The following is a 107,323-nucleotide window of genomic DNA, read 5'->3' as shown; positions in this document are numbered from 1 at the left end:
TGAGTGCGGATCGGTTTGTGGCGTCGCCGTTCGGTTCGGGTGAGCGGATGTATCGGACGGGTGACCTTGTGCGGTGGTCGTCTGAGGGGGATCTGAAGTACATCGGTCGTACTGATTTTCAGGTGAAGTTTCGTGGTCAGCGGATTGAGTTGGGGGAGATCGAGGCGGCGTTGGTGTCGCATGGGTCGGTGTTGTCGGCTGCGGTGGTGGTGCGTGGGTCGGTGATGGGTGATCAGTTGGTGGGGTATGTGGTGCCGGCGGTGGGGTCGGTTGTGGATGTGTCGGTGTTGCGGGGGTTTGTGGGGGAGCGGGTTCCGGGTTATATGGTTCCGGCTGCTGTGGTGGTGTTGGATGCTTTTCCGTTGAATTCGTCGGGGAAGTTGGATCGGGCGTTGTTGCCGGAGCCGGTGTTTGAGGCTCGGGTGTTTCGGGCTCCGGTGTCGTCGGTGGAGTTGGTGGTGGCGTCGGCGTTTGTGGGTGTGTTGGGTGTTGATCGGGTGGGGTTGGATGATGATTTCTTCGAGTTGGGTGGCAACTCCCTCATCGCGATGAAATTGACCGCCAACTTGAGCAGCACACTCGATTTCGATGTTCCTGTCCGCATGCTCTTCGGTGCATCGACACCCGAATTACTCGCTGCCAGGATCGAAGAGGCTCGGGAATCAGGTTCGGCGACACCGGACGATCATGCGATCGGCGTGCTCTTTCCCGTTCGCATCGAAGGACAGCGGCCACCGCTCTTCTATATCCATGCAATGAGTGGTCTGGCGTGGAAGGCCTCGGGCTTCGCTCCGTACCTAGAGGCAGATACACCGATCTACGGCCTGCAAACTCCCGTAATGACGGAGGCGTGGGCATTACCGACCTCTGTCGACGAGCTAGCGCACCGTTACGTGCGTGAGATGATCGATGTGAATCCGACTGGGCCGTTTAACATAATCGGCCACTCAGTTGGAGGGTTCATCGGCCATGCATGTGCTGTTCTTCTACGCGAGCAAGGTTTCGAGGTCTCTCTGTTCATGGTGGATCCACGTCATCCGAGGGAGGTCGACGATGATGTAGCGCTGGAGAACACCCGTGACATGGCAGCTAGTTGGGGAGTGGAACTCGGTGAAGGTGCCGACGTCAATTCTCTCGATCGCAGCCAGATCATCGCCATCGGTAAAACGCTGGACTCGGTGTCGTTCATGACTGAGACACAGATTGGCGCACTTTACGACTTCGCTTCGGCGAGTGGTGAATTGATCTCCGGGTATGAGCCGCTCAAATATGATGGCGACGTGGTGATGTTCCGGGCAGCTGCGGGCATGGACATGGACTTCACAGTGACAGACGAATGGAGATCGGTGATCGGTGGACAGATCACCGACATCGATATCGACAGCAATCACACGTCGATGATGCATCCGGACAAGCTCGAGTTGATCGGGCCGATCGTCGCCGAGTACCTACGTACGCAGGAGAAGCGCTCGTCATGACTGATGAAACCCCGGCTCGGTCGGCCGAACCTCGCACTGTCGTGCATTTCGTACGTCACGGAGAGGTGTTCAATCCGTCGAAAGTGATTTACGGCCGGCTACCCGGATACTCGCTTTCCGAATTGGGCAATCGTCAGGCGAAGGCAGTCGCCGAGATTCTCGGTGATCGTCCAATCTCTTCGATCTTCTCCAGCCCGCTCGAACGCGCGATTGAAACTGCCACTCCGCTAGCCGATTTGTTGAATCTACCCATCGAGAAGAACGAAGATCTTGTGGAGTGGGAGGGAAGGTTCGACGGGATCGCAGCGGGAGACCCGAGACTGAAGCCGTCGGTCGGATTGCTGCTCAAAACGTGGAATCCAGTGACGCCTTCGTGGGGGGAGAGCTACAAATCGATGGTCAGACGTATGTCTGCTGCCCTGGATTCGGCTCGGCGTCGGAGCGCGGGCAAGGAGGGCGTGTGCTTCAGTCACGAGCTGCCCATCTGTACCTTGCGGCGTTCGTTGAGGAGCGAATCATTGTGGCGTCGACAGCATGAACGCGATGTGGCTCACACTTCGATCACTTCAGTCACTTTTTCTGGCGAAGCCCTCGTTGATGTCAGCTATTCCGCAAGCCATGTACCTACGGACTGAGGTATAGAGGAAAGCCAGCCTGTTCTTCTCGCATTGGATCGAGAAGAACAGGCTGGCTGGTGGAGAATGTTCCTGCGGTTGTCTCAGATTCCGAGTGAACCGGCGATGAACGGCCATGATTTGTGCAGCTGATCCTGCCAGTAGCCCCACGAGTGAGTCCCGACCGGCTGGAAGTCGACAACGGCCGGAATATTCAATTCATACAGGCGCTTGGCCATGTTCGAAGTGCAAAGGTTGGTCGCTGCTTCGATCGGACCGCCGATGATGATCTGGTTCTCCGTATATGCGCGACCATCACTCAGACGTGGGTTGAGGAATGTATCGTTCGGAATTCCAGGAAGCCCGTTTCCGGTGCTCATGTAGATGGGCGTCCCACGCAGCTTCTCTGCGTTGACGAGCGGATCGTGTTCGACCCATCCCGGTCCGTCCAATGGTCCCCACATATTCGTGATGTCGTCGACGCCGCCGATCCATTCCGTGGTCGTCCGGACGAATGCTTGTCCGAGGGGATCGCTGGTCTGTGCGCAGCCACTGTACGCGGCAACAGAACTGTAGAAACCGGGGTATTCGATCGCCAAGTTCAGTACCGACGTACCGGACATCGAGATGGCCGAGATGGCTTGCTTACCGTTGCTCCCCAGCTCTTCGTTCAACAACGGAGGCAATTCTTTGCCCAAGAAGGTCGACCACTTGTTGCGTCCGGCCTTGGGGTCGTCCTTCTCCCAGTCGGTGTAGTAGGAGAGACGCCCACCGACAGGCGTGGCGACGTTCACGTTCTTGTCAGCGAAAAAATCGACCACATCAGTTTGTAGTTCCCATGTGGCGGCATCTTCTCCGCCGCCGGCACCGTTCAGCAGATAGACGATCGGGCGAGGTTCGGAGTTGTCGGCCGGGGTGATCACCTGAATCGGAACGTCCTTGTCCATCGACGCCGCGTAGACGTTGACGACGAGCTGACGGTCATTGACCTTCTCGACGGATTTGATGTAGGAGCCCGTCGACACTGTTTCGGATGAGTCGCCACCGACGCGCGCGGGGGTGGCCTGCGCGAGACCGGCTGTGAGCAGTGAGCCGGCAACGGCCAATGCACCGATCTGTACGGTGCGTCGCCAGGTCGTGGAATTTCGCGTCAAGACCTCATACCTTTCGGTTGATTCATTGTCGATTGCGACCTTGTCGCATTCAGAGAATTGAGTCGGCTATTGTTTGTGGATTGTTACCGTATTTAGATATTCAAATTCTGGTATGAGGCCACACTCGCTGGATGCGTCTGTCATGAAGTCTCCGCAGCCCGGCGGTAACCCCGAATCGCAGGATATAGAAATACAGCGATCATTCCCGCTGACCAGGCAAGCATTTTCAGAACTGGCACCAGGACCGGCCCTCCGAGCGAAAGTCCGCGCATAGCGTCGACTGCGACGGACATCGGTTGTGCGGCAATTACGGGTTGAAGCCAGACCGGATATGCCATTGTCGGGACAAAACCACTGTTGAAGAACATCAACAAGGTGCACCCAATGGAAACCAATTCGACGAGCGGGACATTTTCCGACATCGTGGCGAGAGCCGTGACCATTACCGCGAACCCAATGCCGAATGCGATGGGTAGAAGTATCATTGCCACTGCCGCAAGCGGGCCCTGAGTGAACCGGAAGCCGACGGCGTAACCAACGCCGATGATGACGATCGTTGTCAGGAGAACTCGAACGGCTTCAGCGATCATCCGGCCCACCAGGCCCGATGCTCGGTGTGCGGGCAGCGTCCAGAATCGACCGAGCAGCCCGCTCTTCCTCTCGCCCCGCAAGCCAACTGCGCTGGCGATCGAACCGAACATCGCTCCCACGAGAATGATGAGCGGGACAGTCCCATAGATACTCGGCTGCCCGGTGGCAGCTGTGATGGAATTTCCCAGAACAACGCGAAACATGATCAAAGTCAACGCGGGATAAACGAGCGCCTGAACAGTCGTTGAAGGATCGCGCGCCCAGTTGATCAGAAGCCGCTTCGCCTGAATAAGGCTGTGGGTCCAGAGCGCGCTGGCCGAGTTCTCGGGTAGTGCCGCGTTGGGAAGAGGGAACGCGAGCGCCCTCCCACTGCGTATCTCCTCACGCTTCTCGAGAGAACTCATCACGCTCGCCTCGTACTTGCCCAGTATGCGAGTGGCCCGCATACCGCTATCAAACCGATCGACCAAGCCGCAACTGGCACCAACGTATTCGGGGTGAGGGTGCCGGCAGCCAGGTCTCGCATGGCGTAGGAGAACTGAGATACGGGCTGATTGCGTACGAACGGCCGGATCCATTCCGGGAATCCGCTCTCCGGAACAAATCCACACGAGAGCATTCCGAGGATTAATTGGGGAAGTGTCAATGCCTGACTGGTTGCTTGTGGGCTCTTCGACAGCGAGCCGATTGCATCACCACCGAGCGACAAACACGTACTGAAAGTCAACGCGATCACGCAGAAGAGCATGGCCTGTGACAGACCACCGACGAAGCGAAATCCGATCGCGTATCCGTAGATCACTGCTGCCGTCAGTGAGACGACGGATCGGAGGAATCCACTACTCATCCGCGAAAACAGTGGAACCGGGCCGAAAACCGGCATGGTTTGCATCCGACTGCTGAAGCCAGTGATGCGTTCGGTCGCCGACATCTGCGCCGCTGAGATCGAAGTGAAGGCCATCGCCTGCAAGACGATGATCGGCATCAAGAACTGTGCGTAATTGATTCCCTGCAGCTGCATTACGAACTTGAGGGGCAGGTAAAAGCCGACCGTGAAGATCAATGGCGCGACGATTGCGACGAGCAATTCGTGCCGGCGAATCATTGCGCGAACGGTACGGCCGGTAAGAGTCCACCACTGTGTGACTGCGGATGGCTGCGGACGACGATGGCGTCCGATGCGAGCTGCATTTGGCACCGTGATGGACCGTTGACCTACCTGTTTCAAGGCAAGATCTTGAGTTGCGTATTTCGTCGTCGTGGTCACGTCGCATCGCTTGTTTCACTCGGGCGCGACTGCCCCGTCAACGACAGGAACACGTCGTCAAGTGAAGGCCTGCGCAGGGCGATGTCCGCGAGTGGTATCCGTGCGTGATCGAGACGCCGCAGGGCTTCTGCAAGGGTCGCAGAACCACGGGGTGCGGGAATTGCAATTCGGCCGTTCTCGACTGCCAGATCGAAGCGGAAGTCCGGCGGAACCAAATTACCCAACGCGTTGGCTGCTGGCCCCAGCAAGCTTGCCTCGGCGGGAACGATTTCGCAGAAGCTGGCGCCGGTTCGTGCCTTCAATTCGTTGGCCGTCCCTTCCGCGATGACAGATCCTTTGTCGATGACAATGATGTTGTCGCTGAGGAGGTCAGCTTCCTCGAGGTACTGAGTGGTCAGCAGAACCGTGATGCCCTGCTCCTTCAAAGTCTGCACGAGGTTCCACACGCTCTGGCGGCTGCGGGGGTCCAGTCCGGTCGTCGGCTCGTCGAGAAATACGACTTCTGGCCGCACCACCAATCCGCACGCAATGTCGATGCGTCGTCGCATGCCGCCGGAGTAGCCCGCAACAGCTCGCCCCCCAGCTTCCACGAGATCGAATTCTTCGAGAAGGTCCACGGCTCGTTGCCTGGCGGATGCGCGATCGAGGCCCATCAGGCGAGCGAACAGTTCGATGTTCTCGCGTCCGGTGAGTGCGTCGTCGAGTGCGGCGAACTGGCCAGTCATCATGATCGAACGGCGAACGTCGGCTGGGTTGCGAGCGACGTCGTATCCGGCAACCATTGCGACGCCGCGGTCAGGCCGAATCAACGTGGACAGAACCTTGACGGTGGTGGTCTTACCTGCGCCGTTGGGTCCAAGGATGCCGAGCACTGTGCCCTTGGGAGCTTGGAAGTTGATGCCACGCAATGCGTGCACATCCTTGAAGGACTTGTGAACGTCCTCCACGACTACCGCCGCGTCCGTCGATAAGGGCATCAATTCTCCGCTGTCTACATGGGTGTTCGGGCCGAGCTGTGCTTGGACACGGCTTCTCGGCCGTGTCCTTTCTCGAGCAAGTCGTAGCCCGAGCCGGAGTCACTGGTAAGGACCCCAGTGGTTGCGGGAACCTTGTACGTCTATCTCCGGATGCACAGTGGATGTTACCGGAGGGACAACCTCATTCCGGCCTTCGCGCGGTGGGGATCGATGCAAATGTGCAGCTTGGCGATAAGCCGCGGTCAGGCCGACCGACTGGACTGTGCGATATCGCACAGTGTCCGGTACCGGGCCTGATTTCGGGTCGCCGACAGGTGTGAACCGTGTTCGCGCGTGCTGAATGCTCGTCGAATACTACGAGTTCGTACTCGATCGACGGGCACCCCTGACTCGATCATCAAGTCGACTCCCTCTGGCGAGGTAACCTACTGCTCATGGATATCGGCACGTTGTCAGTGGTGGTTCCCGTGTACAACGAGGAGGACTACATCGCCGGGTGTTTGGAGTCCCTCGCTCGTCAAGGGGACGAAATCCTCGAGATAATTGTTGTCGACAACAATTCCACCGACCGCACCCCTGAAATCGCGCGTTCTTTCGAGCGGCGGGATTCTCGAATTCGATATCTTGTCGAACCGCGTCAAGGCGTTGTTCATGCTCGTAATGCCGGGTTCGACATCGCAGTGGGTGAATTCATCGGAAGGGTCGATGCGGATTCGCGTGTCGCACCAGGGTGGGCGCGAGCGGTTCGAAGTTCCTTCGCTTCTCATGATCTTGATGCCGTTACCGGTTTCTCGTTGTTTTACGAGTCACCGTTTTCGGGTCTTCAACGAGCAGCGGTGAACAAAGCCGAGGCCCGTGGCGATTTCCACGGAATCAAACCGGCGCACGCACTGACTGGTTCTAATATGGCGATTCGGGCGACGTCGTGGCGCTCGATCCGCGACAAGGTCAGTGATCGCACCGACATTCACGAAGACGTGGATCTGTCGCTGTGCCTGGTGAAGGCAGGGATGCAGTTCGGCACTGACCTGGACATGCGGAGCGAAATCTCCGGGCGAAGGGGAGAGACTGGACCCATCGAGTTTCTGTCATACAACAAGGCTTCGGTGACAACGCTCGAGTATCACCAGGCTATGACTACACGACTTCGTTTGATGATTCTCAAGACGTCAATTCTGCATGCTCTGTTGTGGCCGGCGTACCGAATGTACGACCGGCAAACCGATCGGCTGTCATGGCGGAAACTGCTGTCAGGTTCCGGAGCCCGCACTATGCCCGTGGATTCGTGAGAGTCGGCTACATCCTGTCCAGATTCAAGGTCTTGTACAACCTCTCGATACCGCTGTAATCCTGGACGAACAGGTTGTTGCGCCGTCCCGATTCGACGTCGTCGAGCATCTTCTGTCCGCCGGGTATGGCTTCGATCTTCATGATTGCTCGCCACGCGCCGAAGTCGGTCCCGCTGAATGCGCGCATGGCGCCCTCGAAGCCTTCCAGTAGATAGCTGCGATCTCCACGATCCAAGGAATCCCAGACCAGCACCGCCAGTTCCCCGGCAATCGAGGCATGGCAGTACTCGTCGCGAGCGTGTAACCGGATTGTCGCGCGGTTGATCGACTGCACGCCCGGGTCATCCGAGATCAGGTCGAGGTACGCGGTGATCGACACCTCCGCGACGGTCATGAACGCCAACTCGGTGAGCGCGATCTTGCGAGGCCCCTCGGCTGTGTCGAGGGCTTGCGCCCGCGTGCGGACCGTCAGGACGTCGGGCAATGCCTTCGACGGAAGCTCCCAGCCCCTGCCTCGACGGGTCGCTGAACTGGCGTTGAAGTGCATGAGCGTGTGATATTGCTCGTCGACCATCGCCTGATTGACGGCAACTGCAGCCCAATCTCCGAGTCCGACGCCCAGTCGGTCTTCGGCGAGAACGTCGAACCCGGGGTTGACGACGTACTTCTCGATGTCCATGACGTTCTTGTTGAACGCAATCCATGCCCAGGCCTGCAGGCGTTGCTTCTGCTCGGGACTCATTGCCAGGTAGGTCGGATGCTCCGCGAACGGGAGAAGTGCTTCGGGGTAGTCGGACAGCGAAGGGTCGAAGAGATCGTCCAGTTCCGGCTCCGCCTTCTTCACGGTTGCCCGGCGTGCCCAATTGCTCGCAAGGCGGTTGACGATCGCACTCTCGACGGGATCGGAAGCGTCGTGATCCGGCAGGCTGGGCGGACTCACTCCAGGTCTCATCGTGCCCTACTCTCTGTGCCCTTCGGCAGTCTCCCCGTGCCCTTCGGCAGTCTCCTGTGCCCTTCGGCAATGCGATCGAAGAGGCTCTGGCACTCCGCGTTCAATTCGTCTGAGCGATCACCGAGTGCTGCCTCTGCCACTTTCATCAGCGTCGTGAAGTCGCCGAGTGCCCTCGTTGCGGTGTCCACCTGCGCGGTTGCTTCCGCCAGCGCTTTCCGTGTTGCACCTGCATACGGATTGCCCGCTTGCACGTCCCAGTACACCTCCGGTTCGCCGCCGGCTATCCGCGCCAGGAGCGCCAGCAGGGTCCGATGCGGGGGAGGCGCGACCGCGAGGAGTTCGTCCGCGGAAAGTCCGAGTTCGGCCAGGGCAACGCCGAAGGCCAGCACCGACGCGTGGGTCAGTACCTGGGTCGCTGCGGCCAATCGGTCGTGCCGATCGGGGTCCATCACCGCGACCGACGCTCCCCACGAGCGAACGACGTCGAGAAACTTTCTTGTTTGCGGACCGTCGACGTACGGCACCGCGATGACGGATCGACCACTCGGGCCGAGCGACGGACGGAACATGGGGTTGAGCCCGAGAAACTCCTGTACTCGGCCGGCGTCGGCGATTGCCGCGTCCATCCGCGATTTGACCGACAGCGTGTCCACAACGAGAGCGTCGGACGTCTGAAGAGTCGGCAGTGCAGCCAGGGCGACCTGTTCGGGAACCGCGAGCACGATGATGCTCGCGGACTCCACGATGTCGACAACCCAGTCACTCGGCGCCGTGATGTCGCCGACGACTACATCTCCGTCAGGATCGCTGCCTGCTGGATCGACGACGGTGACCGTCAGGCCATCGGCGCGAAGCAGTTCGACGAACATGGATCCGACGGCACCCAGTCCGCCGACAACCGTCGCAGTACCTGATGCCGCCGTCATGGCTGGTTCTACCCGCCGTACTCGAGAACCCGAGAGGACACCGCATCGAGGGCACGGAGCAGCGTGGACGCCTTGACCGTGGTCTCGTCGAACTCTTCTTCAGGGTCGGACAATGCGGTGATGGCACCACCGATTCCGAAGGTCACGCCGCTCTCGGTGCAGACCAGCGACCGGATCACGATGGAAAGGTCCGCGGCGCCACCGAGGGCGAAGTACCCGATCGATCCGGAGTACACCCCGCGCGGGCCGGATTCGAGGCGGTCGATGATTTCCATCGTTCGTACCTTCGGGGCGCCGGTCATCGATCCACCGGGGAAAGCGGCCCGGACACAGTCCACGGCCGACGATCCCGGACTCAGATGTCCACGCACGGTCGACACCATTTGATGAACGGACGAGTACGACTCGATCGCGAACAGCCTCGGAACGTGCACGCTTCCCGGAACGCAGACTTTAGTGAGGTCGTTGCGAGTGAGGTCGACGATCATCAGGTTCTCGGCGCGGTCCTTCTCGCTGTCGAGCAGGTCTTGCCGAAGGGCCGCATCGCGCGCCCGGGTGACGCCTCGCGGGCGAGTGCCCTTGATGGGCTTTGACTCGACGTTGCCGTCAGCGTCGACACGTAGAAACCGCTCTGGTGAGGCCGAAACGACCGAGATGCCGGTGAAGTCGAGCAGTGCGCTGTACGGCGTCGGATTGATCGAGCGCAGATACTCGAACGCCCGCAGCGCGTCGATCGTCTCGTCGACGCTCGCCATGTTGGTCAGACACACCTCGTACGACTCACCTGCCCGGATCTCCGAGAGCGCGGTCCCGATCAACGACAGGTACTGATCGCGATCATGCCGAAGTCGAGCCTGTGTCCAGACCGTCTCGCTGATCAGTGGAACCGGGGTGCGTTCCGGAAGGTCCGCGCCGATCCGCGCCAGGGTGTCGATGGTCGATTCGAGCCAGTCGTCGTGGCCGGCGTCGCGGACTTTCTCGCGCAACCTCAAAACGTGAGTGCGGCCGGCAGTGTGATCGATGACGACGGCGCGATCGGCAAACACCAGGGCGGCATCAGGAGTGGGTGCCGGATGTACAGCCCTTCCTCCGGTCTGCGCTTTCAGTTCGTAGCCGAGATAGCCCACGTAACCGAGGTTGAAGTCGAGTTCCGGATGCGAGGGCACGAAGCGCGTCGCGAGTTGCGCGTCCAAGTAGTCGAAGAACGGAACTCGAATGTGCTCGTCGGACAAGCCTTTTCGGCTGACCGTCAGCACCCCGGCTTGCACGTCGTACGTGATGAATTCAGCCAGCGGCCCCGCGGAATCGCCCAGAATCGAAAAGCGTGCACTCGGCTCCGCAGTGGCCGCGCGGTCCAGCCAGAACGCGTTGGGGCCGTCGGCGAACAGTGCTGCAAACGCCGCCGACGGGTCCACGGCAAAATCGAGGGTCACGTCGTCGACGTCGTAGTTGATCGCCGGCCGTAAGTCGGGCGTTTGTGGCGCCGGTTCGTGTCGGATCACCGAATCCAGAGTTCGTCCGACAGACAGATCGCGGAAGTTCGCGAGCAGATCGATGCCGAACTCGGTACTGATGGACTCCGGATGAAACTGCACGCCCCACATCGGCTTGGTCCGGTGTCTGACACCCATGAGCAGTCCGTCGGAGGTCCACGCGGTGCGAACGAAGGCATTCGGCAGATTCTCGACGGTCAACGAGTGGTAGCGAACAGCTCGGAACGGTGACGGAAGTCCGGCAAAGATGCCTGAACCGTCGTGATCGATCAGTGAGATGCGGCCGTGCATCGGGACGGGCGCAACCACCACGTCGGCACCGAACAACTCGCACAGGCCCTGGTGACCTAGACAGACACCGAGAAGTGGGAGGGGTGCCTCCTCGATGAAACGGCGGCTGATTCCGAAGTCACGCTCGCGATCGGGCCGGCCGGGACCGGGGGAGATGACCACGTTGTCGTACGACGCGAGATCGAGGGAATCCCAGTCCGCGTCGTTGCGGACCACGGTTGGCACAACCCCGTTGACCTCGGTCAACAGGGTGAACAGGTTGTAGGTGAACGAGTCGTAATTGTCCACCAGAAGGGTGCGGGAACTCATGTCGATGATCCTGATCTCGGTCCGACGGATTCCCGAACAGTGTCCTCCTCCTCAACGGGTGCGTTGATCACCAGGTCTTCGAGTCGGCAGGTCTCGGCAATCATCAGCTCGTACAGCGAGTTGAAGAAGTCAGGCGAGAGGTCGTGACTCCGGGCGAATTCGCGTGCCCGTTCCTGCACGAGGCGGACTCGGCCGGGTTGCATCATCGGAACCTCGCGGGAGCGCTTCCACTCGCCGATACGCAGGCAGAGTTCCAGCCGCTGCCGCACCGTTTCGAGAATTAGAGCGTCGATGGCGTCGAGGTCGCGCCGAAAGCTGTCCAACCCCTCGGCATTGTCCGGATACGCCCGGGTCTCCGGGCCTGATTCGGAACTCGTTGTGGTCAAGAACTCTTCCACGAGGCCTCCCGGTGCTCGGCGTGACGCGAGGTCGACAATGCGGTGTCCGGAACGTAAATCACCTCCGGACACCGGCACCCCGACCGACCATCGCCGTTCGGGGAGGTGTTCCACGATCGTCTTTCGCCGAAACCTGCGGCGGCCCGAATTTCTGCGAAACCTGTTGGCGGGCGAATTAGCTTGCGATGCAGGCGGGTTCGTGACCGCCTACGCGGGTGCCTATTTGGGGGTGACCCAAGTGGTGATCTCGGCGTGGACTACTTCCTTGCCGTCGCGGTCGAAGATCGAGATGGGAACGACCAGTTCAGTTCCGCTGTCGATCGCAGCGAAGTCCGGCAAGGTCTCGAGGTGGGCGACAGCTCGCAGACCCGTTTCGGCCTTGGCGAGGTAGTCGACCTTCATCGACTTGGGGATCCAGCGGTGCGAGTTCGGAACCGTCGCTTCGCTCAGCATGCCCATTGCGACCTCCGCGAGATTGCAAGCTGCGATCGCGTGAAACGTGCCGAGATGGTTGTGGACACCCCACCATTTGGGGGAGCGGACCTCGCAGAGCCCTGGTTCCAGCTTGGTCACCCGGGGGAGAACGGAGGCGAAATAGGGGACGCGAATGGACATCGCCGCCGAGAAAACTGCATGTCCGAGGGCGTTGTCCGGCAATTTCTGCCATCCGCGATAAGTAGGGCTGGAGGTAGTCATGGACCTATCTTACTTCTGAGTAAGATTGTTGTCGCGCAGCTCACTCGGAAAAGGCAGTTCGGGGGAGTTGAGGAATTGGGCCAGGTACGGCATACTGGTCGGGTTGCCTTGTCCGGGACGCGGTCGTTTGCGGCCGTGATCGGGTAAGGGTAAGACGTCACAGACGATCGATCGCAGATCCCGTCAAGGGTAATCGGGTCTACGACTGTGACCATGCAAGACGAGAAGTAATGCAGGACGGAAGCAGTACCTACTTTGTGTTCGACATCGAACACGTCCGGTACGCATCACGCGCCAGATGATCGAAAGATTGTCCGGCGCAGGATGAGTGAGAAGGCGACACGCCCGACCGCGTGTACCGGAGAACAATGACAAACGAACAGCGGCAGCAGATCCTGATCTCGATCCGAATCTCGGTACTCCCGAGAACTTGGACTTGGTCCCGATCGCTTCAGTGTTCGTCGTGTCATCGTCCAGGCAAGGACTGTGCAGACGAGGTAGCTCGAGCCTGACCAGGCGGGCTACGAAACGCGGCAAGAAAAGGACACTAAGCGTGGCGGGACAAAAGATCCGCATCAGGCTCAAGGCCTACGACCACGAGGCGATCGACGCGTCAGCGCGCAAGATCGTCGAGACGGTAACCCGTACGGGTGCCCGCGTCGTTGGACCTGTGCCGTTGCCGACCGAGAAGAACGTATATTGCGTCATCCGCTCGCCGCACAAGTACAAGGACTCGCGCGAGCACTTCGAGATGCGTACTCACAAGCGGCTGATCGACATTCTCGACCCGACGCCGAAGACGGTTGACGCGCTCATGCGCATCGACCTTCCGGCCAGTGTCGACGTGAACATTCAGTGACGGCGGAGACAAAAACAATGACTGATACCAAGATCAAGGGAATCCTGGGCACCAAGCTCGGCATGACCCAGGTCTTCGACGAGAACAACCGGGTTGTCCCGGTCACCGTCGTGAAGGCTGGGCCGAACGTCGTAACCCAGATCCGTACCGAAGAGCGTGACGGCTACAGCGCCGTTCAGCTCGCGTTCGGCGCCATCGACCCGCGCAAGGTGAACAAGCCGACTTCCGGCCAGTTCACCAAGGCTGGTGTGACCCCGCGTCGCCACGTAGTGGAGCTCCGCGTTGCGGACACCTCCGACTACGAGGTCGGCCAGGAGCTCACCGCCGAGGTCTTCGAGGACGGCGCATACGTCGACGTCACCGGAACCAGCAAGGGCAAGGGCTTCGCCGGAACCATGAAGCGTCACGGCTTCAAGGGACAGGGCGCGTCGCACGGTACCCAGGCTGTTCACCGCCGCCCGGGCTCCATCGGTGGCTGTGCAACTCCCGGCCGCGTGTTCAAGGGCATGCGCATGTCCGGACGCATGGGTAGCGACCGCATCACGACGCAGAACCTCTCGGTCCACAAGGTGGATGCCGAGAACGGCCTGCTGCTGATCAAGGGTGCGATCCCCGGCCGCAAGGGCGGCCTCGTGATCGTCAAGAGTGCAGTGAAGGGTGGTGCACGGGCATGACCAGCACCGAGACCAAGTTGACCCTGGACGTCAAGGTCGCCGGCGGCAAGACCAACGGCACCGTCGATCTCCCCGCTGAGATCTTCGACGCTCCGGCCAACATCGCGCTTCTCCATCAGGTTGTCGTCGCGCAGCTCGCAGCTGCTCGTCAGGGAACCCACTCCACCAAGACCCGCGGCGACGTCCGCGGCGGTGGAAAGAAGCCGTACCGCCAGAAGGGCACCGGCCGCGCACGCCAGGGCTCGACTCGCGCACCGCAGTTCGTCGGCGGCGGAACCGTTCACGGCCCGCAGCCGCGTGACTACAGCCAGCGCACCCCCAAGAAGATGAAGGCAGCCGCTCTACGCGGAGCCCTCTCTGACCGCGCACGCAACGAGCGCATCCACGTCATCACCGAACTGGTTGCAGGGCAGACGCCTTCGACCAAGGGCGCAATCGCGTTCCTCGGCGAGATCTCGGATCGCAAGAAGCTGCTGCTCGTCGTGGGTCGCCAGGATGTAGCCGCTTGGAAGAGCGTGCAGAACCTGGAAGGCGTGCATCCCATTGCACCCGACCAGCTCAACACCTACGACGTGCTCAATGCAGACGATGTCGTGTTCAGCGTCGAGGCACTCAACGCGTTCATCCACGGGCCCGCAGAGAGCGCTCAGAACAAGGAGGACGCCAAGTGAGCACCATCGCTGACCCCCGCGACATCCTGCTCGCTCCGGTCATCTCCGAGAAGTCCTACGGACTGATCGAGGAAGGCACCTACACCTTCCTGGTGCACCCGGACTCGAACAAGACGCAGATCAAGATTGCCGTCGAGAAGGTCTTCGGCGTCAAGGTGACCAGCGTCAACACCGCCAACCGTCAGGGCAAGCGTAAGCGGACCCGATTCGGTTACGGCAAGCGCAAGGACACCAAGCGCGCGCTCGTGACCCTGTCCGCTGACAGCAAGCCCATCGAGATCTTCGGAGGACCGGTCGCGTAAGCGCCGGGACTTGACGAGACATAGAGGACGAGAAGACTCATGGCAATCCGTAAGTACAAGCCGACAACACCGGGCCGTCGTGGCTCGAGCGTCTCGGACTTCGCCGAGATCACTCGGTCGACCCCCGAGAAGTCGCTGGTTCGCCCGCTGCACGGTCGCGGTGGACGTAACGCACACGGTCGTATCACCACCCGTCACAAGGGCGGCGGACACAAGCGTGCATACCGACTGATCGATTTCCGTCGCAACGACAAGGACGGCATCCCGGCAAAGGTCGCTCACATCGAGTACGACCCCAACCGCACAGCAAACATCGCACTCCTGCATTACGCAGACGGTGAGAAGCGCTACATCATCGCCCCCAAGGGCCTGGTGCAGGGTTCACCGATCGAGTCCGGTGCAGGCGCCGACATCAAGCCGGGCAACAACCTGCCGCTGCGCAACATCCCGACTGGTACCACCATCCACGGTGTGGAACTGCGTCCCGGCGGCGGAGCCAAGATGGCTCGTTCCGCAGGCGCCAGCATCCAGCTCCTCGGTAAGGAAGGCAGCTACGCCACGCTGCGTATGCCTTCCGGTGAAATCCGTCGCGTCGACGTGCGCTGCCGCGCATCCGTCGGCGAGGTCGGCAACGCCGAGCAGTCGAACATCAACTGGGGCAAGGCCGGCCGTATGCGTTGGAAGGGCAAGCGCCCGACCGTTCGTGGTGTCGTGATGAACCCGGTCGACCACCCGCACGGTGGCGGCGAGGGCAAGACCTCAGGTGGACGCCACCCGGTCAGCCCGTGGGGTAAGCCGGAAGGCCGTACCCGCAAGAACAAGGCAAGCGACAAGATGATCGTCCGTCGCCGCCGCACCGGCAAGAACAAGCGCTAGGAGGGAGTGAAGGATGCCACGCAGCCTTAAGAAGGGCCCGTTCGTCGATGACCACCTCCTCGCGAAGGTGGATGTACAGAACGAAAAGGGAACCAAGCAGGTCATCAAGACCTGGTCCCGTCGTTCGACAATCATCCCGGACTTCATCGGCCACACGTTTGCAGTTCACGACGGCCGCAAGCACGTCCCCGTGTTCGTTTCCGACTCCATGGTCGGACACAAGCTCGGAGAGTTTGCACCGACCCGCACGTTCAAGGGTCACATCAAGGATGATCGGAAGGCGAAGAGGCGATGAGCAACACCGAAACCGCCAACCCGACTGCCAAGGCCGTAGCGAAGCACGTTCGCGTTACGCCGATGAAGGCACGTCGAGTTGTGGACCTGGTCCGCGGGCGCTCGGTTGAAGACGCCCTGAACATCCTGAAGTTCGCGCCGCAGGCAGCGAGCGAGCCGGTCGCCAAGGTGATCGCCTCCGCAGCTGCCAACGCCGAGAACAACCTCGACCTCGACCCCAGCACGCTTGTCGTTGCTACGGCGTTCGTGGACGAGGGCGCGACCCTCAAGCGGTTCCAGCCGCGTGCACAGGGACGTGCGTTCCGTATTCGCAAGCGCACCAGTCACATCACCGTGATCGTGGAGAGCCTGCCGAAGACCGGAACATCGACCCGTAATCGCCGGAAGGGAAGTGCTCAGTAGTGGGCCAGAAAATCAACCCGCACGGCTTCCGTCTCGGCATCACCACCGACTGGAAGTCTCGCTGGTACGCAGACAAGCAGTACGCGGAGTACGTCAAGGAAGACGTCGCGATCCGTAAGCTCCTCGCCACCGGCATGGAGCGCGCAGGAATCGCGAAGGTCGAAATCGAGCGCACCCGTGACCGTGTTCGCGTGGACATCCACACTGCACGTCCGGGCATCGTCATCGGCCGCCGCGGCGCCGAAGCCGATCGCATCCGCTCCGAGCTCGAGAAGCTGACCGGCAAGCAGGTTCAGCTGAACATCCTCGAGGTCAAGAACGCAGAAGCTGAGGCACAGCTCGTCGCACAGGGTGTGGCCGAGCAGCTCTCGAACCGCGTTGCCTTCCGTCGTGCAATGCGCAAGGCCATCCAGTCGGCCATGCGTCAGCCCAACGTCAAGGGAATCCGCGTTCAGTGCTCCGGTCGTCTCGGCGGCGCCGAGATGTCCCGGTCGGAGTTCTACCGCGAAGGCCGTGTGCCGCTGCACACGCTTCGTGCGGACATCGACTACGGCCTCTACGAGGCCAAGACCACCTTCGGTCGCATCGGCGTCAAGGTCTGGATCTACAAGGGCGACATCGTCGGTGGCAAGCGCGAGCTCGCCGCCAACACGGCCGCACCGGCCGGGGATCGCCCGCGTCGTGAGCGTCCGAGCCGTCCGCGTCGTTCCGGTGCCACCGGTACCACTGCGACCAGCACCGAGGCCGGCCGCGCAGCGACCGCAACCGCCGATGCTCCCGCAACTGAACAGAATCAGGAGGGCTGACGCATGTTGATCCCACGGCGGGTCAAGCACCGCAAGCAGCACCACCCGAGCCGTTCGGGTGCCGCCAAGGGCGGTACCCAGGTGACCTTCGGTGACTACGGCATCCAGGCTCTCGAGCCTGCCTACATCACCAACCGGCAGATCGAGTCCGCTCGTATCGCCATGACTCGGCACATCAAGCGTGGCGGCAAGATCTGGATCAACATCTTCCCGGATCGCCCCCTCACGAAGAAGCCGGCCGAAACCCGAATGGGTTCCGGTAAGGGTTCGCCCGAGTGGTGGATTGCCAACGTCAAGCCCGGACGCGTTCTGTTCGAGATGACATACCCCAACGAGGAGATTGCTCGTGAGGCCCTGCGCCGCGCGATGCACAAGCTCCCGTGCAAGTGCCGGATCGTGACCAGAGAGGAGCAGTTCTGATGGCTACTGGAACCCCAGCAGCAGAGCTCCGCGAGCTCAGTGAAGACGAGCTGGTCACCCGGCTCCGTGAGTCGAAGGAAGAGCTTTTCAACCTTCGTTTCCAGATGGCTACCGGCCAGATGGACAACAACCGACGACTGCGCACCGTTCGTCACGAGATCGCGCGCATCTACACCGTCCTGCGTGAGCGTGAGCTCGGACTCGCTGTGGGTCCGGATGCAGGTGACGCGGCATGAGTGAGGAAAAAGCAGTGAGCACAGAAGAGCGCGCGAGCCGTAAGGTCCGTGTCGGATACGTCGTGTCCGACAAGATGGAAAAGACGATCGTGGTCGAGCTCGAAGACCGCGTCAAGCACAAGCTCTACGGCAAGATCATCCGCCGTACGACCAAGGTGAAGGCGCACGACGAGAACGGCGTTGCCGGCGTCGGCGACCGCGTTCAGCTGATGGAAACCCGTCCGCTGTCCGCGACGAAGCACTGGCGTCTGGTCGAGGTCCTCGAAAAGGCCAAGTAAGCCTGATCGAATCCTCGAGCTGATCGAGTATCACCGAATGGCCCGCTTCCCCTTGGGGGAGTGGGCCATTCGGCGTTTCAGGCTTTCCGAGATTCTTCCCGGTGCGGGGTTCGAGTTGCGTCGAGCAGTGCTGATTTGGTAATCGGCGAACCCTTCCCTACAATAGAACGGTTGCCTGTGGCAGAGGTGTGTCTTCACGTGCGCAGCTCGAACGGTGCTTGCAGTGATCGTCTCCCGGCGTCAGTCGGTGGGACTGCAGCTCAGACACGACGCAGGTGGCAACAATGACCGCGCGCACCGGGTCGGTAATCCGTTGCGCACGAAATTCCAGGTCTAGGGAGATCAAGTGATTCAGCAGGAGTCGCGAGTTCGCGTCGCTGATAACACGGGTGCCAAGGAAATCCTTTGCATCCGCGTTCTCGGCGGTTCGTCACGTCGCTACGCCGGGATCGGTGACGTCATCGTCGCCACCGTCAAGGACGCAATCCCCGGTGGAAACATCAAGAAGGGTGAGGTCGTCAAGGCCGTCATCGTTCGTACGACCAAGGAGCGCCGTCGTCCGGACGGTTCCTACATCAAGTTCGACGAGAACGCTGCAGTGCTCATCAAGGCTGACAGTGATCCCCGTGGAACCCGCATCTTCGGACCCGTCGGCCGTGAGCTGCGCGAGAAGAAGTTCATGAAGATCGTTTCGCTTGCCCCGGAGGTGCTGTGATGAAGGTGCACAAGGGTGACACCGTTCTGGTCATCGCCGGCAAGGACAAGGGCGCGAAGGGCAAGGTCATTCAGGCCTACCCCGCGACCGACAAGGTCCTCGTCGAAGGCGTGAACCGAATCAAGAAGCACACCGCGGTTTCCGCGAACGAGCGCGGAGCATCCTCCGGCGGCATCGTCACGCAGGAAGCCCCGATCCACGTTTCCAACGTTGCAGTCGTCGACTCGGACGGAAACCCCACTCGCGTGGGCTACCGCACCGACGAAGAGTCCGGCAAGCGCGTTCGGATTTCCCGGAAGAACGGGAAGGACATCTGACATGACCTCCACCGAAAACAAGGTCCAGCCGCGCCTCAAGGCACGCTACCGCGCTGAGATCAAGGACGCGCTCAACAGCGAGTTCGACTACTCGAACGTCATGCAGATCCCCGGCGTCGTCAAGGTTGTCGTCAACATGGGCGTCGGCGACGCTGCCCGTGACGCCAAGCTGATCAACGGCGCTGTCCATGACCTGTCGCTGATCACGGGCCAGAAGCCCGAGATCCGCAAGGCACGTAAGTCCATCGCGCAGTTCAAGCTCCGCGAAGGTATGCCCATCGGCGCACGCGTCACCCTCCGTGGCGACCGCATGTGGGAGTTCCTGGACCGCCTCGTGTCTGTCGCTCTGCCCCGTATCCGCGACTTCCGCGGTCTCTCGGGCAACCAGTTCGACGGCAACGGCAACTACACGTTCGGCCTCAACGAGCAGTCGATGTTCCACGAGATCGACGTGGACAAGATCGATCGCCCCCGCGGTATGGACATCACCGTCGTGACCACCGCAACCAACAACGAAGAAGGCCGTGCACTGCTCAAGCACCTCGGCTTCCCGTTCAAGGAGAACTGAGCGCATGGCTAAGAAGGCATTGGTCAACAAGGCCAACAAGAAGCCCAAGTTCGCGGTTCGCGCCTACACCCGCTGCCAGCGGTGCGGTCGCCCGCACTCGGTGTTCCGCAAGTTCGGCTTGTGCCGTATCTGCGTTCGCGAGATGGCTCACGCCGGCGAGCTTCCCGGAGTTCGCAAGAGCTCTTGGTGATCTGAGGCCCTCGGGCTTCGTCACACCACGCATCTGAATGGGCGTGGGTTCCTTTGGAACCCACGCCCATTCGGCGTTTGAACCGAGATGTGCGCTGAATGTGCATCGTGCTGATCCTGAAAAGAACTGTCCCGCTGCAACTCTGGGTCGAAACGATCCGTCGGCCGTAGACGTCGATCTTCGGACGCGAACGAGCAGTTCAGATTTCGGGACGCCTCGGCACCTAGCCCTGCAGGTCTTCTGGGCGATGGTGAGGTAGGCGACGTGGCATCTCGGTGGACACCTGCGCCAAAGTTCCCTACACTAGAGCGGTTGCCGTGGCTGACGCATGCGTTCAGCTCGGTGCGGTAACTTACGCCGTCTGACACAAGTCGGACGGCCCAGCCGAATTGCTGGAGGCCCACGATCGGATTCGTCCGGTGTTGCATGGGAACCACAGCGAGAAAGGTGTCGAGGTCGACCTATGACCATGACTGACCCCATCGCAGACTTCTTGACGCGTCTGCGCAACGCCAACACGGCGTACCACGATGAGGTGAAGCTTCCCCACTCGAAGATCAAGGCGAACATCGCCGAGATCCTCAAGCGTGAGGGCTACATCTCCGATTTCCGTACCGAAGACGCTGAGGTCGGCAAGACCCTCATCGTCGACCTGAAGTACGGACCCAGCCGCGAGCGTAGCCTCGCCGGCGTGCGTCGCGTTTCCAAGCCCGGTCTCCGGGTTTACGCGAAGTCCACCAACCTGCCCAAGGTCCTCGGAGGCCTCGGCGTGGCCATCATCTCCACGTCGTCCGGTCTGCTCACCGATCGCCAGGCGGCCAATCAAGGAGTAGGCGGGGAAGTCCTCGCCTACGTCTGGTAAGGGAGGCCACCACAATGTCGCGTATTGGAAAGATTCCGGTCACCGTCCCCGCGGGCGTTGACGTCACGATCAGCGGCCAGGATGTCACCGTCAAGGGTCCCAAGGGCACCCTCGCGTTGACCATCTCCGAGCCCATCGCAATCGAAAAGGCAGAGGACGGCTCGCTGAGCGTCACCCGCCCCGACGACGAGCGTCGTAGCCGCGCGCTGCACGGTCTGTCGCGGACCCTCGTTGCGAACATCATCACCGGTGTTACCGAGGGTTACACGAAGAAGATGGAGATCCACGGTGTTGGTTACCGTGTGGCACTGAAGGGCAAGGACCTCGAGTTCGCGCTCGGCTTCAGCCACCCGGTGCCGATCGAGGCTCCCGAAGGCATCACCTTCGTCGTCGAGTCGCCCACCCGGTTCTCGGTGTCCGGCATCGACAAGCAGAAGGTCGGGCAGATCTCGGCCAACATCCGTCGTCTCCGTCGTCCGGACCCGTACAAGGGTAAGGGCGTGCGTTACGAGGGTGAGCAGATCCGCCGCAAGGTCGGAAAGACGGGTAAGTGATATGAGCCAGACTGCAAACCAGAAAGCCAAGCGGATTCCGCTGGGCAAGGATGCGTCCACCAAGCGTCGTCTCTCGAAGACGCGTCGTCACTTCCGTCTCCGCAAGAAGGTCTCCGGCACGCCCGAGCGTCCCCGCTTGGTCGTCAACCGGTCCTCGCGCCACATCCACGTCCAGCTCGTGGACGACCTGGCAGGCCACACCCTGGCCTCCGCGTCGACCATCGAAGCCGACGTGCGCGTGGCAGAGGGCGACAAGAAGGCTGCGAGCGCGAAGGTCGGTCAGCTGATCGCCGAGCGCGCCAAGGCTGCCGGCGTGGAAGCAGTTGTCTTCGACCACGGCGGACACGGCTACCACGGTCGCATCGCGGCCCTGGCAGACGCGGCTCGCGAAGGCGGGTTGAAGTTCTGATGACCAACATTTTCAACGGAAGGACAGCCTGATGCCGGGACGTCAAAGGCGTGACGGCGGAAGCGGACCCGCCGGACAGAATGGCCCCAACAGCGGTGACAACAGCAACGCTCGTGGGGACAACCGTGGTGGCGGCCGTGACCGTCGCGACGGTGGCCGTGGCGGAAACGCTGCGGAGAAGTCACAGTTCATCGAGCGCGTTGTCACGATCAACCGCGTTTCCAAGGTCGTCAAGGGTGGTCGTCGGTTCAGCTTCACCGCTCTGGTGATCGTCGGAGACGGCAACGGACTGGTCGGCGTCGGCTACGGAAAGGCCAAGGAAGTTCCCGCGGCCATCCAGAAGGGTGTCGAGGAGGCTCGCAAGAGCTTCTTCCGCGTCCCGATGATCGCCAACACCATCACTCACCCCGTTCAGGGTGAGGCTGCTGCCGGCATCGTCATGCTTCGCCCGGCAAGCCCCGGTACCGGTGTTATCGCCGGTGGCGCTGTGCGCGCCGTGCTGGAGTGCGCTGGAATCGCGGACATCCTGTCGAAGTCGCTCGGTAGCGACAACGCCATCAACGTCGTGCATGCGACCGTTGCTGCGCTCAAGGGTCTGCAGCGTCCCGAGGAAGTTGCGGCTCGCCGCGGCCTCACCCTCGAAGAGGTTGCACCCGCCGGCATGCTTCGCGCTCGCGCACAGGCTGCTGGGAGTGTGAAGTAATGGCAGATCTCAAGGTCACTCAGATCAAGAGCATCATCGGGACCAAGCAGAACCAGAAGGATTCTCTGCGCACGCTCGGTCTCAAGGGCATCCGTCAGACCGTTGTTCGTGAGGACAACGCACAGAACCGCGGTCTGATCAACGTGGTGCGCCACCTCGTAACAGTTGAGGAGGTCTAACCATGACCATCAAACTGCACCACCTGCGCCCCGCTCCCGGATCCAAGTCCAACAAGATTCGTGTTGGACGCGGTGAGGGCGGCAAGCGTGGTAAGACCGCAGGTCGCGGTACCAAGGGCACCAAGGCACGTAACACCGTGCGCGTGGGCTTCGAGGGTGGACAGATGCCGCTTCACATGCGTCTGCCCAAGCTCAAGGGCTTCAAGAACCCCTTCCGCACCGAGTACCAGGTCGTCAATGTCGGCGACATCGCCCGTCTGTTCCCCGAAGGTGGAGCAATCACGGTCGAGGATCTCGTTGCCAAGGGCGCAGTCCGCAAGAACCAGCTCGTCAAGGTTCTGGGCGACGGCGAACTGACTGTTGCCGTTCAGGTGACCGTCGACAAGTTCACCGGTTCCGCCAAGGAAAAGATTGCTGCTGCCGGTGGTTCCGCTACCGAGCTGTGAGTGATCACGCTTAGCTAGTCCGATGGCCGCAGCGCAGCGTTTGCTGCGTTGCGGCCATCGGCGTCTACGAGGTCGTGTCACGGATTGGTCGTGCTTGCTCGGACGGGTCAGTATTCTGGTCACCGAGTGGCAAATGTATCTTCGGCTTACCCGGTTTTCGTGGTCTGCCCGCTTAGTTCCCAAATGCTCACTGTTAGAGTTCAAAAGTTCGACAGGTCAAAACGATCTGTCTCCCTACCGTCGTGCCAGGAGGATCTTTGCTTTCCGCCTTCGTCTCGGCCCTCAGGACCCCAGACCTGAGGCGGAAGATCCTCTTCACCCTCGGCTTGGTGGCTCTGTATCGGGTCGGCGCTCTCATTCCGTCCCCAGGTGTCGACTACGGCCGCGTGCGTCAGTGCATCGATATCGCCAACTCGGGTGACTCAGCAGGTATCTACTCGCTGATCAACCTGTTCTCCGGCGGCGCTCTGCTTCAGATGTCGATCTTTGCGATCGGAATCATGCCGTACATCACGGCAAGCATCATCGTGCAGCTGCTGACCGTGGTGATCCCGAAGTTCGAGGAACTTCGAAAAGAAGGCCAGTCCGGTCAGGCCAAGATGACGCAGTACACGCGTTACCTGTCCATCGCTCTGGCCATCCTGCAGTCGACTGGCATCGTCGCCCTCGCGGCACGTGGACAGTTGCTCCAGGGCTGTGACGACATCATCGCCGACAAGTCGATCTTCGGTCTTGTCATCATCGTGCTGGTCATGACTGCCGGTGCTGCCATGGTCATGTGGTTCGGTGAGGTCATCACCGAACGCGGCGTCGGCAACGGTATGTCGCTCCTCATCTTCGCCGGTATCGCATCGCGTATCCCGAGCGAGGGCAAGTCGATTCTCGACAGCCGCGGTCCACTGGTCTTCGCCTTCGTCTGCCTCGCAGCGCTGTTGATCATCGCCGGTGTCGTCTTCGTCGAGCAGGGTCAGCGCCGCATTCCGGTGCAGTACGCAAAGCGGATGGTCGGACGCAAGATGTACGGCGGATCCTCGACGTACCTGCCACTGAAGGTCAACCAGGCCGGCGTCATCCCGGTGATCTTCGCGTCTTCACTGCTGTACCTCCCGAACTTGATCGCACAGCTGACTTCGGCCAGCACAGCGGTCGACCCCAGCTGGTGGCAGCGCCTGATCAACACCTACCTGGTGAACCCGGCCAACCCGGTGTACATCGCGATCTACTTCGGCCTGATCGTCTTCTTCACGTACTTCTACGTCGCCATCACCTTCAATCCCGAAGAGCGCGCCGACGAGATGAAGAAGTTCGGTGGCTTCATCCCCGGTATCCGGCCCGGTCAACCGACCGCGGATTACCTCAACTACGTGCTGAGTCGCATCACCCTTCCGGGTGCGATTTACCTTGGCACCATTGCTGTTCTGCCCAACCTGTTCCTCGATATCGGGAACGGTGGCGGCGCGCAGAACCTGCCGTTCGGTGGCACCGCGGTGCTGATCATGGTCAGCGTCGGTCTGGACACCGTGAAGCAGATCGAGAGTCAGCTAATGCAGCGTAACTATGAAGGGTTCCTCAAGTGAGACTTGTCCTCCTTGGTCCTCCCGGTGCCGGCAAGGGCACCCAGGCCGCTATCTTGTCCGAGAAGTTCGGCGTTCCCCACATTTCGACGGGTGATCTCTTCCGCGCGAACATCGGTCAGGCCACCGCTCTCGGTGTAGAAGCAAAGAAGTACATCGATGCCGGTGAACTGGTACCGAGTTCGATCACCAACGACATGGTGAAGGCTCGCGTCGCAGAACCGGACGCAGCAAACGGATTCCTTCTCGACGGATTCCCGCGCTCGGTCGAACAGGCTCAGGCACTCGAGGGAATCTTGAAGGACCTCGACACCAAGCTCGACGGTGTCCTCTCCTTCGTCGTCGACGAGGACATCGTGGTCGAGCGCATGCTCGCCCGCGGTCGTGCAGACGACACCGAGGACGTCATCCGCAACCGCCTCCGGGTCTACCGCGACGAGACGTCACCGCTGTTCGACTACTACAAGGACAGCATCGTCTCCGTCGACGCGATCGGCGAGGTCGAAGAGGTCAACGCACGCGCACTGGCAGCGTTGGGTAAGTAATGGTCTTCGGGCGTAAGCGCAAGGTTGTTCCGTTCCGCTCCGCGGGCGAACTCGACGCGATGGCTGCTGCCGGCGCGATCGTGGGTTCGGCGTTGGTGGCGGTGCGCGCTGCGGCGAAGCCCGGTGTCAGCACTTTGGAACTGAACGCGGTCGCAGAATCCGTCATTCGTGACGCCGGCGCCGTGCCCTCGTTCCTCGGGTACCACGGCTTCACCGGTTCGATCTGCTCCTCGGTCAACGATCGCGTCGTTCACGGGATCCCTTCGGCTCAGGACATCCTGGCCGAAGGTGACCTCGTTTCGATCGACTGCGGTGCGATCCTCGACGGTTGGCACGGTGACTCTGCTTGGACGTTCGGTGTCGGCGAGATCAGCGTCGCCGATCAGGAACTGAGCGAGGCAACTCGGCTTTCGATGGAAGCCGGGATCGCGGCGATGATCGCAGGCAACCGTCTGACGGACGTTTCGCACGCGATCGAGGTCGGCACCAAGGCCGCCGAGAAGTTGCACGGTCGTTCCTACGGCATCGTCGACGGATACGGCGGACACGGAATCGGTCGCGAAATGCACATGGATCCGTTCCTCGCCAATGAAGGTGCCCCGGGTAAGGGTCCTGAATTGGTTGTCGGATCGTGCCTGGCGATCGAGCCGATGCTCACGCTCGGCACCACCGACACGGTGATTCTCGACGACGACTGGACTGTCGTGACCACCGACGGTTCCCGCGCAGCGCACTGGGAACACACCGTCGCTGTGACCGAAGACGGGCCGCGGATTCTTACCCTTCGGCCGGAGTAGTCGGCGCAGTCGCTGACAAGTGTTGGCAGCGAGCATGTTTCACGTTCGAAAAAGTCCCAGCCTCATGTCGAGGCTGGGACTTTTTCGATGGGGGAGCGGTGTGTGTCGTCACCCTGACCGGAGGCGCATTTGGCCTGGTCGTTTACATCGCGTAACATGGCTAGGCGGTGCGCTATGCGCGTCGATAGTTCGTGTGCCTACGCCCGGATCGCTCCGGGATCGGGCTTGCGAACTGCCGACGATCTTTCCATTGCGTGCCAATGTAACGGAAGCCGATGCACGAAGCATGCCAAACCAAACGGATCGCGGAGGATATGGCTAAGAAAGACGGGGCCATCGAGGTCGAAGGACGAGTAGTCGAGCCGCTGCCCAATGCGATGTTCCGCATTGAGCTCGAGAATGGCCACAAGGTCCTCGCCCACATCAGCGGAAAGATGCGTCAGCACTACATTCGCATCCTCCCGGAAGATCGCGTTGTCGTAGAGCTCTCGCCCTACGATTTGTCGCGCGGACGCATCGTTTACCGCTACAAGTAACGAACTTCCCGGACCTGACCTGGGTCAGGGAGAAGTATGTCTGCTGCGGTTCATCGCGGCAGGCTGCGACAAAACAGGAGATCAGAAGACGTGAAGGTTCAGCCGAGCGTCAAGAAGATCTGCGAGAAGTGCAAAGTGATTCGCCGTAACGGTCGAGTCATGGTGATCTGCGAGAACCTGCGTCACAAGCAGCGTCAGGGCTAGATCTAGCTTTTCGAAGATCTGCTTGGCAACAAGCAAAGAAGACCTCCCAGTACCAGCCATTGTTGACGAGACCCCACGCGATCGTTCACCGATCGCCAAGGTCGGACAATGGTTCACCCCCGGCACGGAGGCCGGGGCCCCACTGAGTTAGTTGATGAGATCATCTGCGCCTTCGGGCGTCGGTACTCGGCAAGAGGCACAGGGGAAGGGCTGGGAGCAGACCTCCGCACACCGATAAGGAAATGCCACCATGGCACGTCTCTCTGGTGTTGATCTTCCTCGCGAAAAGCGCATGGAGATCGCACTGACATACATCTACGGCATCGGCCGTACCCGCTCCAAGGAAATCCTTGACGCCACCGGCGTCAGCCCGGATCTCCGGAGCAAGGACCTCTCGGACGAGGACCTGGCAAAGCTCCGCGAGTACATCGAGGAGTCGCTCAAAGTCGAGGGTGACCTTCGCCGCGAGGTTCAGGCCGACATCCGTCGCAAGATCGAGATCGGCTGCTACCAGGGCCTGCGCCACCGTCGTGGTCTGCCCGTGCGTGGTCAGCGCACCAAGACCAACGCCCGTACCCGTAAGGGTCCGAAGCGCACCATTGCCGGCAAGAAGAAGGCGAAGTAATGCCCCCGAAGTCACGTAGCACCGGTCCGAAGAAGACCCAGAAGACGCGTCGCAGGGATAAGAAGAACATCCCGCACGGCGCCGCTCACATCAAGAGCACCTTCAACAACACCATCGTGTCCATCACGGACCCCGCCGGAAATGTCATTTCCTGGGCGTCTTCGGGACACGTCGGCTTCAAGGGTTCGCGTAAGTCGACTCCCTTCGCCGCTCAGCTTGCTGCTGAGAGCGCTGCCCGCAAGGCGCAGGAGCACGGTGTCAAGAAGGTTGACGTCTTCGTCAAGGGACCGGGATCCGGTCGCGAGACCGCAATCCGTTCCCTCCAGGCTGCTGGCCTCGAGGTCGGCACCATTTCCGATGTAACCCCCCAGCCGCACAACGGCTGCCGTCCGCCCAAGCGGCGTCGGGTATAGCGGGAAGGATAGGTAGAAGAAAATGGCACGTTATACCGGACCCATCACCCGCAAGTCGCGTCGTCTGCGCGTCGACCTCGTTGGAGGCGACCAGGCATTCGAGCGTCGCCCGTACCCGCCCGGACAGCACGGCCGCGCGCGTATCAAGGAGAGCGAGTACCTGCTCCAGCTGCAGGAGAAGCAGAAGGCTCGCTTCACCTACGGCGTCATGGAGAAGCAGTTCCGCCTGTACTACAAGGAGGCGAACAACCGCCCCGGCAAGACCGGTGAGAACCTGCTTCGCATCCTCGAGTCGCGTCTCGACAACGTCGTGTACCGCGCAGGCCTCGCTCGCACGCGCCGTCAGGCACGTCAGCTGGTCACGCACGGTCACCTTCTCGTGAACAACAAGAAGGTCGACATCCCGAGCTACCGCGTCTCGCAGTACGACATCATCGATGTCAAGGAGAAGTCGCTCTCCACGCTTCCGTTCCAGGTTGCGCGTGAGACCGTCGGCGATCGCCCGGTTCCCGGGTGGCTGCAGGTTGTCGGCTCGCGTCTGCGGATCCTGGTTCACCAGCTTCCCGAGCGCGCGCAGATCGACATCGCTCTGCAGGAACAGCTCATCGTCGAGTACTACTCGAAGTAAGGTGCTCCGCACCCTGTGAGTGGTTGAGGAGTCTCCGGACTCCTCAACCACTCACGGGGCCGCAGGCCCTTTCCCATCGTGGGCGTCAAATAGTGGACGTCCGTACAGGAGGAAATACCAATGCTCATTTCTCAGCGACCCACGCTGACCGAAGAGGTCATCGCTGATAACCGCTCGAAGTTCGTCATCGAGCCCCTGGAGCCAGGTTTCGGGTACACGCTCGGCAATTCGCTGCGCCGCACGCTGCTCTCGTCGATCCCCGGCGCTGCTGTCACCAGCATCCGTATCGACGGCGTTCTCCACGAGTTCACCACCGTCCCGGGCGTGAAGGAAGATGTCACCGACATCATCCTGAACCTCAAGGGCCTCGTCGTGAACTCCGAAGAGGACGAGCCGGTCACCATGTACGTCCGCAAGCAGGGCCCCGGCGCTGTTACCGCAGGCGACATCGTGCCCCCGGCAGGCGTCACCGTGAACAACCCTGATCTGCACATCGCCACCCTGAACGACAAGGGAAAGCTGGAGATCGAGCTCGTTGTCGAGCGCGGTCGCGGCTATGTCCCCGCCGTCCAGAACAAGGCGTCCGGCGCAGAGATCGGCCGTATCCCGGTCGACTCGATCTACTCGCCGGTGCTCAAGGTCACCTACAAGGTGGAGGCCACTCGCGTCGAACAGCGCACCGACTTCGATCGGCTCGTTCTCGACGTGGAAACGAAGAACTCCATCACCGCACGGGACGCGCTCGCTTCTGCGGGCAAGACCCTGGTTGAGCTCTTCGGCCTGGCCCGTGAGCTGAACGTCGAAGCAGAAGGAATCGAGATCGGACCCTCGCCCGCCGAGGCCGATCACATCGCTTCCTTCGGACTCCCCATCGAGGATCTGGACCTCACGGTCCGCTCCTACAACTGCCTCAAGCGCGAAGGTGTTCACACCGTCGGTGAGCTTGTCGGCCGTACCGAGTCCGATCTGCTCGACATCCGCAACTTCGGACAGAAGTCCATCGACGAGGTCAAGGTCAAGCTGCATTCGCTCGGCCTGTCCCTCAAGGACAGCCCCGCATCCTTCGATCCCACCACCGTTGCCGGCTACGACGCCGCCACCGGAACGTGGAGTGACACTGATGCCGGTTCCTTCGGCGATGCCGAGGGTACCGAGGACTACGCCGAGACCGAACAGCTGTAGCAGCTCAGGTCCTTTACTAGGAGATCATCATGCCCAAGCCCAAGAAGGGTGCCCGCTTCGGCGGGTCGGCTTCCCACCAGAAGGCGATTTTCGCCAATCTGGCTACCGCGCTCTTCGAGCACGGTCGCATCACCACCACCGAGTCCAAGGCCAAGGCACTGCGCCCCTACGCCGAGAAGCTCGTCACGCACGCAAAGGCCGGCACGCTGGCTCACCGTCGTGAGGTGCTGAAGGTCATCCGTAACAAGGATGTCGTTCACACCCTGTTCGCCGAGATCGGCCCGTTCTACGCGGACCGTAACGGTGGATACACCCGCATCATCAAGACGATCCCCCGCAAGGGTGATAACGCTCCGATGGCAATCATCGAGCTCGTCAAGGAAAAGACGGTCACCTCCGAGGCTGATCGCGCTCGTCGCGTCAAGTCCTCGCAGGAAGCTCCCGCCGCAGAGAACGTCGTCGAGGCCGTAGAGGCCGACGCGACCGAGGCTGAGGTCGAGAACGCTGACGCAGTCGTCGAGGCCATCGAGGACGAGACCGCAACTGCGGCCGACGCTCCCGAGGCCGAAGAGGCCAAGAAGGACTAGTCTCCCTTGGTTTCGGCACACGCTGAATCGAACGAGCCCGCCGCCCCCACCGGGGACGGCGGGCTCGTTCGATTGCGGCTCGACATCTCCTATGACGGCACCGATTTCTCGGGTTGGGCCCGTCAGACCGACCTGCGCACTGTGTGCGGCGAGATCGAAGACAAGTTGGGAACGGTGCTACGGCAACCGGTTCAGCTCACTGTTGCCGGTCGAACGGACGCTGGTGTCCACGCAACCGGGCAGGTAGCGCACGTCGACGTCCCGGGCGAGTTGCTCCCGGACGACCCTTCGCGACTTGTGCGCAGGCTCGCACGATTCTTGCCCAAGGACGTTCGGGTCAAACAGATCTCGGTGGTTCCCGGTGAGTTCGACGCGCGATTTTCGGCGATGCGACGCTATTACGAGTACCGGGTGACCAACGCGGCATTCGGCGTGGAGCCCCTGCGCGCACGCGATACCGTGTCGTACCCCAAACCACTCGATCTCGGCGCGATGCAGGAAGCGTCGAATCGGCTTCTCGGCCTTCACAACTTCGCGGCATTCTGCAAGCGTCGAGAAGGTGCCACGACGGTGCGAGAGCTGCAACGATTCGACTGGGCACAAGAGGGCACGGTATTCACGGCTTACGTGAATGCGGACGCATTCTGCTGGTCGATGGTTCGCAGTCTCGTCGGCGCAGTCCTCTCTGTCGGTGAGGGACGGCGCACCGCCGACTGGCTGGCAGGTTTGCTCGACGAAACTTCGCGGTCCAGTTCCATCCTCGTTGCGCCGGCGCACGGACTTTCGTTGGTCCGCGTGGACTACCCCGACTACTCCGAACTGGCTGCCCGCAACGCGATTACCCGTGAGACCCGCGAGATTCCGTCTTCGGGTGGATGCTGCGGCGACTGATCGACTGCATACAAAATGCCCTCCCACTCTGGTGTGGGAGGGCATTCGTATCGGGCGGCTATCCCGCCAGTTGGCGAGCGATGACCAGTCGCTGAATCTGGTTGGTGCCCTCGAAGATCTGCGTGATCTTGGCCTCGCGCATGTAGCGCTCGACGGGGAAGTCCTGGGTGTATCCGTACCCACCGAATACCTGAACGGCGTCGGTGGTGACCTTCATTGCCGCGTCGGTGGCAACAAGCTTTGCGACGCTGGCATTGCGCGAATACGGCACTCCGGCGTCGCGGCGGCGGGCAGCATCGAGGTAGGTGGCACGAGCGGAGTCAACTGCGGCAGCCATATCGGCGAGCACGAATCCGAGTCCCTGGTGATCGATGATCCGTTTGCCGAATGCCTTGCGCTCCTTCGCGTAGGCGACCGCGTCGTCGAGCGCGCCCTGGGCGATTCCGACGGCAACAGCAGCGATTCCGAGTCGACCGGAGTCGAGCGCGCTGAAGGCGATCGGGAGCCCCTGTCCGCGCTGACCGATCAATCGCTCGTCAGGAATGAAGGCGTGGTCGTAGTTCGCGGAGGCAGTGGGGACCGCGCGTAGCCCCATCTTCTCTTCTGGTTTACCGAAGCTGAGGCCCTCGGTGTCCTTGTCCACCAGGAGGCAGGAGACCCCGCGTGAGCCGTCGTCGCTGGTGCGGGCGAAGAGGTTGTAGAAGTCCGCCTTGCCGCCGTTGGTGATCCAGGCTTTCGAGCCGTTGACGCGGTAACCGCCTTCGGTGGGCGTCGCCTTGCACGACAACGCGGCGGCGTCGGATCCGGCCTGCGCTTCGGAGAGGCTGTATGCGCCGATGGTGTTGCCACCCAGCATGTCCGGAAGCCAACGGTTCTTCTGTTCGTCGGTGCCGAAGGTGAACAGCGGGAAGCATGACAGGCTGTGCACGCTTACCGCCACCGCGACCGCGGCCCAGCGAGAGGCGATCTCTTCGAGGACTTGGAGGTACACCTCGTACGGCTGATCGCCGCCACCGAACTCCTCGGGATACGGAAGGCTCAGTAGGCCTGCTTGTCCGAGTGCAGGGAACACCCCGTCGGGATACTTCTCGGCCTTCTCGTATTCGTTGACCTTGGGCGCGAGTACCTTGTCCGCGACATCACGCGTCAGTTCGATGAGATCGCGAGCTTCTTGGCTGGGCATCAGGCGTTCGACGGGCACGGGTCGGCTCCTAGCTAGGTAGTAGTACTGAGAACGATACTGCAGTACTGTCTTGCGTATGGCAAGGCTGGTTCGCAAGACGACTGCGCGCAGGGCGGAACTGTTCGATCAATTGGTCGAGCTGTTCCTGAGCGAGGGTTTCGCCCACCTCACGCTCGACGAGATCGCAGCTCGTCTGCACTGCTCCAAGAGCACGTTGTACACCGTGGCGGCCGGCAAGGAGGACCTCGTGCGGGCGGTGACGGTTCACTTCTTCCGTGCGGCGACCGATGCGGTGGAGAGTGCCGTCGCTGCAGAGGCGACGCCCACTCGTCGAGTGGCGGTCTATCTCGAAGCAGTCGGTGATCAATTGTCCCCGGCGTCCCGTCAATTCATGGAAGACCTGTCTGAATCGGCGTCGGCGAGCCAGGTTTACGAGAAGAACACCTCGATCGCCGCGGATCGCGTGCGAGCACTGATCGTGGAGGGGGTGGGTTCGGGCGCATTCCGGCAGGTACACGCGTCATTTGTTGCCGATGCGGCCGCGGCGACGATGGTTCGGATCCAGCAACGCGCGGTCTATCGGGCAACGGGATTGGACGATGCCAGCGCGTATCGGGAATTGGCCGCACTCATCACGGACGGGATCACTGCGTGAGAGGTCGCTAGCATCGATGTTCATGGCACCCTTGAACGTCGAAGTCATCGTAGGTTCGGTCCGCGAAGGGCGAATAGGACGAGCAGTGGCGGATTGGTTTGTCGAGCGCGCAACCACGAACCCGTCGTGGAAGGTGTCGGTGATCGACCTCAGAGAGCTGTCGTTGCCCCAGGATTTCTCGGATTCACCTGCCACGGAAGTTTTCCGCAAGCGAATCGGGCGCGCCGACGCTGTTGTTGCCGTGACCTCCGAATACAACCACGGATATCCGGCTGCCCTCAAGACCGCATTCGATTCCGTGAAGCACGAGTGGCGGGCCAAGCCGATCGGCTTCGTGTCCTACGGCGGGATTTCAGGTGGTGTTCGGGCCGTCGAACAGCTGAGGCAAGTGGTGGCGGAGTTGCACATGGTCTCGGTGCGTCAAAGCGTGACCATTCACCGGGTTCGTAAGCAATTCGGACACGAGCCGTACGGCATCGATCCGATTGCGATCGATGCGACCGAGAAGATGATTCGTGAATTGCATTGGTGGGGGAGCGGATTGCGTACGCAGCGTGCGAGTGACCCATACCCCGGCTGATCGAGAACCTACGCGATCACGCCATCTGGTGAGCGTCGCCGGCTCGTGGACGACCGATGAACGAGGTCTCGGAAGCAATGGTCACCAGGGTCAGTTCGACGCGAGTGCGGCCGGTTTCGACCGTGATCTTGTCGCCGAGTGCGAATGGCTGGACTATCGAAATTTCAGGGTCGATCCGAGGCCATTGGCGCGGATGTCCGTACACGTAGATCGCGGTCACGCCGGCACGCGGAGGCAGCCCCTCGACTCCGTCGAACACGACAGTGTTGAAGGCGCCTTCAGGCCCACCGCCCTGACCGGACACGCGGAGTCGGTCGGGCACTGCCATGGAGTCGGTGAGCGCGGTCCAGGCTTCCGGTCGATCGGTGTGGATGAGTACTCGTGCGCCGGTCGCGATGGCTCTGAAGATCAATTGCTGAGCTAGATAGAGTTCGCCGGCGACAAAGACTGTGTTGACGCCGGGCCCCGAAATTCTTGCTGTGACACCGTTCCCGTTTCGGTCGGAGCCGATGAGCTGGCCGCACCCGGCAAGAGGAAGAGCGAGTGAGTCGAGTGTGTCCGCGTCCATGCGGATGTGCGGCGTGATCGGGTCCAGCGCCGTCAGTGCGGTCGGCAGGTTGGTCAACAGTCCGTCGCGTTGGCGCCCCCGTAACGAGAGCAAACCGGGCAACGGTGCGTTCTCAGGTGGATTGCGCGTGGTGAAACGGCATGTCGCGCTGACCTTTGCCTCTCCGCGTTCGCCGTTGGGGCGCAACCGAATTGTCACGGATGTCCCGACCGTTGCCACTGCCCATATTCGAGTCAGGGTCGAGGTGGTGATGAAGCGGGGTTCAATCCCGTATCCCACGTTGGACACGCCGGGCAACGGGGTACTTCGCCACGTTTCGGTGACCTCGTCGCTGTCCACTCCTCTTGTCACCTGGGCAGTGGACGAGGCAATTTCCGGTGCAGTCAGGATCCGCGCCTTGCATCCCGCTGTATCGAGAACCCGGATGACACGATTGGCGGCAACAGCGATCGCGCGGCCCGCGCCCTGTTCGCCCCCGCCGCGGCGCTCGACTGCTGCAGAACCCTCGAGAGCGTCGAAACGTAGTGCAAGCCACACACTTCTGGTGGCGGTGGCTGGTAGCGGTCCGATGAGTCGTTCGTAGACTTCGGTGGCCGGGGTTCCGGATGCGGCGCGATATCCGTGACTGACAATGTCGATGCCGGTGAGCGAGATGTCGTGCTGATGAAGACAATCCACGAGCGCAGCCGTGGGCAGAAGGTGGGACGCGTCGAACGAATGACGCCCGATCCTGGTCAGGTAGTCGCGCGGTGGAGCGATCTCGACGACAGCGACGAGTGAAGATCCGTCCACTCGCAGCCCGATCGCCTGCTCGGAGGGGGTGTGAAAACTGACGATCGTTCCGCCGTCCACGTTCTTGTGGTGAAGGTAGCGAAAGTACCTGGCAATCCAGGACATTACCGACCAACCGCCCACATGGAGCAGCATTGATCCGGCAACCACGCAACCAATTGCCAGCGCCCAGAGCCAATCCAGCCCACTGACCATCGCGATTCCGCCCGCACCGATTCCGAGAATCTGTGCCGACACGAATTCGCGCGCCGAAATCCTGTGCGACGACGGCCAATGCTTCAACCGCGATCGGTCCACGGTTCCTCCCCGATACCTGACCTGCCTACTACCCGAAATTTCCGCCCCAGCGAAACTGTACTGTGTCTTCGCAAGGGGATGTAAGGCACGGGGGGAATGATGGCTGCAACACCTACCACGCGCTGGCAGGTCAACGGATACCGTTTCTTGGTCAGGCGGATGGAACATGCGCTGGTAAGACGAGACGTACGGATGCTTCATGATCCGATGCGATCTCAGTCGCGCGCCTTCACCGTCGGAATAGTCCTCGCCGCACTGGGATTGGCGGGATGCGCAGTACTCGCCCTCTTTCGGCCACAGGACAAGATCGGTGATGCCGACATTGTGGTCGCAAAAGAATCGGGCGCAATGTTCGTCGCCATGGAGGGTACTTTTCGTCCTGTGCTGAACTTGGCCTCCGCTCGACTGATTCTGGGTTCGCCAGGAAAACCGGCAATGGTCAAGGCATCCGAGGTCGAGGCGAAACCCCGGGGTGCGCTCGTCGGCATTCCCGGCGCACCGTCCGCGCTGCCGGAATCGGCCGACCCGACCAACGCCTTGTGGACAGTATGCGATTCCGTCGGATCCGACGGGAGAAGATCGTTGACGACTTCGGTCCTGGTCGGCTCGTCCAATGTCGGTGATAACACGACATATCTGACGAATGACAGTGGATTTCTGGTGAAGTCGGGTTCCGATCACTTTCTCGTGTACGACGGGAAGCGAGCGGCAATCGATGTGGATAATCCGGCGATCATGCGGGCTTTGGGACTGGAAGGGGCACAGGCGCGTCCGATCAGTACCGGATTCCTCAATTCGATTCCCGAAGTCCCGCGCGTCGAGGCCCCGCGAATTCCCGAACTGGGATCAGCGCCCCGGTTTCCTCTGCAGAACAAGACTGTCGGCTCCGTCGTCCAGGTTTCGGTGGGTGCGGACCCGCAGTACTACGTGGTACTCGAGAACGGTATCCAGAAGGTCGGCGCGGCAGTTGCCCAACTGATCTACTTCTCGGATTCGCAGGGCGCTACCGGGATCACCAGCGTCACCCCAGATGCCATCAGTCGTATCCCCTCGGTGAGTGAGCTGGCCGTCGACTCGTTGCCGCTGGTGGCTCCAGCGATCGTCGACGATCACGACGCACCTGTCGGCTGTCTGGAATGGGCTCCCTCACCTGCCGTCGAGGGCAGCGAAAGTAGTTCTGCAACTCTGAAATTCATCGCTGGATTGCAGGTTCCGATCCCGGAGGGTGGCAAGTTGGTGTCCTTGGCGCAGGCGGACGGATCGGGTGACAATCTAGACAGCGTCCATGTCGAACAGGGCTTCGGCGGGTTTGTTCAAGCGACCGGAATCGAGACGAACAGCACCAGGCACGACGGAGTATTCTACGTAGCCGATACCGGTGTGAAATACGGGGTACCGGACGAAACTTCCGCTCGTGCCCTCGGATTGACGCGAACGCCTGATCGCGCGCCTTGGCAGATGCTCGATCTACTCGCATCAGGTCCTGCGCTCGAGAAGAGTAATGCACTGATAGCCCACGACGGAGTCGCCCCCGATTCAGCGCCGGCCGCTCCGGTGAACTGATCGCGTCCGACAGTTCAGAGATCGACGTCCCGTCGTTCGGGAAGTCGCCGACGAATTACTCGACGTATGGGCATCGACGCCAACAGTGCCAGTAAGGCGAGAGTGCCGACGGTTCCGGCTCCGACGAGTGCCGCGTCGCGAGATCGGTTGTCGGGGGCCGGTGGCGTGGGTAGGGGATCGATCGGTACCGACTGATGGTTGACCCTGACGCGTTCTCCTGGGACCAATTCGCCCGTGACCGCGGCGAGCGGATCGATGACGCCGTGACCGATGTAGGGGTTCCAGCCCTGCGCCGGAGCGTGGGCGGTGGCTTCGATACGTTGCATGACCTGAAGTGCAGTCAGTTCCGGGTGAACCGACCTGACCAATGCAGCGGTTGCCGCGACATAGGGCGCAGCGAAACTGGTCCCGTTGAACGACTGTACGGCGCCGTCGGAACCGTAGACTCCGTTGGTCAGACCCGGCGACGTCGGGTGAAGTGAGGTGATTCCGGTGCCGGGCGCCGCCACATCGACCCACGGACCGCCGAGGCTGAAGGAGCTGGCGGCGCCATTGGGGTCAACCGACCCCACCGTGAGGACATAGTCGTCGTACCAAGCCGGACTGGCAATCGTCACAACCGAGTTCCATGGATCGGCTAGGGGATTGAGGGGATCCGGTGGTGGATTCTGGTTCTTGCAACCTCCGGATCCGACGTTACCTGCAGCAGCGACGACTACGACATTCTTCGCGATCGTGGCGTATTCGATTGCAGCGCCGAGTCGTTGGTCGTTGATCCCGTCCCCGGCAGGCTTACAGGCGACTTCGGAGATGTTGATGACGCTTGCACCCATGTCCGCAGCGTGACGGACGGCCGATGCCATGGTGTCGACGTTTCCGTACCCGGATGAGTTCTCGGCTACGGCCGGGTCTTCGCGTTGGCCGGCCACTGAGAAGGCTGCACTGGACTGCCTGATCGAGATGATTTGTGCGTCCGGCGCAGCTCCGGAGAATCCGGAACCCTCGACCTGCTCGGCGGCAATGAGACCGGCCACGACTGTTCCGTGGGAGTCACAATCGTCGGTGCCGTCGGAGGTCCCGACGTAGTCACCGCCGCCTTCGAGCGACGGTAGCCGAGGATGCCTGCTGACGCCGGTGTCGATGACAGCAATTCGCTGTCCTGTCCCTCGGGTGATCGGCCACACCGAATCGAATCCCAGATCTTGTTGAGAACGTGGAATGTCCGCACCGTCACCACCTGCCACGGCTGGCACGCACAGGGTTCGTTGTTCGGTGGGTTGTGGAGGTGCAGGCGGACCGTCCTCCGGCAGCATTGCAGGATCGACGGGGGAAGGAACCGCGCTCGATGCGCCACCCGCCCCGGCGAGAACGCTGAAGGCAACGATCACGAGACTGGCGCAGATGTTTGTTGCACGTCGAATCACCATCGATCACCGATCGCTCAGAGGCCACGCATGAGCGCGAAGAGTCCGCTGACCCAGCAGATCAACGGAACGATTGCTGCAATCGCAGCGAGGTCCAACAGTTCTGCTGCTCGTCGCATCACGGGGCTGAATGTGTTCTGGGGGGCGAGGATTCCCAGAATCAGTGCCAGGAGGAGAACGATCATCGTGATGGCGAAGATGACCACGGCATAGTCGCGATGCGCCCATGCCATGTCGCCCAGGAGAACGAGAATCACCGAGATCCCGGCCGTGATGAGTGGGATCGCCTGCTGCGCGCCCGCGTAGGTGCGCCCACGAAACATCAACACGACGGAAGTCGCGAAAGCGAGAGCAAGGTTCGGCCAGACGATCCCCTGACCAGGCCAGGACCACGCGAGTGCGACGGCAGCGGTGAGCGCGACCGCTGACGTGGCCACGATCAGCCCGGTCAGATAGCTACGGGCCCGCCCTGCCCTTTCGGCCAACTCGGTCAGCCCGGGTAGTTCGGGCTCGGGCAGTCCGTCACGGTCGTCGTCGAGGGGATTACTCGGTGTCGGAACCGCGGGGAGCGGTAGTCGCGCGAACAACATCGACAGTCGAGCGGTGAACGTCAGAACGATCAATGCGATGGCAATCACCGCGCCGCTGACGGTCGCGGTGCGCGCCTCGGGAAGCGTCGTCGTGACGGCAAAGGTGCCCACCGCCGCGAGAAGGACGACGAGAAGTGCGGTGAAAACAGCTAATCCGGCACCGCACAGACGGAGGCAGATCAGAGTTACCGCGGCTGCAAATGCAGAACCGAGAAGCAGGTGAGCCGAAAGAACAGTGCCGGGTACGCAGAGTGCGCCGGAGACGAACGCCAGCGGCACCGACGCGCATCCGAGCGTGACGGAACTGGCCGTGTCTCCATACACGCGCGCTGTCACGACCGCGGCGACGGTGAACACCAAGGACGTGACTCCGCCGCAGACGGCGCCGATCAGTCCCGTATCGCCGAGGACCAGGGTGAGGGCCGCGATGAGCGCAGCGACGAGGGCGGCGGTCGAGCCGACAATGCGCGCGGTGATCGGAGTCCAGCGTCGGTAGATGTCAGCGTCCGTGGCTGCGACGGTGTACATGATGTCGTCGAAGAGTGGGGGTGGGGCAGCCGTGTCCGCAGCATCGAGTACGAGCAATTCCCCATCGCGGATTCCGTGCTCGTGCAACTACAGCGTCGGTGACAGCGGTGCCCTGCCGACTTTGGACAGAGTCCAGTCGACGGGCTCGAATTGCTCGGTGCTGTGGTCGAACTCGTTGAAATTGCTGTGATTGACAATTGTGTCCACAATGCCCGGAATGACCACCGCGAGTGGAACACGAAGCGGCACCGCAAGATCCACCTGCGAATGCGCTGAAAGTACCGTCAACCTGCACAGCTCGGCAGAATGATTCGCGCGTCGTCCGTTTCCGGTGTTCGCAGCGCTGGTTGTAGTGGTGCTGGTCAAGATCTATCCCCTCCTATGACGCGATTCCCCCTTCGCGTCACCCCAGTTCACCCGAACAATACGACATGAAGTGCGCGCCCGTGTCAGGAGAGCTCCGACAACAGGTGGTACCGACCCGAGTGTCGGTGTTGTGATCTACTCTTTTGCAATTGCGCGATCACGCCTTGGGGGGCGGGCCGGTGGTAGTCGGACGAGGCGCATGGCGGCATCAGCCGCAGCACCGATGGGGTGGGTGAATTGAGTACTGTCAGATTTGCGCGTCGAGCGCGCCGCGAATCGCCGCGCACACCGGGCGGCGAGGTGACGCTGCAGGCCCCACCGGAGATTCCTCGTGTCACGCCGGGAAACCTACTGACCAAACTGCTTCCGGTGATCATGGTGGTTGCCATGATCGGCATGGTGGCGCTGATGTTTTCTTCCGGCATGGCGCGCAATCCGATGTCCCTGCTGTTTCCGGTCATGATGATGGTGTCGATGCTCGGGATGCTTGCCGGGGGCGGTCGTAGCGGTGGAGCAAGAGCTTCCGAAGCGAACGAGGACCGCAAGGACTACCTGCGGTACCTGGATCAGATGCGCAGTGACGTCGCTGCGACGTCCGGTGCCCAGCGTGCTGCGCTTCAATGGAGCAATCCCGAGCCGTCGCTGCTCTGGACACTCGCCGGAACTGTGCGGATGTGGGAGCGTCAGATCACCGACTCGGACTACTGTCACGTTCGTGTCGGTCTGGGTACACAGCGATTGGCCACCAGACTCGTATCTCCGGAGACCGGTCCGGTCGAGGATCTCGAACCCGTCGCTGCTGTCTCCCTTCGGCGTTTCGTCCGTGCGCATTCGGTTGTACAGGACCTGCCGACCGCCGTCTCACTTCGCGGATTTGCTGCGATGTCCATCGAGGGGCAGCGAGATTCAGCTCGTGCGCTTGTCCGCTCGATGTTGATGCAGCTGTGCACTTTCCACGGTCCGGACACGGTCCAAGTTGCGGTGGTGTGCGGACCCGATACCGAATCCGAGTGGGAGTGGGTCAAGTGGCTCCCACACGTGCAACACCCGGAGTCTCAGGACGGCGCGGGCGCTTCACGCATGGTGTTCGGTTCGTATCTCGAGTTCGAAAGTTCTCTCGGGGAACCGCTTTCGATGCGGGCTCGATTCGCTCGCAACACTCCGGCGAGTGCGGGTGTTCCGCATCTCGTGTTGGTCGTCGACGGTGGGTTGCTCGAAGGTGACACCGGCCTGTTGTCCGAATCCGGGCTCGACTCGGTGACCGTCCTCGACCTGTGCGGGTTCTGCCCGAGACTGGCGGCGGCGCGCGGTTTGCGACTGGTCGTCGGTAGCGATCAGATCGGCGCGGTGAGCAGCGCAGGAGTCGAGAACTTTGCGACGCCCGACGCGGCGTCGACCAGCCTGGCGCAGTCGTTCGGACGTCGCATTGCACCGTTCCGTGCGGCATCACAGAACGCCGTCGACGCAGCTGACGACGACCGGTCCGTTCGGACCTGGAGTCAGATGTTGGGGATCGGAAACGTTGCGAGGTTCAATCCTGAGCATGGCTGGCTGCCACGTCAGGGGCGCGATCGACTCCGCGTGCCGATCGGAGTCGGACAAGACGGAAACCCCGTCGAACTGGATCTGAAGGAGTCGGCCGAGAACGGCATGGGCCCGCACGGGCTGTGTATCGGAGCCACCGGTTCCGGTAAGTCGGAGTTCCTGCGAACATTGGTGCTCGGCCTGATCGCGACGCACTCACCCAACGCACTGAACCTCGTCCTGATCGACTTCAAAGGTGGTGCAACCTTTCTCGGCCTCGAAGAGGCGCCGCACGTTGCTGCGATCATCACCAACCTCGCCGAGGAATTGGCGATGGTCGATCGTATGAAGGACGCCCTCGCCGGCGAAATGAACCGTCGACAAGAATTGCTGCGTGCGGCCGGAAACTTCGCAAACGTCTCCGACTACGAGAAGGCGAGGCTGGCGGGCGCTGCACTCGATCCGTTGCCTGCACTCTTCGTGGTTGTCGACGAGTTTTCCGAACTGCTCAGTCAACAGCCGGAATTTGCCGAATTGTTCGTGGCGATAGGGCGATTGGGTAGGTCACTTCACATTCACCTGCTGTTGGCCAGTCAGCGACTCGACGAAGGAAAGCTACGCGGTCTCGACAGCCATCTTTCATATCGGATCGGTTTGAAAACGTTCTCGGCGAACGAGTCTCGTTCCGTCCTCGGCGTTCCCGATGCTTATCACCTGCCGGGCACACCCGGTGCGGGATACCTGAAGTCCGATGCGGCGGAGATCGTTCGCTTCCAAGGTGCCTACGTGTCAGGCCCGTACGAGGGCGAGCGGATAGTGCCCACTCGATTCTCGGTCGATTCTCCCGTCGAACTTGCGTCGCTGCCCTTTACCGCGACGCCGGTGGTCGGCCCGGAGGCCGTTGTCGTTCCCGTCGAGCCCGACGTCATCGACATGGGTGAAATCGGTGACGATGCACGTACTCTCATGGGAGTCCTCGTCGACCGCATGCGCGGTCACGGTCCACGTGCGCATGAGGTGTGGCTCCCACCGCTCGAGTCATCCCCGACGCTCGACCAGTTGTTGCCGCGGTGGGCGGCCGGTGATCAACCTCGCGGAAATCTGAGCGCACCCTTCGGCATAGTCGACAGGCCATTCGATCAGCGCCGCGATCTACTCGTCGCCGATCTCAACGGATCGACTGGCAACCTCGCGATCGTCGGTGGCCCGCAGTCGGGAAAGTCGACGGCGTTGCGCACGTTGATCTTGTCTCTGAGCATGACGCACACGCCGGAGCAGATTCAGTTCTACTGTCTCGACTTCGGTGGTGGAACGCTCCTCGGATTGAAAGATCTGCCGCACGTCGGATCGGTGGCAAACCGCTTGGATTCCGACCGCGTCCGGCGCACAGTTGCCGAGGTACTCGGTGTGGTCGCCAAACGCGAGCGACTGTTTCGTGACCTCGGCATCGAATCAATGGCCGATTTCCGTAGATTGCGAAGAGCTGATCCCACCGGAGAAGGAGCGGCTGCGGGACTCCGAGAGGACCCGTACGGTGACGTCTTCCTCGTCGTCGACGGTTGGCCCAGCGTGCGTTCGGATTTCGAATCACTCGAGCCTCAGATAAACATGCTCGCCGGTCAAGGTTTGTCCTTCGGTGTGCACGTGATCGTCACGACGTCGAGGTGGGCCGAGATTCGGCCGGCGCTCAAGGACCAACTGGGTACACGTATCGAACTTCGATTGGGTGATCCGGGCGATTCGGATGCGGGTCGCCAGAAAGCGAGCTTGGTGCCGGAACGTCGACCGGGTCGTGGCATCACTCGCGACGGACTTCACCTTCTCACCGGACTACCTCGAATCGACGGTACGCCAGGTAGTGAGAACTCTAGTGCGGCTGTGGCGGCGACCGTCGAACGTATTGCAGCCATGTCGAATTCGCGTCCGGCACCGACCGTGCGGATGCTTCCGGATTCGTACTCGCGGGCGGAACTTCTCGAAACTGTCGGGACTCGGTGGCCCTCACCGAGTGCGGCCGACGGTCGGTGCCTCACCGTACCGATCGGGCTCGGTGAGTCCGACCTCGCCCCGGTGTACATGGACTTCCGGGAACACCCGCACTTCTTGATATTCGGCGACACCGCGTGTGGGAAGACATCTCTCTTGCGCGGAATAGCCGAAGGGATCATCGCGTCGAATACGCCGGCTCAGGCCAAGCTGATCATCGGTGACTATCGGCATTCCCTGCTAGGGGTGGTCGAAGGGAATCACCTCGGCGGGTACTCGGCGTCGTCGACGACATTCGGTGAGTTGATGGTCGACCTGGCTCGGATCGTGGCCGCCAGAATGCCGAATGCGGAGACGACACAGCAGCAATTACGGGAACGGTCGTGGTGGAGTGGGCCGGAGATTTACGTACTGATCGACGACTACGACCTTGTGGCCACATCGAGTGGTAACCCGGTGGCGCCGTTGCTCGAATACATCCCACATTCCAAGGACATCGGTTTGCATCTGGTGATCGCCCGCCGTTCCGGTGGCGCAGCCAGAGCTCTGTACGAACCGGTGATTGCGAGAATTCGCGACATGGCACCGGCTGGATTGATCATGAGCGGAAGTCGTGACGAGGGAAATCTCGTCGGCACTGTCCGCGCGTCGGCAATGCCGGAAGGTCGTGGGGTTTACGTTTCTCGCTCGCAAACCCAACTTGTCCAAATTCCGTGGATGCCACCGCTGTGACCGTTCCGTCCGCGGTGTCGGTCTCGGTACATTGGGGTGCATCCAACATCTGGGTCGTATCGGGTCAACGCGAATTCTGTTGCAGTGCAGACCTCAGACGCGAACCGGCGTCGGGGCCTGGTACGACCGTTGTCAATGCAATCGATTTTGTCGACGACGATTATGTCGACGTGGACGGTCGGATTGTCCCGACCGTATTGGAGTTCGCCAGGCTGATCTCCAGCGCGATGGACGGGTGCGGAATCGTCGACGCAGACATTCTTTATCTCAGTCATCCCTCGGATTGGGGCGTCCCGCGCAGGCGCCGATTGCTGGATGCCGCACGGCGAGTGGCGCACGACGTCGTCCTCGTGCCGACCGCGATCGCGGCGGCGAGGTCGGCGCATACGGCCTGGCGATCGCGGTGTGTCGTCCTCGAACTGCGCGCCGGAATGGTGGTCGCTTCCGTAGTCGGTGAGGTTGACGGTGAACTACGAATCGACGGGGCACAAAGTTCGGAGATCGCAGACCTTGCGGGGTTGTTTTCCGCGATCGGTGACTTGTCGGTTCGGGACGCTGTGGTGTTGGTCGGGCCGCGCTCCCATGCGGTTGCGGCTTCGCTCGAACGTGGGTCGACGAATGTTCACGGTCACGCGAGCATCCGAATTCTGGACGAGAGCCGCGTGGCTTCGTCTCTGGTGGATCCTCGAGCGCTCGTTCGCCAGACAACCGTGCGGGACAGTTCCGGCCGAATCGTCGACAATTCGGCTTTTGGTGCCGGGTGGGTAGGCGCTCCGGACATTGCGATGCCGGTTCCTCGCGCGGACTCGAATGCCCCGCTGCCGCGTCGTGTCGATGGGCACTTCGGAGGCCGTCGACGGTTCGCTGTGGCGCTTGTAGTGGGCGCCGTCGCCGCTGCGGTCGCGGCAACGATCGTGGTGTCCACTCGCGATCGAGGCGATTCTCCGTCGGCGGAGTCGGTCGCAGCTACGGCGGAAGACAATGTTGAGAACGTACAAGCGTCGAAAGAGCAGGGAAAGCCTGTCCCGAAGAATTCGCTGCCGTCGATCGAAGCCGGTGCCACGCCGGAACTCGTGCGTGTGGACCTGGGAAGCGTTGCAGCAGAACTGCCTTCCGATTGGAAACTTGTGCCGCGAGGGGCCTCGAGCGGGCGTACCGATTTGTTGCCCGGCTCCGGCGCGGATCGCAAGATCGTGGTCGTCGAGAAACGCCTGGCCGAAGGTGCGGGATTCGATTCCGTCGAAGCTGCTTTGCGTCAGCAGTTTTCGACGTTCGAGGACCCTTTGCGGTTCGGAGAGTTTTCCGTGCTCGACGATGGTGCAGGAAAACAGGCAGTGGTGTACGTCGAGTTTCCGGACGATTTCTCCGAGGTGCGTTGGCACGTGTACGTCGACAACGGATGGCAAGTGAGTATCGGCTGCCAGTATCTTCTCGGCGAGTGGGACAGTCTCGAAGCGGACTGCCTGCGGACGTGGCAGTCACTCGAATTCACGCCGTGACCTCGGATCGGTTGGTTCTGAAAATATTCTTCGGTCGGGCCGGAACCGTTGGCACTGAGGTCGCGTCAAAGTATGTGTAGCGCACATCAGGGAGTTCCGCTCGACCCCGGTGCACGTCCGACGGACAAGCCGTCGTGTGTGATCGCCGATACCGAACGGTACTCACCGAATCCAGGGGGACGACATGGGCTTTACCGCAACTACCGCTGAATTGATCGATTCGGCGGGGACCATCGACGGACATCTCGGTGACATCAGGGGACTGGTCAACGCTGTTCGGTCGGAGGCCGACGCTTCGCACAATTCGTGGAACGGCGCGGCGCAGGTCGAATATGCAGGGATCATGGAGCGATACAACAGCGCGGCCCTGAAGTTGGACACTGCTCTGACCGACATCTGCGAGCAGATCAAGCAGGCTGCGGGAACCTTCGACTCGACCGAAGACGACAACGTCAGCTCGCTTCGCGGCGCGACGGTGAACATGTCCTGACCGTCAGCTCTTCACAGTTCGATCAAGCAGTTCTCAGCCAGTAGTTCTCACAAGATCTCTTCAGTCACACCGAACCGGGAGCAGTTATGTCCGACAGGATCAAGTACGACTTCGGCGGCCTCGCAATGCTGTCCGATCAGATGAAACAGCAGGCCAAAGCGATCAACGACAAGCAGGGCGACATCAAAGTTGTCGTGGACAAGCTGCAAGCAGGCTGGGAAGGCGCAGGTTCCGAAGCGTGGAACGACGCACAGCGCCGCTGGGCCCAGGCCTCCGAAGAACTGAACATGGTTCTCGCGCAGATCGCCGGAGCGACGGCAAGCGGTTCCGAGAAGATGCAGGAAGCTGATCGGATCGCCGCAAACGGGTTCGGTCGCTGACAGCAATCATGTCGCGATGACACCCGACTGCCCCGGTGCCGACAGGTGCCGGGGCAGTCGTGCTGGACGAAGATGCTGTTGGCAGGGAGGGCCGCGCTTTGACCTGGCCGCGCTTTGACCTGGCGGTGGGTAGACCGGTATCGTCTATCGGTGGCGTGCCGTAGGGCTCCGGCAGAAATGCGTGGAGACCGGCGGTTCTCGGGTCTCAACTGGCCGCCGAGGATCGTTTACGCGATACGCACATGGTCAGCAGTGGAATGAATTAAGACGAGGAAGATCTGTGTCTACGTACACCCCGAAGGCCGGAGATGTGACCCACTCGTGGCACGTCATCGACGCCACTGACGTGGTGCTCGGCCGTCTTGCCGTTCAGGCAGCGAACTTGCTGCGTGGCAAGCACAAGCCCACCTACGCGCCGCACATCGACGGTGGTGACTTCGTTGTCATCATCAACGCTGAGAAGGTTGCCATCAGCGGCAACAAGCTCCAGGGCAAGAACGTTTACCACCACTCCGGATTCCCGGGTGGCCTGAAGTCCCGCACTGTCGGTGAGGTCCTCGACAGGACTCCCGATCGTCTCGTCGAGAAGGCCATTGTCGGCATGCTCCCCAAGACGAAGCTCGGCCGCGCAATGAGCAGCAAGCTCAAGGTCTACGCGGGCCCGAATCACCCCCACACCGCGCAGCAGCCGGTGCCGTTCGAGATCAAGCAGGTCGCACAGTGACATCGCCGGAAGAGCAGAACGTGTCCGAAGAGAACATCGAAGCAGTGGAAGAGCTTGTTTCCGCTGACGCAGTCGAGGTCGTCGAAGAGGTTGCTGCAGCTACGCTCGCACCGATCGTCCTCGATCGCCCGGTCCAGACCGTCGGTCGCCGCAAGGAGGCTGTCGTTCGCGTCCGGATGGCTCCCGGCACCGGTCAGTTCAAGCTCAACGGCCGTACGTTGGAGGATTACTTCCCCAACAAGGTTCACCAGCAGCTGATCAAGGCTCCGCTGGTGCTCGTCGAGCGTCCCGAGTCTTTCGACATCATTGCACTGCTGCACGGTGGCGGCCCGTCCGGTCAGGCAGGCGCTCTGCGTCTGGCTATCGCGCGCGCACTCATCGAGGTAACCCCTGATGATCGTCCGGCCCTCAAGCGTGCAGGCTTCCTGACGCGTGACGCCCGCGCTGTCGAGCGTAAGAAGTACGGCCTGAAGAAGGCCCGTAAGGCATCGCAGTACTCCAAGCGCTGATGCTTTGCCGAGGTTGACCCAACGGGTCTGCTTCGGCACCTGTTCACCACAAGAGCGGGCGTCCATCGTTACCGGACGCCCGCTCTTGTGTTTCTCGAAGAAATTCCATGCTCGAAGTTCCACTTTCGAGGTTCTCAGGATTCAGGAGTCGTTCTATGGGTCGGTTGTTCGGTACTGATGGTGTTCGTGGACTTGCCAATTCGGATCTGACTGCAGATCTTGCATTGAGATTGGCAGTTGCCGCAGCGAGCGTACTGACAGCCGACACCTCGGATGCACGTCCGACCGCCGTGGTCGGTCGCGACCCCCGCGCCAGCGGCGAGATGCTTCAAGCCGCAGTGACGGCCGGGTTGAGTTCGGCAGGCGTCGACGTGCTCGACGTGGGTATTCTTCCCACTCCCGCAGTCGCATACTTGACGGCAAAGCTCGACGCCAGTCTCGGTGTCATGATTTCGGCATCGCATAATCCCATGCCGGACAACGGAATCAAGATCTTTGCAGCCGGTGGACACAAGCTGGACGACTCGGTCGAGGTAGCGATCGAGGATGCACTCGACGGCACCGCGCCACCCGTCCTTCCGACAGGTGCCGGGATCGGCCGAGTCCGTACGGTCGACGACGCAGCTCAGTTGTACCTGGCGCATCTGGCGAGCGCGGCGAGCGAGCCACTCGCCGGACTCACCGTTGTCGTCGACTGCGCCAACGGCGCTGCTTCCGCGCTCGCACCGGTTGCCTACGCCGCAGCGGGTGCTCGCGTCATCGCGATCAGCGCCGATCCCGACGGCCTCAACATCAACGACGGTTGCGGATCGACACACCTGGAGAATCTTCAGAAAGCCGTGGTCGATCACGGGGCTGACTTAGGGCTCGCGCACGACGGCGATGCCGACCGCTGCCTGGCCGTCGACGAGACCGGCGCGGTGGTCGACGGTGACGCGATCATGGCAGTTCTGGCGATCGCGATGAACGAGGCCGGAGAGTTGGTCGAGAACACTCTCGTCGCGACCGTCATGAGCAATCTCGGTTTGCACATTGCGATGCGCGAGGCCGGTATCAACATCGTGACGGCTGCCGTAGGTGACCGCTACGTCTTGGAAGAGCTGCGCGCGGGTGGCTACAGCCTCGGCGGCGAACAGTCAGGCCATGTTGTGTTGCCGGCGTTCGGCACCACCGGCGATGGGATTCTCACCGGTCTCCGGCTGCTCGGACGCATGGCTCGTACGCGTAAGTCGGCATCCGCACTGGCCGCAACGATGACCACCCTCCCGCAGGTACTGATCAACGTAAAGGTCGGGGACAAGGCGACGGTGGCAGCATCGCCGTCGGTACTCGCAGCTGTCGCGGACGCCGAGCGCGTTCTCGGTGACGGTGGTCGAGTGCTCCTGCGCCCGTCCGGGACAGAGCAACTGGTCCGCGTCATGGTCGAGGCCACCGAACTTCCGCTCGCGCAGAAGTTGGCCGACGAGTTGGCTGAGATCGTCGGTTCGGTGTAGTTCTTCGTGACGCGTTCGCTTTTCTGAGAAAGCCTCTACACGTTCGCGTATTTGAGGGAACGTAATTGCGCCCGGCTGCGTCCAAGGAGTCAAAGGCCGCTCGACGTGCGAGTGGTTCCGGTGACACTTGGGGGCGCTCGTGGACGTCGACCGTGCTGGAACAGACGAATTGGCACGCCACGCGGTGTCTGTGGCTCAGGGTCTGCGCGATTCTGCGGAACCGCTCCGGCGTTTGCGATGGGGCGGTGCCGTTTCGGGCCGTGACTACGTCGAGCACGGAGCCGCTTTGGCGTCGGCATTGGCGGTCCTGAATTCTCGTCTGACTGGGCGTGCCGATCTTCTCGATACGCTGGGGCGCCGGCTTTCCTCCTCGGCTCAGGTGATCGCCGAGGTCGACCGTGAGGGTGCGCAGCGGTTGAGGGATTCCGGCGGGTCGGCCTCGTGATACCGAACAGCCATACAGCCAAGGCAGTACCGAACGGCTACTACTCTTTCGAAGATATTCTTGGACTGCGTGATTCACTCGTGCGTCCCGACGAAATTCTGGACGCCGGCGCTCGAGGGCTGCAGTTTTTCGACCGATTTCACGACCTGGCCACTCGGTTGGGGTTCGAAGAACGGGTTCTCACGTCTTACGAGGATTCGTATCGCGCAGAGGCCGGCATCGATTTCGAGCCCCTGGCGCGAGACGTGTCGGACATGGCTGGAGCGGTGGATGGTTCGGTCGCGGAGATCGCGATGCTGACGGTCCTGGCGGAGAATCTTCCTGCGGTGTGGAATGTTTCCGACGTCGACGCGGTCGTAGATCAGGCCTTCGCGGCGCGGCAAGAAGCTCGGTCCGATGCGGATTCGGCGCCATTGTTGATTGTGCTGGCCGATGGGCTCGCACAGACTGTTCGAAGGGCTCTGGCAGACAAGGCATTCAAGGTGGCCAGTCTGGACCGGGCGACCATCGGCGGTCTGGGTGCGGGGGAGATCGACCAGTTGGCCCGCGTCGCTTCCAGCGGTCGAGGCTCGACGCCCTGGCTGGACACAGTTTTTCGCTCGGCGTACCTGGAGGCTCGCGACGAATTCGACAGGGCGTGTGCGCAGTGCGCGAGCGCGGTAGGCGATGCTTTTGATGCCGCGACTGCGTGGGTGACAGACGCGTTCCCGTCGACCTTGCCGGTCTCCGAGACGAACGAATCCGTCACCGCGGCTGCGCCGATCTCTTTCGCGATCGGCGGCAACACGTGGGGCTTCTCGATTGCGCCCGACGGTCGTGGGGTGAGTCTCGATGTCGCCGGCGCCGCCGGGAACTCTGTGTCGGTCACCGTGGAGTTGGACGAAAATGGTTGGCCGAGAATAGTTTTCGATGCCGGTCAGGAGGCGGTCATGCAGGAGACACGCCCGCAAGAAGCGGCCCAGCCCGCGACACACCAGCCTGAAATTTCCCAGCCCGATATTCCCCAGCCCGAGGTGCCGGTTGAAACCACCGCCGAAGCCTCGCCAGCGCCGGACCCGGAGCCGCTTGTCACAGTCCCTGACGAGTCGATCGCGGTCCCCGACGGTGAGTCGGGTGCGGAGTTGGCCGGAGCTGGTCCGCTGTGAGGTCCGTGCACGCGCCGTTCGAAGTGATCCGTCGAACCCTCGATTCTCAACTCGACGACTTCCGTGAGCGCAGAGCGGCCGCGGCGAGCGAGGAATCGCGCCAGGAGCCGCCGTCGCCGCGGTATGAAACGACATCTGCCGAGAACGGCACGGATGGGACAGTGAGAGCCGGCCCGTATCTGCGATCCGCCTCCGAGCCGACGCCGACGAAGCCGAGCCCGCCGCCGGTGGCGAGCACGGACCCCTACTTACGCAACAGTTGGCTGGCCCGCGCGTCGGAGTGAGGGTCGACCGGGAGCAACGGCGCCGTGTGCGGAATCTCGACGTCGGGATCAGCGAAGTCCTTGTACTTCTTGTCACCGGTCAGATGGAACAACAGGAAGCCCGTGAGCAGGCACCGTGTGGCGGACTGTGTCTTGCGCTCGGATCCACCGAGTCCCAGGGCACCGAGGAGTCGTCGGCCTTCGATCAGTCCGGCGTCTTGGCCGTCGTTCACGGTGCGTGCGACGACGGGACCGCCCCACTCCACGCTCAGCGGGCGGGCATTGCTGGTCAAGGAATCGACGTCGTCTTCGCCGGCGAGGATCAATCCGGGCGCTGTGATCTTCGACGCGTAGTTCTCTGCCTTGGGTGCTGTCGGGGCCGGGAACAGTGCGGCTACCGCACCGACATCCCCGCGCTGCGCTGCGGCCAGTACCGCCGCACCCGCGCCCATGCCGTGACCGGCAAAGGCGACCCGATCGGGTTGGACGCTGATCTGGCCGGGGCCGAGTCGGACGCCGACGCAGATGTCGAGCGTCGCCCGAAGATCTGCAGCCAATCCGAGATGTGACGGGACCGGACCGCGTTCGCTGTCGGGCGCCGCTGCGACAATTCCCCAGGAAGCGAGGTGCTGGAGTGTTTGCTCGTACTTGTGTGATCCGACCATCCACCCGTGCGCGAAGGCAACGGCGGGGAGATTGAAACCGGTTTCGGGCGTGTACACGACGCCCGGCTGTCCGGCCAGGGCGAGGTTGCCGCGGAGAACTCGGTGCGGGCCGCGCTTGGACAGCTCACGGGTCAGTGTCTTCAGTTTCGGTGCCACGGGTGAAGACGTTATCCGATGAGCCGCCTCGTGTATGCGGAGCGGACACCGCAACCAGGTGGGGGATGTCTTCGGAACCGCAAAATGCGCCCACCACTGATGTCCAAGTACCCTGAGTCACCATGTGCGGAATCGTGGGATACGTCGGCCACCGCCCAGCTCTGGGCGTTGTGGTGGAGGCTTTGCGACGAATGGAGTATCGCGGGTACGACTCGTCGGGAATCGCGATTCTCGACGGAACCGGTGGGGTCGAGATCGAGCGTAAGGCCGGCAAGTTGGCCAACCTCGAGGCGGAGCTCGGCGAGTACGGTGCGGATCACTTTGTCGGTACGTCCGGTATGGGCCATACCCGTTGGGCGACGCATGGGCGTCCGACGGACCGCAATGCGCACCCGCATCGTGATGCCTCGGGCAAGCTGGCTGTCGTTCACAACGGAATCATCGAGAATTTCGCTCCGCTGCGTGCGGAGCTCGAGGCTGCAGGCGTCGAACTGCAGAGCGACACGGATTCCGAGGTCGCAGTCCACCTCGTAGCCCGGGCGTACGCGCAGGGGCAGACGGCAGGCGATTTCATCGAGAGTGCGCTGTCGGTGGTTCGTCGGTTGGAAGGTGCGTTCACACTCGTCTTCACGCACGCCGATCACGCGGACACGATCGTTGCCGCGCGCCGCTCCACGCCGCTCGTCGTCGGTGTCGGTGAGGGCGAGATGTTCCTCGGCTCCGACGTCGCGGCATTCATCGAGCACACACGCGATGCGGTTGAACTCGGACAGGATCAGGCAGTGGTGATCACTGCCGACAGCTACCGGATCTCCGACTTCGCGGGTAACGAGGCAGAGGGACGCCCGTTCCGCATCGACTGGGATCTCGCGGCCGCCGAAAAGGGTGGTCACGATTACTTCATGCTCAAGGAGATCGAAGAGCAGCCGACCGCTGTCGCAGACACGCTCCTCGGCCACTTCGAAAACGGGAAGATCGTTCTCGACGAGCAGCGGTTGTCGGACCAGGAACTGCGTGATGTCGACAAGGTGTTTGTCGTCGCCTGCGGTAGTGCCTACCACTCCGGTCTGTTGGCGAAATACGCGATCGAGCATTGGACGCGTCTACCTGTCGAGGTCGAACTCGCCAGCGAATTCCGTTACCGCGACCCGGTTCTCGATCGTTCGACGCTTGTTGTCGCGATCTCGCAGTCCGGCGAGACGGCCGACACGCTCGAAGCTGTCAAGCATGCCAAGGATCAGAAGGCGCGGGTTCTCGCGATCTGCAACACCAACGGTGCGCAGATCCCGCGTGAGGCCGACGCCGTCCTCTACACCCGGGCAGGACCGGAAATCGCGGTCGCGTCCACCAAGGCGTTCCTTGCGCAGGTGACCGCGAATTACCTCGTCGGATTGGCATTGGCCCAGGCGCGCGGCACCAAGTACCCGGACGAGGTCGCCCGCGAGTACGCCGACCTCGAAGCGATGCCCGCATTGGTCAGCAAGGTACTCGAGACGGCAGAACCGGTGCGCGCGTTGGCACGCCAGTTCGCGCACGCGTCGACCGTGCTGTTCCTCGGTCGCCACGTCGGCTACCCGGTGGCGCTCGAGGGTGCACTCAAGCTCAAAGAGCTTGCCTACATGCACGCCGAGGGCTTTGCCGCCGGTGAGCTCAAGCACGGCCCGATCGCGCTGATCGAGGAGGGCCTGCCGGTCATCATCGTCATGCCGTCGCCGCAGGGGCGCGCTGTGCTTCACTCGAAGTTGGTGTCGAACATCCAGGAGATCAAGGCACGCGGTGCGACGACGATCGTCATCGCGGAGGAAGGCGACACCGTCGCTGCGGCGCATGCGGATCACCTGATCGAGATTCCGGCGTCACCGACTCTGCTGCAGCCGTTGCTGTCCACGGTTCCGTTGCAGATCTTTGCGGCCGAGGTTGCCGCGGCGCGCGGATACGACGTCGACAAGCCGCGTAACCTGGCGAAATCGGTTACGGTCGAATAGCTTTCGCCCAAAACCCGGGCCCCGCAGTCGAAAGACTGTGGGGCCCGAGTGCGTTACTGCGCCTCAACGACGACGGTTCCGCGCATCTCGGGATGAGGTGTGCAGGTGTAGTCGAAGGTTCCGGGTTCGGTGAACGTGTAGGTGTAGGTTCCCGACTTCTTGAGTGGGCTGCGGAGTTTGCCCTTGGCGTCACCGAGACCGCTGACGTCGTGAGCCATTCCGTTGTCGTCGAACACCCACGTGACCGTCTCGCCGACGTTCACGGTGATGGAAGCGGGGGAGTACGCCATCCCGGAGATTGTGACCACAGGTCCGCTGGCCGTCGTTTCCGGAGCCGGTGGTGTGGAGTCGGTGGTGGAACTGCACCCGACCAAGCCGAGAGCGAGCACGAGTCCCGCGATTGCCGGGCGAAGACGTGATTTCATGGTTCCGAGGGTAGCGACGGCAACTGAAGGGTTCCGACATGCGTGGGTTCTACACAGCCGATCAGGTGCGAGCAGCGGAGGCGCCACTGCTCGACAAGCTGCCGGACGGGGTGCTGATGCGTCGAGCAGCCTACGGTCTCGCGCGAGTCGTTGCGGACGAATTACGTTCGCGCACAGGATCGGTCGCACATCGGTCCGTGACGCTTCTGGTCGGTACCGGCGACAACGGCGGTGACGCCCTGTGGGCCGGTGCGTTGCTCCGCAAACGAGGTGTGAGTGTCCGGGCCGTGCTGCTCGACCCGGCCCGCGCTCATCGGGCGGGCCTCGACGCTCTTCTGAAGGCCGGTGGCCGAGTCGCCGCCGAAGTCGGGTCGCCAGATCTGGTGATCGACGGGATCGTCGGGATTTCCGGGCACGGCGGTCTGCGGCCGAATGCGGCTGAACTTGTCGGCCAGGTGGATGCGCCGATCGTGGCGGTCGATCTGCCGAGCGGCGTCGACGCGAACACCGGCGCAGTGGACGGTCCGTCGGTGAGCGCTGATGTGACGGTCACCTTCGGTGCGCTCAAACCGGTACACGTACTCGCGGCTCCGCTGTGTGGTCGTGTCGAACTCGTGGACATCGGATTGAGCGTCGGCGAACCGGAGTTCGGTTCACTCGATCCGGCCGAGGTCGGCGCGCTGTGGCCGGTACCTGGTCCAGCGGACGACAAGTACTCGCAGGGTGTGGTGGGCATCGTTGCGGGAAGTGAGCAGTATCCGGGCGCGGGCGTGCTCTGTACCGGCGCCGCGGTGACCGCGACCTCCGGTCTGGTCCGCTACGCCGGGCACGGAGCAGCAGAGGTGCTGTCCCGGTTCCCGGAGGTGATCGCCAGTGAGACGTTCGAGGCTGCGGGGCGAGTTCAGGCCTGGGTGATCGGCCCCGGTATGGGTACCGACGATGCCGCTGCGCGACTTCTCGCGTCGGTACTCGCTACCGATGTGCCTGTTGTCGTCGATGCGGACGGACTGACCCTGCTGGCTCAGCGTCCCGAACTTGTCGCAGCACGGGCCGTGCCGACACTTCTGACTCCCCACGCCGGCGAGTTCGCACGATTCACACCCCTCGGCGACGACAGAATCGCAGCCACGCGTGCTCTTGCCGAACGACTCGGAGTCACGGTGCTACTGAAGGGCCGTACGACGGTGATCTCGGATCCGGGCGGTGAGGTCCTGGTCAACGACGCCGGCGGCTCTTGGGCGTCGACGGCAGGCTCGGGTGACATCCTCTCCGGTGTGATCGGCGCGTTGCTGGCTGCGGGTCTGAGCCCTCTCGAAGCCGGGGCCGTCGGCGCGCGGGCCCACGCGTTGGCTGCGAATATCGCCGCAGCGGGCGATCAGAGCGATGTCGCCGGAGCACCGATTTCGGCGTCACCCCTGCTGGGAGGACTGCGCGAGTCGGTGCGTGTGCTCCGCTCTTTTGCCCAGAACTGAGTGTGTTCAAACCCGAACACGTGTCCGATCCTGTGTGGGTGGCAGGATTGTCGCCATGACGCTTGCCCAGGGAAGAGCACCGAAGGAGCCTGCGGAGGGGAAGTCGAGCCAACTCGACATCGCAGTAGGGCCGCAGACGGAGGCAGTCGTCGATCTGGACGCTATCGCGCACAACGTGCGAGTCCTGCGTGAATTTGCCGGGGATGCAGCGTTGATGGCGGTCATCAAGGCGGACGGATACAACCACGGCGCAGTTGCGGTGGCACGGACGGCACTCTCAGCCGGAGCCCGAGAACTTGGCGTCACCACCATCGCCGAGGCATTGGTTCTTCGCGAGGCAGGCATCACCGCTCCCGTCCTGGCCTGGTTGCACGGCGTCGATGCCGATTTCGCGTCGGCGATCCGCTCCGACGTCGAGATCGGGGTCTCCTCGCCGCGACACCTGGCTGCGGTGGTCGACGCGGCACGAGTTCTGGGACTACCGGCGACGGTGACGCTCAAGGTGGACACCGGTCTCAATCGCAACGGCGTATCGAGAACCGAGTGGCCGCAGATGCTCGACGACCTCGCCGCTGCCCGGGACGAGGGCACGATCCGGCTACGCGGAGTGTTCTCGCACCTCGCGCACTCCGACGAGCCACATCACGACGTCATCGACATGCAGAAGCAACGCCTGATCGACGCGGTTGCCGACGTCCGTGCCCACGGATTCGACCCCGAAGTTGTTCATCTTTCCAACTCGGCAGCGACGGTTACCCGCCCTGACCTGCGATTTGACATGGTTCGACCCGGAATAGCGATATATGGATTGTCTCCGGTGCCCGAACTCGGAGATTTCGGTTTACGACCGGCGATGACGCTGCGAGCGAAGGTGATTCTGGTGAAGAAGGTGGCCGCCGGAGAGGGCGTCTCCTACGGGCATCAGTGGGTCGCACCGCACGACACCACTCTTGCGCTGCTACCCGTCGGCTATGCCGACGGTTTGTCTCGTTCGCTGAGCGGCAAGTTCGAAGTGCAGTTGGGCGGTAAGCGTCGCCAGGCAGTCGGGCGTATCTGCATGGACCAGGTGTTGGTGGACCTGGGGCCGGACGGCGACGGAGTTCGCGAAGGCGACACCGCGATCTTCTTCGGCAACGGCGATCACGGCGAACCCAACGCGCAGGCCTGGGCCGACGTACTCGACACCATTCACTACGAGGTCGTGACCGGAATACGTGGACGCACTGTGCGTACGTACATCGGGGGAGAGACGTCATGAAGACTGCAGGAAAGATGAGCATTCTCGGTGGCCTGCTCAGCGCTGTGGCGCTCGGGTCGATGGCCGGCGTGAACGCATTCAAGACCGCGACGCGTCCGGGCCGGGAAATCTACGCCGACGAGGACTTCGACCTCATGACGCGCGACCGCAAGAGCACTGTGCGCACTGAGGACGGCGTCGAGCTGGCAGTTCGCGAAGTGGGACCGGACGACGCTCCGCTGACAGTCGTTTTCGTGCACGGATATTGCCTGAGTGCGCTGTCCTGGCATTTCCAGCGCCGCCAGCTCGAAGAGCGATGGGGCAACAAGGTTCGCATGGTGTTCTACGACCAGCGCGGACACGGAGATTCGGGTATGCCACGCTCGAAGAGTTGTACGGTTTCGCAGCTCGGCCGCGACCTCGCGACCGTCGTCGAGGCCAAGGTACCCAAGGGCCCGATAGTTCTCGTCGGTCACTCGATGGGCGGTATGACGGTACTCGCGCTCGCCGGTCAGCGACCCGAATGGTTCGAGGGCCGAGTCATCGGCGTCGGGCTGGTCGCGACGACGGCGGCAGGTCTGGCCGAGACCGGTCTGACCCGCAATCTGCAGAACCCGATCATCGACGGATTCCGGTTGGCAGTGCGCACCTCACCGGGAGTGGTTCAGCACGCCCGGGGCGCTGCGCGAGTATTGATCACGCCGATCCTGCGCGCGGCGTCGTACGGCACCGATGTGAGCCCGCGGCTGCATGAACTCTCGGACGGCATGCTCGATCGGACCTCGGTCGTGACCATCGTGAATTTCCTGCGGACGTTGGAACTGCACGACGAGTCCGCGTCCCTCGAGGTCCTCGCGCACACACCAGCAGTGGTGATCTGCGGCGATCAAGACATGATGATTCCGTTCATCAGTTCCAAGCGTCTCGCTGCCGATCTCCCCGAATCCGAACTCGTGCGAGTTCACGGGGCCGGCCATCTGGTGCAGCTCGAGTTCCCGGCGATCGTCACCGACGCAATCGACAAGCTGGTGCAGCGTGCGCAGGTCGAAGAGCGGTCCGATGTCGGCTGAGAACTTCACCGGACTTCCCGAATCCGGACAGATCACGTTGGAAACGGCCGAGGACACCGAGGCTTTCGGCCGACGATTGGCGGCGGGGCTTGTTGCCGGCGACCTGGTAGTGCTCGACGGACCGCTCGGGGCAGGCAAGACGGCGTTGACTCGCGGAATCGGAGCAGGCCTCGGCGTGCAGGGCCGGGTGACGTCCCCCACGTTTGTCATCGCCCGTGAGCATCGACCGGGCACCCGTCCCGGCGGCGGCGATCCCGTCGGCATGATTCACGTCGATGCATACCGACTGGGCGACAGCGGACCGCACGCACTCGACGAACTCGATGCTCTCGACCTCGACACAGACCTCACCGACGCAGTGGTGGTGGTCGAATGGGGTGGCGATGTCGTGGAAAGGCTCGTCGAGCGGCACCTGCGAGTGCAGTTACATCGGGAACCCGAATCGGATGTGAGGACTGCGAGTTGGTCCTGGACGTAGTGAAACGGCGTCTCGTTTCACAGTCGTCGTGACCATCCCGGGCCGGAAGTAGTTCTTCACGTGCGAGTACCCTGAGAAATCGTGCTTGTTCTCGCAATTGACACCTCCACTCCGGCAGTCACTGCCGGAGTCGTCTCCCTGTCGGCTTCGTCACCGGACACAGAGTCACCGGACACAGAGTCACACGGCACAGTGGAGACGCTTGCCGTGCGTGTCACGGTCAATCCTCGTGCGCACGCCGAGGTCTTGACTCCTCACGTCCTCGAATGCCTCGCCGAGGCAGGGCTCACGCCGGCAGAGTTGAACGCCGTCGTAGTGGGTGTCGGGCCGGGGCCGTACACAGGTTTGCGTGTCGGCATGGCGACCGGCGCTGCCTTCGGTGATGCTCTCGGTGTTCCGGTGTACGGCGTCTGCAGCCTCGACGCCATCGCGGCTGCGGTACCGACCACGGAGAGCTTGCTCGTCGTGACCGACGCGAGGCGTCGGGAGATCTATTGGGCGCGCTACGACGGCGGTGCGCGCGTCGAAGGACCGGCTGTGAATTCCGCCGGCGACGTTGATCCTTCGCCTTCGACGCTGATTGCCGGATCCGCTTCGCACGTGGACTTCTTCGATCTTCCCGTCGAACCGGCTGAGACACCCTCACCGGCCGGGTTGGTCACAGTCGCTGCTCGCGAGATTCTGGCCGGCTCGGTTCCTGCCCCGCTCGAGCCGCTGTACCTCCGACGCCCGGATGCGAAGACCCTCGCAGAACGTGGCAAGTGAGACAGAGCCGGTGAAGTGACAGAGCAGATGAAGTACAGCATCGAGCCGATGAATGTCGATGACGCCGAACGGTGCGCCGAGTTGGAACGCGCCTTGTTCTCGGGCGACGGGCCATGGAGCGCGCAAGCCTTCGTCTCGGAACTTGCGGGCGCACATAATCATTACTTCGTTGCCAGAGAACCCGACGGTCATGTCCTCGGCTACGCCGGAGTCGCCCTGTTGGGGGCGTCGCCGAACATGGAGGCCGAGGTGCACACCATCGGCACGGATCCTTCTGCTCAGCGGGTGGGAATCGGCAGCGCGTTGCTCGATGCGCTTCTGACACTGGCGGATTCACGGCAGTGCCCGGTGTTCCTGGAAGTGCGTACCGACAACGAACCTGCGATCGCGCTGTACCGGCGTGAAGGATTCGAGATCGTCGGAACGCGAAAGAAGTACTACCAGCCCAGTGGGGCAGATGCGTACACGATGCGACGGCCCGCCGTGCTCGGTGTCCGCGAAACTGAGGAGCAGCAAGCATGATCGTCATGGGTGTCGAAAGCTCTTGCGACGAAACAGGAGTCGGTATCGTTCGCTGGAACGGCGACGGAACCTGCGACCTGTTGGCCGACGAGGTGGCGTCGAGCGTGGATCAGCACGCCAGGTACGGCGGAGTGGTTCCCGAAGTAGCCTCGCGGGCTCATCTCGAAGCGATAGTGCCGACGATGCGACGCGCCCTTGCCGTCGCCGGTATCGAGAAGCCCGACGCACTTGCCGTCACTATCGGACCTGGCCTGGCCGGCGCGCTGCTGGTCGGTGTTGCCGCCGCGAAAGCTTATGCGGCAGCATGGAACATCCCGTTCTATGCGGTCAATCACCTCGGTGGTCACGTCTCCGTGGACACTCTCGAGCACGGTCCGTTGCCCTCGTGCGTCGCATTGCTCGTCTCCGGTGGTCACACGCACCTGCTTCACGTCGAAGATCTGGGTAAGCCCATTGTCGAACTGGGCACGACTGTCGACGACGCCGCCGGCGAGGCTTTCGACAAGGTGGCCAGACTGCTCGGACTCGGATTCCCCGGCGGACCGGCACTCGATGCTGCTGCGCAAGAGGGAGATCGGAACGCAATCGCCTTTCCTCGTGGCATGACCGGCCCGCGCGATTCGCGGCACGACTTCTCGTTCTCGGGACTGAAGACGTCGGTCGCTCGCTATGTCGAATCGAAAGAGCGCGCAGGCGAGTCCTTTTCGATCCCGGACATCGCTGCCTCGTTTCAGGAAGCGGTTGCCGACGTACTGACAATGAAGGCAGTGCGTGCAGCCAAGGATGTCGGAGTCGACACGTTGGTTCTCGGCGGCGGTGCCACGGCCAATTCACGTATCCGCTCACTCGCCGAGCAGCGTTGCGCCGAATCCGGAATCACGTTGCGAATTCCGAAACCTCGACTCTGCACGGACAACGGCGTCATGATTGCTTCGTTGGCCGCCCACCTCATCGGGAACGGCGCAGGCCCTTCGGAACTGAGTGTTGCGACCGACCCGGGGTTGTCGGTCTCGGTCAGCCAGGTGATGCGCTGAGATTCAGGCTGCGCTGAGAATCAACCGACTGGGGCCGGTTCCCGATCCGGTGTGGTCGCGGCACCGGGTTCGGGCGTCGAGATGTTCGGTTCACCGGGCTTTGTCGTCGGATCACTACCACCGGGGGTCGTGATTTCTGTTTCGGTGGAACCGGATCCGGGATTTTCCGGTGTGGTCGGGTTTTCGCCGCCGCTCTCGCCTGGGCCGATACCGCCGCCCGGGTTTCCCTCGGTCGGATCGATCGGTGGCGTCGCCTCCGTGTCCGGGAGCGTCGGCCACCATGCCGGCGGATCGGGCAGTGTGATTCCGGGGATGGTCGGCCAACTCGGAGTGGTCGGTGTCGTGGTTGGCGGCGTGGTGGACGGCGTCGTCGTCGAGGTGTCCGGTATCGGCGCCGGTGGAAGTGTGTACTGATGCGTTGTGTACGTGTGCGTGTCGTACGGCTGTGAATCGAACGGCGTTGTGGGATACCCGTACTGCGGGTACGTGCTACCCGCTACCGACGGTAGGGGATCATGAGACGGGATGATGGTCGAACCGGTGCTCAGCGTCGCTTCGGGGCTCACCGTCGTCGTGGTCGAACCGGTTCCGACGGGCGAGACGGCGGTGTCATCGGTCGGCACCAATTCCTTTGCGCCGTAACCCAGTACAAGTCCGCCGACGACGAGCGCGCCGATCAGAGCGCCCGAGACCTTGGCTGTGGATCCAGAGCGCTGTGCAGTTCCGGAGCCCAGCAAGGGGAAACGGATTGCGGTGATCGAATCGGCAAGGAGCGCAGCACCTTTGGTTGCCGCAGTCTCGGGCTCGTCGATCTCGACCAGGGGGAGGTCGACGGCAGCGGCGACAGCGGACCGCACGGCTGGAATGTGTGCGCCACCGCCGATGAGTACGACGGCACCGACGGGCCGCGGCGAGCTGTTCACGACTTCACGGATGAAGGCGACGGCGCGCTCGATGTCCGGGGCGATGATGGCCTCGAACTCGTCGCGCGAGATCGACATCGCATCGACGGGAAGGTCGATGGTGACCTTGGCGGCCGTGGACAGTTGTTCCTTCGCGACGTGGCACCGGGCGGCAAGTAGTTCCGCGTCGGTGTAGCGGCGCAGGTGCCCTGCGGCCTTCTCCGTGACGAACTCGACGAGAGCCCGGTCGATTCCGGCCCCCGCGAGGGCGTCGATACGGTCGGAATGCAGAACTTCACCGGTGTGGTCGACGACGGACACTGTCAGGCCCTGATCTCCGACGTCCACCTGAGCTGTCGTGTCGTACCGCTCTGTTTTCCCGGTCTCGGCAAGGTAGGCGTGTACGGCGGCAGGTTCGGGGATGGCACGGACCTGCTTCGGCGAGCGGGAGAGCGAAGACCTGATGCTCGCGAGTTGGTCGTCCGTGCGATAGCTGACACCGATCGAGCGCGGCGCCGCAGATCCGTCCGTTACCTGCGTCGTCATCAGCTTGATGGAAGCGCGAACGAGGTCGCCGACGTTGGAATTGGCCTGATCGGCCGAGACGAATCGGGTCTCGGCAGGCACGGCACCTGGCGCGTTTGTGCTGGTATCGGTGTCGACGAGGGCTGAATAGACACCGGAAGATCCAGTGGAAATTCCCAGTGAACAACTCATCGCGCACCTCCTCACAGTCAATACCGGTCAATGTTCAATCGACCGCCGTTATATGAACGTTACAGAAGGTTCGTGAGGATTGCTCAGTGCTTTTCGTCTCCGTGATGCTCATTTCGGACCGAAAGGGTGGTTTTACCTGGGAAATTGTCGATCATTGATTCATGCAGAAAAAAGGCGATTCTCCCCACATCGATCGGGAACGGCGACGCGCGCTGATCCGTGGCGCCGTTCTTCGACCCACGCTGACGGTGATCGCCTTCGGATGCGCATATTTCTTCCTGCCGTGGATCGACGTTCACACGGCGGGTGCGATCTCTCTCTTGATCGGTGGCGGCGCCGCGGTGCTTGCCGTGACCACCTGGCAGGTGTGGCGAATTCTGCGTTCCGATGTGCCGTCTCTGCAGGCGGTCGAAGCAGTGGCGGTGGTGATGCCGACGTACTTGTTGTTGGTGTCCATCACCTATTTTTCGGTCGAGCATGCAAGCCCCGGCAGTTTCACCGAACCGCTGTCACGGATGGCGGCGCTGTACTTTTCGCTGTCCGTCTTCTCGACCGTCGGTTTCGGCGACATCGCTGCGCAGACCGATTTGGCCCGTGGGCTTGTGAGCCTTCAGATCGTCTGCAATCTCGTGTTGATCGGATTCGGAGTTCGATTCGTCGTTGCCGCAGTGTCGTGGGCGAAAGCGCACCGCTCGAGTTCGAGCGGACCTGAAATCGCCTAGGACACTGCGGCAATCGGGATCATCGTTCGGTGTGCACCAACAATTCGACGTTCTGGTCGACGCCGGTACCGGTCAATTTCGGGTCGCGGTGGATGTCGTTGAACGACAGTTCCCGATACAGCGAGGCGAGTCCGGCTGCCGACTGGTCGCTGTAGTCGACGGAATTGGGGCTCTCCGCCTCGAAGAGCGTCGCGAGCAACGACACCGTTCCGTCGTGGTTGTCCGCGATCTCGATGATGCGCCCGAGCTGCGGGTAGTCGATGTGAGAGGCGGTGTTGATCTCCCAGAAGCCCTGCTCGGGGGTCGCGCCGGGCCACGGGGTGATCTTGTTCTCGTGAGTGTGTCCGTTGACCCAGGCGAGCACGTTCGGGAAACGGTGTAGCAAGTCGAGAAGCTGTGAACCGCGGAAGCGCGGCTCGAGGATGTTCTCGGGATCGGGAATGAGATTGTCCATCGTGTCGCTCGTGTGGTGACTGAACAGTACGAAGTAGGTGTCACTACGCGACTCGGTGACACGAGAGCCCGCTGCGTCGTAGTAGGTGCTGCTGCCGGCGCGCAGGGTGTTCTCGATCCACTGGAACTGAGCGGCGCCCAACGAACCGTCGACGAAGCCCGCCCGGTTGGTGGAGTCCATGCTGATGCCGACAACGCCCGGTGCGATCTCGAACGAGTAGTAGCCGATACCCGTTTCGCCGGCGTCGGGGGCGAAACCGTGCCCGACGGGGCCGGGGCCTGTATGTGCGGGATCAAGATGTGCGGCGATGAACTGCCGAGGTGTGAACGGCGCGCGAGACGGGTCGGGGGTGACCTGGCGCGGCGGCGTCGTGAAGGCGGACAGGATTCCGGGAATCGCACTGGGATCGAACTTGGTGGCGATGTCGATCTGCTTGGCCTGCTCGGGTGAGCCCGGCACCTCGAATTTGAGAGATCCCGTGTACATCGCCTCGAGCGGCGGGATGCCGCTGGGCACCGTGCCGGACACCGAATCGTCGTGATTGCCGAACACGCAATACCAAGGGGTGTTCAGGCCGGGGCTCGACACGGGAGTGAAAGCGGCACCGAAGAAATCGGGGATCTCGGGGAAACCGGCCTTCTTGTACATGTCGAGCATCGGTGACTCAGGGTTCCAGTACAGATCCGCGCCCGAGTTCTGCACACCCTCGTAGCGATCCTTGGCGCCGGTGTTAGCAACGACGGTTCCGCCGTTGAGGGAGGTGAGGAACCAGTCGAGTTCGGCGAATTCCTTGTTGTCCGTGTTGTCGCCGGTGGTGACAACGGCATCGAAGGGTCGCGACGTGTGTGGGCCACTGCCGATCGAATTGACTCGTCGGACAAGTGAAATCAGCCCGTGCGCCGTCAGGGTCTCCTGTGGGCGGAACGCCGAGCCGGTGATCTGGTGGACGTACTCGAATCGCATGGGGGACTGGGCGTCGACGATGTGGACGTCGGTCAGCTGCACGAGCGAGGCGAGTGCGGTGCGGCGATCCTCGCGTCCTGACTTCGGCTCGGCCAACTCGCTGCGCACGATGTTCGCCCAACCCGGCCCGGCGGTGAGCTTGGTGTAGCCGCTGCTGCTGACGGGGGTGGACACGGACTCGAGAGTGGTGCCAGGACCTGACGTCGGAATGGTCGACGCGCCTGCATATTGCAGGCCCCACGGCTTGCCAAGGCTGACCGCGCCGACGGCGCCGAGTCCGGCGAAGGTCAGAAAACTACGGCGATTGATGTTCGTCACGAAGTGAACAATAGGTGAACGTGGTGGACGGTTGTCCTGTTTCGCTCTGGACGAAGAGAAAAATGCGCCCAGTCCTTGAGGGTTGGCACTCTCACGTATAGAGTGCCAATTGGCGCTGATCGAGTTCCGGCACCCGCGACGACGGGACTGCAGTGACGCGCCGTAAACGGCATACCCAAACAGCTGTCCGAGGATCGCCTCGGACGCACATACCCCAAAGTGGAGGGCTCATCGTGGCGAGCGTCAACATCAAGCCGCTCGAGGACAAGATCCTCGTCCAGGCCAACGAGGCTGAAACGACGACGGCTTCCGGCCTGGTCATTCCTGACACAGCCAAGGAAAAGCCCCAGGAGGGCACCGTCGTTGCAGTCGGCGAAGGCCGCGTCAACGAGCAGGGCAACCGCATCCCGGTCGACGTCAAGGAGGGTGACACGGTCATCTACTCCAAGTACGGCGGAACCGAGATCAAGTACGCCGGCCAGGAATACCTGATCCTGTCGGCACGCGACGTGCTGGCTGTCGTCTCCAAGTAAGACACACGTGATCCGCCCCGGAGTCCACACAGGATCCCGGGGCGGAATGCGTTCACGCCCCGAAGATTCAGGAGCTGACAGAACAGATGTCCAAGCAAATTGCGTTCAACGAGACCGCACGCCGCGCTCTCGAAGCCGGAGTCGACAAGCTTGCCGACGCCGTCAAGGTGACCTTGGGCCCGCGTGGACGCCACGTCGTGCTCGCCAAGGCATTCGGCGGCCCCACCGTCACCAACGACGGTGTGAGCATCGCCCGTGAGATCGAGCTCGAAGATCCCTTCGAGAACCTCGGCGCGCAGCTCGTCAAGAGCGTCGCCACCAAGACCAACGATGTTGCCGGCGACGGCACCACCACCGCGACCGTCCTGGCCCAGGCCATCGTCCGCGGCGGACTCAAGAACATCGCAGCGGGCGCGAACCCGATGGCGCTCGGCGTCGGCATCAACGCCGCAGCCGACAAGGTCGTCGAGGAACTGCTCGCCGCAGCCACCCCCGTCGAGGGCGAGAAGTCGATCGCTCAGGTCGCCACCGTCTCCTCACGTGACGAAGAAATCGGCAAGCTCGTCGGCGAGGCACTCACCCGTGTCGGAACCGACGGCGTCGTGACGGTCGAGGAATCCTCCACCGTTGCAACCGAACTCGTTGTCACCGAAGGCGTTCAGTTCGACAAGGGCTACCTCTCGCCTTACTTCGTCACCGACATCGATGCGCAGAAGGCCGTCTACGAAGACGCGCTGATCCTGCTCTTCCGCGAGAAGATCAGCTCACTTCCCGATTTCCTGCCGCTGCTCGAGAAGGTTGCCGAATCCGGCAAGCCGCTCTTGATCATCGCCGAGGACATCGAGGGTGAAGTTCTCTCCACTCTGGTGGTCAACTCCATCCGCAAGACCATCAAGGCCGTCGCCGTCAAGGCGCCGTTCTTCGGTGATCGTCGCAAGGCATTCCTCGACGACCTCGCAGTCGTCACGGCAGGCACGGTCATCAACACCGACGTCGGTCTCTCCCTCAAGGAAGCCGGCCTCGAATTGCTCGGTAGCGCTCGCCGCGTTGTCGTCACCAAGGACGAGACGGTCATCGTCGACGGTGCAGGCACCGCTGACGACATCGCGACCCGCGTCGCGCAGCTGCGTCGCGAGATCGAGAACACCGATTCGGATTGGGACCGCGAGAAGCTCGAAGAGCGTCTGGCGAAGCTGTCCGGCGGCGTGGCAGTCATCAAGGTCGGCGCAGCCACCGAAACCGATCTGAAGGAACGCAAGTTCCGCGTCGAGGATGCGGTCAACGCAGCCAAGGCAGCAGTTGCCGAGGGCATCGTCCCCGGTGGCGGATCGGCCCTCGTACAGGCCGGTACGGCACTGATCGGGAACCTCGGACTGTCGGGCGACGAGGCCACCGGCGTAGCCGTGGTCCGTGAAGCCCTCAACGCACCGTTGTTCTGGATCTCCAGCAACGCAGGCATCGACGGTTCCGTCGTTGTCAGCAAGGTCGCCGAGATGACCAAGGGCGAAGGCTTCAACGCCGCCACCCTGACTTACGGCAACCTGCTTGCCGACGGCGTCGTCGACCCGGTCAAGGTCACCCGTTCGGCAGTGGTCAATGCCGCTTCCGTCGCGCGGATGATCCTCACCACCGAGAGTGCCGTCGTCGAGAAGCCGACTGAGGAAGTTGCCGACACCGGACACGGTCACAGCCACTGACTCGCTGCTCGTAGTTTCGACGAAGAAGAGATCCCCCACCGGAATCCGGTGGGGGATCTCTTCTTTCGTCCGGTGATCAGATGAGCGGGATCGTCGCGAACGGCTCGCTGGTCGGCTGCTGCGATCCGCCGGGAGGTTCGACCGTGAACGCCAACTTCGTGTTCGGGCCGATGCCGTCGAGCACCACCTGGGTGGTGGGTTTGACGTCGCCCGGAGCCATCGTCCCCATCGGGATCATCGTGGTGCTGTCGGTATCGCCCGGCACCAGCCACATCTGGTAGACGGTATCCGGACTCGGGGGAGTCACATCGTTCATCACGAGAACTGCCGCGTCTTCGGAGGGGGAGAACAGCGTCGTGGCACTACCGCCGCCCGGGATCTCACGCGTGGTGGCATGAACGTCGGGTGCTGCCATGATCTCGGATGCGGCGTTCTGCGGCGGTGTGTTGTCGGACAGCGTGCGTCCGATTCCGATGCCGCCGACCAGGATTGCGACTGCGGCGGCCGCGGCAAGCGCCATGGTCCACGGGCGTCGACGGTTACGACGCTCGGCCAGCGAGATCGGGGCGTCGGCAGCAGCGGTCTGTTCCGAGATCGAGGCGAGGACGCTGCTGCGCAGTGACGGCGGGGGCTCGACAGCATCGACAACGGTCATCGCAGCCATGGTTTCGGCGGTGAGTCGGACCTGGGCGTCGAATTCGGCTCGGGTCGCGTAGTCCGAAGCGGCGAGTCGTCTGTCGACCTCACGGCGCTCGTCGAGGTCCAACGCATCGATCGCGTAGGCGTACGCGTAGTCGATCAGTTCTTCGTCCATCTCACATCACCCCCAAACATCCACGTAGGCGCAGTAGTCCGTCGCGAATTCGCGACTTGATCGTGGGAATCGCCACGCCGAGATCTTCGGCCACCTCGCGGTACGTTCGGCCGCCGTAGTAGGCGAGAGTCACCGATTGGCGCTGAGTGTCCGTCAGCGTTTCGAGACAGTCGGTGACAGCACGATGCTCGTCTCTTCGTGTCACTTCATCGCTGACGACGTCGAACTCGGGAGTCGCATTGGTGGTGTCGTAGAGAGCCTGTCGATCCGAACTCGACTGTTCGGAGCGGACGCGGTCCACCGCGCGGCGGTGAGCGAGCGTCAGGAGCCAGGAGAGTGCGGACCCCTTGGCCGGATCGAAACTGTCGGCCGATTTCCAGGCTTGGAGGTAGACCTCTTGGACAGCTTCCTCGGAGAAGCCTGGATCACGGAGTACACGCAGAACCATGCCGTAGACGCGGGAGCTGGTTCGGTCGTAGAACTCGGCAAAGGCGCTCTGGTCGCCGCCGGCAACGTTCGCGAGGATCACTGCCAGCTCGCGTGACTCCGCGATTCGCGCGGTGCGGGCCGCAGAATTGTCCGTCGGGCATGCGTCGGCCGCATCCGACGCATGGTCTGGCTCGCTCACGAAGAGTTGTCTCGCTTCATCGCGTACAACCGTAGCGTGCATGTCCGGTTCTTTTCTCTCGGCCCGCCGTTGGCCGCTGTGCGCCTTTATTAACCGCGGGGGGTTAACAAAGGCGCACAGCAGGTGGGGACTACTGCGGCATCAGCACCGAATCGATGAGGTAGACGGTGGCGTTTGCGGTCTTGACTCCACCGCAGACGACGGTTGCGTCGTTGACCTTGATGTTGTCACCGGATCCCGTGACGGTGACCGTTCCGCCCTCGGCGGTGGGGTGCGTTCCGTCGATCGCGTCAGGGGCGATCTGGCCGGGAACCACGTGGTAGGTGAGGATCTTGGTCAGCGTGGCGCTGTCCGTCTTGAGGCTGTCGATCGTGGCGGGGTCGATCTTGGCGAATGCCGAGTCGATCGGTGCGAAGACGGTGAACTCGCCACCGTTGAGAGTGTCGACCAGGTTGACGTCCGGGTTGAGCTGGCCGGAGACTGCCGCGGTCAAGGTGGTGAGCAACGGATTGTTGGATGCCGCTGTGGCAACCGGGTCCTGGGCCATTCCGCTGACCGATCCGGCGCCGCTCGGCACTGCAGCTGCGTAGTCGGCACAACCTGCACCGACCAGATCAGAAGCGGGCTCTGCCATCGCGCTGCTGGGAGACATGCTCGATCCCATGGGCGAAGACGTCATGGCGGCGCTCGAGGTGTCGGTCGACGAATCGTTGTCGTCGGAGGAGCAACCGACGACGCCGAAGACGGCGAAAGAGGCTGCTGCGGTGACTGCCAGAACTCGAGTAGAGGTGTTCATGGGTCTGCCTTCCTGAAGGGATGTGCTGAGGTGCACTGTCAGAAGGCATTCGGAGTCGGTTGTCGACAGGATGGGTCGGTGTCGGAAATTCTTTTCACGAACTGATGTGGGCATGCAAAAGCCCCCGAAAACTCTCGGGGGCCTTGTGCTCTCGACCTGCGCGTATCAGGACGCTATGCGAGTGGTGCGACGGTGGCGTGCGTGTAGTTCACGTTCGGTTTCCGACATTCCGCCCCAGATGCCGTACGGCTCGGCGACGGTCAGCGCGTGGCTGCGGCACTGCATCAGTACCGGGCACTGACGGCACATTTCTTTTGCGCGGGTTTCGCGCTGGGCACGTGCTCTACCGCGTTCGCCATCGGGATGGAAGAACATCGAGGAGTCGACTCCGCGGCACAGACCGTGCATCTGCCAGTCCCAGATGTCTGCGTTGGGACCTGGAAGGTGATTCGGTGCAGGCATGTTGACTCCTTACTGCAAGCTCGCGTTGATCAACGAGCGGACCAAGTTGCCCGGAGGTTATCCGGGCCTTCTGAATCGTTCACGCTTGCTAACCGTAAGGGTGCTGAGTAAATCGCGTCAATAGGCTCGTTCAGTGGTGATCGGCATATATCGAAATGCGAGAGTTAACGAAGTATATATTTACATTTCGGTTCCTTCGTGCGTTGTGCTGCGCCGATGTCGGAATCGGGCCGATCGATGGGCTGACCGAGAAACCTGGCTGCTCGAGATGCGAAACCCACAGATCAGGGATATGTTTGCTGCTGATCGCCCGGCGAAATCACTCCGTCGTTCAGCTCGGTTTGCGTCATTTGTCCGATATTGAGCGAACGAGGTTTCGCTCCATTTCGGGACTTAGTGCCCAAGTTTCAACTAGGACATCTGTCCAATAAGTAATGCGCAGTTAACGTCACGGATATATGCCCGTTAAATATCATTACGAGTACATTTGGCAAATCTCAGTTGAATATCTGATTAACTCCGACAAACTTGCCTTTTGGTGTTTCCGTGCCACTTATGGCATCGGTCAGGCGCTTGACTGCTGGTGCTGCTGCGATGATCTACCTGTGTCGACACCTGAGCGCCCTGAGACAGCTGTACGATCCAAAACCCTCGAGTCCGCCGCGTTCGGCGCGAATCCGGACCTCGACCGGTTCCCGGCGCCCGGCTCCACCCGGGATTGTTGGACAACGGCAGTAGTTCTGGGTGGTCAGGGGCACTACGCCGGAGCGCGGGCGGCCTTGGATGTCCTGGACCGGCGCACGTCGGGGTTCTCGACGCATTCGGATCGAGTCCTTGCCTCTCTGTCTGCCAGCACAAGAGCGTCGTTTCTTCGTCAAAGCGGACGCCATGCGCTCGCGGCCACGTGGGACGGGCGTGCATTGGCGATAGTCGACGGCCTGCCCGTCAACGCGGAGGCTGCCTGTGATGCGCTGACCGGTCTGGCCGCGGACGCCCTCGGCTGTGGCCGGCTCCCGCTCGGCTGGCGGCTGCTGGGGGAGTGTCGTCGTCGTCTCGACGACGACGGTGCTCTGGTTGTCGACGGTGGGCTGTGGCGGCAGGAAATTCGGATCGAATGGGTCTCGGCGGAACTGGCGCTGGCGGGAGGTGACTTCACGCGCGCCGGCAGACACGCAGAACGCGCCGTCGAATTGTCAGGGGAATCGGAGTCCGTCCGGCACCGCGTGAAGTCGGGTCTCCTGCGCAGCGCCGCTCTGACCGGAACAGACCCGAGCGCTGCCGTGGAGTCGGCAGTGGATGTGCTCGCACAGTGTCAGCAGTACGGTCTGCTGCCCCTGGCCTGGGCGTCGTCGATGTTGATCGAGGGTGTGAGCGGCGGGAGGACCTCGCCGAGTGCCCGTGAGATCGGCGATCTGATTGCGATGCGAGGTGGATCACTCCTCCCTTTGTCGTAGCCGCTTCGCCGAAAGTGTCCGGAGAACATTCCAGACAGGGGTGATTCGATATCGCGACTGCTGGGCGGGCATGCGGAGACCAGCCGGTCCGGATGGTTACTCTTAGAGGGTTCCGCTGAGAGCGGGAGCACACCCGCTCGGGAGGTGCCACTGTAACGCCAGGATTTTCGCTGACGATGACAAATACGAGCGATGAGTTGGACACCGCGGTCGCCGCTGCTGCGCAGGGCGACCGTACAGCTCTAGCTTTGGTTCTGGAGAACATCCGACCGATGGTGGTGCGCTACTGCCGCGGTCGAGTGGGTGCGGCCGAGCGAGGACACCTGTCCGCTGACGACGTCGCACAGGAAGTGTGTCTGGCCGTGATGACCGCGCTGCCGCGTTATCAAGACCAGGGACGCCCGTTCATGGCCTTTGTGTACGGAATTGCGGCACACAAGGTTGCGGACGCACATCGAAGCTCCGCCCGTAACAAGTCGGAGCCCGTTTCCGAAGTACCGGATGTAATAGCACTGGATGATGGTCCCGAACAGCGAGCACTCGATTCGGAATCCAGCAGACAGATGCACGAACTGCTCGGCACACTTCCGGAGAAGCATCGAGAAATCTTGATACTTCGCCTGGTGGTCGGGATGTCGGCCGAAGAAACGGCCGTCGCCGTCGGTAGTACCGCCGGAGCTGTACGAGTCGCTCAGCACAGGGCGATCGCGAAACTGAAAAAAGAAGTAACGAAAGCAGGTGAGAGCTTTGGCTAGAGACGAGGAGCGTGACGCTTCGAATCTCGGTGATCTCGCCGACGACGGTACGCCAGTGGATTTGGCTGCGGTTCGGCGTGACGATGCGCTGATCGAATCCATTTCGAGTGGTGGACCGGTAGCAACCGATAGCACCGAACAGTACGAACTTGCGTTGATTCTCTCGCAATGGCGTGACGATGTCGTTGCGACTCCGATGCCCGAGGGTCCGTTGTTGGACGATGTCATCGCTGCAATCACAGCGACGCCGTCCGGCTTCTCCGATCGTCAGCGTTCACGTTCCCGTTCCCGCTTGCGTGTGGTCCGCCCGATTGCCGCCGCCGCAGCTGTGGCAGCAGTGGTCTTCGGTGGCGCCACGGCAATGGCGTACGACGCCCAGCCCGGCGATGCTCTCTGGGGCGTCAAGCAGGTCGTCTTCACCGACGAGGCAAACTCGACGGTGGCGAAAATCGACACGACCTCCGAGCTGGAGAAGGCCGAGCGCCTGTTGGCTGCTGGGGACATTCCCGCGGCAAAGATGGTGTTGGACAACGCAGCTCACCGTGCCGATGCGGTCAAGGACTCGCAGGACAAGACGGATCTCGTCGAGCGCTGGGGCAAGTTGATGACGCAGGTCCAAGAGACCACGTCACCCGCCGTACCGCCGTTGACGACCGATCAGCAATCCGCTTCGTCCGGCGCAGCCGCGACAAGTGCCGGAATTACGCCCAGTTCTCTCTCACCGCTCGATCTCCGGTCGCCCGACGGCGAGACCACAACGGTGACGACGATCCCGCAGCAGCCGGGTGGGACCTCAGCCTCGTCTACTCCGTCATCGTCGCCGACGACGACCACGACGACAACAACAATCACGACAACGACGTCACTGGCTCCGGCCTCGTCGCCGTCGGGTGATTCTTCTTCACCCCCGCCCTGATCGCATCGCTGCGATCCGAGTCATACGAAAGTGGCCGACAAGCAATTGCTTGTCGGCCACTTTCGTATGAACTTGGTGGGGTTTCGCTCAGCTGTCGAAACCGTCGCCGTGCATCGCCTCGTTCATCGACGCGTCGGCGTATCCGCGGCAGTAGTCCCACGTGACATATGCCTCAGGCATGGGGTCGTAGGCAGGCTCGTGGGGGCGGACGGTTCCGTCCACGAGGAGCTGCAGCAGGTTTGCGCGCAGCATGTCCCAGTCGTGGTAGTGATCTTGTTGGCAGTCCTCGCAGCACACTACGAGACCGCGGATGCCGCGGTGAGCGAGGAGTGCCTCGTAAACGGCGAGGTCAGCGAGATCCTCCTCGACCGCTTGGCGTTCGTGGGGGTCGAGTGGTTGGCCCGGCTCGATGGCATCGAGAGCCGCGGAGGGGTCAGCTGGGTCGCCGGCGAAGGGATCTGGCGGCAGACCGGGGGGCAGTTGATCACGCACAGCACCACGGTACGCAGGTCAGGGGGGTCAGCGCCACTTGTTACGCGTACCCGCAGCGTGGGTGGGATGGTTCGGACCTTTGAGTGAGCCGATACCATGGTGTGCAACGCCGGGAAAAGGTGCCAGGAATATCTTTCTGTGGAGGTGCCTTCTATCCGATATCCAGCTTTCGTAATCCGTTTCGAGGCGGCTGCTACAGCGGTCGCCCTGGGCGAATCTAGGTCCATGGAGGGTCCTGACCGCATGAGTAGTTCTGCAGGACATGTACACACCGGAGGAGACGACCCCAACAAGGTCGCGATGCTGGGACTGACATACGACGACGTGCTGCTGTTGCCTGCCGCGTCCGACGTCATCCCGAGCCAGGTCGACACGTCCAGTCAACTGACTCGCGACATCCGTCTGCGGATCCCGTTGGTCAGTTCTGCGATGGACACCGTCACCGAGTCGCGCATGGCAATTGCGATGGCCCGCGCCGGCGGCATGGGTGTACTGCACCGCAACTCGTCGGTCGACGTCCAGGCAGGGCAGGTCGAGACCGTCAAGCGCTCCGAGGCCGGCATGGTGACGGATCCCGTCACGTGTAAGCCGACCGACACGATGGGCGAGGTCGACGAGAAGTGCGCTCGCTTCCGCATCTCGGGTCTGCCGGTCACCGACGACGCCGGCCAGTTGGTCGGCATCGTCACGAACCGTGACATGCGTTTCGAGGTCGACCAGAACCGCCCGGTCGTCGAGATCATGACCAAGATGCCGCTGATCACCGCTCAGGAAGGCGTCACGGCTGACGTTGCACTGGGTCTTCTCCGTCGGCACAAGATCGAGAAGTTGCCGATCGTCGACGGCAACGGCAAGCTCACCGGTCTGATCACGGTCAAGGACTTCGTCAAGACCGAGCAGCATCCTGACGCCACGAAGGACCGCGACGGTCGGTTGCTCGTCGGCGCTGCAGTGGGTGCAGGCGACGACGCTTTCCAGCGTGCGATGGCGCTCACCGATGCCGGTGCGGACGTACTGGTGGTGGACAGTGCACACGGGCATTCGTCCAACGTTCTCGACATGATCGCCAAGCTCAAGCGTGAACTGGGCGAGCGGGTGCAGATCATCGGTGGCAACGTCGCTACGCGTGCGGGTGCCTTGGCGCTCGTCGAAGCAGGCGTCGACGCCGTCAAGGTCGGAGTCGGCCCCGGTTCCATCTGCACCACCCGCGTCATCGCCGGTGTCGGTGCCCCTCAGGTCACGGCCATCCTGGAAGCGGTTGCCGCGTGCAAGCCTCTCGGTGTGCCCGTCATTGCTGACGGTGGGCTCCAGTTCTCCGGTGACATCGCGAAGGCTCTCGCCGCGGGTGCGTCGACGGCCATGCTGGGCTCGCTCCTGGCCGGTACCGCTGAATCGCCCGGAGAACTGATCCTGGTCGGCGGCAAGCAGTTCAAGAGCTACCGCGGCATGGGTTCGCTCGGCGCGATGCAGTCGCGTGGCGAGGCCAAGTCGTACTCCAAGGACCGGTACTTCCAGGACGACGTACTTTCCGAGGACAAGTTGGTTCCGGAAGGCATCGAAGGACGTGTTCCGTTCCGTGGCCCGCTCTCCCAGGTGACGCATCAGCTCACCGGTGGTTTGCGCGCTGCCATGGGTTACACGGGGTCGGCGACGATCGAGCACCTGCAGAACGCTCAGTTCGTCCAGATCACGGCGGCCGGTTTGAAGGAAAGCCATCCGCACGACATCACGATGACTGTCGAAGCACCCAACTACACCGCTCGTTAGCAACCAGTACACGAGAAAGGGGCGCGCGTGCGCGACCTCGTTGAGATCGGCATGGGTCGAACGGCCCGACGTACCTACGAGTTGGACGATGTGAACATCGTCCCCTCCCGGCGAACCCGTTCGTCGAAGGAGGTGTCGACTGCTTGGCAGCTCGACGCTTACAGGTTCGACATTCCAGTCCTCGCACATCCCACCGACGCGTTGGTCTCGCCGACCTTCGCGATCGAGCTGGGTAAGCGCGGCGGCCTCGGTGTCATCAACGGTGAAGGCCTGTGGGGCCGTCACCCCGATGTCGAGGAGAAGCTCCGGCGTCTCGTCGAGATCGCCGAGAAGGACGGTGGGGTCGACGCAGCCATCCGCTACCTGCAGGAGTTGCACGCGGCACCGCTGCAGGCCGGTCTTCTGGCCGCTGCGGTCGCGCAGGTCCGTGATTCTGGGGTCACCACTGCCGTTCGCGTCAGCCCGCAGAATGCGCGCGCACTGACGCCTGAGCTGATCAAGGCCGGAATCGACCTGTTGGTCGTCCACGGCACGATCATCTCGGCCGAGCACGTCGTGCACACCGAGCAGGAACCGCTCAACCTCAAGACGTTCATCTCGGAACTCGACGTTCCGGTTGTCGCGGGTGGGGTCAGTGACCACCGCACCGCCCTGCACCTGATGCGTACCGGTGCTGCCGGCGTCATCGTCGGGTACGGCTCCACCGAGGGCGCAACCACCACCGGTGAGGTCTTGGGTATCGGTGTTCCGATGGCCACGGCAATTGCCGACGCTGCAGCAGCCAGGCGCGACTACCTCGACGAGACGGGCGGGCGCTACGTCCACGTCATCGCCGACGGTGACATCGCAACTTCGGGCGATCTGGCGAAGGCCATCGCCTGCGGTGCGGACGCTGCAGTTCTGGGTACGCCGCTGGCCGTGTCCGCCGAGGCGCCGGGTGGCGGCTGGTACTGGCCGTCCGCTGCGGCTCATCCTTCGGTTCCTCGAGGAGCGCTTCTCCCGGTTTCCTACGGTGAGCGTCCGAGTCTCGACCAGGTTCTGAGCGGTCCGTCGGATGACCCGTACGGTTCGCTGAACTTCGTCGGCGGTCTTCGTCGTTCGATGGCCAAGGCCGGGTACTCCGACCTCAAGGAGTTCCAGAAGGTCGGGCTGACAGTCCGCGCGTAGTTTGTACCTTTCTGTGGCCCTGGTTCCTCGTGAACCGGGGCCACAGTTCGTTGTGCAGGACTTTCGTCCGTTCCTGATACTTGCGGTTACGCTTATGAGACCCCTTGTGGTGGTAGTCACAAGGAATAGGTGCATACTGGCGGGTAACTACGGTTCACGGTGGAGGTGTCCTGATGGGCAAGCAACGGGCAACGGATTACGACGTACTGATCGTCGGATCCGGGTTCGGCGGAAGCGTGAGCGCGCTTCGTCTCGTGGAGAAGGGCTACAAGGTCGGCGTCATCGAAGCCGGCAGACGGTATGCCGACGAAGACTTCGCGAAGACCAGCTGGGATCTCAAGAAGTTCCTCTGGGCTCCGAAGCTGGGTTGCTTCGGCATTCAGCGCGTACACCTGTTGCGCGACTGCCTCATTCTCGCCGGCGCGGGCGTCGGCGGCGGGTCGTTGAACTACGCCAACACGCTCTACCAGCCGCCGGAGCCGTTCTTCCAGGACAAGCAGTGGGCGCACATCACCGACTGGCGCAGTGAACTCACGCCGTACTACGAGCAGGCTCAGAAGATGCTCGGTGTGGTCCGCAATCCGCACATGACGCCCGCCGACGAGATCATGAAGTCGGTCGCCGACGACATGGGCGTGGGAGACACGTTCATCCAGACGCCCGTCGGCGTCTACTTCGGTGAGCCGGGCAAGAAGGCGAAGGACCCGTACTTCGGCGGCGTCGGACCCGAGCGCACCGGTTGCATCGAGTGTGGCGAGTGCATGACAGGCTGCCGTCACGGAGCGAAGAACACTCTCCTCAAGAACTACCTCGGCCTTGCCGAGACTGCTGGGGCCGAGATCATTCCGATGACCACCGTGTCCGGACTTCGTGAGGCTCGCGACGGTTCGTGGGACGTGTTCACCGAGCGAACCGGTGCATTCGGACGCAAGAACCGCCGCACGTACACGGCTGCGAACGTCATTCTCGCGGCGGGAACGTGGGGCACTCAGCATCTGCTCTTCGACATGAAGGACACCGGAGCGCTGCCCAAGCTTTCCGACAAGCTCGGTGAGCTGACACGAACGAACTCCGAGTCCATCGTCGGTGCGGGCAAGTACAAGGTCGATCCTGCTCTTGACCTGACCCGCGGAGTGGCGATCACGTCGTCGTTCCACCCGAGTAGTGACACCCACATCGAGCCGGTCCGCTACGGCAAGGGTTCCAACGCGATGGGCCTCCTTCAGACCTTGATGACGGACGGCGGCGGCACGACGCCACGGTGGATCAAGTTCCTCGGTGTGGTCGCGAAGAACCCGTACCAGATGCTGCGCATGCTGACGGTCAAGGATTGGAGCGAGCGCACGATCATTGCCCTGGTCATGCAGAACCTCGACAACTCGATCACCACGTACACGAAGAAGGGCTTGTTCGGTCGACGCAAGGTCACCAGCAAGCAGGGCCACGGTCAGCCGAACCCGACGTGGATTCCGGAGGGCAACGAGGCGACGCGTCGAGTTGCCGCGAAGATCGACGGCGTCGCAGGCGGTACGTGGGGCGAGATCTTCAACGTTCCGCTGACGGCGCACTTCCTCGGCGGTTGCGCTATCGCGTCGGATTCCGATCACGGGGTCATCGATCCTTACCACCGCGTCTACGGCTACCCGACGCTCAGCGTCGTCGACGGCGCAGCGGTCTCGGCCAATCTCGGAGTGAATCCGTCGCTGACCATTGCCGCTCAGGCCGAGCGCTCTGCCTCGCTGTGGCCGAACAAGGGGGAGACGGACCTGCGTCCCGCTCAGGGCAGCGGCTACGAGCGGTTGGCTCCGATCGCACCCAAGTCGCCCGTGGTTCCGGCGTCGGCTCCGGCGGCGCTGGTTCTGCCGATCGTGAAGATCACCGGCGGCAAGACTGCTGCCGCTGTTCCGGCGGAGCCTGCAGCCGGATAAGGTCGCCGCAAACGAAGATGGGGCGTGTCGTCGAAGATTCGACGACACGCCCCATCTCTGTTTCAGGGTGTCAGCCTCCTAGCGACCCGAACAGGGTGCCGAGGTCGAGGCTGCCGGTCCCGCCTCCTGGTCCACCGTCCGTGTCGCCGGGGACGGTCAGGGTCTGCGGCGCAGATGCGGAGGACGTGTAGCCCGAAGCGCCCACGAATTCTGCAGTGACACTGTAAGTCCCGGAGTTGTAGAACGTCGCCGGTACCGTCGCGACACCGTTGACCACGTCGACCGGTCCGCCGATGAGGGTGTCACCGACCTTGAACTGGACCTTGCCCGTGGCGCCGGCCGGATCGATCGTTGCCTGGAGCGTCACCGGGGTGTTCTTCTGGACGGTTCCGACGGCGTCGAGAACCGTGGTCGTCTCGATGTCAGCCGGAGCCGGTGTCGTGACGCTGACCGGGAATGCCGGGGCAGCGGACGGCGCGAATCCTGGTGAGCCCGTGAACTTCGCGACAACCTTGTGGGTTCCGGTCGAGGTGAAGGTATACGGAGCGATGGCAACTCCGTCGGTTCCGACCGTGGCACTGACCGTTTCGGTGCCGTCGACGATGAAGTCGACGGTGCCGCCGGTACCCTGCGGATCGACCTTGGCAGTGAGGTTCACGTCCTGACCGACCTTCGCGGTCGACGGCGAAACCGTGGCAGTGGTGGTCACGGCGTCAGGCGGTGCGTCCGTCGTGACGGTCACGATCTTGGCCGACGCCGACGTCGACGCCAGGAATCCGGGTGCGCCGCTGTAGCTTGCGGTGATGGAGTGCGGCCCGTCCTCGGTGAACGTCGGGGAGATGCTGGCCGATCCAGCGGTTACCGGCACTGCGTCCTCGAGTGGGTTGTCGCCGTCGAAGAACTGGACGGTTCCGCCGGTTGCGCCGCCGCTGATGTTGGCTGACAGCGTGACGGGCGTTCCGTTCTTGGCGTTGGCCGGTCCGACGACCGTGGTGGTGGTTGCCTTGTCCGCCTCGATGATTCGCGTGGTGGCGAGGGGTCCGGCGCCGCTGTTGAGGGGGCCGTTCTCGGCGTCACGCGGGGTGCACCGCGTGGGCGCCCAGGCGGTGATGACCAGGGTGGCCTTGGGGAGGAACGTGAGGAAGTTGCGATCGTTGTTCCAGGCTCCTGCGCTACCGCCGGTGCGTACCTTCATGGCTACCTCGCCCGAGTCGCCGGCCTTGAGAACTGCCTTGACCTGGGGGAGTTGGAACTGGGTGTAGCCGTCGGCATTGTTGGAGCCGTCGACGTTCTTGCCGGTCGCCTTGACGACGATTCCGCCCTCGGAGCTGGTGCTCGAACTCGGGCTGTTTCCGATGACCTGGTTGTTTCCGGAAAGGCGCAGAATCGTTCCGTTGGGATCGACGTTGCCGTTCTCGTTGACGCGCAGGATGTTCGGCGCGACACCGCTGAGCCCTGCCGAAGTTCCGGGAACGATAGTGGCTTCCACCAAGGTGGCGTTCGCGGGAACGTCGACGTCGACCTTGATACGGGAGACGTTCTGGACGGTCGCCCCCGAAGCGGAGCCGGGGAAGGCGATGGGGCCCGGTTGGATGGTGACCTCGAATGTTTCACCGGCTCCGATTGATTCCGGTGCGTCGACGATGACCGAGCCGGACTGGGATTGCGTGGTCGGGCCGGCGACAGCGGACGGGGTTGCGAGGCAACTCGTTCCGAAGGTTGTTGTCACCGGGGCTGCCGATGCGGGGATTCCCGCGAGGATGACGCCACTGGCTAGCGCCGTGACGGCGATCGGCGCCGCGATGCGGCGTCTGGAATGCACGAACATGGATTCTCCTGAGTTCGGTACGGGAGTGGTGTCCAAAGCTGATGTGGGGGACTAGCTTCCGAAGAGCGGGATGAGGCCGCTGAGCGAACCGGTGTCCATGCTTCCGGTGCCGCCGCCGTCTGTCGGTGCGGTGCCGACCTGCACGACCGTCGGGCCGGAGACGGAGTTCTTCCAACCGGCGTCGCCGACGAAGTTGGCAGTGAGGCCGAACGTTCCCTCGTCGTCGAAGGTGTGCGTGAGCGTCGCGACGCCGTTGACGACGGCAACGGGTGCGCCGATGGGCGTCGTGCCGGACTTGAACTGGATCATTCCGTTTGCTGTTCCGGGTGCGACGGTGGCCTTGAGCTGCAATGCCTTTCCGACCTGAGCCGAGCCGCTGACGGTCAGCGACGTCGTGGTGTCGGCGCGAGCGGGTTCGGGATCGGTCACGTTCACCGTGAACGACGTGGACGTGGAGCCGATGAATCCGGTTCCGCCGGAGAACTCTGCCGTCACGGCTGCAGCGCCCGCTGATGCGAAGGTGTGCGGGAGGATCGCGACGCCGTCACCCGTGCCGACCGGTGCGGTACCGATCTCGGCGCCGTCGACCGTGAACGTCACGGTTCCGCTGCTCGGGATGGGGGAGACGGTGGCCGAGAGGTTGGTCGGTTCACCGACAACAGCGGTGAGTGGTTCGACAACTGTGGTCGTGGTTCCCCAGTCGGGATCGCTGACGTCGAGTTGGGTTGCGGTGGAGACGGAATCGCCGTAGCCGGCGTCGCCGGTGAACACTGCGGTGAAGCTGTGGGTGCCCGAAGCGTCGTAGCTGCGGGTCAGGGAAGCCGTTCCGTTGACCACAGCCACCGGTGCGCCGAGGTTGGTGTCACCGTCTTTGAACTGCACCGTGCCCACGGCGTTGGCCGGTGTGACGACAGCGCTCACGGTGATGCTGTCGCCGACCAACGCGGCGTTCGGGGCCGAGATCGTGGTGGTGGTGTCCGCGGAGACGTCGACTGTCTGGACTCCGGAGGTCGAACTGTGGAATCCCGAACCGGCGTTGTACGCGGCGGTGATGTCGTGGGCGCCGACGCTGTCGAAAGCGTGGGAGAGGGTGGCGCTACCGCCCGAGACGGGGACCGGTGAGCCGATGTCGTTGCCGCCGTCCTTGAACTGGACGGTCCCGGTCGCGTTGGACGGCGCAACCGTCGCGGTCAGGTCGACCGGTGTGCCGACCTTCGCTGTTGCGGGTGCGACAAGCGTCGTTCCGGTGGCGACCGAAGGGTCGACTACCTGGACGTTGACGTTGATCGGGTTGAGGCCCTGCTGTGAGCTGAAGGCGTTGACGTCGAAGAGCATGCCGCTGTCGTACGTCCCGAAGGCTGTTCCGACGGGGACCGTGTAGGTCGCCTCGAGGGTGACGGGTTGGTTCTTCTTGACGACGAATCCACCGACCAGGAAGGTGCAGCCGCTCGAGCACTTCGCGGAGACTCCGCCATCTGATTCGTTGCTGATCGTGGCCCGGTTGGTCACACCCAGGTAGGTGGCCTTGGCGCTGCCTGGCACGAGGACGAATCCTGCGGGCGGGATGTCACGGATTTTTGCGATCGACCGTTCGATGCCGCTTTCGTTGTGCTTGATCTCGGTCTTGTACGTGACGGTGTCGCCTGGGTGAACTGCCGCGTTTCCGATGACACTCTTCGTGAAGATCAGGTTGTCGGTCGTGCCGGTGAAGCTGGTCGGCGGGGCTTCGTCAGCAGCGGCCGGCGTGCCGAGGACTAGAAGTCCGGCGGCTGCCGTCACAGCCGCGACAGGTATGGCGAGTCGTCGTATGAATCGACGCACAGGTCCTCCTCGAGGTGAGCGCCGTTCGGCGGCGCCGGCCGTTTGCGATCGTGATCCTGATCACTTGACGGGCGAGATTACCTTTACTGGACGTTTGGTTCAGGCGAATCGGTCAAACGTCCAGAAAATTCACCCTTCGTCCATTTCGGGCTCTGGCCTGCAATGATGTTGCCGAATTGATTGCCGAAGCTAAGGTGCGGACGACTGGGATGCCGTTGACCTGGACGATGGTCTAGATCGACGTGAGGTCGCCTCGCAGTTCTGAAGGTCAGGCTTTGTAGTGACGTACCTCGCGCCTGCTCGGCCGCGGAGTGGGCTGAGTCCATGCGTGCGCAGAAGCGCTGGCTGCGGCGATTAGACTGCACCTGTGGCAGATATCGAGCAGCAGAGACCAGTTCTTGTCGTCGACTTCGGAGCGCAGTACGCGCAGTTGATCGCACGGCGAGTTCGCGAAGCCAAGGTCTACTCGGAGGTGATTCCGCACACCACGACCGTCGAGGAGATCGTGGCCAAGAACCCCTTGGCTGTTGTGCTCTCGGGTGGGCCCTCGAGTGTCTATGCAGACGGTGCTCCCAAGCTCGATCCCGCACTTTTTGATCACGACATCCCGGTTTTCGGAATCTGCTACGGATTCCAGGCAATGGCAGGCGCCCTCGGCGGCACTGTTGCCGAGACCGGTACCCGCGAATACGGCCGTACCGACATCGCGGTATCCGGCGGATTGCTCCACGACGGTCTTCCCGCGACGCAGCCCGTATGGATGAGCCACGGCGACGCCGTCACCGAAGCGCCTTCCGGCTTCGAGGTGACCGCGACCAGTGATGGTGCTCCCGTCGCAGCGTTCGAGGACCGCGCCCGCAAGCTCGCCGGTGTGCAGTACCACCCGGAGGTTCTGCATTCACCGCACGGTCAGCAGGTCCTGAGCCGCTTCCTGCACGAGATCGCCGGTATTCCGGCAGCGTGGACGGCGTCCAACATCGCCGATGCGCTGATCGAGCAGGTTCGCGAGCAGGTCGGAGACGGACACGCCATCTGCGGTCTGTCCGGTGGCGTCGACTCCGCCGTCGCTGCGGCTTTGGTCCAGCGCGCAATCGGCGACCGGTTGACATGCGTCTTCGTCGATCACGGTTTGATGCGAGCCGGTGAGCGCACACAGGTCGAGCAGGACTTCGTCGCGGCAACCGGCGCTCGTCTGATCACCGTGGATGCTGCCGACACCTTCATCGGTGAGCTGGCAGGGGTCACCGATCCCGAGACCAAGCGCAAGATCATCGGCCGCGAGTTCATCCGCAGCTTCGAAGGCGCAGTCAGTGATGTTCTGGGCGAGAACGCATCTCACGGTGCGACCGTCGACTTCCTCGTCCAGGGCACTCTGTACCCGGACGTCGTGGAGTCCGGCGGCGGCACGGGAACCGCAAACATCAAGAGCCACCACAACGTCGGCGGACTGCCGGAAGACCTGCAGTTCAAGTTGGTCGAACCGCTGCGTCTGCTGTTCAAGGACGAGGTCCGTGCCGTCGGACGCGAACTCGGTCTGCCGGAAGAGATCGTCGGACGCCAGCCGTTCCCCGGTCCCGGACTGGGTATCCGGATCATCGGTGAGGTCACCCGCGATCGCCTCGAGATCCTGCGTCAGGCAGATTCCATTGCGCGCGAAGAGCTTACGTCCGCAGGCTTGGACGGAACGATCTGGCAGTGCCCGGTGGTTCTTCTCGCCGACGTCCGAAGCGTAGGCGTGCAGGGCGACGGCCGTACATACGGTCATCCGATCGTGCTGCGTCCGGTCTCCAGTGAAGACGCGATGACCGCGGACTGGACGCGCCTGCCGTACGAGACCCTCGAGCGCATCTCGACTCGAATCACCAACGAGGTTGCGGACGTGAACCGCGTAGTCCTCGACGTGACGAGCAAGCCGCCGGGAACTATCGAGTGGGAGTAAAAACAACTGTGCGCCTTTATTAACCCCCCGCGGTTAATAAAGGCGCACAGCAGTTTTACTTGCGGTTCCGTCGATTCGGCAGGATCACCAGCAGTAGTCCCGCCACGACGGCGGCACCGACGAACAGCCAACGGAATTGAATGTTCGCTGCCGGCGCCAGGGAGAACGGCCCGACCAGTGCCCACACACTGACCAACAGTGCTGCCAAACCTGCGATCAGCAGAAGTGCCGAGGGGCGCTTGGATTCTCGGGTCTCGTCCTGGTCTGTGGTCTCGTCGAAGTCGCTCATGATTGCGTCACCTTCAGGCTGCCGAACGTTGCTTTGGCGTTGATGGTCAGTGTGGGTGCGTCCGATGTCGCTTCTCGGCCCTGGTGTACCCCGCCGTCGAGGCATCCGGACCCGTCGCCCATGACGACGGTGCAACTGTTCTTGACGTTGACGGTTGGCGGCACCAAGACGGTGAACTCACCGAACGATGCCGCGACGTCGATGGTCTTGTCCTCGGTGAACTCGACTCCGCCGAGGTCGAGAGTGAAGGTGCCGAAGGCTCCCGAGTACGACGGATCCAGCTCGGAAGCTGTTGCCGGAGTCCACCTTTGCTCACCCGAGGCGTCGAACTCGATCGGGTAGACCAACGAGGCCAGCAGTACGAAACCCACGAGTGGTCCGGTGACGACCAACAGGCCGTATCCCTTTCGGAAGAAAGCCCCGAGAATCAGGCCCAGTGCGATGACAGCCAGTCCGACCGCACCGACCCGGCCGGGAGTGAACCAGTCGTTGCCGGTTGCCGCGCCCGCCGCCCCGGTGACGGCAGCGACGATGATCGCGAGTCCGAGCACTGTCAGCGTCCAACGCGAGCGACGCTTACGTGGGGGCAAAGGCAGCAGCGGAGTGGCCTTGACTGCCGGATCCGGAAGATCCCAGGCGAACGGTGCAACACCGAGCGGATCCCAGGAGGGTGGCGTGATGACGGCCTCGCCCATCACCTCGGTCGGATTGGTGGTGACCGAAGATCCCGGGTCCTTGGAGAGGTTGATCGTCGGATGATCGGCTTGGGATTGCGGTGACTGCTGTGACTGCTCGGCCGGTCGTTCCTCGGGCACGTAGCTGTCGGGAAGTTTGGTGTACGGCGTGTACATGGGCGGCTGATTGGGTGCGAAGTATCCGGGAGTGAACGGCCCGGGCGTGAAACCCGTGCCTGGATACGCGGTACCCGCACCGACGTACGGTGACGTGCTCTGTGGCAGCGCAGGCGGGACAGGCGCTCGTTGGTAGAGCAGCCACAGGCCTCCGACCATCAGAATCAGCCCGATCAGACCGGAACCACCCAGGCCGACGCCGACGGGGCCGACAGTCGTAGCCGCGATGGCGAGAGCCACCAACAAGACGATGGTCTTGGTGCTGGAATCGGAGCTGTGTCCGCGGCCCATCAACGACTGCGCTGGGGACGATCCGTCACCGGCGCGGGCGAGCACCAACCAACCGGCGAGGTAGAGAAGGATGCCTGAGCCGCCGAAAATGGTGGAGGCCACGAACGCCACGCGTACCAGAATGGGGTCGATGCCGTACCGGTATCCGATTCCGGCGCATACCCCGGCCACGTGACCTTGTGCCGGCAGACGCACGGGGCGGGTCCGCCACAGATCCTGGATCTGTTCTTGGAAAGTCGGATTGTTCATGAATCAATCCTGGCTTCCGAGGCGGCCTCCGCGCATCAGGGCCAACCCTGATCTTTCTGGTGATCGTGACCAGTGGCAGCGCCCTGATTCAGGGTTGGACCCTGATGTGTGTCTGCGTGGTTCGTGCCAGTATCGACTATGTGCAATATGTGTCAGATCCGCCGTTCGTGAGCGGACCCGCTCCCGGGTTTCCAGGAGGCCCGCCTGTCAACGGGGTACCGGCGCCCGCCGTACCCATGAAGAAGGGTGTGCCCATCCCGGGCGGCGTTCCGCTGCGAAAGTTGGAGCGGCGCTCCGGCGGCCGCATCGTCGCCGGTGTCGCGGGCGGTATCGCCGATCATCTCGGGATCGACGTCCTGAAAGTTCGAGTCGCCTTCGCGATTCTCGCGGCGATGGCCGGGTCCGGCATCGTGATTTACGGCGCCCTCTGGATCTTCACCTCAGCCGGTACGGACACCCAGAAGCCGTCCGCCGCCGAGCGGCAGCGGGCGTACGGATTGATCGCACTCGGTTTGGGCGGCGCTGCGGCGTTGTCGTGGTTGTTCAGTGGCACGGCGGGTTCGGTGCTCGCGCCGTTCTTCGTCGTAGCGATCGGTGCTGCCTTGGTGTGGCGCGAATTCGACTCCGACGGTCCGCGTACCGTCATCGGCTTGCCGCAGCGGCCAACCGTTCTCACGTGGGCGCGCGTGGTCGGGGGCGCCACGCTGATCGTCCTGGGTCTTGGCGTCGTTGTCCTGGCGCAGGTCGACCTCGAAGCATTGCGATCGTCCCTGTTGGCTGTGGTGGTCACGCTCATCGGTGTCGGATTGTTGACGGTGCCGTTGTGGCTGCGGATGTGGCGTGCTCTCGGCGCCGAGCGTGCAGCCCGAATTCGCAACGACGAGCGTGAAGAGATTGCGTCGCATCTGCACGACTCGGTGCTTCAGACTTTGGCGCTGATCCAGAAGCAGTCCGACAATCCGCAAGAAGTTGCGCGCCTGGCCCGTGGTCAGGAACGCGAGCTGCGCAAGTGGTTGTTCAGCGGCGGCGATATCGATCACACGAGTTTGACGGAAGGCCTGAAGATCATCGCCGGCGAAGTGGAAGACCAACACGGTGTCACGGTCCGTCCCGTCACGGTCGGCGACGTGCAACTCGAAGGCGAGGGCGTCGAGAACGGTCTGCCCAAGGAGGCGTTCACCGCGCTCCTCGGTGCGACGCGCGAAGCTCTCGTCAACTCCGCAAAGCACTCGGGGGAGAAGGAAATCAATCTGTTCGCCGAGGTCGAGGGCGACCAGGTCAGTGTGTTCGTGCGTGATCGCGGCGTCGGATTCGACGTCAATGCTGTGCCGGAGGATCGTCAGGGGTTGGCCAAGTCGATTCGTGGTCGCATCGAACGTCGAGGTGGCCGGGTGGTGGTTCGGTCCGACATCGGAAAGGGCGCGGAGATCCGCGTGCACATGCCGCTCGGAGACTCTGCTCTAAAGTGGGACGAGACTGCTGACCGTGTCGACAACCCCGAGGAACAGCCCCAGTGACTTCGCTTGCGCCGCCCCCGTACCGCGTATTTCTTGTCGACGATCATGCAGTGTTCCGCTCCGGGGTGAGGGCGGAACTCTCGCGCGAAGCAGACATGGACGTCGTCGGTGAGGCCGGCGGCGTCGCGGAAGCAATCGCGGGTATCAACTCGACGAAGCCGCACGTCGTTCTACTCGATGTCCACATGCCCGACGGTGGTGGAGTGGCAGTTCTGCGGGGAATCGATTCCGGTCCGGTGTGCTTGGCGCTCAGCGTTTCCGACGCGGCCGAAGACGTGATCGCGGTGATCCGCGGTGGTGCGCGCGGGTACGTGACGAAGACGATCTCGGGATCCGAACTTGCCGAGGGCGTGCGACGCGTTGCCGGTGGTGACGCAGTGTTCGGGCCGCGCCTGGCAGGCTTCGTACTGGACTCCTTCACCGGACGTTCCAATGCGCCGGAGCCGCAACTCGATCCGGAACTCGACTCGCTGACCCCGCGCGAACTCGAGGTGCTGCGCTTGCTGGCACGTGGGTACACCTACCGTGAAATTGCCGAGGACCTGGTGATTTCCGTGAAGACAGTCGAGACTCACGCGTCGAATGTCCTGCGAAAGACTCAGCAGTCCAATCGCAATGCGCTGACGCGTTGGGCACATCGCCGCCAGATCGACTGAATTTCCGCGCGCTCTTTCGCGATTGCGTGTGAAGGCGCACCATGGACCGATGACGGAACCACTGGCGCTCGCGTCGAGACGTGGGCGTTGGGTTGTCGCCGCTACCGTTCTCGGCTCGAGCATGGCTCTCCTCGACGGCACCGTCGTCAACATTGCTCTGCCGCATATCGGTGAAGAATTAGGTTCCGGTGTCGCCGGACTGCAGTGGACGCTCAGCGGTTACACCTTGGCGTTGGCTTCACTGATCCTGCTCGGGGGAGCCCTCGGAGATCGTTGGGGTCGGCGACGGGTATTCGTGTGGGGGACGGTCTGGTTCGCGGTCGCGTCGTTGCTCTGCGGAATTGCACCTGACATCACGTTTCTGGTGATTGCACGGATCCTGCAGGGCGTGGGGGCGGCGCTGCTGACGCCTGGCAGCCTTGCCATCATCTCCGCGTCACTTCGTGAAGAGGACCGCGGCGCAGCCATCGGATTGTGGTCGGGTTTAGGTGGTGTTGCCGGCGCCATCGGACCGCTTTTCGGTGGTTGGCTGGTGGAAGTGGCGGGGTGGCGATCGGTATTCCTCCTCAACATTCCGCTGGCGGTCGTCGTGGTGTGGGCAGCGGTGCGCCACGTGCCGGAGAGTCGGGATCCGAATCCACCCGCGCATCTGGATGTGGTCGGATCCGTCTGCGCAGTAGTCGGTCTCGGCGCGCTGACGTACGGGCTGATCGAGGTCAACCTGATAGTCGGTCTGATCGGAGTGATCGCTCTGTGCCTGTTCGTCGTGGTGGAACGACGCTCACCGAGCGCCTTGGTGCCGCCGTCGCTGTTCCGCTCGAGGATGTTCGTCGCAGCCAATTTGGTGACACTTGCGGTCTATGCGGCGCTTGGCGGTGTGTTCTTCCTGCTCGTGCTGCAATTGCAGTTGGTTGCCGGGTACTCGCCGGTGGCAGCCGGTGTCGCAACCGTGCCGATCACCTTGGCGCTCTTGCTGTTGTCGTCGAGAGCGGGAAGTTACGCCCAGACCCACGGACCACGATTGCCGATGACGGTCGGACCGGCAGTTGCCGCGGTGGGGTTGGTGCTGATGACGCGAATCGGCCCGGAAGCGTCGTACCTGACCGTCGTGTTGCCGGGAGTTCTGGTGTTCGGGCTCGGCCTTGCGGTGATGGTGGCGCCGTTGACCGCCGCGGTGCTCGGTTCGGTGCCGGTGGAGCAGTCGGGAATTGCGTCCGGTGTGAACAATGCCGTTGCCCGGACGAGCCAACTTCTTGCCGTTGCGGCCTTGCCTGCCCTCGTGGGTATCGACGCCGAAAGTCTGGTCGATCCGACGAGTTTCTCCGACGGATTCCGGTACGCGATGTACATCTGCGTGGCACTGCTGTTGATCGGTGCGGCGATCGCCGCGACGCTGATCCGTACTCCGACAGTAGAGCCTGTTCAGGAAGCGGATTCGGTTGCCTGCAAGCCGCATTGTGATCTGACGGGCCCAGCAGTGCAACCGAATCCGATGAGGGACTAGACGCTGATGTCGCGATCTCGGCTGGGCACCAAGGGGATTGCTGCGGCTGGAAATGCCGCGACTATCGCGAAGGCGAGCGGGTAGCCGACCGCGCCGATCAGCGCACCGACCACCGGGCCCACTGCTGACGCGGCGATGAACTGGCCGGTGTTCTGCGTGCCTAACGCTTTTCCTTGCCATTTCGGCCCGGCAGCTTCGGCGACGGATGTGAACGCCAACCCGTTGTCGGCGACGCTGACGGTAGTTGCCAACAGCAGGATCAATGCCGGAACGCCCCACGGCGCTGCGTCGGCTGCTGCCATTGCCAACATGACCGCAGATGCAGAAACCGCTACCAACCGCAGCGGGCCAACTCTGCTTCCGGCGCGATCACTCCAGAATCCGACAACGATGCGTCCGAGCGCACCCACGAACTGGGAGATCCCGATCAGGAGACCCGCGGGCGCAGCATCCCATCCTTGCTCGCTGATCAGCCAGACCAGACCGAATGTCGAGAGGGTGAACTGCGGAAACACCAGCAGTGCCGAAACGACGTGAATGCGCCAGAGGAACCAGTTCGAGCGATACGGGTTGACCGTTTCGACCGGGATATCTGTGGGCCGCGCCGCCGGCCGCGGGGGATTGATCAATGCGACGGCGCAGATCAGGGCGAGAACGCCGTTGAGGGCTACCGACAGTCCGACGGCCGAACCGATTCCGACGTTCGCAGCAAGAGTCGGGATGGTCAGCGACGCAATGGTCACGCCCAGGGGCTGTGACATCTGCCGGATTCCCATCGCGAGGCCGCGCCGGTCCTTGGGAAACCAGCCGACCACAACACGTCCACTGGCAGCGTTGGTGCTCGCCGCAGCCATTCCGCCCAGCAGAAATGCGATCCCGAGGAGTGTGTAGTTGTCGGTGGTGGTCGCGGCCAGCGCTGCGATCGCCGTCAGGCCGAGCCCGATGGAGATGACCCATTTCTCGCCGAATCTGTCAGCCATCGCTCCCCACGCCACCAGCGTGAGAACCATGCCGAAAGTGGGTGCAGCGGCCAGGGTTCCGGCCTGCGTCAACGAGAGGCCGTGCTCGGAATGCAGCAGCGGGATCAGGAAGGCGGGGGTGCTGACGAAGACGGTGCCTGCTGCCTGGGCGGCGACACCGATTCCGAGCATCGTCCATGCCTTCGGGGAGACGGCCGTCTTTTCCAACCGCGACGCCTGCGTCATGGTGACCTCCGATTTCTGCGCTGTTCGACGGTGCCCAGGCTACGCGCGCAGTTTCACATGTTGAAACCATAATCCCACTATCTGGTCGGCTGCGGGCGGTGTTGGGTTGCGACGTGTCCACCCCTTTTCGAGCGAACGGTACGACGATCGCCTTGGGTGCGCTGAAAGGTACGTTCGCTCGGGAAGGGGGTCAGCGATTGGGCAGGCGAACCGTGAAGACCGTGCGACCGTCCACCTGGTCGACGCCGATGGTGCCGCCGTGCAAGTGCACGTTTTCGACGGCGAGCGAGAGTCCGAGTCCGCTGCCCTCGCTGCGTCCGCGCGCGGTGTCGACCTTGTAGAACCGCCGAAAGATCGCCTGCCGATCCTCCGGTGAGATGCCGGGGCCGTGGTCGATGACGGTGATGACGGAGAATCCGGGTTCGGCGCTCAACTCGACGCGAACCGGGGGCGCTCCGTGGCGCAGTGCATTGCCGACGAGGTTGGCGACGACGATGTCGATTCGACGCGAATCCACTCTGGCACTGATATTTTCAAGTGCGCGGAGTTCGACGGTTTCGATCCAACCGCGGCTCTCGAGTGTGCGCTCCGTCAATTCGACGAGGTCGACGTCGTCGAGGACGAGGTGCGCTTGCTGAGAGTCGTGGCGAGACATTTCGATGAGGTCTTCGACGAGTCGAGTGAGCTTGCCGATCTCACTGCTCACGATGCGCGCGGCAGCGGCGGCGTCGGGCGGAAGATTGGGGATCTCTTCACGGAGAATTTCGCTGACCGGAACCAATGCGGCCAGCGGCGTTCGAAGCTCGTGGGAGACGTCGGCGACAAACCTTCTCGACTGCTCTTCCGATTCTTCCAGGCCTCGGATGACCGCTTCGTTGCGAGCGACCATGTTGTTGAACGTTGTTGTGACCTGGGCAAGTTCGGCTACCCCGTCTTCGGGGAGCCGGACGCTCAGGTCGCCGTCGGCGGCACGGGCGGCGGCTTCGTCCAGGCGTTTGAGCGGACGAACAAGCGTGGACGCGATCCACAGCCCGAGCAGACCGCTCACCAACACGCCGGCGGCGAGGGTGAGGCCGACAGCTCGAAGCAGGTCGTCGAACTTGTCTTGCACTCCTACCAGCGGCCGGATGGTGACGGCTTTGACCAGTGTCTCGTTGTCGTAGCTGTCGTCTGCGCTCATGTCCACGACATTGACGGACATTCCCAACATGATGCGCTGGGAGTCGAGTCTCTCGAAGCGGATCAGTTTGGGACTGTCCAAACCGTCCTCGAAGCTGGGCGGGATCGTTGCCGCATCCACAGTTCCTTGACGGATGACTTCGCCGTCGGCGATCAGTGTCATGTCGGATTGGAAAATCTGTTCAAGGTTGGCAGGTGTCAACCCGTCTACCGGCACTCCGTTGCTGTACTGCAGTTCGTCGCGAAATTGTGCTGTTGCGACGTCCTGAGCGTTGGAATAGATCCACGACCGCGCCATGAACGAGACGACGCCTGCGGTTGCCCCGGCGATGATCACGACGATTGCGATGAACACGAGCACGAGCCTGGTCCGCAGACCGTCGACCCGAAGCCAGGTCGGTCTCATCGGGCCGGGTTGGTGTTGAAGCGATACCCGAACCCGCGCACCGTTTCGATGACGGTCGGTGCGGCTGGGTCGTCCTCGATCTTTCCGCGCAGCCGCTGCACTGCTGCATCGACGATTCGTGAGTCGCCCAGATATTCCTGGTCCCAGGCTGCGGACAACAACTGCCTGCGGCTGAGCACCTGTCCGGGGTTCTCGGTCAGCGCCAGTATCAGTCGGAGTTCGGTCGGGGTCAGGGTCAGCAGCGTCCCGGCCTTGCGGACCTGCAATGACGACCGATCCAATTCCAGGTCGCCGAACGTCTCTGCACCCGGCGCCACATCTGGACGCGTCGTTGCGGGTGCCGAACGCCGTACGACGGCTTTGATCCGAGCGTCGAGGACACGCGGACTGGCCGGTTTGACGACGTAGTCGTCGGCACCGGCTTCCAGACCGGCAACGGTGTCGATGTCGTCGGATCGAGCGGTCAGAATGATGATCGGGATCGAACTGCGGGTGCGGATACGTCGACAGATCTCGTAACCGTCGGCTCCCGGCAACCCGAGGTCGAGTAGGACGAGGTCGGTGGCACCCAGGGCGTCGTCGAAATCGCCGTTACCGTCGGGGCGATGGCTGACGTTGTGCCCGAGTCGGTTCAGTCCCAACGTGATTGCCTCGGCCACGGCTGGATCGTCTTCTATGAAAAGAATGCTCACCATGAGCTCACCTTGGACTCGCCATGATCAGGGGCCTTCTGCGGTCGGAGGAATCTCGGTCAGCCAAGGGTACAGGGATCACACTCGCGAGAGTCTCTCGTTGCCTGAGTCTGCCAGTACCGCATGCCGGGCGACGCTGGTGTTCAACGGAAATGCCGACACAGCGAGGGTGTAGCAGCCGACGAGCAGTAGCGCACCGATCACGTCACTCGGCCGGTGCCATTGCAGCACGACTACGGAGATCGCGGTTCCGATGGTGACCAACGCACCGTTGACCGCAACGACCGCCCGCCACCTCGAGGGTGTGACGATCACGATCGCGCAGACCAGAGCAGCGATGGCCGTCAAAGTGCCGCTGGGGAAGGAATTGTGCATCACCAGACCGTTCAGGTCCGGTCGATCCAGCGATTGTTTGAGAACCCAGGCCGTCGTGATGGGGCCGAGGGTCACGACGACGACGCGTAAAGCTAGCGCAATCGGGTTGTTGCGCAATGTGATCATGAGCGCCACGAGCACTCCTCCCACTATCAGTATCGGGGTGACGAGGCCGATGAATTCGGCGGAGAACACACTGAGGCGTTCGGAGGTGGCCGCGCCCACCATGAGTTGTTGGTCGACGATCTGACCACCGGTAGTGTTGACCGCCAATTCGAATTCGACGACTCCGAGAATCAAGAGTGCCAGTGCGGCAATCAGTCTCGCTGGTTTGACTCGCGTCATGATCAGCCTTCCGCTCTCTCGTCCGAAGGGTTGCTCAGCTGGGGCGGGCATTCCCCGCCGGGAGTGGTTGCCAATTCGAAATGCCACATCTCGTTCGCATAGGTCTGGCAGAGGCCGTAATCGCTGCCGTGCTGAATGAGCCAGTCGTCGGCGTCTGTCGGTCCGATGTCGACGGCCTGTCCGCTGACATGCTTCGACAGACTCGGGGAGTGCACCCACTTGGACGCTTCGTCCACGCTGCCGTACTTGACGACGGCTTCGTCGAACAGTCGCTGTTGGAATGCCGCAGACCGCCAACCCGACGTGACGTGCATGTCCACTCCGGATGCCTGTGCGTCGGCCGCTGCCGACTGCAGCGCCGCGAGCAGTGCGGTATCGAGACGGGCCAGCGCGGGCACATGAGTGTCCTGCAAGCTGATGCCGTCCTCGATCTCGCCGCCTGAAGGTCCTGAATCAGGCTGAGTGGCAAGGTAGTTACCGCTCTTCGGCTGTGCTTCGTCTGTGTACGAGCACGCGCTGAGCGTGACCGCACCGAGCACGACTGCACCGAGGGCGACGAAGCGGATGATTCCGCGGTGGCTGGGCATATATCAGAGGCTGCTCGGTCAGTGTCACCGGCAGATGGTCACCGTTCGTCGGCGGTGTCACGGTCTGCAACAGCTCTGTAACAGGACGGAACGGGGCTGGTGAGCGTGCGCTACGCGGGGCGAGGGATCGATGCGAAAGTCGAGAGTTCGAACCACGAGGGCAAGCTACGACGCAACGCTGTCGGCCCCGAAATGATGACGTCACCGGACCGTATGGCGTCCGACCAGGTCAGGTTACCGCGCCAGATCTCCGTCATCGGTCGCAAGCCCGCAGAGACCGACACTGCAACGTCGAAACCTGGATCGATATCGCACATGTCCACCTCGCCGGAATTGATGACGAGCCACCAGTTCCGCGAATGTCCACGCACTCCGGAGAATGCGAAGTGCACGACGGTCTTGCCGTCGGGCACCACGGAATGATCCACCCGGCGATGCATGTCCCACAGCAGCAGTTTCGGATCCAGATCTTCGTCGCCCAGCTCGCCGATCCATCTGGTGCCCCAGATGCCGAGAGCTTCGACCACAGGACGCAGTTCGCGTCCGGCGTCGGTCAGACGATAGCTGACGACGCAGTCGGTTTCTTCTCGCTCCACGATGCCGGCGACCGCGAGCTGGTGAAGCCGGGTCGAGAGCAGTGTCGGTGACATTCGCGGAAGCCCGCGGCGGAGATCGTTGAAATGCTCGCTTCCCATGATCAGTTCGCGGAGGAGAAGCAGTGTCCACCGCTCGTCGAGTAGCTCCATCGCCTTGGCGACGGGGCAGAACTGGTGGTACGAGGACCCCATCTCTCGATCGTAGGCCTCCGGGGTGCTCCGGTACAGATTTCGTACTGGAGAGGAGCGAACCGACGTCGTAGCGTCGAAGTAACGGCATCAACGTTGTTGGGCTCTGAGTACGAAAAATATTGAAGGAGAACGGTAATGAGTGAATCAACGGGAACGCTCGGGCTGGACCGGGAGCTGAAGGCCAAGCACCGGGCAATGTGGGGTCTCGGTAACTATCCGGCGGTGGCGGCGCAGGTCATCGCGGAACTCGGACCTGTATTGGTACGTGAATGCGGCGTGCAGAAAGGAGATCGGGTGCTCGACGTCGCGGCGGGGTCCGGCAATGCGGCGATCCCGGCGGCTGCGCTGGGTGCGCAGGTGATCGCCACCGACCTGGCTCCCGAACTATTCGTGGCAGGAAAGGAGGCCGCGGCGCTCGCGGGTGTCGAACTCGATTGGCAGGAGGCCGATGCCGAGGCTCTTCCCTTCGGCGACAACGAGTTCGACGTGGTGCTCTCGTGCGTCGGCGTGATGTTTGCCCCGCACCATCAGCGCGCCGCGGACGAACTTCTGAGAGTATGCCGATCCGGCGGAAAGATCGGAGTGCTGAGTTGGACTCCAACGGGATTCATCGGCGAGATGTTCAAAACGATGAAGCCGTATGCGCCGCCGCCACCGCCCGGCACCCAACCGGCGCCGTTGTGGGGCGACGAGAACCATGTTCGTGATCTGCTCGGTGATGTCGACGCCAGGACAGACGTACTGCGTGTGGAGACATTCAGCGGACCGGAAGATTTCCGTGATTTCTTCAAGAAGAATTACGGGCCGACCATCGCGGTGTACCGGAACATCGGCGACGATCCTGACCGAACGCAGGCGCTGGACCGAGATCTGCTCGAGTTGGCGAAAAAGTACGGCAGCGGAAGCAAGCCGTTCGTGATGGAGTGGGAGTACCTGCTTCTCACCGCGACACCCGATGAGGGAGGTGCGTGATGACGACGGTCGAGTTCGCGCCGCTGAAATCGGCGATCACAGGTTCTGTGTTCAGCCCCCGAGATCCGGAGTACGACGACGCCAGGTCGATTTGGAACGGGCAGATCGACCATCGGCCGGCGGTGATCGCCCGGTGCCGATCGGCGTCGGATGTGACTGTGGCACTTGCATTTGCCAGAGCCCATTCCTTGGAGGTTTCGGTCAGAGGTGGCGGGCATTCCTACCGCGGCGCATCGGTCTGTGAAGGCGGTGTGATGATCGATCTCAGCGCGATCAACGTGGTAACCGTCGCCCCGTCAGCGAAGCGAGCCAGGGTCGGCGGTGGTGCGACGATTGCCGACCTCGACACGGCGACGCAGGAACACGGGTTGGCGGTGACCGGCGGCGTGATCAGTGATACCGGCGTCGGTGGCCTGACGCTCGGTGGTGGCATGGGGTGGCTGACCCGCACGCTCGGCCTGGCGATCGACAATCTGGTGTCGGCGGAGGTGGTGCTCGCAGACGGTTCGATCGTGCGAGCCTCCGAGGACGATCACAGCGACTTGTTCTGGGCTCTGCGCGGCGGCGGCGGGAACTTCGGAGTGGTCACCGAATTCGAGTACCGCCTGAGCGAGATCGGTCCGGAAGTGCATCTGGGACTGTTCTTCTGGGGGATGGAGGACGGGCCGGCAGCGCTTCGTCTTTGCCGCGAGGTGGTGCCGGCCCTACCGGGAAACGCCGGTGCAATGGTTGCGGTCGGTTTGTCCGCGCCGCCGGCACCGTTTGTCCCGGATCAGTTTCACCTGCTTCCCGGATACGCGTTACTGGTAGCCGGTTTCGGATCGGAAGAGGAACACTCGAATGCGATTGCGCCGATTCGAGATGGGGTGCCGACGCTGTTCGAGTTCGTCACCCCGCTCCCGTACACCGGTTTGCAGTCGATGCTCGACGACTCGGAGCCGTGGGGTGCGTACGCCTATGAGAAGGCTTTGGACCTGGTGGATTTCTCCGACGACGTGATCGATGTTCTGACCGAACAAGCGGGCAAGAAATCGTCGCCGATGTCCTTCATGCCGATCTTTCCGCTGCAGGGAGCTTTCACTTCCGTCGGCGAGGACGAGACTGCGTTCGGTGGTTCTCGCACACCACATTACGTGTGCAACATGACGGCGACGGCCACCGATGCCGGAACGCTGGAATTGGACCGATCGTGGGTGCGTGAGACCTGGGAGGCTTTGCGTCCGTTCTCTTCCAATCAAGGCGGGTACGTCAACTTCATGACCGATGTCGACGAGGACCGAGTGCGAGCCTCCTACGGCGCGGCGAAGTATGCGCGATTGTCCGCAGTCAAGGCGAAGTACGACCCGGACAACGTGTTTCACCTCAACGCAAATATTCTGCCCGTGTAAAGCGTCCAAGTCAGAGTGTGAACACCAGTCAGACCGTGAATACCAGGATGACGACGATGAGTGCGGCCAAGATGATGACGGCAATCATGCCGGTCATGGCGAGGGGAGCCCAGGCCACTACCTTGTCGCGGGTGCTGGCATCGGCGGGCCCGGTCGGTATTCGCGGCGGCCAGGAGAACATGTCCATCGGACTGGGAACGTTCCGTAGTGGCGTGTTCTGTTGCACTGCAGGAAGTCCGGTGATCGTGGATCCGGTCAGGCGATTGCGGCGGTGTGGGTCGGCAAGTTGTGTGGTCCGGTGAGCCCAGGCCGGTACGGCGCCCTCGGACGAGTAGACGGGAGCGTCGATCAGCTGCTCGATCGTGCCGCTGCCGCCCGTCGCGGCTGCAGCGAGAGCGTCGCGTGCCTGAGCCATTGTCGGCCGTCGGGTGGGGTCCGGCTCGAGGAGCTGAAGGAGAACGTCGGTGAGCGGTCCGGACTTGGTGGGTCGGTAGATCTCGGCCTTGGCGACACGATGCAGAAGGGCGATGGCGTCCGAGTCGATACCGAAGGGCGGTTGACCCTCGATCACCGTGTACAGCGTCGACCCGAGTGAGAAGACGTCACTGGCCTCGGTGGGGTCGTCGCCGCGGGCAACTTCGGGTGCGAAGTACGCGGGAGTGCCGGTGATGACCTCGTCCTGGGTGTCGGACACGTCGCTCTTTGCACGGGCGATGCCGAAGTCGCTGATCTTGACGGTGCCGAGGGACTTGCCTCGGTCTGCTATCAGGATGTTGCCGGGTTTGATGTCGCGGTGGACGATGCCTGCGGCGTGCGCTTCGGTGAGTGCCGCAGCGATCTGCGCGCCGATCTGCGCGACTTCGAGTGGTGGCAACGTGTCGGCCAGGTTCATGGCCTGGGCGAGGCTGCGAGCCGGGAAGTACTCCATGACCAACCAGGGTTCGCCGGACTCGATCGCGACGTCGTACATGGCGATGGAGTGGGGATGGGTGAGCTTTGCGGCGTTCCTGCCCTCGCGCAATGTACGTTCGCGGACCTCCTCGGCCGTTTCGGTGTCGAGGCCTTCCGTGCTTGTGACCTGTTTCACCGCGACGTCGCGGCTGAGGAGGGTGTCGCGGGCCAGCCAGACGGCGCCCATCCCTCCGTCGCCGATCTTGGAACGGAGTCGGTACCGCCCCGCCAGCAGGTATTCGGGCCCGATGCCCCTCCCGGTCTGCTCCTGAGCTGTCACATCTCAAGGTTAATGGATTGATGCCACTGTGACGCTCGAGGCTCCTGTGAACTGGGTTTTTGGCTCTGCTTGACGTGTCGGGGGTGACACGGTTTACTGAAAACAGTTCGAAAATATGTTCGAAATTGCTGTTCGTTGGATGCATGTCAAACCCGACTTCCCCGCGGTTTGCCGGCTGGTTATGGATTGCGACCAGTGAGTTTTTTCCGGTGTTCCGGAGGATGGGGATGACCGAGGTGACCGAGTTGGTAGAGCTGTCGGCAGATGCGGCGGGGTTGTCCCGTCAGGATCGGCTGGCACAGCTCCGCCGACAGATCGCGTCCATTCCGTCTCGGGGCGATACGTCGTTCTCCGGACCGAGTGTGTCTGTTGCCGGTGTGTCCGCGACCGGTGTTTCCGGGACAGGTGCAGCAGTGTCCGAGAGTGTTGCGGACAGGGACAGGCCGGTATTGGACCGGGCTCACAAGGCCGGTGTTCTCCCGGTGCCGGAGGGCATCGCCGCATTGTTACCGCAGGGCGGTTTGGTGCGGGGAACGGTGGTGTCCGTCGAGGGCGCGGCGTCCTTGCTTTTGGGATTGGTCGCGTCCGTGACGGCGTCCGGAGGGCATGTTGCAGTCATCGGGCAGCCTCGACTGGGATTGCTGGCGGCGTACGAGATGGGTGCGCAACTGGAACGTCTGGCACTCATTCCGGCGCCTGGGCCGGATCCGGTCGAGATCGCCGCTGTGCTGCTCGACGGTATGGATCTGGTGATTCTGGGATTGGCGGGTGCATCGGTATCCCCGTCGCGTGCTCGGGCGGTAGTGGCACGTGCTCGGAGCAAGGGTTCGACTCTTGTTGTCACCGAAGGTCACTGGGACGGAGCCGAGGTTCGGTTGGACGCTCGGGTCCATGGTTACGGTGGGTTCGGTCAGGGCCGGGAGTTGGGGCGTGGTCGGCTCAGTTCCCTGAGCCTCGCGGTTCGTGCACGGGGGCGCTCGTTCCAGCCCCGGACCACGCGCCTGGACATCTGCAGTGCAGCCGGCCGGGTCGAGTGGGTGCCTTCCCAGCCGGTGGAGACTGTGTCGGAGCAGATGGTGTCGGAGCAGACTGTGTCGTCGCAGGTGGTGTCACTGTGAGCAGAGTTCTGGCGTTGTGGTGCCCGGACTGGCCGGCGGTGGCAGCGGCAGCACTTGCCGATCTTCCGGCAACACATCCCGTCGCGGTCACCTCGGGTAATCGGGTGATCGCATGTTCGGCGACGGCCCGCGCGGAGGGAGTTCGCCGAGGCTTGCGTCGACGCGAGTCGCAGGCCCGCTGCCCGGAACTGTATGTGGCGACGGCAGATCCGGAACGCGACGCCAGATTGTTCGAGCCGGTGGCCGCGGCCATCGATGCGGTGGCACCGGGCGTCGAGGTACTCCGTCCTGGTTTGTTGGTGCTCAGTGCGCGAGGTGTCAGTCGGTACTTCGGTTCGGAGGAAGCCGCGGCGGAACGATTGGTGGATCAGGCATCTGCTGCGGGCGTCGAGAGTCAGGTGGGTGTGGCGGATCAGCTGTCCACGGCGGTCATTGCCGCACGCCGGGCAGCGCTGGTGCCGCCGGGGGAGGGGGCACGGTTTCTGGCGCCGCTACCCATGCCGGAGTTGGCGGCCGAGCCCAGCCTCTCTGCGCCGCATCGCGGAGAGTTGGTTGATCTGCTGCGCAGACTCGGGATCAGGACCATCGGTGCTTTCGCAGATCTACCGGCAGTGGACGTCGCTTCGCGTTTCGGTGCCGATGCGGTGCTCGCGCATCGTGCCGCGCGTGGTGAACCCGAGCGGCCACCGTCGGCGCGGACGCTTCCGCCGGACCTGGAAGTGGAGCAGCATTACGATCCGTCGATCGAGCGTGTGGATGCCGCAGCGTTTGCCGGGCGTGCCTTGGCAAGTCTGCTGCACGACAAGCTGTCTGCTGCCGCGGTGGCGTGTACGCGTCTGTCGATTTCGGCCAGCACGGGCAACGGTGAAAATCTTTCTCGGACTTGGCGTTGTGCCGAACCTCTGACGCCGGAGGGAACGGCCGATCGAGTGCGTTGGCAACTGGACGGCTGGCTCACCGGGCGCAGTGAGACCCGGCCGACTGCAGGCATAGCGGTGTTGCGTCTGGAACCGGTGGAGGTGGTCAGTGCCGGTGCCTTGCAGTTGGGGCTGTGGGGCGGTGTCGGCGACGAGGAGGAGCGGGCCAGGCGAGCATTGGTGCGCGTGCAAGGTCTTCTGGGCGGCGAATCGGTTCAGGTCGGTGTCCTGAGCGGTGGTCGAGGGCCCTCGGAGCGAATTACCCTGTTGCCCTTGGGAGACGAGCGGGTAGCTGCCCATGATCCGACAGCCCCGTGGCCTGGTCGTCTGCCGCAGCCCTCTCCGGGGTCGATCTTCGTCGACAATCCCAAGGTATGGCTGGGGGATATGGCCGGCAATGCCGTGTACGTCACCGAGCGCGGAGTCTTCAGTTCGCAGCCGGGAAGGCTGAAGTGGGGGAGCAAGGAATGGGCAGTGCAGGGATGGGCCGGGCCCTGGCCGGTGGACGAGCGATGGTGGGACGCGGCCTCGGCGCGCACGGCGGCGCGGGCTCAGGTTCTGCTGGAGGAATCGCGGGCGCTGCTGATGATCTGTGAAGGCGGTGGATGGTCGGTGGAGGGTGTGTACGAATGAGTTCACAGGTACAGCCAGCTGTACCGGACATGGTCGAGTCGGCTGTACGAACAGTAGGGGCGCTGGCGCCATCGTACTGACGCCGTTGGGCACCTAGCGTTGATGACATTCAAAAACTCACTGTTGCAATGATTCTCGTCGTTGCAACTCTTCGCGAGGAGTGTCATGAAAACGGCGGGCCGATCTGACGTTTCCGGAACCGATCGACTTCACTACCGGCCGACGGAGCTACGCGACGCACAACTTCTGGCGTACGACGAAGCCGGCGAAGGCCGAATCGTGGAGGTGTTCGGGGACGTCGCCACAGCTGAGCACATCGTGATCTTCGTGCCAGGCAACGACAACGGCCTGGGCAACTACTTCGACGAGAACCGTCCGACAGGACCACGAGCGAGCGGATGGACACTGGGAAGGATGCTCCGAACGCTCGGGCCGAACGACCGCGTCGCGGTGATCGTGTGGGTCGGTTATCGGACGCCGTGGGGATTTCTCGAGTCGTTCTCGCGGACTCTTGCAGAACGCGGTGCGATCGATCTGGCGCGGTTGACTCGTATCCTGCCGCGTTCGGCGCATGTCACGCTCGTCGGGCACAGCTACGGGGCGGTGGTGTGCGGACTCGCCCTCCCGTCGGCGCGCGCGGACGATTGTGTGGTGATCGGCAGCCCGGGAATGGGGACCAGTTCGCGCGAGGACCTGTGCTTTGGCGGAAATCTCTGGGCTGCTCTGGGGCCGTCGGACTGGATCCGGTACTTCCCGCGCGTGAAGATCGGTCGTCTCGGGCACGGCCCGTCTCCAGTCCGAGCGCAGCACGGAGCCATAGTTTTCGACACCGGCGCCATTCGAGGGCATTGCGGATACTTCGCTGATGCAAGTGAGTCGCTGCGCAAAATCGCGAGGATCGGGCTGGCTCGCTACGACGAGGTCACGAGACCAGGGGAGTTGCCGCCTCAGCTGACCGCGTCAGCAATCCGCGAGGACAGGTCTATCCTGGGAACTCGTGAGTGTCGCTAACGTACGAAGTGCCGGCGGGGTCCAGATCAGCTACCGCGATTCCGGCTCGCATCCCAGTGTGGCCGATCTGCCTCCGGTAGTTCTCGTGCACGGGATGGGCGGCGACAGCGGTACCTGGGACAAGTTCGCGCGGACCTTGCGTTCGCGCAACCGACGAGTTGTCTCGGTCGATCTTCGCGGCCACGGCCGGAGCGCTCGGGCGTCGTCGTACCTGTTCGACGAGTTCGCGGACGACGTCATGGACGTGTGTGATCATCTCGAACTCGATCAGGTGGATCTGGTCGGCCATTCGCTCGGCGGGCACGCGGCGTCGTTGATCGCTCAGAAACGTCCCACTGTGGTGCGGAAGTTGGTCATCGAGGAAGCGCCGTTACCGCTTCGTGCGGGTGACCCGGAACAGGTGTTCGCGAGGAAATTGCCGAGTGTGCCAGAACTGTGGCACGCCACAACAAGTTTGGTGCGACATCCGCGAGCCGCGCTGACGTTCGATCGCTCGATGACGCGGTCCGCGCTCGAGCAGTTCCGCCGACCGGATCCGCAGTGGTGGGATCGCTTGCCACTCATCGAGGCCGACATGTTGTTCCTGCGTGGAGGTCTGGGCGGGATGGTGGACCCCGTTCGCCTCGACGCTGTTGCGGCCACCGTCGCGCGCTGCGAATTGGTCTCCTTCCGCACCGGCCACAGTGTCCACCGCGACGGTCACCGCCAATTCGAATCCGTTGTGTTGCCGTTCATTTCCTGAAAGCGGAATATCAGATCAGTTCCGGGAAGAACCCATCCACAACGCGTGCGGCACCGAATGTACTTCCATGCACACCAACGGCAACGACTGGTCCGCACACGAATACGTCGACGCGGTAGCACGATCCGTTCACGGTGAGACAGTTCGATGGCCGCAGGGTCCGAGCACGGATGCGGTGATCGTTCTCCCCGTTCATGCCCGAAACCATCCGGGGAAGAACGCAGTTCTGCTCTGGAATCACGACTTCGGTTGGTCGTGGGGCGTCGAGGAGGCTGATGTGCGAAGGACGATCTCGATAGTCGACACTCTCGGCATCGGCCGGACACCGGATCCGCTGCGCTGTGCGGATCGGGTAATCGAGCTGATCAGTCAGGCGGTTTGCTCGAGCATGTGTAGCGAACACTGATTCGGTCAACTCTGGGGCGACAACGCCTCCGAGAGGACGACGCCCGTGAACCCAGAGAACGTTCCAGCCTCGCATTGTCATTCATTGCCGCGCCGGACGTTCCTCGGTGGCGTCGGTGCTCTTGTCCTCGCCGGAGTGGCAGACGTCGCAACCGGCGCGGTGAGTGCGGCGCCGGCACAAGCAGCGCCCGCCGATCGGTTTCCACAGAAACCCAACATCGTTGTCATCATCACCGATCAGGAACGCCGGCCGATGTACTGGCCGCAAGGCTGGGCTGATCAGAATCTGCCCAACCGCAAGAGGATTGCCGATCACGGGCTGACGTTCGACCAGGCGGTGTGCAATACCGCGATGTGCTCGCCGAGTCGTAGTACGTTCTTCACCGGTCTCTACCCCGCGCAGCACGGGGTCACGAGAACGCTCACCGAAGGCGGCACTGTTTCACCCACCGAGCCACAGTTGCAGGTCTCCGAACAGAACATGGCAAAGCTGCTGGCGTCGGCCGGCTACAACGTCCAGTACCGGGGGAAATGGCATCTGAGCAAAGGCGTCGACGGCGGTGATCCGACAAGCGAGGACGTAGCGGGATTCGGCTTCGAAGGGTGGATTCCGCCGGACGCGGGCCAGGACACCAATCCGGATCATTTCGGCGGCGGGTGCGCAGACCATGATCGCCGTGTTGCCGAGGAGGCAGTCGATTTTCTGTCCGGACCAGCAGTCACGTCCGGACAGCCCTGGGCGCTGATCGTCTCGTTCGTGAACCCACACGACGTCCTCGCGTACCCCCAGACCTGGAATGCGATGAACGGAACGTGCGACAACTACGGATCGGACGCACCAGGCGCCTTCGAGCAAGGAATCGACCTGCCGCCCACCTTCGACGAGATCCTGGCGCTCAATCACAAACCGACAGCACAGGTTCAGTCCGAATTGCTGCTCGCAGCCGGGCTCGGGCCGCTGCTCGGACCCGATCAGGCCCGCAACTACATCAACTTCTATGCCTACATGCATAAGGTTGTGGACGAACACATCGGCAGCGTGCTCGACGCGATCGAGGCCACTCCACAGATGCTCGACGACACGGTGATCGTTCGCATGTCCGACCACGGGGAGATGGGGATGAGCCACGGAGGTTTGCGGCAGAAGGTGTTCAACGCCTACGAGGAAACGCTGCGCGTTCCATTGGTCATCAGCAACCCCTTGCTGTTTCCCGAGCCCGTTCGCACCGACGCCCTGGCGTCGTTGATCGACGTGATGCCCACTCTCGCCACTCTCGCCCAAGCGCCCGCGCGTGAATCGTGGAACTTCTTGGGCACCGATCTGACCCCGGTCGTCGTCGACGCTGCCGCCTATCCGCAAAGTCCCAGCGCACAGGTTCAGGACACGATTCTGTTCACCTACGACGATCAGAACTGCGCAACGCCCGACGGTCAGAACATCGTCACGCAGCCTAATCACATCCGGTGCATACGTGAGAGTCGATGGAAGTACACGATGTACTTCGATCCCGCGGGAGTTGCTGCGCCGCAATACGAACTCTACGACTTACAAGCCGACCCCTTGGAACTGAACAATCTAGCCAATCCGCTCAATATCGGCTCGTATCGGCCAGATCTGGCGGCTCAGATGAACGCCAAGCTCTTCGCAGTGATGGAGACCAAGGGTGTTTCTCTGAAGGAATAGATCGAATTTCGCCAAAACTGATTCACGTTTCAGTTCTGCGGGCATGCTGATGGGGCATCTGTCTTCGGTTCGGGAAGAAGGAATGTCATGACTGTCACCTCGCCGGGGCGAGAAGGTTTCAGTACTCTTCGGTCGGGAGGGTTGAACTGGGATTCGTTCCCACTCCGATTGTTCACCAAGGGAAATGCCAAATTCTGGAACCCAACCGACCTCGATTTTTCCCAGGATGCCCGCGACTGGCAGGAGTTGACCAGCGAGCAGCAGCGCAGCGCCACCTTCCTGTGCGCGCAGTTCATTGCCGGTGAAGAAGCCGTCACCGAAGACATTCAACCGTTCATGAAAGCGATGTCGACCGAGGGCAGGTTCGGCGACGAGATGTACTTGACGCAGTTCTGTTTCGAGGAAGCCAAGCACACCCAGGTATTTCGGCTGTGGATGGACGAAGTGGGATTGACCAGTGACCTGCATTCCTACGTCGCTGACAATCCGTACTACCGGCAACTGTTCTACGAGGAGTTGCCGTCGTCGCTACGCATTCTCGAGACGGATCCCAGCCCGGTCAACCAGGTGCGTGCCAGCGTCACCTACAACCACGTCATCGAGGGCAGTCTGGCGTTGACGGGCTACTACGCCTGGCAGAAAGTCTGTGCGACGCGCGGAATCCTGCCTGGCATGCAGCAATTGGTGCGAAAGATCGGTGACGACGAACGACGACACATGGCGTGGGGGACGTTCACCTGCCGAAGGCACGTCGCCGCCGACGATCACAACTGGGACGTCGTCCAGCAGCGGATGGGTGAACTCATGCCCATGGCGCTCGGAATGATCAACTGGGTCAACGATCAATTCGAGGTGCAGCCGTTCGGTTTGGACAATCAGGAGTTCCTCGAGTATGCCGCAGACCGTGCGCAGCGCCGACTTTCGGCGATCGAGTCTGCGCGCGGGCGCGACGTCGCCGAGATCGACCTCGACTATTCGCCGGAAACTCTCGAGGAAAAGTTCGGGGCGGAAGATGCCGCTGCGATGAGTGAGGCGGCCGGCTGAAATCGAGTTCTATTGGGGCCAAGCCGAGTTCTGGATGACCTCGACAAAATCGATGTGCCGAAATCCCGGTACAAAATGTTCGAGCACGTCGCCGTTGACCGTTCCGAACGTGCTCTCGGGGCGGTGCTTGAAACCGTCGGTGAAGGCCTTCAAGATCTGATTCTTGAAATCCGGGCGGGGGTGGGCCGCGGTGACGGCGTCGATGTCGGCCTGGTCGAGTTCGCTGTATCCGATTCCGAGTACATCGGTCTCCACACCCGCTGTCACCAAGGCGATTTCGGGTTCCAATCGGGAGGGAATTTCGGGCGTCGTATGTAGAGCGATGCCTTCCCACACTGTGCGGATGTCGGTTTCGTCGACACCGTAGCGGGTGAGGAATCGCCGCGCTTCGTCGGCGCTGTCCAATTCGAACCGTGCCGTACTGTCTCGGAATTTCTCGGTGAGCCCCAGGTCGTGGAACATGGCGCCGACGTAGAGCAATTCGGGGTCGGCGTGCAGCCCCAGACGCGCTCCCTGAAGCGATCCGAAGAGGAAGACGCGTCGCGAATGGTGAAACAGTAACTCGGAAGCCGTATCTCGGACGAGTTCGGTGGCGTCGGCAGCCATCTTCGAATCGGGGATTTTCACACCGGCAATGATCGTGTTCATCGGTACCTGCTCTGCTCGTCGCTGCTGCGAATTTCTCGGTCTATCCCAGTGTCGGTCGAGCACGCACGCGGGCGCACCCTGATCTCGGCCATACTGTCCACAGATCAGGACGAAGGGGAGTGATCGTGACCGCAGTGCATCGAGTTGCCGTCCTGGTGTTCGACGGCGTCAAACTACTCGACGTCGCAGGTCCGAGTGAGGTGTTCGCAGAGGCCAATCGCGGCGGAGCGAACTACGAGTTGGTGATCTGCTCGGCGGGTGGACACGATGTCGACTCGTCGACCGGCATGCGCATTCCGGTCGACTGTGACGTCGCAGATTCCGGTTCCTTCGACACGTTGCTCGTCATGGGTGGCGACGTGTTCCCGTCCACGCCGGTGAGCCCGGAACTACGCGAGGCAGCACGTGACCTGGCAGGGCGTTCGGGGCGGGTTGCGTCGATCTGTACCGGGACTTTCATCCTGGCGGCGAGTGGACTGCTCGACGGACGCCGCGCAACCACGCATTGGCAACACACGGCAACGCTGGCGCGCGCCTATCCGCAGATCACGGTAGTTCCCGACGCCATTTTCATCGAGGACGGCACGGTGTTCTCGTCTGCGGGTGTGACCGCCGGGATCGACCTCGCGCTCGCATTGCTCGAGCGAGATCATGGTGCAGAAATGGCCCGGCGCGTCGCGCAGCTTCTGGTGGTATTCCTCCAGCGTCCAGGTGGGCAGTCACAGTTCTCGCCGTCGTTGAGCGGGCCGCGGCCCCGGGTGCCCGCGCTTCGCGCAGTAGTCGACGCGGTGGCGGCCGAT

Annotated in this window: 114 protein-coding genes (1 of these 114 only partly in view); 78 read left to right on the top strand and 36 right to left on the bottom strand. The window is 62.5% G+C overall.

Annotated features, from left to right (window positions below; genetic code table 11):
- A partial coding sequence (locus tag ACFT1A_RS16340) for a thioesterase domain-containing protein (protein WP_378447828.1) occupies nt 1–1,478 on the top strand: 1,478 nt, incomplete at its 5' end.
- A complete protein-coding gene (locus ACFT1A_RS16335; RefSeq protein ID WP_054188110.1) occupies nt 1,475–2,113 on the top strand; it encodes a histidine phosphatase family protein in 639 nt (212 codons plus the stop codon). The genes ACFT1A_RS16340 and ACFT1A_RS16335, both read left to right, overlap by 4 nt.
- A gap of 83 nt (nt 2,114–2,196) precedes the next feature.
- On the opposite strand, the gene ACFT1A_RS16330 is transcribed toward ACFT1A_RS16335, so the two are convergent.
- From ACFT1A_RS16330 to ACFT1A_RS16315, 4 genes are all read right to left on the bottom strand, one after another.
- Complete coding sequence (locus tag ACFT1A_RS16330) at nt 2,197–3,246, bottom strand: alpha/beta hydrolase (protein WP_378447827.1); 1,050 nt, start codon at nt 3,244–3,246, stop codon at nt 2,197–2,199.
- Between the two features lie 140 nt (nt 3,247–3,386).
- A complete protein-coding gene (locus tag ACFT1A_RS16325; protein ID WP_054188169.1) occupies nt 3,387–4,241 on the bottom strand; it encodes an ABC transporter permease in 855 nt (284 codons plus the stop codon).
- The gene (locus ACFT1A_RS16320) at nt 4,241–5,104 is read right to left on the bottom strand and encodes an ABC transporter permease (RefSeq protein ID WP_054188112.1); all 864 of its coding nucleotides are present in this window, start codon (nt 5,102–5,104) and stop codon (nt 4,241–4,243) included. Before ACFT1A_RS16320 ends, ACFT1A_RS16325 begins: the two co-directional genes overlap by 1 nt.
- Nucleotides 5,101–6,081, bottom strand: a complete 981-nt coding sequence (locus ACFT1A_RS16315) for a daunorubicin/doxorubicin resistance ABC transporter ATP-binding protein DrrA (protein ID WP_054188113.1) — start codon at nt 6,079–6,081, stop codon at nt 5,101–5,103. Before ACFT1A_RS16315 ends, ACFT1A_RS16320 begins: the two co-directional genes overlap by 4 nt.
- A gap of 434 nt (nt 6,082–6,515) precedes the next feature.
- Here ACFT1A_RS16315 and ACFT1A_RS16310 point away from each other — a divergent pair, with 434 nt between their 5' ends.
- Nucleotides 6,516–7,370, top strand: a complete 855-nt coding sequence (locus ACFT1A_RS16310; protein WP_378447826.1) for a glycosyltransferase family 2 protein — start codon at nt 6,516–6,518, stop codon at nt 7,368–7,370.
- A 7-nt stretch (nt 7,371–7,377) separates the two neighbouring features.
- Here the strand turns inward: ACFT1A_RS16310 and ACFT1A_RS16305 are convergent, their stop codons facing one another.
- The 5 genes from ACFT1A_RS16305 to ACFT1A_RS16285 all read right to left on the bottom strand — a co-directional run bounded on the left by ACFT1A_RS16305 (nt 7,378) and on the right by ACFT1A_RS16285 (nt 12,435).
- On the bottom strand, nt 7,378–8,322 hold the full coding sequence (locus tag ACFT1A_RS16305; protein WP_378447825.1) for a diiron oxygenase: 945 nt from the start codon (nt 8,320–8,322) through the stop codon (nt 7,378–7,380).
- On the bottom strand, nt 8,319–9,248 hold the full coding sequence (locus tag ACFT1A_RS16300) for a prephenate dehydrogenase dimerization domain-containing protein (RefSeq protein WP_378447824.1): 930 nt from the start codon (nt 9,246–9,248) through the stop codon (nt 8,319–8,321). The genes ACFT1A_RS16305 and ACFT1A_RS16300 overlap by 4 nt, the downstream gene beginning before the upstream one ends.
- A gap of 8 nt (nt 9,249–9,256) precedes the next feature.
- Nucleotides 9,257–11,341 (bottom strand): aminodeoxychorismate synthase component I, encoded by a 2,085-nt coding sequence (gene pabB / locus ACFT1A_RS16295; protein ID WP_378447823.1) that lies wholly within the window; start codon nt 11,339–11,341, stop codon nt 9,257–9,259.
- Nucleotides 11,338–11,727, bottom strand: coding sequence for a chorismate mutase family protein (locus ACFT1A_RS16290; RefSeq protein WP_378447822.1), 390 nt, complete (start codon nt 11,725–11,727; stop codon nt 11,338–11,340). Before ACFT1A_RS16290 ends, pabB begins: the two co-directional genes overlap by 4 nt.
- Nucleotides 11,728–11,958: 231 nt before the next feature.
- On the bottom strand, nt 11,959–12,435 hold the full coding sequence (locus tag ACFT1A_RS16285; RefSeq protein WP_378447821.1) for a hotdog fold domain-containing protein: 477 nt from the start codon (nt 12,433–12,435) through the stop codon (nt 11,959–11,961).
- 553 nt (nt 12,436–12,988) lie between these two features.
- Here ACFT1A_RS16285 and rpsJ point away from each other — a divergent pair.
- From rpsJ to truA, 32 genes are all read left to right on the top strand, one after another.
- Nucleotides 12,989–13,294 carry a 30S ribosomal protein S10 gene (rpsJ, locus tag ACFT1A_RS16280; RefSeq protein ID WP_003938093.1) on the top strand — a complete coding sequence of 102 codons (306 nt, stop codon included), beginning with the start codon at nt 12,989–12,991 and terminating at the stop codon, nt 13,292–13,294.
- A 17-nt stretch (nt 13,295–13,311) separates the two neighbouring features.
- Complete coding sequence (gene rplC, locus ACFT1A_RS16275) at nt 13,312–13,968, top strand: 50S ribosomal protein L3 (RefSeq protein ID WP_003940826.1); 657 nt, start codon at nt 13,312–13,314, stop codon at nt 13,966–13,968.
- On the top strand, nt 13,965–14,639 hold the full coding sequence (gene rplD / locus ACFT1A_RS16270; RefSeq protein ID WP_003940723.1) for a 50S ribosomal protein L4: 675 nt from the start codon (nt 13,965–13,967) through the stop codon (nt 14,637–14,639). The genes rplC and rplD overlap by 4 nt, the downstream gene beginning before the upstream one ends.
- Nucleotides 14,636–14,941 carry a 50S ribosomal protein L23 gene (rplW, locus tag ACFT1A_RS16265; RefSeq protein WP_003940990.1) on the top strand — a complete coding sequence of 102 codons (306 nt, stop codon included), beginning with the start codon at nt 14,636–14,638 and terminating at the stop codon, nt 14,939–14,941. The genes rplD and rplW overlap by 4 nt, the downstream gene beginning before the upstream one ends.
- A 39-nt stretch (nt 14,942–14,980) precedes the next feature.
- Complete coding sequence (rplB, locus tag ACFT1A_RS16260; protein ID WP_033231378.1) at nt 14,981–15,817, top strand: 50S ribosomal protein L2; 837 nt, start codon at nt 14,981–14,983, stop codon at nt 15,815–15,817.
- A gap of 13 nt (nt 15,818–15,830) precedes the next feature.
- Entirely contained in the window at nt 15,831–16,112 is a 282-nt protein-coding gene (gene rpsS, locus ACFT1A_RS16255) for a 30S ribosomal protein S19 (RefSeq protein WP_003940820.1), read from the top strand.
- Nucleotides 16,109–16,513: a 50S ribosomal protein L22 gene (gene rplV, locus ACFT1A_RS16250; protein ID WP_003940717.1), complete on the top strand. Its 405-nt coding sequence runs from the start codon at nt 16,109–16,111 to the stop codon at nt 16,511–16,513. Before rpsS ends, rplV begins: the two co-directional genes overlap by 4 nt.
- Complete coding sequence (gene rpsC / locus ACFT1A_RS16245; RefSeq protein ID WP_003941003.1) at nt 16,513–17,319, top strand: 30S ribosomal protein S3; 807 nt, start codon at nt 16,513–16,515, stop codon at nt 17,317–17,319. The genes rplV and rpsC overlap by 1 nt, the downstream gene beginning before the upstream one ends.
- A gap of 3 nt (nt 17,320–17,322) precedes the next feature.
- On the top strand, nt 17,323–17,739 hold the full coding sequence (rplP, locus tag ACFT1A_RS16240) for a 50S ribosomal protein L16 (RefSeq protein ID WP_003940899.1): 417 nt from the start codon (nt 17,323–17,325) through the stop codon (nt 17,737–17,739).
- Nucleotides 17,739–17,975: a 50S ribosomal protein L29 gene (rpmC, locus tag ACFT1A_RS16235; protein ID WP_003940734.1), complete on the top strand. Its 237-nt coding sequence runs from the start codon at nt 17,739–17,741 to the stop codon at nt 17,973–17,975. The genes rplP and rpmC overlap by 1 nt, the downstream gene beginning before the upstream one ends.
- Nucleotides 17,972–18,253 (top strand): 30S ribosomal protein S17, encoded by a 282-nt coding sequence (gene rpsQ / locus ACFT1A_RS16230; protein WP_003941020.1) that lies wholly within the window; start codon nt 17,972–17,974, stop codon nt 18,251–18,253. The genes rpmC and rpsQ overlap by 4 nt, the downstream gene beginning before the upstream one ends.
- A 346-nt stretch (nt 18,254–18,599) precedes the next feature.
- Complete coding sequence (gene rplN / locus ACFT1A_RS16225) at nt 18,600–18,968, top strand: 50S ribosomal protein L14 (RefSeq protein WP_003940951.1); 369 nt, start codon at nt 18,600–18,602, stop codon at nt 18,966–18,968.
- Nucleotides 18,968–19,285, top strand: a complete 318-nt coding sequence (rplX, locus tag ACFT1A_RS16220; RefSeq protein ID WP_003941019.1) for a 50S ribosomal protein L24 — start codon at nt 18,968–18,970, stop codon at nt 19,283–19,285. The genes rplN and rplX overlap by 1 nt, the downstream gene beginning before the upstream one ends.
- A gap of 1 nt (nt 19,286) precedes the next feature.
- A complete protein-coding gene (gene rplE / locus ACFT1A_RS16215) occupies nt 19,287–19,853 on the top strand; it encodes a 50S ribosomal protein L5 (protein WP_003940924.1) in 567 nt (188 codons plus the stop codon).
- Nucleotides 19,854–19,857: 4 nt separating this feature from the next.
- Nucleotides 19,858–20,043, top strand: a complete 186-nt coding sequence (locus ACFT1A_RS16210; RefSeq protein WP_003940698.1) for a type Z 30S ribosomal protein S14 — start codon at nt 19,858–19,860, stop codon at nt 20,041–20,043.
- A 463-nt stretch (nt 20,044–20,506) separates the two neighbouring features.
- Nucleotides 20,507–20,905, top strand: a complete 399-nt coding sequence (rpsH, locus tag ACFT1A_RS16205; protein WP_003940873.1) for a 30S ribosomal protein S8 — start codon at nt 20,507–20,509, stop codon at nt 20,903–20,905.
- Nucleotides 20,906–20,919: 14 nt separating this feature from the next.
- Entirely contained in the window at nt 20,920–21,459 is a 540-nt protein-coding gene (rplF, locus tag ACFT1A_RS16200; RefSeq protein WP_003940970.1) for a 50S ribosomal protein L6, read from the top strand.
- A gap of 1 nt (nt 21,460) precedes the next feature.
- Nucleotides 21,461–21,868 (top strand): 50S ribosomal protein L18, encoded by a 408-nt coding sequence (gene rplR / locus ACFT1A_RS16195; RefSeq protein ID WP_003940996.1) that lies wholly within the window; start codon nt 21,461–21,463, stop codon nt 21,866–21,868.
- 31 nt (nt 21,869–21,899) lie between these two features.
- On the top strand, nt 21,900–22,571 hold the full coding sequence (gene rpsE, locus ACFT1A_RS16190) for a 30S ribosomal protein S5 (protein WP_003940718.1): 672 nt from the start codon (nt 21,900–21,902) through the stop codon (nt 22,569–22,571).
- A complete protein-coding gene (gene rpmD / locus ACFT1A_RS16185; protein ID WP_003940751.1) occupies nt 22,571–22,750 on the top strand; it encodes a 50S ribosomal protein L30 in 180 nt (59 codons plus the stop codon). The genes rpsE and rpmD overlap by 1 nt, the downstream gene beginning before the upstream one ends.
- A gap of 2 nt (nt 22,751–22,752) precedes the next feature.
- Nucleotides 22,753–23,196: a 50S ribosomal protein L15 gene (gene rplO / locus ACFT1A_RS16180; RefSeq protein ID WP_138869531.1), complete on the top strand. Its 444-nt coding sequence runs from the start codon at nt 22,753–22,755 to the stop codon at nt 23,194–23,196.
- 257 nt (nt 23,197–23,453) lie between these two features.
- Nucleotides 23,454–24,773, top strand: a complete 1,320-nt coding sequence (secY, locus tag ACFT1A_RS16175; protein ID WP_230812251.1) for a preprotein translocase subunit SecY — start codon at nt 23,454–23,456, stop codon at nt 24,771–24,773.
- A complete protein-coding gene (locus ACFT1A_RS16170) occupies nt 24,770–25,315 on the top strand; it encodes an adenylate kinase (protein ID WP_003940868.1) in 546 nt (181 codons plus the stop codon). Before secY ends, ACFT1A_RS16170 begins: the two co-directional genes overlap by 4 nt.
- On the top strand, nt 25,315–26,112 hold the full coding sequence (gene map, locus ACFT1A_RS16165) for a type I methionyl aminopeptidase (RefSeq protein WP_378447820.1): 798 nt from the start codon (nt 25,315–25,317) through the stop codon (nt 26,110–26,112). Before ACFT1A_RS16170 ends, map begins: the two co-directional genes overlap by 1 nt.
- Before the next feature lie 314 nt (nt 26,113–26,426).
- Nucleotides 26,427–26,648 (top strand): translation initiation factor IF-1, encoded by a 222-nt coding sequence (gene infA, locus ACFT1A_RS16160; protein WP_003418601.1) that lies wholly within the window; start codon nt 26,427–26,429, stop codon nt 26,646–26,648.
- Between the two features lie 90 nt (nt 26,649–26,738).
- Complete coding sequence (rpmJ, locus tag ACFT1A_RS16155) at nt 26,739–26,852, top strand: 50S ribosomal protein L36 (RefSeq protein WP_003938068.1); 114 nt, start codon at nt 26,739–26,741, stop codon at nt 26,850–26,852.
- Nucleotides 26,853–27,102: 250 nt separating this feature from the next.
- Nucleotides 27,103–27,477 (top strand): 30S ribosomal protein S13, encoded by a 375-nt coding sequence (gene rpsM, locus ACFT1A_RS16150; protein ID WP_003940834.1) that lies wholly within the window; start codon nt 27,103–27,105, stop codon nt 27,475–27,477.
- Entirely contained in the window at nt 27,477–27,890 is a 414-nt protein-coding gene (gene rpsK / locus ACFT1A_RS16145; protein WP_003940683.1) for a 30S ribosomal protein S11, read from the top strand. The genes rpsM and rpsK overlap by 1 nt, the downstream gene beginning before the upstream one ends.
- Nucleotides 27,891–27,912: 22 nt before the next feature.
- Entirely contained in the window at nt 27,913–28,518 is a 606-nt protein-coding gene (gene rpsD, locus ACFT1A_RS16140) for a 30S ribosomal protein S4 (RefSeq protein ID WP_003940769.1), read from the top strand.
- Between the two features lie 120 nt (nt 28,519–28,638).
- Entirely contained in the window at nt 28,639–29,700 is a 1,062-nt protein-coding gene (locus ACFT1A_RS16135; protein ID WP_003941016.1) for a DNA-directed RNA polymerase subunit alpha, read from the top strand.
- Nucleotides 29,701–29,729: 29 nt separating this feature from the next.
- Nucleotides 29,730–30,287, top strand: a complete 558-nt coding sequence (gene rplQ / locus ACFT1A_RS16130; RefSeq protein ID WP_020906897.1) for a 50S ribosomal protein L17 — start codon at nt 29,730–29,732, stop codon at nt 30,285–30,287.
- A gap of 6 nt (nt 30,288–30,293) precedes the next feature.
- The gene (gene truA, locus ACFT1A_RS16125) at nt 30,294–31,178 is read left to right on the top strand and encodes a tRNA pseudouridine(38-40) synthase TruA (protein WP_378447819.1); all 885 of its coding nucleotides are present in this window, start codon (nt 30,294–30,296) and stop codon (nt 31,176–31,178) included.
- A gap of 58 nt (nt 31,179–31,236) precedes the next feature.
- Here the strand turns inward: truA and ACFT1A_RS16120 are convergent, their stop codons facing one another.
- Complete coding sequence (locus ACFT1A_RS16120) at nt 31,237–32,379, bottom strand: acyl-CoA dehydrogenase family protein (RefSeq protein ID WP_378447818.1); 1,143 nt, start codon at nt 32,377–32,379, stop codon at nt 31,237–31,239.
- Between the two features lie 58 nt (nt 32,380–32,437).
- Here ACFT1A_RS16120 and ACFT1A_RS16115 point away from each other — a divergent pair, with 58 nt between their 5' ends.
- A complete protein-coding gene (locus tag ACFT1A_RS16115) occupies nt 32,438–33,016 on the top strand; it encodes a TetR/AcrR family transcriptional regulator (protein WP_378447817.1) in 579 nt (192 codons plus the stop codon).
- Nucleotides 33,017–33,038: 22 nt separating this feature from the next.
- Entirely contained in the window at nt 33,039–33,596 is a 558-nt protein-coding gene (locus ACFT1A_RS16110) for an NADPH-dependent FMN reductase (RefSeq protein ID WP_378447816.1), read from the top strand.
- A 16-nt stretch (nt 33,597–33,612) separates the two neighbouring features.
- On the opposite strand, the gene eccE is transcribed toward ACFT1A_RS16110, so the two are convergent.
- Entirely contained in the window at nt 33,613–35,253 is a 1,641-nt protein-coding gene (gene eccE / locus ACFT1A_RS16105; RefSeq protein ID WP_378447815.1) for a type VII secretion protein EccE, read from the bottom strand.
- Between the two features lie 96 nt (nt 35,254–35,349).
- On the opposite strand from eccE, the gene eccB reads away from it, so the two are divergent.
- Complete coding sequence (eccB, locus tag ACFT1A_RS16100; RefSeq protein ID WP_378447814.1) at nt 35,350–36,816, top strand: type VII secretion protein EccB; 1,467 nt, start codon at nt 35,350–35,352, stop codon at nt 36,814–36,816.
- Between the two features lie 14 nt (nt 36,817–36,830).
- On the opposite strand, the gene mycP is transcribed toward eccB, so the two are convergent.
- The 3 genes from mycP to ACFT1A_RS16085 are packed head-to-tail and all read right to left on the bottom strand — an operon-like array spanning nt 36,831 to nt 39,724.
- On the bottom strand, nt 36,831–38,243 hold the full coding sequence (gene mycP / locus ACFT1A_RS16095) for a type VII secretion-associated serine protease mycosin (protein WP_378447813.1): 1,413 nt from the start codon (nt 38,241–38,243) through the stop codon (nt 36,831–36,833).
- A gap of 14 nt (nt 38,244–38,257) precedes the next feature.
- Nucleotides 38,258–39,445 carry a type VII secretion integral membrane protein EccD gene (gene eccD / locus ACFT1A_RS16090; protein WP_378447812.1) on the bottom strand — a complete coding sequence of 396 codons (1,188 nt, stop codon included), beginning with the start codon at nt 39,443–39,445 and terminating at the stop codon, nt 38,258–38,260.
- Nucleotides 39,446–39,724, bottom strand: coding sequence for an EsaB/YukD family protein (locus ACFT1A_RS16085; RefSeq protein ID WP_378447811.1), 279 nt, complete (start codon nt 39,722–39,724; stop codon nt 39,446–39,448).
- Between the two features lie 237 nt (nt 39,725–39,961).
- Between ACFT1A_RS16085 and eccCa the strand changes: the two genes are divergently transcribed.
- From eccCa to ACFT1A_RS16040, 9 genes are all read left to right on the top strand, one after another.
- Entirely contained in the window at nt 39,962–43,966 is a 4,005-nt protein-coding gene (gene eccCa / locus ACFT1A_RS16080) for a type VII secretion protein EccCa (protein ID WP_378447810.1), read from the top strand.
- The gene (locus ACFT1A_RS16075; protein WP_378447809.1) at nt 43,963–45,465 is read left to right on the top strand and encodes a type VII secretion-associated protein; all 1,503 of its coding nucleotides are present in this window, start codon (nt 43,963–43,965) and stop codon (nt 45,463–45,465) included. The genes eccCa and ACFT1A_RS16075 overlap by 4 nt, the downstream gene beginning before the upstream one ends.
- Nucleotides 45,466–45,649: 184 nt before the next feature.
- Nucleotides 45,650–45,955, top strand: coding sequence for a WXG100 family type VII secretion target (locus tag ACFT1A_RS16070; RefSeq protein WP_003940986.1), 306 nt, complete (start codon nt 45,650–45,652; stop codon nt 45,953–45,955).
- Between the two features lie 86 nt (nt 45,956–46,041).
- On the top strand, nt 46,042–46,335 hold the full coding sequence (locus ACFT1A_RS16065; protein WP_003940975.1) for a WXG100 family type VII secretion target: 294 nt from the start codon (nt 46,042–46,044) through the stop codon (nt 46,333–46,335).
- A gap of 280 nt (nt 46,336–46,615) precedes the next feature.
- Complete coding sequence (gene rplM / locus ACFT1A_RS16060) at nt 46,616–47,059, top strand: 50S ribosomal protein L13 (protein ID WP_019747566.1); 444 nt, start codon at nt 46,616–46,618, stop codon at nt 47,057–47,059.
- Nucleotides 47,056–47,568, top strand: a complete 513-nt coding sequence (gene rpsI, locus ACFT1A_RS16055; RefSeq protein ID WP_230812265.1) for a 30S ribosomal protein S9 — start codon at nt 47,056–47,058, stop codon at nt 47,566–47,568. The genes rplM and rpsI overlap by 4 nt, the downstream gene beginning before the upstream one ends.
- Before the next feature lie 155 nt (nt 47,569–47,723).
- Nucleotides 47,724–49,061: a phosphoglucosamine mutase gene (gene glmM, locus ACFT1A_RS16050; protein WP_378447808.1), complete on the top strand. Its 1,338-nt coding sequence runs from the start codon at nt 47,724–47,726 to the stop codon at nt 49,059–49,061.
- A gap of 139 nt (nt 49,062–49,200) precedes the next feature.
- The gene (locus tag ACFT1A_RS16045) at nt 49,201–49,506 is read left to right on the top strand and encodes a hypothetical protein (RefSeq protein ID WP_378447807.1); all 306 of its coding nucleotides are present in this window, start codon (nt 49,201–49,203) and stop codon (nt 49,504–49,506) included.
- Between the two features lie 80 nt (nt 49,507–49,586).
- Nucleotides 49,587–50,651, top strand: a complete 1,065-nt coding sequence (locus ACFT1A_RS16040; protein ID WP_378447806.1) for a hypothetical protein — start codon at nt 49,587–49,589, stop codon at nt 50,649–50,651.
- 46 nt (nt 50,652–50,697) lie between these two features.
- Here ACFT1A_RS16040 and ACFT1A_RS16035 read toward each other — a convergent pair whose 3' ends face one another.
- Together ACFT1A_RS16035 and ACFT1A_RS16030 are read right to left on the bottom strand one after the other, a co-directional pair.
- A complete protein-coding gene (locus ACFT1A_RS16035) occupies nt 50,698–50,889 on the bottom strand; it encodes a hypothetical protein (RefSeq protein ID WP_378447805.1) in 192 nt (63 codons plus the stop codon).
- Nucleotides 50,890–50,895: 6 nt separating this feature from the next.
- Nucleotides 50,896–51,735 carry a dienelactone hydrolase family protein gene (locus ACFT1A_RS16030; protein ID WP_283303192.1) on the bottom strand — a complete coding sequence of 280 codons (840 nt, stop codon included), beginning with the start codon at nt 51,733–51,735 and terminating at the stop codon, nt 50,896–50,898.
- Nucleotides 51,736–51,857: 122 nt separating this feature from the next.
- Between ACFT1A_RS16030 and glmS the strand changes: the two genes are divergently transcribed.
- Nucleotides 51,858–53,720: a glutamine--fructose-6-phosphate transaminase (isomerizing) gene (glmS, locus tag ACFT1A_RS16025; protein ID WP_378447804.1), complete on the top strand. Its 1,863-nt coding sequence runs from the start codon at nt 51,858–51,860 to the stop codon at nt 53,718–53,720.
- A 53-nt stretch (nt 53,721–53,773) separates the two neighbouring features.
- Here the strand turns inward: glmS and ACFT1A_RS16020 are convergent, their stop codons facing one another.
- Complete coding sequence (locus ACFT1A_RS16020; protein WP_378447803.1) at nt 53,774–54,145, bottom strand: plastocyanin/azurin family copper-binding protein; 372 nt, start codon at nt 54,143–54,145, stop codon at nt 53,774–53,776.
- 38 nt (nt 54,146–54,183) lie between these two features.
- Here ACFT1A_RS16020 and ACFT1A_RS16015 point away from each other — a divergent pair, with 38 nt between their 5' ends.
- The 7 genes from ACFT1A_RS16015 (at nt 54,184) to tsaD (ending at nt 60,723) form a co-directional block, all read left to right on the top strand.
- On the top strand, nt 54,184–55,617 hold the full coding sequence (locus ACFT1A_RS16015) for an NAD(P)H-hydrate dehydratase (RefSeq protein WP_378447802.1): 1,434 nt from the start codon (nt 54,184–54,186) through the stop codon (nt 55,615–55,617).
- A 55-nt stretch (nt 55,618–55,672) separates the two neighbouring features.
- Nucleotides 55,673–56,875: an alanine racemase gene (gene alr, locus ACFT1A_RS16010; protein WP_378447801.1), complete on the top strand. Its 1,203-nt coding sequence runs from the start codon at nt 55,673–55,675 to the stop codon at nt 56,873–56,875.
- Nucleotides 56,872–57,924 carry an alpha/beta fold hydrolase gene (locus ACFT1A_RS16005; RefSeq protein ID WP_003940782.1) on the top strand — a complete coding sequence of 351 codons (1,053 nt, stop codon included), beginning with the start codon at nt 56,872–56,874 and terminating at the stop codon, nt 57,922–57,924. The genes alr and ACFT1A_RS16005 overlap by 4 nt, the downstream gene beginning before the upstream one ends.
- Nucleotides 57,914–58,402 (top strand): tRNA (adenosine(37)-N6)-threonylcarbamoyltransferase complex ATPase subunit type 1 TsaE, encoded by a 489-nt coding sequence (tsaE, locus tag ACFT1A_RS16000; RefSeq protein ID WP_378447800.1) that lies wholly within the window; start codon nt 57,914–57,916, stop codon nt 58,400–58,402. The genes ACFT1A_RS16005 and tsaE overlap by 11 nt, the downstream gene beginning before the upstream one ends.
- An 81-nt stretch (nt 58,403–58,483) precedes the next feature.
- Nucleotides 58,484–59,167, top strand: a complete 684-nt coding sequence (tsaB, locus tag ACFT1A_RS15995; RefSeq protein ID WP_378447799.1) for a tRNA (adenosine(37)-N6)-threonylcarbamoyltransferase complex dimerization subunit type 1 TsaB — start codon at nt 58,484–58,486, stop codon at nt 59,165–59,167.
- A gap of 27 nt (nt 59,168–59,194) precedes the next feature.
- Nucleotides 59,195–59,689: a ribosomal protein S18-alanine N-acetyltransferase gene (rimI, locus tag ACFT1A_RS15990; protein ID WP_378447839.1), complete on the top strand. Its 495-nt coding sequence runs from the start codon at nt 59,195–59,197 to the stop codon at nt 59,687–59,689.
- On the top strand, nt 59,686–60,723 hold the full coding sequence (tsaD, locus tag ACFT1A_RS15985; protein WP_378447798.1) for a tRNA (adenosine(37)-N6)-threonylcarbamoyltransferase complex transferase subunit TsaD: 1,038 nt from the start codon (nt 59,686–59,688) through the stop codon (nt 60,721–60,723). Before rimI ends, tsaD begins: the two co-directional genes overlap by 4 nt.
- A gap of 20 nt (nt 60,724–60,743) precedes the next feature.
- Here tsaD and ACFT1A_RS15980 read toward each other — a convergent pair whose 3' ends face one another.
- Nucleotides 60,744–62,342 (bottom strand): Hsp70 family protein, encoded by a 1,599-nt coding sequence (locus ACFT1A_RS15980; RefSeq protein WP_378447797.1) that lies wholly within the window; start codon nt 62,340–62,342, stop codon nt 60,744–60,746.
- A gap of 161 nt (nt 62,343–62,503) precedes the next feature.
- On the opposite strand from ACFT1A_RS15980, the gene ACFT1A_RS15975 reads away from it, so the two are divergent.
- The gene (locus ACFT1A_RS15975) at nt 62,504–63,064 is read left to right on the top strand and encodes a potassium channel family protein (RefSeq protein WP_378447796.1); all 561 of its coding nucleotides are present in this window, start codon (nt 62,504–62,506) and stop codon (nt 63,062–63,064) included.
- Between the two features lie 19 nt (nt 63,065–63,083).
- Here ACFT1A_RS15975 and ACFT1A_RS15970 read toward each other — a convergent pair whose 3' ends face one another.
- Complete coding sequence (locus ACFT1A_RS15970) at nt 63,084–64,799, bottom strand: TIGR03767 family metallophosphoesterase (RefSeq protein ID WP_378447795.1); 1,716 nt, start codon at nt 64,797–64,799, stop codon at nt 63,084–63,086.
- 233 nt (nt 64,800–65,032) lie between these two features.
- On the opposite strand from ACFT1A_RS15970, the gene groES reads away from it, so the two are divergent.
- Both groES and groL read left to right on the top strand, forming a co-directional pair.
- Entirely contained in the window at nt 65,033–65,332 is a 300-nt protein-coding gene (gene groES, locus ACFT1A_RS15965) for a co-chaperone GroES (RefSeq protein ID WP_003940763.1), read from the top strand.
- Nucleotides 65,333–65,418: 86 nt separating this feature from the next.
- On the top strand, nt 65,419–67,029 hold the full coding sequence (gene groL / locus ACFT1A_RS15960) for a chaperonin GroEL (protein WP_378447794.1): 1,611 nt from the start codon (nt 65,419–65,421) through the stop codon (nt 67,027–67,029).
- A 76-nt stretch (nt 67,030–67,105) separates the two neighbouring features.
- Here groL and ACFT1A_RS15955 read toward each other — a convergent pair whose 3' ends face one another.
- The 4 genes from ACFT1A_RS15955 to ACFT1A_RS15940 all read right to left on the bottom strand — a co-directional run bounded on the left by ACFT1A_RS15955 (nt 67,106) and on the right by ACFT1A_RS15940 (nt 69,729).
- Nucleotides 67,106–67,843, bottom strand: a complete 738-nt coding sequence (locus tag ACFT1A_RS15955) for an anti-sigma factor domain-containing protein (RefSeq protein WP_378447793.1) — start codon at nt 67,841–67,843, stop codon at nt 67,106–67,108.
- Nucleotide 67,844: 1 nt separating this feature from the next.
- Complete coding sequence (locus tag ACFT1A_RS15950; RefSeq protein WP_007728615.1) at nt 67,845–68,513, bottom strand: sigma-70 family RNA polymerase sigma factor; 669 nt, start codon at nt 68,511–68,513, stop codon at nt 67,845–67,847.
- A gap of 88 nt (nt 68,514–68,601) precedes the next feature.
- Nucleotides 68,602–69,267: a fasciclin domain-containing protein gene (locus tag ACFT1A_RS15945; protein WP_230812285.1), complete on the bottom strand. Its 666-nt coding sequence runs from the start codon at nt 69,265–69,267 to the stop codon at nt 68,602–68,604.
- A 165-nt stretch (nt 69,268–69,432) separates the two neighbouring features.
- A complete protein-coding gene (locus tag ACFT1A_RS15940; protein ID WP_003940939.1) occupies nt 69,433–69,729 on the bottom strand; it encodes a WhiB family transcriptional regulator in 297 nt (98 codons plus the stop codon).
- A gap of 605 nt (nt 69,730–70,334) precedes the next feature.
- Here ACFT1A_RS15940 and ACFT1A_RS15935 point away from each other — a divergent pair.
- The 3 genes from ACFT1A_RS15935 to ACFT1A_RS15925 all read left to right on the top strand — a co-directional run bounded on the left by ACFT1A_RS15935 (nt 70,335) and on the right by ACFT1A_RS15925 (nt 72,854).
- A complete protein-coding gene (locus ACFT1A_RS15935; RefSeq protein WP_378447792.1) occupies nt 70,335–71,183 on the top strand; it encodes a hypothetical protein in 849 nt (282 codons plus the stop codon).
- A gap of 176 nt (nt 71,184–71,359) precedes the next feature.
- Entirely contained in the window at nt 71,360–71,938 is a 579-nt protein-coding gene (locus ACFT1A_RS15930) for a sigma-70 family RNA polymerase sigma factor (RefSeq protein ID WP_003940953.1), read from the top strand.
- On the top strand, nt 71,922–72,854 hold the full coding sequence (locus ACFT1A_RS15925; RefSeq protein ID WP_378447791.1) for an anti-sigma-D factor RsdA: 933 nt from the start codon (nt 71,922–71,924) through the stop codon (nt 72,852–72,854). The genes ACFT1A_RS15930 and ACFT1A_RS15925 overlap by 17 nt, the downstream gene beginning before the upstream one ends.
- A gap of 87 nt (nt 72,855–72,941) precedes the next feature.
- Here ACFT1A_RS15925 and ACFT1A_RS15920 read toward each other — a convergent pair whose 3' ends face one another.
- A complete protein-coding gene (locus ACFT1A_RS15920; RefSeq protein WP_003940777.1) occupies nt 72,942–73,346 on the bottom strand; it encodes a DUF5319 domain-containing protein in 405 nt (134 codons plus the stop codon).
- A 243-nt stretch (nt 73,347–73,589) separates the two neighbouring features.
- Between ACFT1A_RS15920 and guaB the strand changes: the two genes are divergently transcribed.
- The 3 genes from guaB to ACFT1A_RS15905 all read left to right on the top strand — a co-directional run bounded on the left by guaB (nt 73,590) and on the right by ACFT1A_RS15905 (nt 78,208).
- Nucleotides 73,590–75,113, top strand: a complete 1,524-nt coding sequence (gene guaB, locus ACFT1A_RS15915; protein WP_378447790.1) for an IMP dehydrogenase — start codon at nt 73,590–73,592, stop codon at nt 75,111–75,113.
- 27 nt (nt 75,114–75,140) lie between these two features.
- Nucleotides 75,141–76,280 carry a GuaB3 family IMP dehydrogenase-related protein gene (locus tag ACFT1A_RS15910; protein ID WP_003940976.1) on the top strand — a complete coding sequence of 380 codons (1,140 nt, stop codon included), beginning with the start codon at nt 75,141–75,143 and terminating at the stop codon, nt 76,278–76,280.
- Nucleotides 76,281–76,453: 173 nt separating this feature from the next.
- Nucleotides 76,454–78,208 carry a GMC oxidoreductase gene (locus ACFT1A_RS15905; protein WP_378447789.1) on the top strand — a complete coding sequence of 585 codons (1,755 nt, stop codon included), beginning with the start codon at nt 76,454–76,456 and terminating at the stop codon, nt 78,206–78,208.
- Nucleotides 78,209–78,278: 70 nt separating this feature from the next.
- Here ACFT1A_RS15905 and ACFT1A_RS15900 read toward each other — a convergent pair whose 3' ends face one another.
- Both ACFT1A_RS15900 and ACFT1A_RS15895 read right to left on the bottom strand, forming a co-directional pair.
- Entirely contained in the window at nt 78,279–80,036 is a 1,758-nt protein-coding gene (locus ACFT1A_RS15900) for an Ig-like domain-containing protein (RefSeq protein ID WP_378447788.1), read from the bottom strand.
- 51 nt (nt 80,037–80,087) lie between these two features.
- Nucleotides 80,088–81,857, bottom strand: a complete 1,770-nt coding sequence (locus ACFT1A_RS15895; protein WP_378447787.1) for an Ig-like domain-containing protein — start codon at nt 81,855–81,857, stop codon at nt 80,088–80,090.
- A 367-nt stretch (nt 81,858–82,224) separates the two neighbouring features.
- On the opposite strand from ACFT1A_RS15895, the gene guaA reads away from it, so the two are divergent.
- A complete protein-coding gene (guaA, locus tag ACFT1A_RS15890) occupies nt 82,225–83,796 on the top strand; it encodes a glutamine-hydrolyzing GMP synthase (protein WP_020969072.1) in 1,572 nt (523 codons plus the stop codon).
- Between the two features lie 55 nt (nt 83,797–83,851).
- Here guaA and ACFT1A_RS15885 read toward each other — a convergent pair whose 3' ends face one another.
- Both ACFT1A_RS15885 and ACFT1A_RS15880 read right to left on the bottom strand, forming a co-directional pair.
- Nucleotides 83,852–84,085, bottom strand: a complete 234-nt coding sequence (locus ACFT1A_RS15885; RefSeq protein WP_378447786.1) for a hypothetical protein — start codon at nt 84,083–84,085, stop codon at nt 83,852–83,854.
- Nucleotides 84,082–85,476 carry a PspC domain-containing protein gene (locus tag ACFT1A_RS15880; protein ID WP_378447785.1) on the bottom strand — a complete coding sequence of 465 codons (1,395 nt, stop codon included), beginning with the start codon at nt 85,474–85,476 and terminating at the stop codon, nt 84,082–84,084. Before ACFT1A_RS15880 ends, ACFT1A_RS15885 begins: the two co-directional genes overlap by 4 nt.
- A gap of 236 nt (nt 85,477–85,712) precedes the next feature.
- On the opposite strand from ACFT1A_RS15880, the gene ACFT1A_RS15875 reads away from it, so the two are divergent.
- From ACFT1A_RS15875 to ACFT1A_RS15865, 3 genes are read left to right on the top strand one after another with little or no spacing between them, the layout of a single operon-like run.
- Entirely contained in the window at nt 85,713–86,993 is a 1,281-nt protein-coding gene (locus ACFT1A_RS15875; protein WP_378447838.1) for a PspC domain-containing protein, read from the top strand.
- A complete protein-coding gene (locus tag ACFT1A_RS15870; protein WP_003940972.1) occupies nt 86,990–87,649 on the top strand; it encodes a response regulator transcription factor in 660 nt (219 codons plus the stop codon). Before ACFT1A_RS15875 ends, ACFT1A_RS15870 begins: the two co-directional genes overlap by 4 nt.
- 49 nt (nt 87,650–87,698) lie before the next feature.
- Nucleotides 87,699–89,153: an MFS transporter gene (locus ACFT1A_RS15865; protein WP_378447784.1), complete on the top strand. Its 1,455-nt coding sequence runs from the start codon at nt 87,699–87,701 to the stop codon at nt 89,151–89,153.
- Here ACFT1A_RS15865 and ACFT1A_RS15860 read toward each other — a convergent pair.
- The 6 genes from ACFT1A_RS15860 to ACFT1A_RS15835 form a co-directional block, all read right to left on the bottom strand.
- Nucleotides 89,150–90,358: an MFS transporter gene (locus ACFT1A_RS15860; protein WP_378447783.1), complete on the bottom strand. Its 1,209-nt coding sequence runs from the start codon at nt 90,356–90,358 to the stop codon at nt 89,150–89,152. The two genes, ACFT1A_RS15865 and ACFT1A_RS15860, sit on opposite strands and share 4 nt — an antisense overlap.
- A 190-nt stretch (nt 90,359–90,548) precedes the next feature.
- Nucleotides 90,549–91,943, bottom strand: a complete 1,395-nt coding sequence (locus ACFT1A_RS15855) for a sensor histidine kinase (protein WP_378447782.1) — start codon at nt 91,941–91,943, stop codon at nt 90,549–90,551.
- Nucleotides 91,940–92,638 carry a response regulator transcription factor gene (locus ACFT1A_RS15850; RefSeq protein WP_378447781.1) on the bottom strand — a complete coding sequence of 233 codons (699 nt, stop codon included), beginning with the start codon at nt 92,636–92,638 and terminating at the stop codon, nt 91,940–91,942. Before ACFT1A_RS15850 ends, ACFT1A_RS15855 begins: the two co-directional genes overlap by 4 nt.
- Before the next feature lie 75 nt (nt 92,639–92,713).
- Entirely contained in the window at nt 92,714–93,355 is a 642-nt protein-coding gene (locus ACFT1A_RS15845) for a phosphatase PAP2 family protein (protein ID WP_378447780.1), read from the bottom strand.
- A gap of 2 nt (nt 93,356–93,357) precedes the next feature.
- Nucleotides 93,358–93,942, bottom strand: coding sequence for a M15 family metallopeptidase (locus ACFT1A_RS15840; protein WP_378447779.1), 585 nt, complete (start codon nt 93,940–93,942; stop codon nt 93,358–93,360).
- A gap of 110 nt (nt 93,943–94,052) precedes the next feature.
- Nucleotides 94,053–94,730, bottom strand: a complete 678-nt coding sequence (locus ACFT1A_RS15835; RefSeq protein ID WP_378447778.1) for a winged helix-turn-helix transcriptional regulator — start codon at nt 94,728–94,730, stop codon at nt 94,053–94,055.
- Nucleotides 94,731–94,865: 135 nt separating this feature from the next.
- Between ACFT1A_RS15835 and ACFT1A_RS15830 the strand changes: the two genes are divergently transcribed.
- Nucleotides 94,866–95,702, top strand: a complete 837-nt coding sequence (locus ACFT1A_RS15830; RefSeq protein ID WP_378447777.1) for a class I SAM-dependent methyltransferase — start codon at nt 94,866–94,868, stop codon at nt 95,700–95,702.
- A complete protein-coding gene (locus ACFT1A_RS15825) occupies nt 95,702–97,090 on the top strand; it encodes an FAD-binding oxidoreductase (RefSeq protein WP_378447776.1) in 1,389 nt (462 codons plus the stop codon). Before ACFT1A_RS15830 ends, ACFT1A_RS15825 begins: the two co-directional genes overlap by 1 nt.
- Nucleotides 97,091–97,118: 28 nt before the next feature.
- Here ACFT1A_RS15825 and ACFT1A_RS15820 read toward each other — a convergent pair whose 3' ends face one another.
- Entirely contained in the window at nt 97,119–98,321 is a 1,203-nt protein-coding gene (locus ACFT1A_RS15820; RefSeq protein WP_378447775.1) for a serine/threonine-protein kinase, read from the bottom strand.
- Nucleotides 98,322–98,548: 227 nt separating this feature from the next.
- On the opposite strand from ACFT1A_RS15820, the gene ACFT1A_RS15815 reads away from it, so the two are divergent.
- The 7 genes from ACFT1A_RS15815 (at nt 98,549) to ACFT1A_RS15785 (ending at nt 105,875) form a co-directional block, all read left to right on the top strand.
- On the top strand, nt 98,549–99,439 hold the full coding sequence (locus ACFT1A_RS15815) for a hypothetical protein (protein WP_378447774.1): 891 nt from the start codon (nt 98,549–98,551) through the stop codon (nt 99,437–99,439).
- Nucleotides 99,436–100,989 carry a DNA polymerase Y family protein gene (locus ACFT1A_RS15810; RefSeq protein WP_378447773.1) on the top strand — a complete coding sequence of 518 codons (1,554 nt, stop codon included), beginning with the start codon at nt 99,436–99,438 and terminating at the stop codon, nt 100,987–100,989. Before ACFT1A_RS15815 ends, ACFT1A_RS15810 begins: the two co-directional genes overlap by 4 nt.
- A 165-nt stretch (nt 100,990–101,154) precedes the next feature.
- Nucleotides 101,155–102,000 (top strand): alpha/beta hydrolase, encoded by an 846-nt coding sequence (locus ACFT1A_RS15805; RefSeq protein WP_378447772.1) that lies wholly within the window; start codon nt 101,155–101,157, stop codon nt 101,998–102,000.
- Nucleotides 101,987–102,742 (top strand): alpha/beta fold hydrolase, encoded by a 756-nt coding sequence (locus ACFT1A_RS15800; protein WP_378447771.1) that lies wholly within the window; start codon nt 101,987–101,989, stop codon nt 102,740–102,742. Before ACFT1A_RS15805 ends, ACFT1A_RS15800 begins: the two co-directional genes overlap by 14 nt.
- Before the next feature lie 67 nt (nt 102,743–102,809).
- Nucleotides 102,810–103,148: a DUF6292 family protein gene (locus ACFT1A_RS15795; protein ID WP_064073923.1), complete on the top strand. Its 339-nt coding sequence runs from the start codon at nt 102,810–102,812 to the stop codon at nt 103,146–103,148.
- 45 nt (nt 103,149–103,193) lie between these two features.
- Nucleotides 103,194–104,831: a sulfatase-like hydrolase/transferase gene (locus tag ACFT1A_RS15790; protein WP_378447770.1), complete on the top strand. Its 1,638-nt coding sequence runs from the start codon at nt 103,194–103,196 to the stop codon at nt 104,829–104,831.
- Between the two features lie 87 nt (nt 104,832–104,918).
- On the top strand, nt 104,919–105,875 hold the full coding sequence (locus tag ACFT1A_RS15785) for a R2-like ligand-binding oxidase (RefSeq protein ID WP_317556439.1): 957 nt from the start codon (nt 104,919–104,921) through the stop codon (nt 105,873–105,875).
- Nucleotides 105,876–105,884: 9 nt separating this feature from the next.
- Here ACFT1A_RS15785 and ACFT1A_RS15780 read toward each other — a convergent pair whose 3' ends face one another.
- Entirely contained in the window at nt 105,885–106,523 is a 639-nt protein-coding gene (locus tag ACFT1A_RS15780) for an HD domain-containing protein (protein WP_378447769.1), read from the bottom strand.
- Nucleotides 106,524–106,648: 125 nt separating this feature from the next.
- Here ACFT1A_RS15780 and ACFT1A_RS15775 point away from each other — a divergent pair, with 125 nt between their 5' ends.
- Nucleotides 106,649–107,323: the 5' portion of a GlxA family transcriptional regulator gene (locus ACFT1A_RS15775; RefSeq protein WP_378447768.1), read on the top strand. It continues 282 nt past the right edge of the window; only the first 675 of its 957 coding nucleotides appear in the window; its start codon is at nt 106,649–106,651; the stop codon falls past the right edge of the window.

Source organism: Rhodococcus sp. NPDC057135, from assembly GCF_042670865.1.
Taxonomy (GTDB): Bacteria; Actinomycetota; Actinomycetes; order Mycobacteriales; family Mycobacteriaceae; genus Rhodococcus_F.
The sequence above is the reverse complement of the archived record's forward strand: the minus strand, read 5'-3'. Positions and strand labels throughout refer to the sequence as shown.

Bases quoted from the DNA above. Each gene is read 5' to 3' on its own strand.
- ACFT1A_RS16335 (WP_054188110.1), top strand. From the start codon at position 1,475: ATGACTGATGAAACCCCGGCTCGGTCGGCCGAACCTCGCACTGTCGTG.
- ACFT1A_RS16325 (WP_054188169.1), bottom strand. From the start codon at position 4,241: ATGAGTTCTCTCGAGAAGCGTGAGGAGATACGCAGTGGGAGGGCGCTC.
- ACFT1A_RS16315 (WP_054188113.1), bottom strand. From the start codon at position 6,081: ATGCCCTTATCGACGGACGCGGCGGTAGTCGTGGAGGACGTTCACAAG.
- ACFT1A_RS16310 (WP_378447826.1), top strand. From the start codon at position 6,516: ATGGATATCGGCACGTTGTCAGTGGTGGTTCCCGTGTACAACGAGGAG.
- ACFT1A_RS16305 (WP_378447825.1), bottom strand. From the start codon at position 8,322: ATGAGACCTGGAGTGAGTCCGCCCAGCCTGCCGGATCACGACGCTTCC.
- ACFT1A_RS16300 (WP_378447824.1), bottom strand. From the start codon at position 9,248: ATGACGGCGGCATCAGGTACTGCGACGGTTGTCGGCGGACTGGGTGCC.
- pabB (WP_378447823.1), bottom strand. From the start codon at position 11,341: ATGAGTTCCCGCACCCTTCTGGTGGACAATTACGACTCGTTCACCTAC.
- ACFT1A_RS16285 (WP_378447821.1), bottom strand. From the start codon at position 12,435: ATGACTACCTCCAGCCCTACTTATCGCGGATGGCAGAAATTGCCGGAC.
- rplC (WP_003940826.1), top strand. From the start codon at position 13,312: ATGACTGATACCAAGATCAAGGGAATCCTGGGCACCAAGCTCGGCATG.
- rplD (WP_003940723.1), top strand. From the start codon at position 13,965: ATGACCAGCACCGAGACCAAGTTGACCCTGGACGTCAAGGTCGCCGGC.
- rplB (WP_033231378.1), top strand. From the start codon at position 14,981: ATGGCAATCCGTAAGTACAAGCCGACAACACCGGGCCGTCGTGGCTCG.
- rpsS (WP_003940820.1), top strand. From the start codon at position 15,831: ATGCCACGCAGCCTTAAGAAGGGCCCGTTCGTCGATGACCACCTCCTC.
- rplV (WP_003940717.1), top strand. From the start codon at position 16,109: ATGAGCAACACCGAAACCGCCAACCCGACTGCCAAGGCCGTAGCGAAG.
- rplP (WP_003940899.1), top strand. From the start codon at position 17,323: ATGTTGATCCCACGGCGGGTCAAGCACCGCAAGCAGCACCACCCGAGC.
- rpmC (WP_003940734.1), top strand. From the start codon at position 17,739: ATGGCTACTGGAACCCCAGCAGCAGAGCTCCGCGAGCTCAGTGAAGAC.
- rpsQ (WP_003941020.1), top strand. From the start codon at position 17,972: ATGAGTGAGGAAAAAGCAGTGAGCACAGAAGAGCGCGCGAGCCGTAAG.
- rplX (WP_003941019.1), top strand. From the start codon at position 18,968: ATGAAGGTGCACAAGGGTGACACCGTTCTGGTCATCGCCGGCAAGGAC.
- rplE (WP_003940924.1), top strand. From the start codon at position 19,287: ATGACCTCCACCGAAAACAAGGTCCAGCCGCGCCTCAAGGCACGCTAC.
- ACFT1A_RS16210 (WP_003940698.1), top strand. From the start codon at position 19,858: ATGGCTAAGAAGGCATTGGTCAACAAGGCCAACAAGAAGCCCAAGTTC.
- rpsH (WP_003940873.1), top strand. From the start codon at position 20,507: ATGACCATGACTGACCCCATCGCAGACTTCTTGACGCGTCTGCGCAAC.
- rplF (WP_003940970.1), top strand. From the start codon at position 20,920: ATGTCGCGTATTGGAAAGATTCCGGTCACCGTCCCCGCGGGCGTTGAC.
- rplR (WP_003940996.1), top strand. From the start codon at position 21,461: ATGAGCCAGACTGCAAACCAGAAAGCCAAGCGGATTCCGCTGGGCAAG.
- rpsE (WP_003940718.1), top strand. From the start codon at position 21,900: ATGCCGGGACGTCAAAGGCGTGACGGCGGAAGCGGACCCGCCGGACAG.
- rpmD (WP_003940751.1), top strand. From the start codon at position 22,571: ATGGCAGATCTCAAGGTCACTCAGATCAAGAGCATCATCGGGACCAAG.
- rplO (WP_138869531.1), top strand. From the start codon at position 22,753: ATGACCATCAAACTGCACCACCTGCGCCCCGCTCCCGGATCCAAGTCC.
- map (WP_378447820.1), top strand. From the start codon at position 25,315: ATGGTCTTCGGGCGTAAGCGCAAGGTTGTTCCGTTCCGCTCCGCGGGC.
- infA (WP_003418601.1), top strand. From the start codon at position 26,427: ATGGCTAAGAAAGACGGGGCCATCGAGGTCGAAGGACGAGTAGTCGAG.
- rpsM (WP_003940834.1), top strand. From the start codon at position 27,103: ATGGCACGTCTCTCTGGTGTTGATCTTCCTCGCGAAAAGCGCATGGAG.
- rpsK (WP_003940683.1), top strand. From the start codon at position 27,477: ATGCCCCCGAAGTCACGTAGCACCGGTCCGAAGAAGACCCAGAAGACG.
- rpsD (WP_003940769.1), top strand. From the start codon at position 27,913: ATGGCACGTTATACCGGACCCATCACCCGCAAGTCGCGTCGTCTGCGC.
- ACFT1A_RS16135 (WP_003941016.1), top strand. From the start codon at position 28,639: ATGCTCATTTCTCAGCGACCCACGCTGACCGAAGAGGTCATCGCTGAT.
- rplQ (WP_020906897.1), top strand. From the start codon at position 29,730: ATGCCCAAGCCCAAGAAGGGTGCCCGCTTCGGCGGGTCGGCTTCCCAC.
- ACFT1A_RS16115 (WP_378447817.1), top strand. From the start codon at position 32,438: ATGGCAAGGCTGGTTCGCAAGACGACTGCGCGCAGGGCGGAACTGTTC.
- ACFT1A_RS16110 (WP_378447816.1), top strand. From the start codon at position 33,039: ATGGCACCCTTGAACGTCGAAGTCATCGTAGGTTCGGTCCGCGAAGGG.
- eccB (WP_378447814.1), top strand. From the start codon at position 35,350: ATGATGGCTGCAACACCTACCACGCGCTGGCAGGTCAACGGATACCGT.
- mycP (WP_378447813.1), bottom strand. From the start codon at position 38,243: ATGGTGATTCGACGTGCAACAAACATCTGCGCCAGTCTCGTGATCGTT.
- ACFT1A_RS16070 (WP_003940986.1), top strand. From the start codon at position 45,650: ATGGGCTTTACCGCAACTACCGCTGAATTGATCGATTCGGCGGGGACC.
- ACFT1A_RS16065 (WP_003940975.1), top strand. From the start codon at position 46,042: ATGTCCGACAGGATCAAGTACGACTTCGGCGGCCTCGCAATGCTGTCC.
- glmM (WP_378447808.1), top strand. From the start codon at position 47,724: ATGGGTCGGTTGTTCGGTACTGATGGTGTTCGTGGACTTGCCAATTCG.
- glmS (WP_378447804.1), top strand. From the start codon at position 51,858: ATGTGCGGAATCGTGGGATACGTCGGCCACCGCCCAGCTCTGGGCGTT.
- ACFT1A_RS16020 (WP_378447803.1), bottom strand. From the start codon at position 54,145: ATGAAATCACGTCTTCGCCCGGCAATCGCGGGACTCGTGCTCGCTCTC.
- ACFT1A_RS16015 (WP_378447802.1), top strand. From the start codon at position 54,184: ATGCGTGGGTTCTACACAGCCGATCAGGTGCGAGCAGCGGAGGCGCCA.
- alr (WP_378447801.1), top strand. From the start codon at position 55,673: ATGACGCTTGCCCAGGGAAGAGCACCGAAGGAGCCTGCGGAGGGGAAG.
- ACFT1A_RS16005 (WP_003940782.1), top strand. From the start codon at position 56,872: ATGAAGACTGCAGGAAAGATGAGCATTCTCGGTGGCCTGCTCAGCGCT.
- tsaE (WP_378447800.1), top strand. From the start codon at position 57,914: ATGTCGGCTGAGAACTTCACCGGACTTCCCGAATCCGGACAGATCACG.
- rimI (WP_378447839.1), top strand. From the start codon at position 59,195: ATGAAGTACAGCATCGAGCCGATGAATGTCGATGACGCCGAACGGTGC.
- tsaD (WP_378447798.1), top strand. From the start codon at position 59,686: ATGATCGTCATGGGTGTCGAAAGCTCTTGCGACGAAACAGGAGTCGGT.
- ACFT1A_RS15980 (WP_378447797.1), bottom strand. From the start codon at position 62,342: ATGAGTTGTTCACTGGGAATTTCCACTGGATCTTCCGGTGTCTATTCA.
- ACFT1A_RS15975 (WP_378447796.1), top strand. From the start codon at position 62,504: ATGCAGAAAAAAGGCGATTCTCCCCACATCGATCGGGAACGGCGACGC.
- groL (WP_378447794.1), top strand. From the start codon at position 65,419: ATGTCCAAGCAAATTGCGTTCAACGAGACCGCACGCCGCGCTCTCGAA.
- ACFT1A_RS15955 (WP_378447793.1), bottom strand. From the start codon at position 67,843: ATGGACGAAGAACTGATCGACTACGCGTACGCCTACGCGATCGATGCG.
- ACFT1A_RS15950 (WP_007728615.1), bottom strand. From the start codon at position 68,513: ATGCACGCTACGGTTGTACGCGATGAAGCGAGACAACTCTTCGTGAGC.
- ACFT1A_RS15945 (WP_230812285.1), bottom strand. From the start codon at position 69,267: ATGAACACCTCTACTCGAGTTCTGGCAGTCACCGCAGCAGCCTCTTTC.
- ACFT1A_RS15940 (WP_003940939.1), bottom strand. From the start codon at position 69,729: ATGCCTGCACCGAATCACCTTCCAGGTCCCAACGCAGACATCTGGGAC.
- ACFT1A_RS15930 (WP_003940953.1), top strand. From the start codon at position 71,360: ATGACAAATACGAGCGATGAGTTGGACACCGCGGTCGCCGCTGCTGCG.
- guaB (WP_378447790.1), top strand. From the start codon at position 73,590: ATGAGTAGTTCTGCAGGACATGTACACACCGGAGGAGACGACCCCAAC.
- ACFT1A_RS15905 (WP_378447789.1), top strand. From the start codon at position 76,454: ATGGGCAAGCAACGGGCAACGGATTACGACGTACTGATCGTCGGATCC.
- ACFT1A_RS15900 (WP_378447788.1), bottom strand. From the start codon at position 80,036: ATGTTCGTGCATTCCAGACGCCGCATCGCGGCGCCGATCGCCGTCACG.
- ACFT1A_RS15885 (WP_378447786.1), bottom strand. From the start codon at position 84,085: ATGAGCGACTTCGACGAGACCACAGACCAGGACGAGACCCGAGAATCC.
- ACFT1A_RS15880 (WP_378447785.1), bottom strand. From the start codon at position 85,476: ATGAACAATCCGACTTTCCAAGAACAGATCCAGGATCTGTGGCGGACC.
- ACFT1A_RS15875 (WP_378447838.1), top strand. From the start codon at position 85,713: ATGAAGAAGGGTGTGCCCATCCCGGGCGGCGTTCCGCTGCGAAAGTTG.
- ACFT1A_RS15865 (WP_378447784.1), top strand. From the start codon at position 87,699: ATGACGGAACCACTGGCGCTCGCGTCGAGACGTGGGCGTTGGGTTGTC.
- ACFT1A_RS15860 (WP_378447783.1), bottom strand. From the start codon at position 90,358: ATGACGCAGGCGTCGCGGTTGGAAAAGACGGCCGTCTCCCCGAAGGCA.
- ACFT1A_RS15855 (WP_378447782.1), bottom strand. From the start codon at position 91,943: ATGAGACCGACCTGGCTTCGGGTCGACGGTCTGCGGACCAGGCTCGTG.
- ACFT1A_RS15850 (WP_378447781.1), bottom strand. From the start codon at position 92,638: ATGGTGAGCATTCTTTTCATAGAAGACGATCCAGCCGTGGCCGAGGCA.
- ACFT1A_RS15845 (WP_378447780.1), bottom strand. From the start codon at position 93,355: ATGACGCGAGTCAAACCAGCGAGACTGATTGCCGCACTGGCACTCTTG.
- ACFT1A_RS15840 (WP_378447779.1), bottom strand. From the start codon at position 93,942: ATGCCCAGCCACCGCGGAATCATCCGCTTCGTCGCCCTCGGTGCAGTC.
- ACFT1A_RS15835 (WP_378447778.1), bottom strand. From the start codon at position 94,730: ATGGGGTCCTCGTACCACCAGTTCTGCCCCGTCGCCAAGGCGATGGAG.
- ACFT1A_RS15830 (WP_378447777.1), top strand. From the start codon at position 94,866: ATGAGTGAATCAACGGGAACGCTCGGGCTGGACCGGGAGCTGAAGGCC.
- ACFT1A_RS15825 (WP_378447776.1), top strand. From the start codon at position 95,702: ATGACGACGGTCGAGTTCGCGCCGCTGAAATCGGCGATCACAGGTTCT.
- ACFT1A_RS15815 (WP_378447774.1), top strand. From the start codon at position 98,549: ATGACCGAGGTGACCGAGTTGGTAGAGCTGTCGGCAGATGCGGCGGGG.
- ACFT1A_RS15805 (WP_378447772.1), top strand. From the start codon at position 101,155: ATGAAAACGGCGGGCCGATCTGACGTTTCCGGAACCGATCGACTTCAC.
- ACFT1A_RS15795 (WP_064073923.1), top strand. From the start codon at position 102,810: ATGCACACCAACGGCAACGACTGGTCCGCACACGAATACGTCGACGCG.
- ACFT1A_RS15785 (WP_317556439.1), top strand. From the start codon at position 104,919: ATGACTGTCACCTCGCCGGGGCGAGAAGGTTTCAGTACTCTTCGGTCG.
- ACFT1A_RS15780 (WP_378447769.1), bottom strand. From the start codon at position 106,523: ATGAACACGATCATTGCCGGTGTGAAAATCCCCGATTCGAAGATGGCT.